General features: G+C 43.0%; 97 protein-coding genes and 2 pseudogenes (2 of these 99 cut by a window edge). 49 read left to right on the top strand and 50 right to left on the bottom strand.

The window, feature by feature from the left end:
- Positions 1–362, top strand: partial view of an alginate O-acetyltransferase AlgX-related protein gene (locus tag PseudUWO311_RS07585; protein ID WP_142654588.1) — the 3' portion only. 775 nt of this gene lie to the left of the window's left edge; 362 of the gene's 1,137 nt are visible here — the last part of the coding sequence; its start codon lies beyond the left edge, outside the window; it ends in the stop codon at positions 360–362.
- Positions 363–395: 33 nt separating this feature from the next.
- Here the strand turns inward: PseudUWO311_RS07585 and PseudUWO311_RS07580 are convergent, their stop codons facing one another.
- On the bottom strand, positions 396–1,574 hold the full coding sequence (locus PseudUWO311_RS07580; protein ID WP_142654587.1) for a protein phosphatase 2C domain-containing protein: 1,179 nt from the start codon (positions 1,572–1,574) through the stop codon (positions 396–398).
- 74 nt (positions 1,575–1,648) lie between these two features.
- Between PseudUWO311_RS07580 and fbp the strand changes: the two genes are divergently transcribed.
- Positions 1,649–2,677, top strand: a complete 1,029-nt coding sequence (gene fbp, locus PseudUWO311_RS07575; RefSeq protein WP_142654586.1) for a class 1 fructose-bisphosphatase — start codon at positions 1,649–1,651, stop codon at positions 2,675–2,677.
- A 39-nt stretch (positions 2,678–2,716) separates the two neighbouring features.
- Here fbp and PseudUWO311_RS07570 read toward each other — a convergent pair whose 3' ends face one another.
- The 4 genes from PseudUWO311_RS07570 to rpsT form a co-directional block, all read right to left on the bottom strand.
- The gene (locus PseudUWO311_RS07570) at positions 2,717–4,024 is read right to left on the bottom strand and encodes an MFS transporter (protein WP_223807490.1); all 1,308 of its coding nucleotides are present in this window, start codon (positions 4,022–4,024) and stop codon (positions 2,717–2,719) included.
- Between the two features lie 215 nt (positions 4,025–4,239).
- Positions 4,240–5,808: a DEAD/DEAH box helicase gene (locus PseudUWO311_RS07565; protein WP_142654584.1), complete on the bottom strand. Its 1,569-nt coding sequence runs from the start codon at positions 5,806–5,808 to the stop codon at positions 4,240–4,242.
- 330 nt (positions 5,809–6,138) lie between these two features.
- Positions 6,139–6,372, bottom strand: coding sequence for a hypothetical protein (locus PseudUWO311_RS07560; RefSeq protein WP_142654583.1), 234 nt, complete (start codon positions 6,370–6,372; stop codon positions 6,139–6,141).
- A 294-nt stretch (positions 6,373–6,666) separates the two neighbouring features.
- Positions 6,667–6,960: a 30S ribosomal protein S20 gene (gene rpsT, locus PseudUWO311_RS07555; RefSeq protein ID WP_142654582.1), complete on the bottom strand. Its 294-nt coding sequence runs from the start codon at positions 6,958–6,960 to the stop codon at positions 6,667–6,669.
- A gap of 160 nt (positions 6,961–7,120) precedes the next feature.
- Here rpsT and PseudUWO311_RS07550 point away from each other — a divergent pair, with 160 nt between their 5' ends.
- Positions 7,121–8,728: a nucleoside transporter C-terminal domain-containing protein gene (locus PseudUWO311_RS07550; RefSeq protein ID WP_142654581.1), complete on the top strand. Its 1,608-nt coding sequence runs from the start codon at positions 7,121–7,123 to the stop codon at positions 8,726–8,728.
- A gap of 244 nt (positions 8,729–8,972) precedes the next feature.
- Here PseudUWO311_RS07550 and PseudUWO311_RS07545 read toward each other — a convergent pair whose 3' ends face one another.
- Together PseudUWO311_RS07545 and PseudUWO311_RS07540 are read right to left on the bottom strand one after the other, a co-directional pair.
- Positions 8,973–9,272 (bottom strand): DUF6825 family protein, encoded by a 300-nt coding sequence (locus PseudUWO311_RS07545; RefSeq protein WP_142654580.1) that lies wholly within the window; start codon positions 9,270–9,272, stop codon positions 8,973–8,975.
- A gap of 144 nt (positions 9,273–9,416) precedes the next feature.
- A complete protein-coding gene (locus PseudUWO311_RS07540) occupies positions 9,417–10,370 on the bottom strand; it encodes an NmrA family NAD(P)-binding protein (protein ID WP_142654579.1) in 954 nt (317 codons plus the stop codon).
- 426 nt (positions 10,371–10,796) lie between these two features.
- On the opposite strand from PseudUWO311_RS07540, the gene PseudUWO311_RS23960 reads away from it, so the two are divergent.
- On the top strand, positions 10,797–10,970 hold the full coding sequence (locus PseudUWO311_RS23960) for a hypothetical protein (protein WP_181016196.1): 174 nt from the start codon (positions 10,797–10,799) through the stop codon (positions 10,968–10,970).
- A gap of 96 nt (positions 10,971–11,066) precedes the next feature.
- Positions 11,067–11,348, top strand: coding sequence for a YciI family protein (locus PseudUWO311_RS07535; RefSeq protein WP_223807489.1), 282 nt, complete (start codon positions 11,067–11,069; stop codon positions 11,346–11,348).
- Between the two features lie 155 nt (positions 11,349–11,503).
- Here the strand turns inward: PseudUWO311_RS07535 and PseudUWO311_RS07530 are convergent, their stop codons facing one another.
- Positions 11,504–12,571: an AI-2E family transporter gene (locus PseudUWO311_RS07530; protein ID WP_142654578.1), complete on the bottom strand. Its 1,068-nt coding sequence runs from the start codon at positions 12,569–12,571 to the stop codon at positions 11,504–11,506.
- A 107-nt stretch (positions 12,572–12,678) separates the two neighbouring features.
- Between PseudUWO311_RS07530 and PseudUWO311_RS07525 the strand changes: the two genes are divergently transcribed.
- The 3 genes from PseudUWO311_RS07525 to PseudUWO311_RS07515 all read left to right on the top strand — a co-directional run bounded on the left by PseudUWO311_RS07525 (position 12,679) and on the right by PseudUWO311_RS07515 (position 16,013).
- The gene (locus tag PseudUWO311_RS07525; protein WP_142654577.1) at positions 12,679–13,458 is read left to right on the top strand and encodes an ABC transporter permease; all 780 of its coding nucleotides are present in this window, start codon (positions 12,679–12,681) and stop codon (positions 13,456–13,458) included.
- A 257-nt stretch (positions 13,459–13,715) separates the two neighbouring features.
- Positions 13,716–14,660, top strand: coding sequence for a prolyl aminopeptidase (gene pip / locus PseudUWO311_RS07520; protein WP_142654576.1), 945 nt, complete (start codon positions 13,716–13,718; stop codon positions 14,658–14,660).
- A gap of 69 nt (positions 14,661–14,729) precedes the next feature.
- The gene (locus PseudUWO311_RS07515; RefSeq protein ID WP_223807488.1) at positions 14,730–16,013 is read left to right on the top strand and encodes a glycosyltransferase family 4 protein; all 1,284 of its coding nucleotides are present in this window, start codon (positions 14,730–14,732) and stop codon (positions 16,011–16,013) included.
- Between the two features lie 55 nt (positions 16,014–16,068).
- Here PseudUWO311_RS07515 and PseudUWO311_RS07510 read toward each other — a convergent pair whose 3' ends face one another.
- On the bottom strand, positions 16,069–16,434 hold the full coding sequence (locus tag PseudUWO311_RS07510; protein ID WP_142654575.1) for a YraN family protein: 366 nt from the start codon (positions 16,432–16,434) through the stop codon (positions 16,069–16,071).
- Between the two features lie 131 nt (positions 16,435–16,565).
- Between PseudUWO311_RS07510 and PseudUWO311_RS07505 the strand changes: the two genes are divergently transcribed.
- The 4 genes and pseudogenes from PseudUWO311_RS07505 to devC all read left to right on the top strand — a co-directional run.
- Positions 16,566–17,069, top strand: a complete 504-nt coding sequence (locus PseudUWO311_RS07505; protein WP_142654574.1) for a pentapeptide repeat-containing protein — start codon at positions 16,566–16,568, stop codon at positions 17,067–17,069.
- 205 nt (positions 17,070–17,274) lie between these two features.
- Positions 17,275–20,445 (top strand): SpoIIE family protein phosphatase, encoded by a 3,171-nt coding sequence (locus PseudUWO311_RS07500; RefSeq protein WP_142654573.1) that lies wholly within the window; start codon positions 17,275–17,277, stop codon positions 20,443–20,445.
- 111 nt (positions 20,446–20,556) lie between these two features.
- The gene (locus PseudUWO311_RS24340; protein WP_223807487.1) at positions 20,557–20,856 is read left to right on the top strand and encodes a hypothetical protein; all 300 of its coding nucleotides are present in this window, start codon (positions 20,557–20,559) and stop codon (positions 20,854–20,856) included.
- A gap of 21 nt (positions 20,857–20,877) precedes the next feature.
- A pseudogene (gene devC / locus PseudUWO311_RS07495) lies at positions 20,878–21,726 on the top strand (ABC transporter permease DevC); the annotation flags it as partial.
- A gap of 52 nt (positions 21,727–21,778) precedes the next feature.
- Here devC and tuf read toward each other — a convergent pair.
- The 9 genes from tuf to PseudUWO311_RS07450 form a co-directional block, all read right to left on the bottom strand.
- Positions 21,779–23,044 carry an elongation factor Tu gene (gene tuf, locus PseudUWO311_RS07490; RefSeq protein ID WP_142654572.1) on the bottom strand — a complete coding sequence of 422 codons (1,266 nt, stop codon included), beginning with the start codon at positions 23,042–23,044 and terminating at the stop codon, positions 21,779–21,781.
- A 107-nt stretch (positions 23,045–23,151) separates the two neighbouring features.
- The gene (gene fusA, locus PseudUWO311_RS07485; protein ID WP_103668803.1) at positions 23,152–25,233 is read right to left on the bottom strand and encodes an elongation factor G; all 2,082 of its coding nucleotides are present in this window, start codon (positions 25,231–25,233) and stop codon (positions 23,152–23,154) included.
- A gap of 84 nt (positions 25,234–25,317) precedes the next feature.
- Positions 25,318–25,788: a 30S ribosomal protein S7 gene (rpsG, locus tag PseudUWO311_RS07480; protein ID WP_094536346.1), complete on the bottom strand. Its 471-nt coding sequence runs from the start codon at positions 25,786–25,788 to the stop codon at positions 25,318–25,320.
- 76 nt (positions 25,789–25,864) lie between these two features.
- A complete protein-coding gene (gene rpsL / locus PseudUWO311_RS07475; protein WP_103668804.1) occupies positions 25,865–26,278 on the bottom strand; it encodes a 30S ribosomal protein S12 in 414 nt (137 codons plus the stop codon).
- Between the two features lie 190 nt (positions 26,279–26,468).
- The gene (gene tpiA / locus PseudUWO311_RS07470; RefSeq protein ID WP_142654571.1) at positions 26,469–27,218 is read right to left on the bottom strand and encodes a triose-phosphate isomerase; all 750 of its coding nucleotides are present in this window, start codon (positions 27,216–27,218) and stop codon (positions 26,469–26,471) included.
- Between the two features lie 831 nt (positions 27,219–28,049).
- A complete protein-coding gene (locus PseudUWO311_RS07465) occupies positions 28,050–29,279 on the bottom strand; it encodes an energy transducer TonB (RefSeq protein WP_142654570.1) in 1,230 nt (409 codons plus the stop codon).
- Positions 29,280–29,318: 39 nt separating this feature from the next.
- Positions 29,319–29,747 carry an ExbD/TolR family protein gene (locus PseudUWO311_RS07460; protein WP_142654569.1) on the bottom strand — a complete coding sequence of 143 codons (429 nt, stop codon included), beginning with the start codon at positions 29,745–29,747 and terminating at the stop codon, positions 29,319–29,321.
- A complete protein-coding gene (locus tag PseudUWO311_RS07455) occupies positions 29,740–30,396 on the bottom strand; it encodes a MotA/TolQ/ExbB proton channel family protein (RefSeq protein ID WP_142654568.1) in 657 nt (218 codons plus the stop codon). Before PseudUWO311_RS07455 ends, PseudUWO311_RS07460 begins: the two co-directional genes overlap by 8 nt.
- Positions 30,397–30,617: 221 nt before the next feature.
- Entirely contained in the window at positions 30,618–32,681 is a 2,064-nt protein-coding gene (locus PseudUWO311_RS07450) for a TonB-dependent receptor plug domain-containing protein (RefSeq protein ID WP_142654567.1), read from the bottom strand.
- Positions 32,682–33,083: 402 nt separating this feature from the next.
- Here PseudUWO311_RS07450 and PseudUWO311_RS07445 point away from each other — a divergent pair, with 402 nt between their 5' ends.
- Both PseudUWO311_RS07445 and PseudUWO311_RS07440 read left to right on the top strand, forming a co-directional pair.
- A complete protein-coding gene (locus tag PseudUWO311_RS07445) occupies positions 33,084–34,283 on the top strand; it encodes a GNAT family N-acetyltransferase (protein ID WP_142654566.1) in 1,200 nt (399 codons plus the stop codon).
- Positions 34,284–34,414: 131 nt separating this feature from the next.
- A complete protein-coding gene (locus PseudUWO311_RS07440) occupies positions 34,415–35,377 on the top strand; it encodes a GIY-YIG nuclease family protein (RefSeq protein WP_142654565.1) in 963 nt (320 codons plus the stop codon).
- A 307-nt stretch (positions 35,378–35,684) separates the two neighbouring features.
- On the opposite strand, the gene PseudUWO311_RS07435 is transcribed toward PseudUWO311_RS07440, so the two are convergent.
- The 3 genes from PseudUWO311_RS07435 to ylqF all read right to left on the bottom strand — a co-directional run bounded on the left by PseudUWO311_RS07435 (position 35,685) and on the right by ylqF (position 38,467).
- Positions 35,685–36,464 (bottom strand): DUF4058 family protein, encoded by a 780-nt coding sequence (locus PseudUWO311_RS07435; RefSeq protein ID WP_142654564.1) that lies wholly within the window; start codon positions 36,462–36,464, stop codon positions 35,685–35,687.
- Between the two features lie 86 nt (positions 36,465–36,550).
- On the bottom strand, positions 36,551–37,456 hold the full coding sequence (gene rnhA / locus PseudUWO311_RS07430; RefSeq protein WP_142654563.1) for a ribonuclease HI: 906 nt from the start codon (positions 37,454–37,456) through the stop codon (positions 36,551–36,553).
- A 171-nt stretch (positions 37,457–37,627) separates the two neighbouring features.
- A complete protein-coding gene (ylqF, locus tag PseudUWO311_RS07425; RefSeq protein ID WP_142654562.1) occupies positions 37,628–38,467 on the bottom strand; it encodes a ribosome biogenesis GTPase YlqF in 840 nt (279 codons plus the stop codon).
- A gap of 110 nt (positions 38,468–38,577) precedes the next feature.
- Here ylqF and PseudUWO311_RS07420 point away from each other — a divergent pair, with 110 nt between their 5' ends.
- Positions 38,578–39,402 carry a TPM domain-containing protein gene (locus PseudUWO311_RS07420; protein WP_223807486.1) on the top strand — a complete coding sequence of 275 codons (825 nt, stop codon included), beginning with the start codon at positions 38,578–38,580 and terminating at the stop codon, positions 39,400–39,402.
- Positions 39,403–39,463: 61 nt separating this feature from the next.
- Here PseudUWO311_RS07420 and PseudUWO311_RS07415 read toward each other — a convergent pair whose 3' ends face one another.
- Both PseudUWO311_RS07415 and PseudUWO311_RS07410 read right to left on the bottom strand, forming a co-directional pair.
- On the bottom strand, positions 39,464–42,313 hold the full coding sequence (locus PseudUWO311_RS07415) for a zinc-dependent metalloprotease (protein WP_142654561.1): 2,850 nt from the start codon (positions 42,311–42,313) through the stop codon (positions 39,464–39,466).
- A gap of 278 nt (positions 42,314–42,591) precedes the next feature.
- Positions 42,592–43,389 (bottom strand): E3 ubiquitin ligase family protein, encoded by a 798-nt coding sequence (locus PseudUWO311_RS07410; RefSeq protein WP_142654560.1) that lies wholly within the window; start codon positions 43,387–43,389, stop codon positions 42,592–42,594.
- Between the two features lie 104 nt (positions 43,390–43,493).
- Between PseudUWO311_RS07410 and PseudUWO311_RS07405 the strand changes: the two genes are divergently transcribed.
- Positions 43,494–44,885: an aldehyde dehydrogenase gene (locus PseudUWO311_RS07405; RefSeq protein WP_142654559.1), complete on the top strand. Its 1,392-nt coding sequence runs from the start codon at positions 43,494–43,496 to the stop codon at positions 44,883–44,885.
- Between the two features lie 107 nt (positions 44,886–44,992).
- On the opposite strand, the gene cobJ is transcribed toward PseudUWO311_RS07405, so the two are convergent.
- The 6 genes from cobJ to remA form a co-directional block, all read right to left on the bottom strand.
- Complete coding sequence (gene cobJ, locus PseudUWO311_RS07400) at positions 44,993–46,408, bottom strand: precorrin-3B C(17)-methyltransferase (RefSeq protein WP_142654558.1); 1,416 nt, start codon at positions 46,406–46,408, stop codon at positions 44,993–44,995.
- A gap of 79 nt (positions 46,409–46,487) precedes the next feature.
- Positions 46,488–46,763, bottom strand: coding sequence for a TMEM165/GDT1 family protein (locus PseudUWO311_RS07395; RefSeq protein WP_142654557.1), 276 nt, complete (start codon positions 46,761–46,763; stop codon positions 46,488–46,490).
- Between the two features lie 5 nt (positions 46,764–46,768).
- Entirely contained in the window at positions 46,769–47,131 is a 363-nt protein-coding gene (locus PseudUWO311_RS07390; protein ID WP_142654556.1) for a TMEM165/GDT1 family protein, read from the bottom strand.
- Between the two features lie 148 nt (positions 47,132–47,279).
- Positions 47,280–48,596 carry a D-alanyl-D-alanine carboxypeptidase gene (locus tag PseudUWO311_RS07385; protein WP_142654555.1) on the bottom strand — a complete coding sequence of 439 codons (1,317 nt, stop codon included), beginning with the start codon at positions 48,594–48,596 and terminating at the stop codon, positions 47,280–47,282.
- A 146-nt stretch (positions 48,597–48,742) separates the two neighbouring features.
- Positions 48,743–49,309, bottom strand: a complete 567-nt coding sequence (gene gmk, locus PseudUWO311_RS07380; protein ID WP_223807485.1) for a guanylate kinase — start codon at positions 49,307–49,309, stop codon at positions 48,743–48,745.
- Between the two features lie 105 nt (positions 49,310–49,414).
- Complete coding sequence (gene remA, locus PseudUWO311_RS07375) at positions 49,415–49,675, bottom strand: extracellular matrix/biofilm regulator RemA (protein WP_009629073.1); 261 nt, start codon at positions 49,673–49,675, stop codon at positions 49,415–49,417.
- Between the two features lie 202 nt (positions 49,676–49,877).
- On the opposite strand from remA, the pseudogene trxB reads away from it, so the two are divergent.
- A pseudogene (gene trxB, locus PseudUWO311_RS07370) lies at positions 49,878–50,813 on the top strand (thioredoxin-disulfide reductase); the annotation flags it as partial.
- A gap of 39 nt (positions 50,814–50,852) precedes the next feature.
- Here the strand turns inward: trxB and trpB are convergent.
- Entirely contained in the window at positions 50,853–52,085 is a 1,233-nt protein-coding gene (gene trpB / locus PseudUWO311_RS07365) for a tryptophan synthase subunit beta (protein WP_142654553.1), read from the bottom strand.
- A 176-nt stretch (positions 52,086–52,261) separates the two neighbouring features.
- Here trpB and PseudUWO311_RS07360 point away from each other — a divergent pair, with 176 nt between their 5' ends.
- The 9 genes from PseudUWO311_RS07360 (at position 52,262) to PseudUWO311_RS07320 (ending at position 65,805) form a co-directional block, all read left to right on the top strand.
- Positions 52,262–52,873: a ribonuclease HII gene (locus PseudUWO311_RS07360; protein ID WP_142654552.1), complete on the top strand. Its 612-nt coding sequence runs from the start codon at positions 52,262–52,264 to the stop codon at positions 52,871–52,873.
- A gap of 109 nt (positions 52,874–52,982) precedes the next feature.
- Positions 52,983–54,092 (top strand): hypothetical protein, encoded by a 1,110-nt coding sequence (locus PseudUWO311_RS07355; protein WP_142654551.1) that lies wholly within the window; start codon positions 52,983–52,985, stop codon positions 54,090–54,092.
- 146 nt (positions 54,093–54,238) lie between these two features.
- Positions 54,239–55,405, top strand: coding sequence for an exonuclease SbcCD subunit D (locus PseudUWO311_RS07350; protein WP_142654601.1), 1,167 nt, complete (start codon positions 54,239–54,241; stop codon positions 55,403–55,405).
- Between the two features lie 264 nt (positions 55,406–55,669).
- Complete coding sequence (locus PseudUWO311_RS07345; RefSeq protein WP_142654550.1) at positions 55,670–58,807, top strand: HEAT repeat domain-containing protein; 3,138 nt, start codon at positions 55,670–55,672, stop codon at positions 58,805–58,807.
- A 423-nt stretch (positions 58,808–59,230) separates the two neighbouring features.
- A complete protein-coding gene (locus PseudUWO311_RS07340) occupies positions 59,231–61,528 on the top strand; it encodes a DUF4139 domain-containing protein (protein ID WP_142654549.1) in 2,298 nt (765 codons plus the stop codon).
- Positions 61,529–61,531: 3 nt separating this feature from the next.
- Positions 61,532–63,115: a mucoidy inhibitor MuiA family protein gene (locus PseudUWO311_RS07335; RefSeq protein ID WP_142654548.1), complete on the top strand. Its 1,584-nt coding sequence runs from the start codon at positions 61,532–61,534 to the stop codon at positions 63,113–63,115.
- Positions 63,116–63,399: 284 nt separating this feature from the next.
- Entirely contained in the window at positions 63,400–63,915 is a 516-nt protein-coding gene (locus tag PseudUWO311_RS07330) for a MerR family transcriptional regulator (RefSeq protein WP_142654547.1), read from the top strand.
- A gap of 143 nt (positions 63,916–64,058) precedes the next feature.
- Complete coding sequence (locus PseudUWO311_RS07325; RefSeq protein WP_142654546.1) at positions 64,059–65,045, top strand: aldo/keto reductase; 987 nt, start codon at positions 64,059–64,061, stop codon at positions 65,043–65,045.
- A gap of 151 nt (positions 65,046–65,196) precedes the next feature.
- Positions 65,197–65,805, top strand: coding sequence for a flavin reductase family protein (locus PseudUWO311_RS07320; RefSeq protein WP_142654545.1), 609 nt, complete (start codon positions 65,197–65,199; stop codon positions 65,803–65,805).
- 28 nt (positions 65,806–65,833) lie between these two features.
- Here the strand turns inward: PseudUWO311_RS07320 and PseudUWO311_RS07315 are convergent, their stop codons facing one another.
- From PseudUWO311_RS07315 to kdpA, 6 genes are all read right to left on the bottom strand, one after another.
- On the bottom strand, positions 65,834–66,943 hold the full coding sequence (locus PseudUWO311_RS07315; RefSeq protein WP_142654544.1) for a universal stress protein: 1,110 nt from the start codon (positions 66,941–66,943) through the stop codon (positions 65,834–65,836).
- Positions 66,940–67,566, bottom strand: a complete 627-nt coding sequence (locus PseudUWO311_RS07310; protein WP_142654543.1) for a hypothetical protein — start codon at positions 67,564–67,566, stop codon at positions 66,940–66,942. Before PseudUWO311_RS07310 ends, PseudUWO311_RS07315 begins: the two co-directional genes overlap by 4 nt.
- A gap of 163 nt (positions 67,567–67,729) precedes the next feature.
- Positions 67,730–68,356 carry a K(+)-transporting ATPase subunit C gene (gene kdpC / locus PseudUWO311_RS07305; protein ID WP_142654542.1) on the bottom strand — a complete coding sequence of 209 codons (627 nt, stop codon included), beginning with the start codon at positions 68,354–68,356 and terminating at the stop codon, positions 67,730–67,732.
- Positions 68,357–68,402: 46 nt separating this feature from the next.
- On the bottom strand, positions 68,403–68,750 hold the full coding sequence (locus PseudUWO311_RS07300) for a potassium-transporting ATPase subunit F (RefSeq protein WP_223807484.1): 348 nt from the start codon (positions 68,748–68,750) through the stop codon (positions 68,403–68,405).
- A 56-nt stretch (positions 68,751–68,806) separates the two neighbouring features.
- Positions 68,807–70,888, bottom strand: a complete 2,082-nt coding sequence (gene kdpB / locus PseudUWO311_RS07295) for a potassium-transporting ATPase subunit KdpB (protein ID WP_142654541.1) — start codon at positions 70,886–70,888, stop codon at positions 68,807–68,809.
- 4 nt (positions 70,889–70,892) lie between these two features.
- Positions 70,893–72,602, bottom strand: a complete 1,710-nt coding sequence (gene kdpA, locus PseudUWO311_RS07290) for a potassium-transporting ATPase subunit KdpA (RefSeq protein WP_142654540.1) — start codon at positions 72,600–72,602, stop codon at positions 70,893–70,895.
- 804 nt (positions 72,603–73,406) lie between these two features.
- On the opposite strand from kdpA, the gene PseudUWO311_RS07285 reads away from it, so the two are divergent.
- The 11 genes from PseudUWO311_RS07285 (at position 73,407) to PseudUWO311_RS07235 (ending at position 86,523) form a co-directional block, all read left to right on the top strand.
- Positions 73,407–75,101 carry an iron uptake porin gene (locus tag PseudUWO311_RS07285; protein ID WP_223807483.1) on the top strand — a complete coding sequence of 565 codons (1,695 nt, stop codon included), beginning with the start codon at positions 73,407–73,409 and terminating at the stop codon, positions 75,099–75,101.
- Between the two features lie 206 nt (positions 75,102–75,307).
- On the top strand, positions 75,308–76,357 hold the full coding sequence (locus PseudUWO311_RS07280) for a metallophosphoesterase family protein (protein ID WP_190303430.1): 1,050 nt from the start codon (positions 75,308–75,310) through the stop codon (positions 76,355–76,357).
- A gap of 123 nt (positions 76,358–76,480) precedes the next feature.
- A complete protein-coding gene (locus tag PseudUWO311_RS07275; protein WP_142654537.1) occupies positions 76,481–77,605 on the top strand; it encodes a putative 2-aminoethylphosphonate ABC transporter substrate-binding protein in 1,125 nt (374 codons plus the stop codon).
- 231 nt (positions 77,606–77,836) lie between these two features.
- Positions 77,837–78,931, top strand: coding sequence for a putative 2-aminoethylphosphonate ABC transporter ATP-binding protein (locus PseudUWO311_RS07270; RefSeq protein WP_142654599.1), 1,095 nt, complete (start codon positions 77,837–77,839; stop codon positions 78,929–78,931).
- Between the two features lie 99 nt (positions 78,932–79,030).
- On the top strand, positions 79,031–80,803 hold the full coding sequence (locus tag PseudUWO311_RS07265; protein ID WP_142654536.1) for a putative 2-aminoethylphosphonate ABC transporter permease subunit: 1,773 nt from the start codon (positions 79,031–79,033) through the stop codon (positions 80,801–80,803).
- Between the two features lie 77 nt (positions 80,804–80,880).
- Complete coding sequence (locus PseudUWO311_RS07260; protein ID WP_142654535.1) at positions 80,881–81,612, top strand: HAD hydrolase-like protein; 732 nt, start codon at positions 80,881–80,883, stop codon at positions 81,610–81,612.
- 8 nt (positions 81,613–81,620) lie between these two features.
- Positions 81,621–82,751 carry a TIGR03364 family FAD-dependent oxidoreductase gene (locus PseudUWO311_RS07255; RefSeq protein ID WP_142654534.1) on the top strand — a complete coding sequence of 377 codons (1,131 nt, stop codon included), beginning with the start codon at positions 81,621–81,623 and terminating at the stop codon, positions 82,749–82,751.
- 12 nt (positions 82,752–82,763) lie between these two features.
- Complete coding sequence (locus PseudUWO311_RS07250; RefSeq protein ID WP_190303429.1) at positions 82,764–83,402, top strand: ureidoglycolate lyase; 639 nt, start codon at positions 82,764–82,766, stop codon at positions 83,400–83,402.
- Positions 83,403–83,520: 118 nt separating this feature from the next.
- Positions 83,521–84,075 carry a phosphonate degradation HD-domain oxygenase gene (locus PseudUWO311_RS07245; protein ID WP_142654532.1) on the top strand — a complete coding sequence of 185 codons (555 nt, stop codon included), beginning with the start codon at positions 83,521–83,523 and terminating at the stop codon, positions 84,073–84,075.
- A gap of 31 nt (positions 84,076–84,106) precedes the next feature.
- Complete coding sequence (locus tag PseudUWO311_RS07240; RefSeq protein WP_142654531.1) at positions 84,107–84,556, top strand: NUDIX domain-containing protein; 450 nt, start codon at positions 84,107–84,109, stop codon at positions 84,554–84,556.
- Positions 84,557–84,861: 305 nt separating this feature from the next.
- Positions 84,862–86,523: a GMC oxidoreductase gene (locus PseudUWO311_RS07235; protein WP_142654530.1), complete on the top strand. Its 1,662-nt coding sequence runs from the start codon at positions 84,862–84,864 to the stop codon at positions 86,521–86,523.
- 46 nt (positions 86,524–86,569) lie between these two features.
- Here the strand turns inward: PseudUWO311_RS07235 and PseudUWO311_RS07230 are convergent, their stop codons facing one another.
- Positions 86,570–87,898, bottom strand: coding sequence for a hypothetical protein (locus PseudUWO311_RS07230; protein WP_142654529.1), 1,329 nt, complete (start codon positions 87,896–87,898; stop codon positions 86,570–86,572).
- Between the two features lie 645 nt (positions 87,899–88,543).
- Here PseudUWO311_RS07230 and PseudUWO311_RS07225 point away from each other — a divergent pair.
- Positions 88,544–88,858 (top strand): DUF3082 domain-containing protein, encoded by a 315-nt coding sequence (locus PseudUWO311_RS07225; protein WP_142654528.1) that lies wholly within the window; start codon positions 88,544–88,546, stop codon positions 88,856–88,858.
- A 266-nt stretch (positions 88,859–89,124) separates the two neighbouring features.
- Here PseudUWO311_RS07225 and PseudUWO311_RS07220 read toward each other — a convergent pair whose 3' ends face one another.
- Positions 89,125–91,110: an FAD-dependent oxidoreductase gene (locus tag PseudUWO311_RS07220; RefSeq protein WP_142654527.1), complete on the bottom strand. Its 1,986-nt coding sequence runs from the start codon at positions 91,108–91,110 to the stop codon at positions 89,125–89,127.
- Positions 91,111–91,870: 760 nt separating this feature from the next.
- Here PseudUWO311_RS07220 and gyrA point away from each other — a divergent pair.
- On the top strand, positions 91,871–94,567 hold the full coding sequence (gene gyrA, locus PseudUWO311_RS07215; protein WP_142654526.1) for a DNA gyrase subunit A: 2,697 nt from the start codon (positions 91,871–91,873) through the stop codon (positions 94,565–94,567).
- A gap of 289 nt (positions 94,568–94,856) precedes the next feature.
- Here the strand turns inward: gyrA and PseudUWO311_RS07210 are convergent, their stop codons facing one another.
- Complete coding sequence (locus PseudUWO311_RS07210) at positions 94,857–96,293, bottom strand: reverse transcriptase family protein (protein WP_142654525.1); 1,437 nt, start codon at positions 96,291–96,293, stop codon at positions 94,857–94,859.
- Between the two features lie 102 nt (positions 96,294–96,395).
- On the opposite strand from PseudUWO311_RS07210, the gene PseudUWO311_RS23955 reads away from it, so the two are divergent.
- The 3 genes from PseudUWO311_RS23955 (at position 96,396) to PseudUWO311_RS07200 (ending at position 100,937) form a co-directional block, all read left to right on the top strand.
- Positions 96,396–96,551, top strand: a complete 156-nt coding sequence (locus tag PseudUWO311_RS23955) for a hypothetical protein (RefSeq protein ID WP_190303428.1) — start codon at positions 96,396–96,398, stop codon at positions 96,549–96,551.
- Positions 96,552–96,757: 206 nt separating this feature from the next.
- Complete coding sequence (locus PseudUWO311_RS07205) at positions 96,758–100,039, top strand: hypothetical protein (protein WP_142654524.1); 3,282 nt, start codon at positions 96,758–96,760, stop codon at positions 100,037–100,039.
- A 4-nt stretch (positions 100,040–100,043) separates the two neighbouring features.
- Positions 100,044–100,937: an Rpn family recombination-promoting nuclease/putative transposase gene (locus PseudUWO311_RS07200; protein WP_142654523.1), complete on the top strand. Its 894-nt coding sequence runs from the start codon at positions 100,044–100,046 to the stop codon at positions 100,935–100,937.
- 20 nt (positions 100,938–100,957) lie between these two features.
- On the opposite strand, the gene PseudUWO311_RS07195 is transcribed toward PseudUWO311_RS07200, so the two are convergent.
- Positions 100,958–102,610, bottom strand: a complete 1,653-nt coding sequence (locus PseudUWO311_RS07195; RefSeq protein WP_142654522.1) for an SWIM zinc finger family protein — start codon at positions 102,608–102,610, stop codon at positions 100,958–100,960.
- A 147-nt stretch (positions 102,611–102,757) separates the two neighbouring features.
- Positions 102,758–103,567 (bottom strand): sulfite exporter TauE/SafE family protein, encoded by an 810-nt coding sequence (locus PseudUWO311_RS07190; protein WP_142654521.1) that lies wholly within the window; start codon positions 103,565–103,567, stop codon positions 102,758–102,760.
- Between the two features lie 87 nt (positions 103,568–103,654).
- On the opposite strand from PseudUWO311_RS07190, the gene PseudUWO311_RS07185 reads away from it, so the two are divergent.
- Complete coding sequence (locus PseudUWO311_RS07185) at positions 103,655–104,095, top strand: helix-turn-helix domain-containing protein (RefSeq protein WP_142654598.1); 441 nt, start codon at positions 103,655–103,657, stop codon at positions 104,093–104,095.
- A 59-nt stretch (positions 104,096–104,154) separates the two neighbouring features.
- Here PseudUWO311_RS07185 and PseudUWO311_RS07180 read toward each other — a convergent pair whose 3' ends face one another.
- The 6 genes from PseudUWO311_RS07180 to PseudUWO311_RS07155 form a co-directional block, all read right to left on the bottom strand.
- Complete coding sequence (locus PseudUWO311_RS07180) at positions 104,155–104,859, bottom strand: DUF4386 domain-containing protein (protein WP_223807480.1); 705 nt, start codon at positions 104,857–104,859, stop codon at positions 104,155–104,157.
- Positions 104,860–104,989: 130 nt separating this feature from the next.
- Positions 104,990–105,394, bottom strand: coding sequence for a hypothetical protein (locus tag PseudUWO311_RS07175; RefSeq protein ID WP_142654520.1), 405 nt, complete (start codon positions 105,392–105,394; stop codon positions 104,990–104,992).
- A gap of 203 nt (positions 105,395–105,597) precedes the next feature.
- Positions 105,598–105,885, bottom strand: a complete 288-nt coding sequence (locus tag PseudUWO311_RS07170; RefSeq protein ID WP_142654519.1) for a DUF2798 domain-containing protein — start codon at positions 105,883–105,885, stop codon at positions 105,598–105,600.
- The gene (locus PseudUWO311_RS07165) at positions 105,882–106,526 is read right to left on the bottom strand and encodes a class I SAM-dependent methyltransferase (protein ID WP_142654518.1); all 645 of its coding nucleotides are present in this window, start codon (positions 106,524–106,526) and stop codon (positions 105,882–105,884) included. Before PseudUWO311_RS07165 ends, PseudUWO311_RS07170 begins: the two co-directional genes overlap by 4 nt.
- Before the next feature lie 14 nt (positions 106,527–106,540).
- Complete coding sequence (locus PseudUWO311_RS07160) at positions 106,541–107,251, bottom strand: SDR family NAD(P)-dependent oxidoreductase (RefSeq protein WP_142654517.1); 711 nt, start codon at positions 107,249–107,251, stop codon at positions 106,541–106,543.
- On the bottom strand, positions 107,248–107,997 hold the full coding sequence (locus PseudUWO311_RS07155; protein WP_142654516.1) for an SDR family oxidoreductase: 750 nt from the start codon (positions 107,995–107,997) through the stop codon (positions 107,248–107,250). Before PseudUWO311_RS07155 ends, PseudUWO311_RS07160 begins: the two co-directional genes overlap by 4 nt.
- A 114-nt stretch (positions 107,998–108,111) precedes the next feature.
- Here PseudUWO311_RS07155 and PseudUWO311_RS07150 point away from each other — a divergent pair, with 114 nt between their 5' ends.
- Positions 108,112–108,720 (top strand): TetR/AcrR family transcriptional regulator, encoded by a 609-nt coding sequence (locus PseudUWO311_RS07150; protein ID WP_190303427.1) that lies wholly within the window; start codon positions 108,112–108,114, stop codon positions 108,718–108,720.
- Here PseudUWO311_RS07150 and PseudUWO311_RS07145 read toward each other — a convergent pair.
- The gene (locus tag PseudUWO311_RS07145) at positions 108,705–109,679 is read right to left on the bottom strand and encodes a TetR/AcrR family transcriptional regulator (protein WP_142654514.1); all 975 of its coding nucleotides are present in this window, start codon (positions 109,677–109,679) and stop codon (positions 108,705–108,707) included. The genes PseudUWO311_RS07150 and PseudUWO311_RS07145 overlap by 16 nt on opposite strands.
- Before the next feature lie 236 nt (positions 109,680–109,915).
- Here PseudUWO311_RS07145 and PseudUWO311_RS07140 point away from each other — a divergent pair, with 236 nt between their 5' ends.
- The 4 genes from PseudUWO311_RS07140 to PseudUWO311_RS07125 all read left to right on the top strand — a co-directional run bounded on the left by PseudUWO311_RS07140 (position 109,916) and on the right by PseudUWO311_RS07125 (position 112,757).
- Entirely contained in the window at positions 109,916–110,458 is a 543-nt protein-coding gene (locus tag PseudUWO311_RS07140) for a tautomerase family protein (RefSeq protein ID WP_142654513.1), read from the top strand.
- A 74-nt stretch (positions 110,459–110,532) separates the two neighbouring features.
- Positions 110,533–111,276 carry an SDR family NAD(P)-dependent oxidoreductase gene (locus tag PseudUWO311_RS07135; protein WP_142654512.1) on the top strand — a complete coding sequence of 248 codons (744 nt, stop codon included), beginning with the start codon at positions 110,533–110,535 and terminating at the stop codon, positions 111,274–111,276.
- Between the two features lie 14 nt (positions 111,277–111,290).
- On the top strand, positions 111,291–112,214 hold the full coding sequence (locus tag PseudUWO311_RS07130; RefSeq protein WP_142654511.1) for a pyridoxamine 5'-phosphate oxidase family protein: 924 nt from the start codon (positions 111,291–111,293) through the stop codon (positions 112,212–112,214).
- 36 nt (positions 112,215–112,250) lie between these two features.
- A complete protein-coding gene (locus PseudUWO311_RS07125; RefSeq protein WP_142654510.1) occupies positions 112,251–112,757 on the top strand; it encodes a DUF1993 family protein in 507 nt (168 codons plus the stop codon).
- 191 nt (positions 112,758–112,948) lie between these two features.
- On the opposite strand, the gene PseudUWO311_RS07120 is transcribed toward PseudUWO311_RS07125, so the two are convergent.
- Together PseudUWO311_RS07120 and PseudUWO311_RS07115 are read right to left on the bottom strand one after the other, a co-directional pair.
- The gene (locus PseudUWO311_RS07120; protein WP_142654509.1) at positions 112,949–113,785 is read right to left on the bottom strand and encodes a class I SAM-dependent methyltransferase; all 837 of its coding nucleotides are present in this window, start codon (positions 113,783–113,785) and stop codon (positions 112,949–112,951) included.
- A gap of 372 nt (positions 113,786–114,157) precedes the next feature.
- A complete protein-coding gene (locus PseudUWO311_RS07115; RefSeq protein WP_142654508.1) occupies positions 114,158–114,865 on the bottom strand; it encodes a LuxR C-terminal-related transcriptional regulator in 708 nt (235 codons plus the stop codon).
- 92 nt (positions 114,866–114,957) lie between these two features.
- Between PseudUWO311_RS07115 and PseudUWO311_RS07110 the strand changes: the two genes are divergently transcribed.
- A protein-coding gene (locus tag PseudUWO311_RS07110; protein WP_142654507.1) for a DJ-1/PfpI family protein crosses the window boundary here: on the top strand, positions 114,958–115,343 show its 5' portion. The gene runs 310 nt beyond the window's last position; 386 of the gene's 696 nt are visible here — the first part of the coding sequence; it begins with the start codon at positions 114,958–114,960; the stop codon falls past the right edge of the window.

Here is a 115,343-nt window from a genome sequence, read left to right as displayed (position 1 = left end):
TGATAGAATACAAGTCAGGGGATATTGCGAATATGTTAAATATTTCTTACTTCCTCAAAGAGATGGTTCCTGAACTACGTAAACCATTACCCAGATGCGACAAACAAATTGTAGATAAGCACCCTGAAGATCAAATGAAGGCGACCTTTTTTACAGATTGTCGAATTGATGCACCAAGAGCCTTGATTTTTAGAGATTCATTTTTTATTGCCTTACAGCCCTATATTTCTCAATATTTTGCTAAGACTGTTTATGTTTGGGAATGGCCAGATATTAAATTATTAGAGAAATATCTGCAATACAATCATCCTGACATTGTGATTGAAGCCCGTGTAGAAAGGCATTTAAAATTCATAAAATAATGGCGCTAAGCGTCATTATTTTATGAATCGCATCTATCCAAGCTCACACAACACCAAAACCGCAGTGAGATTGTCATGACCATTGACGATATTTCCTAACTCAATGAGTCTATCTAACCCAGTTTGCAGATCGACTTCCTTGTTTAAAATTGGTAATAAATGCGATCGCCAATTATCGTCGATCGCATCGTTGTCACACAGACCGTCAGAACACAGCAGAAATAAAGTTGGTTCAGTCAGAGTAAAAAACTCAATTGAAGGCTCAAGGCGATCGCTAGGATTAGGCCCAAGAGCTTGGGTAAGTTGATGAGCATCTGGTCTAGACTGCGCTATTTCAGGCTCAATACCAAGATCTATTAATTGGTTGAGAACCTCATGATCGCGTGTTATTTGTTCTAATTTTGGTTCTGCCTCTAGTTTTGATTCTGATTCGAGATTAGGGATATTAGTAACTTTATAGATACGGCTGTCACCTACATGGGCAATTACAACTTCTAGATCATGAATACCCAGAACGACTAGAGTTGTTCCCATTCTGCCCAGAGACTTTCGTTTTTCATTTTCGTTCTTGGTGAAAATTGCTTGATTTGCCTTGCAAATAATCTCATTAAGCTTCTTTTCCCCTGGTAAAGTGTCGATCCAAAATGGACGAAACTGGTCGGTAATAGAATTAACCGCGATCGCACTCGCAACTTCGCCACCGTCATGCCCACCCATCCCATCACACAATACAAACAAACCGCGATAACTGCGATCGCTTATTTGACTTTTGCCATTAATACTGCGCGTTTGAAAAATCGCAACAAAATCATCCTCATTGCGATCGCGTTGTATTCCCACATCTGTCTTGCCAGCATAGCTTATGTCCTTTAGCTGCACAGGAGAAGATACAATCATCGATGTTTCTGAATTAATATCTGCAAAGTCTTCTAAATTGAATTCTGGTGGCAATTCCTCCAGATCTTCTGAGTCATCCCATGATTTCTCTTCTATGTCGCTCACTAATTGAGAAGAAGCCAAATCATGTACCTGAGTTTTGATTGTTTCTAATACAGACTCTAAATTTAATGGTCTTGTTGGTACTGAAGAAGGTTGTAGAGCTTCTTCTCCAAGAATATTTAGAGGGGTATTTATAGCAATTTTAGTACCGCAAAATTGACAAAATTGGTGGCTATCAGGATTTGCAGCTTTACAACTAGGACAGATGCTCATAATTATTATTGCGTTGGCACAATGCTATAAATTTAGGCTAATAATAGAGAAGAAGACTTTAAGGTACTCGCACCATGACTGATTCTACCAGACTCAATCCCGCTGAAGAGATCGTCCTTGGACGAGACTTTATGACACTTTCTCAGCATGTTCTTTCAACGTTTGGGACGTTTTCGGCTGAGGCATACGATCTGAGCGCATTTATGGGACGGATTGGTTTGGCGGGCAAAACGATCGCTCGCCATCTGAGCCGTGCAGGTTTAGTCGAAAATGTGCTTGGGGTCACTGGCGAAGTCAATGTCCAAGGCGAAGCGGTCAAAAATATGGATCGCTATGCCAATCGTGTTTTTCTTCGCGCCTTTGAGCAGAGTGGCTTAGTTTGTCGGCTTGCCTCTGAAGAAATGGAATTACCCTACTATATTCCTGAAAATTGCCCCATTGGTCGCTATACATTGCTTTATGATCCTATAGATGGCTCTAGCAATATTGACGTAAATTTAGCGATCGGTTCGATTTTCTCAATCCGTCAACAGGAAGGGAATGATGAGTCAGGAGAAGCTCTAGATTTATTGCAGTCAGGGCGCAAACAAATCGGTGCAGGTTATATTCTCTATGGCACAAGCACAATGCTGGTTTATTCTCTAGGTAATGGAGTTCATGCCTTTACTCTTGATCCTAGTATTGGTGAATTTATTCTTTCTCAAGAGAATATCCGTATTCCTACAAAAGGTTCTATCTATAGTGTTAATGAAGGTAACTTCTGGCAATGGGAAGAACCAATGCGTGAATATGTAAGGCATATGCATCGACAAGAAGGGAATACAGCACGTTATTCAGGAGCTTTAGTAGCTGACATTCATCGTATTCTCTTTCAAGGTGGTGTATTTCTCTATCCAGGCACAGTTGGTCATGCTGATGGGAAATTGCGATTACTTTACGAGTCTGCTCCTTTAGCCTTTCTAATTGAACAAGCAGGGGGTCGCGCAACTACTGGTACTCAAGAGATTCTCGATGTCGTTCCCAAAAAGCTGCATAGTCGCACACCATTAATTATTGGTAGTTCTGAAAATGTAAAAGTAGTTGAGTCTTTTCTACACGCATAAAAAGATGAGAGGCAGCGCAAAGCGCCGCCTCTCATCTTTTTATGCGGAAATTCCTGCTGACTTGATCGCATAGCGATCGCTTGACTTACCGATCGCAAATCTAAACGACTCATGTATAGTTTTGTTGGACTGCGTAGCAAAAATAACCAGCCCGACAATGCAAAGCCCTGTAGCGATCGCAAAGATATTGGTGATGCCCACAAAGCTAATCATCTTGCCCATAATTGGCCCAGCAAAAGCGATCCCCAGATCAAAGCCGATCCATGTCATCCCAAATACATAGCCTCGCTCTTGTGGAATCGTGCGATCGGCAAGCAACGCCACAATTGCAGGAATCACAATCCCTGAACCAATTCCTTCAGCAACTCCCGACAATAAGAACTCATAGTCATGACTGGCCAAATAGATAATTGCCATCGATAATCCGTAAAAGAATATCCCAATTGAAATGAATATACCTCGCCCCCACTCATCACTGAGTCTTCCAACAGGGAAGCGAATGATAAATCCAGACAATGCAGCTGCCATATAGAATAAACCTGCATTCAGAGCAATATGCTTCTGTTGCATCAAAATTGGCATAAAAGCACTTAGTGTCCCAAAGGATAAGCCAACCAGCAACAGAACTGTAGAAGGAATTCTGACTCTAGGATTAAGGAAAGTCTGCCAAAACTTTGGCTTTACTATAGTGGCTGAGGCGATTTGGCGATCGCGTTCACCACCTTCGTCTTCAATTTGAGTTGTTAACAATAATCCTGCAAAGGCAAGCAATGAAGCAGTGATAAATAGAGGTTGATATCCCCAAGCCTCTTGCATCAAGCCCCCGATCGCAGGACCAAAAGCTAAACCTAAAGGATTTACTAAGCTCATATAGCCAATTATTTCGCCGCGTTGCTCAATTGGCGCAAGGTCTGAGATTAGAGCACTATAGCTCACCGCAAACGCCGCGATACTAATGCCGTGAATGGCGCGAAATAGTATTAATAAAGGTATAGATGGTAATATGGCATAGCATAAAGGAACTATAGCCGCTACGATCAGGCCAATTCTCATGGTGTAGCGTCTACCTTTGCGATCAGAAAGCTTGCCAAGATAGGAACGGCACACGAGCAAGCCAATCGCAAAAGATCCCATGATGATGCCGATTTGATCAAAAGACTGTGTCAAGCTGCGGATATAGAGAGGTAAAGTCGGCAACTGTGATGCCATGCTCGACCAGAAAAATAGACCAGCCCAAAAAATCGCAGCCAGATTTTTGCGAAGGCGAGTATCAAGGTTTGAGAAGGTAGTTAAGGACTGCATGACTCCAATATGACCAATGAATGACCAATAAAATATTGAACCCAAGCCTCTTGAGAGAATTCTTTATTCAAGAACCTTCTACAAATGGCTTGGGCTGCGATTACTTATTTAAGATTGTCTCTTAAGTTACAGATTAAAGATATCAATCAATTGGGTGAATCCTTCTCATCTATTTAGAAAAAACTTTACTAAATAAAGTTTTTTCTAAATAGATCGTATTTAAAGTTTAGCTTTGAGAAACTTTAAATGGAATTGATAAATTAATACTTAACAGGTGCGGGAATAGGAGCGCGATCGCGTCCAGAGGAAGAACGGCGCGAATCATACCCACCGCCATCACGCCCACCGCCATCACGACCACCGCCATCACGACCACCGCCATCACGACCACCAGAGCGAGAACCATTTCCGCCTTGACCACGCTTAATTGGTCTACCACTGTAGGAACCGCCGCCGCCATCACGATCGCGACCACGACCACCCTCAGGGCTATGAGGCTGCTTAGCCAACACTTGTAATGCAGCTTGTTCAGCTTTATCAGATTGCAGTTGGGTATAGGCAAGTTGCAAAGCAGCAGCAGCGATCGCTTGAGGATCGTAATCCTCAACCAATTGCGATACCAAAGGTAAGAAAGAAGCCAAACGCTCGCCTGTCAATGCTTCTAAGATTTGTTCTGTGAAGCGACCAATGCGACGTTCTTGGATTTGAGCGACATTAGGCAATGGCTGAGGAGGAAGAGGCATACCAACTTGCTGCTCTAATTGACGCAACTTGTAGCGCTCTTTTCCAGAAATCAAGGTGATTGCAATACCTTTCTTGCCAGCCCGACCAGTCCGACCGATACGGTGAACATAACGCTCAGGATCATCAGGAATATCGAGGTTAAATACGTGGGTCAAACCATCAATATCTAAACCACGGGCAGCAATATCTGTTGCAACAACCCAACGAACTTGTTGATTGCGGAAGCGGCGCAGGAGAGCTTCACGTTGAGACTGTGAAAGGTTCCCATGATACTCATCGACGCTATGACCAGAAGATTGTAGAACTTCAGTCAGACGACTTGCTGAATCCTTGGTACGCACGAATATAAGTGCTGATGCTGGCGCTTCATATTCCAGAATAGGCAACAGAGCCTCTTCCTTAGTGAGGTGATATGGAACTAGATAAATCTGTTGGTCAATGCGAGTAGGAGTAGAATCTTGACTCTCAACCTTAACAGTAACAGGTGATTTTAAGAAATTCTTGACCAAGCGCTTGACCGCAGGTGGCATGGTAGCTGAGAAGAAAGTACTCTGCTTAGTAGAAGGAGTCGTTACCAAAATTCTCTCTACATCTTGAATGAAGCCCATATTGAGCATTTCATCAGCTTCATCAAGAACAAACCAAGAAAGGTTTTCTAGTTTGAGTTTGCCACGCTCCATTAAATCGATTACTCGACCAGGAGTACCGACAACCACATGAACGCCACGCTCCAATTGAATCATTTGGCGACTGATGTCAGATCCACCATATACAGTCAGGATTTTTGCGCCTGGTTTGGTGTTAAAACTACGAAGCGCCTGACCAACTTGAATAGCCAATTCGCGAGTTGGAGTCAAAATTAGTGCTTGGAGTGAATCACTATTGAGATCTAAACGCTCCAAAATTGGCAGCGCGAAAGCTGCGGTTTTACCAGTACCAGTCTGCGCCTGACCTAGTACGTCTGCTCCTGCGAGCAGTTGGGGGATTGCCTGCTCTTGAATAGCAGTGGGCTCTGTAAAGCCAATGGATTCGAGCTTAGCAACTCGTGCTTCAGAAATACCGAGAGAAAGAAAAGATGAGGGCATGGATGATCCTAAGATTTGCAGCAAATTTGTTCTAAGAACAGTTCGCCTATTCTGCCAATCGCACGGGATAAACAATCACTAACAAAGCCGAAGGACATCTCTGCCCTAAATTTTAAGCGGTTTAAAAAGAGTTTTTCTATGAAAACCTCAGCTTCCAAAGATTAGATTGCTTTGGATAGTCATGCAATGGGAGAAATCAGCAAAATGAAGTTAATTATTCCTAGTATAAACCTTTGTTAAAGATTGTAAACAATCTTTTCGCGGATTTATGTCTATGGTATGGGTGTAAAAAAGTTGATAGTCTACTCTGAGATAGCTTTCCAAGATAAATTAGTCGTCGCCTAAAAGATTTTGTCTGGATGTATCTAACTTGATCCAGAGTTCCTTGATCTGTTGATAAGCTTCATTTGAAGAAATCTTACCTCCAGTTTCTAAGGCACAGATGATCGAAATACGATTAGTAAACTCTTGCAGGTTAGCATTAAAAGCTAAATTTTGTGGCGAAAATTCGCCTCTAAAATTAGAGATGGGGTTTAAGAACCTATCTTTATCAGGATTGGACATCTAGATATAACTCACAGATATAAGTTGGACAGGTTGAGAAGACCTCAAAGATCGCAGACGTAAAAAACTGTAGGGAAAAGCGATTATTCTGCAACCTGCCCGATTATTTCTGATTGCCAGCAAAAAATACAGTAAGACTGCAAGCACAAAGTAACTAATCCGAATTAATTACTATCCGAGCTAAATTGTAGCAAAGGTGAGCAAAACCGCCTGTGCTACGAGATACCTAAATACTCTTAGTTACTAAGTGACTACCGCTCGGAAAATGCTCATTTATACACTAGTTGAATAGTGCTAATTGGTGGCAATAACTTTTTTGAGAGCTCCAGCAAGATTAGATTTGCGACGAGCACCAGTATTACTATGGAGTACGCCACGCTTGACAGCACGATCAATTTTGCTATAAGCCAAAGACTGCTTAGCATTAACTGCCTCTAGGGCTTCAGGCGAAGGATTAGCCTTATAAGCATCTACTGCTTCTAAATAGCTTTTCATTAGAGTCTTGACGGCTGACTTATATGATTTATTATGCAGACGGTTGCGCTCAGCGATCTGAATGCGCTTTTTGGCGGACTTGATGTTTGCCACAGTTTATTCCTTTTAGCGAAATGACATGGTTTAAAGCATTTATCATCGTAACATTTTGATCGGATTTTGCAACCGTAAAACCAATTTACTTTTTAATTAGCTTTTTGAGTGCTTCTTTGATTTGGCTATCTATTTTGACTAATCACATCCACAAACGCCCATGACATACCTAAATTTTGTTTCTTTCTTTGGCATTTTTGGCTTATGCTTCGTGGCTTGGATCTTCTCCGAAGATCGCCGAGTCATCCCTTGGCGGGTCATTGTCTGGGGTATTGGCTTACAGTTAGTACTTGGCTATTTAGTATTTCAGCAACCCCAAACCAGAGAGGGCTTACGATGGTTTAGTGAGTTATTAGATGGGCTCTTTGCCTCAGCGGATACGGGCGCTAGATTTGTGTTTGGGCGTTTGCTTGTACCACCAACAGGGCAAGAGCCTTATGTGTTGTTGCCACTCAGACCTGATGGTACTTGCCCTCCAGGACAGGTTTTATTGGATGATTTAACGAGTGTAGGGAATGCCGCTGCTAATTACTGCACAACCAATCGTTTGGCTTATGTATTTGCATTTCGGGCTTTGCCTGCCGTGGTTTTCTTCTCAGGATTTATGGCTTTACTAGAAAATCTTGGCATTATCCAGAGAGTTGTGGATGTGTTTGCCAAATTATTTTTCTGGACAATGCGGTTGAGTGGTGCTGAGGCTCTGAGCGGTGCGGCGAATATTTTTGTGGGTATTGAAGCTGCGATCGTCGTTAAGCCTTATTTGCCTAAAATGACTCGCAGTGAGTTATGCGCAATTTTGGCTTGTTGCTTTGGGACGGCGGCTTCTTCGACCTTGGCGATTTATGTTAGTTTTTTGCGCCCCGTTTTTCCAAATATTTTGGGGCATTTGGTGTCTGCGTCAATCATTGCGATCCCAGCTTGTTTTGTTCTGTCCAAGATTCTTGTGCCTGAGACAGGTGTACCACTTACTATGGGTGGGATTCCTAAAGAAGACAAGTCTCAGAAATCTGACGAGGATGGTGAACTCGAAAATGCGGGTGGTGAGACAATGAAGCGGATGAGTCCCATGGATGCCACGATTATTGGCGCTTTGGATGGGCTGAAAATGGCTGCTTCGATCGCTGCAATTTTGATCTTGATTGTGGGTTTAGTCGATCTCGTTAATCAAATTTTTGCTTGGCTGGCAACCATCAGCGACATTTTCAAGGTGGTTAACCTACCGAATATTCAAGGAGCTTTATTTTATCCATTGACTCTGTTGACAGGAGTTTCACTAGATGACTCTTGGACTGCTTCGGTAATCATTGGAAGACGTTTGCTAGAGACAGCGATCCCGCCTTATCAAGCTTTGGCTCAGGCGGCAAAGGATGGATTAATTAGCGATCGCACGGTTATCATCGTCAGCTACGCTTTATCTGGTTTTGCCCATTTAGCTTCTGTTGGGATCTTTGTTGGTGGGACGATCTCTTTGATCCCGTCCCGTCGTCGGGATATTTCTGATTTAGGCTGGAAAGCTCTGTTTGTTGGGACTTTGGCAACATTGATGATCTCTTGTATTGCGGGAGTATTTGATGATGGCAGTCCTAGTATTTTGGGAGAAAAGAAAAAAGCTCAACCAGTCCAAGTTAAGCCATCGGCTACAAACTCACCTAGTGCTTCACCCAACGTTTCACCTAGCGCTTCACCCACCGTTTCGCCCAGTGCTTCTCCCACTACTTCACCTAGTGGTTCGCCTAAAGCCTCACCCTCTTTGCCCAACTCACGTTAAAACACTAGTTACAGCACTTTACGCTTTCTCAAAACCCAAGAAATTTTTTGAAAGTGTTGCTAAGCAACACTTTCAAAAAATTTCTTGTACTACATGAAACCTAAACAGGCTGTATATGAAGTTTTAAAATGGCAAAAAATTGCTTTTGGTATTAGTTTAAACTCAAGGTAAAACAATAAAAGCCCTGCTATGCAGGGCTTTTATTGTTGAAATCAAGACTTTATACAAGAGCGCTTACTATTGTTTATTTGTCTTTAAATTGCTGTAATTCAGACTTTAGTTGAGCAATTTCAGCCCGAAGATTATCAATAGTTTCTTGGAGATCATCTGGAGAAATATCTGCATCTTCGGTTGTTACAGTTCCCTTTTGCTGTTCAGCTTTTTCTAGAATTGATTCGACAAAAGTCCGAATTTGTTCGCGTTGTTCAGCATCAAATTTACCTAAAGCGCTTAGGGCATCAGTTACTGTTTCTTCAATGCGATCGATTACAGCCTCAGCAGTGGCTCTACCAATAAAGAAAGCGTCTAATGGTGATTTACTCATGATTTAAATTATTGGGTTTACTTGGTTGGTTACCACTCGTCAATCGAATGTTTCTTGAGAGCTGTTTTTAGTCTGCTACTTCAAATATAGCAACAAAGTCTAAAAGTAGAGGATGTACAAAGCACACACTCAAAGCTCTAGGCTTTAAAAAGGAGCTTTAATTTTTGGCTCTTTATAATCTAACTCTTTCAACTTCTTAAGGATGCGACTAAAGTAATCCTGCATATAGGATTCTAGAGTAGTCATATCTTCTTCTTCCAAACCAAAGATTTTGTAAGTCTCCTTCATATCTGCATCAAGGGGAATACCACTAGCAAGGACTTCGGCGTAGGTCATGCGCTCGGCAAAGCTCCAGCCAAATTCAAAGCCAAGAGCAATTTTACGGGCAAATCGTAGCAATCCGATGGGCATATTTGCGGTTTTTCTAGTGCGTCCCGACATTCTTTCGCAAAGCTTGATGATTTCGCTAGGCTGCCATGCCTTAAGCCCTGCGATCGCAAAAGATTGGCGCTCAGTTTCTTTGACAGTTAGGGCGCGAACGGCAAACTTTGCGATATCTTGAGTATTCATATAAGCGATCGGTGAAGACTCGCCACCAATCCAAATTGTCTGATTTTCAAGGATGGGGATCGCATATTCGCCAATCAAGTTTTGGAAAAATCCACAGGGCTTGAGAATTGTGTAGTTGAGATCCGTAGATGCAAGAAATTTTTCGGTGCAATTCTTGATATCCATCAGCGGGACATTTGGATATTTTTCGGCATTGAGAATGGAGAAAAAGACGAAACGTTCAACTTTCGCGCGTTCGGCAGCTTGGATCAATGAAACTTTACCAAGCCAATCGACATCTTTAATTCGCATTGATCCTGTAGCACGAGTTGTAGCTGCGTCAATAACTTCGGTGACTCCTTCAAGCGCATCATCTATACTCTGAACATTGTTCAGGTTTCCTGCTACTAGATCTGCACCCCATTCTCTGAGGAAGTTTGCTTTTTTAGGATAACGAACAAAACATTTAACTTTTAGCCCCCGATCCAGTGCGTGACGGGTGATTTGACGACCTAATGTACCTGTCGCACCGACGATCAGTAAGCTCATAAAATTTTTTTATTAAATTGACTTTGTAAACATATATAAATCTAACAGATATTTGGCGACATCTTTTGGTAAGCGATATTAGCAATCGCGATATCTATCTACAGGCAGTAACCTAACCCTCAAAAGAGGTAGGAAGCGCCCATTACTCTCTATCTTTTTTTGTTTATCAATGGAGATCTCGATATTGCTTAGGAATGAAAATTAATTAACTTGTGCAATTAAAACCAAAATTTGTTGGGGCGGGCTTCGCCCGCCCCAACAAATTTTGGTTTTAATTAATTTTCATTCCTTATGTAACTGAATATTACAAAAATGCTGGCTAGCAAGAAGAATTATTGAGAACTATCAACGTATTTGAGTGGCTAATGTAGGCTAGCAATCATTAAGCATCAAAAATTTTTATCTCAATAGTCGGTATTTTAAAAAATGTACAATAAATCTACTAAAGATCCTGTAGTTGCAGCAGTTACAGCAGGTTTGGGTGCAGGAGCAGTTGCTTGTTTTAGTGTTAGTCAAGGTCAAAATATTTTTGTAGCGATCGGGGTGACAGCTTTTGCTACCACAGTTGCTTTAATTGTTGATCGCTTGTTTTTTAACTAAGACCAATAATTCATAAATAAAATATATAGAGGTGTGCAAAGTACGCCTCTATTATTTTGAAGTAGTGAATTTATATCTATAGGGATCGGTAGAAAATTGAGCACTGAACTTAAAAAATTCTTAGTGTGGGGCAGCTATTGCGAAAATGTACTAGAAAAACGTGCACCTTTTCGCCAAGTCCATCTTGATAACATCAAAGCCATGTACGAATCTGGCAGATTACTAACAATTGGACCAACTCAAGATTTGACCAAAGTATTTGCAGTTTATGTTGCAATCGATATAGCGGCGGCGCGGCAGTTGGTTGAAGCCGATATTTATTGGCAGAATGGCATTTGGACTGATTACGAAATCCATGAATGGACTCAGGTTTACTAAAGAGTAAAAGGCGAAGCTTCGCGTCACCTTTTACTCTTTAGAACTTATAGTAATTTCTGACCTAAAAAGAATAAAAGCGTTGCGAAGCAACGCTTTTATTCTTTTTAGGTTGGAGTTTGAGCGCAAAGCGCTGGTAAAGGTCACTTAACGACCTTTTATTGTTTATGATCAGGATCATCGTCCATAGGACTAGCAGTAAAATGCTTGAAGAGAATTCTGCTTGTCCCAGCGATCGGCGGAGCGATGATTGCGCCAACTACTCCAAAAAGCTCTGCCCCAACAATAATTGAGAGCAAAAGCTCAAAGGCATCAAGATTTAGGTAAGGTGCAACTAGCCAAGGCTGAAGGATAAAAGCTTCGATCTGCTGAAGTGCAAAGCAAATAAATATGGCGATCGCACCTTTGTTAAAATCAACGCCCCATGCCGCGATAAAAATTGCGACTAAAGCCATCAGTCCCCCAATATAAGGAATTAAATTGGCGATCGCCACCAATAGCCCCAAGGCTCCTGAGTAGGGAATTCCAAAGAGAGAAAGTGTCAAATAGGTGCAAAAGCCAAGCAAACTAGAAGTGCCAACCCTCCCCACCACATAGGCTCCGAGACATCGGGTAATCGGCGGAATCAGAATTTCTACCTGTTGGCGAATCTCACTAGAAAAAGGACGTAAACACCTACGCACCAAACTATCAGAATGGATCACCATATATGCAGCAATCAACAGGCTCAAAATGCCAACCCCGATCGCATTCACAATTTGCAAAGTAAATACAAAAGTCTGCCCAACGATATCTTTGCCAAAATTTTGGGCTTGATCTAATAATGGCTGAGTTTGCAAAATGCGACTGAGTTGGTCTGGACTAAAATTAAACATCCCCCCTTGTGGTAATTGAATTTGCTCTAACAAATTTGGCAGTTTAATAAAAAATTGCCCAAGTTCCAGAATGATCTGGGGAGCTGGAGTGATCGCTAAAATGATCACGATCAATAAAAACAAGTAAAGCATCACCACAGCCCACACCCGATTTAAGCCAATTTTCCAGCTCTTAAACCTAATGCGAAAACTTGTGAGTTGCTCAACAATTGGTGTGATCGCTCCAGCTAAAAAAATACTAGTCAGCAATAATTGCAAAGTCTGTCTCAACCTAAAGGCAAGATAAATTGCCACAGCAATGATCACAATGCGCTTTAGATATTTACTAAGAAAACTTTTGCCATTTAACACAGTTATTATTTATCTCTGACTGGCAGTTTACTAAAGAGAGGGCAGAGCTTCTTGCCACCGCTACTTATAATTACCATAGCTAGCCACTCAATTACTAAAAAATTCACATGAACTATGGGTATGAAGCGATCGCGATCGGGCGACGTATTTTATTAGAGCTATTTCGCACATATCGGACTTTGTTATTGTGGGTGATCTTTCCGATCTCAATGCTGTTACTGAATGGCTTTGTCTTAGCAGAAGGCTCAAAAATTACGACTGTTGAATCCTTTAAACTATCTGCCCCTGCGACACTAATTGGTTCAGCTTTATTTTTTAGTTGTCTTGGTGGCACAATGTCCACGATTGTCTCAGAGCGAGAAAGCCTTACCATTAAGCGTTTATTAATTTCGCCTATTAATGGAATTTCATACTTTCTTGGTATTTTCTTTGCCTATGCAGCGATCGGCATAGGACAGACCTTAATCATTTATACAGTTGCTGCGTTTTGGGAAGTACGCTTTAGTGGTTCGATCGCTTTAGGGATTTTTGTGATTTTGGCAAGTATTGGATCATATGTGGGCATTGGATTTGTGCTAGCGACAAAATTTGCTCGTAAGGTCGAAGATGTCAATTCTTTGGTTGCAGGGGTGGGCGTGCCACTATTAATTTTAGGTGGGGCATTCTTCCCAACCACATTCTTATCAAAAGATTTACTTTTAATTACTCAGTTTAATCCTGTCTATCACATGAGCGAGGCATTTACAGCCCTCTCAACTGATAGCAAAACCCTGTCAAACCCAGATATGGTGATCCATCTTCGATTTTTAGTTGGCTTTTTTGTCGTGGCGATCGCCGCAGGCTGGCTTGCCTATAAACGCATGTTACAAACTGAAAGTCATTTATAAAAAAGCCAAAAGCAGAAAAAGATTGGAGCACTTTTTCTGCTTTTTAGCATTAAGTTGCTATATTAGGCACTTCTATAAATTAATCAGGCTATATAGATAGCCGTCAGTAGTCATGTTGAGACAACTTCAAACCCCCAAAGAGATTTGCGCCGCAAGGCGCAAATCTCTTTGGGGGGGTCACTTCTTGAAAGTTTAAACACAATTTCGAGAAGTGACATTAAACTTGGCGGCAGCTATAAATCCTTTAAAAACACTTTATGCGTGAACTATATACAGCGATTGAGCCATATAGACAGGGACTACTCAAGGTCTCCAATTTACATACCATTTATTTTGAAGAGTCGGGAAATCCTCAAGGTAAACCCGTAGTGATTTTGCACGGAGGCCCAGGGGGAGGGAGCCAACCAATTTATCGACAATATTTTAATCCTAATTTGTGGCGGATTGTCCAGTTTGATCAGAGAGGTTGTGGCAAAAGTACACCTCATGCTGAACTCTCCGAGAACACCACATGGCATTTAGTCGAAGATATTGAGACTTTGCGTAAACATCTTAATATCAATGACTGGGTAATATCTGGTGGGAGTTGGGGCAGTACACTCGCTCTTGCATACAGTCAAACTCATCCTCAATATTGCCAAGCCTTAATTTTGCGAGGCATTTTTATGCTGCGTCGTAAAGAACTAGCTTGGTTTTATCAAGAGGGTGCAGGTTATTTTTTCCCTGAAGCTTGGGAACAATACGTTGAAATAATTCCTAAGGTCGAACGTCACGATATGATCGCCGCCTATTATCGTCGCCTCATTAGTGATGATCAACATTTGCGATCGCGAGCAGCCCGCACTTGGTCAATTTGGGAAGCCAGCACTAGTAAGCTCATTCCAGACCTAGACCTAATAGCTCGCTTTGGAACTGAAGATTTTGCTGATGCCTTTGCGAGGCTTGAATGCCACTACTTTATTAACAAAGGATTTTTTATGTCAGAAATGCAGCTCTTAGAAAATGTTGATCGCATTCGGCATATTCCCACAACTATTGTCCAAGGTCGCTATGATGTTGTCTGCCCGATGTTTACGGCTTGGGAACTGCATCAAGCTTTTCCAGAAGCTGAGTTTATTGTCGTGCCTGATGCTGGGCACTCCATGATGGAGGTAGGTATTCGGAGTGTGTTAATTGAAGCAAGCGATCGCCTCAGCAAATAAATGCCTTCATATGAACTGTTGCTGAGCTAGTTGTAGCAGGGAAAAGACTAAAAAAGACTAACGGGTGAGATGATGGCGGACAAGAAACAGGGCACATCCAGTATCAGTATTATTACTCAATTTTATCCACCAGACTATGCAGCAACAGGTCAATTTATATATGACTTAGCAGGGGCTTTAGCTCAAGAAGGATTTGAAGTAAGTGTGTTTACTGGTATGCCAGGATATGCGTTTAGACAGACAGATGTAAAGCACGAAGAGCATGATAACGGGGTATTTGTGCGTCGTACTGGCTCTATTCATCTAATGTCTAAACGTATTCGCAACAAAGTTTTTGGCAGTGTCCTATTTATAGCGCGATGTGTAGTTAAGTGTCTGAGTAAAGATATTCGTGGCTCACATTTGGTATTAACTTCTGCGCCACCATTTTTGGGATTAATCGGATGGTTTTACAATAAAATCTTTGGCTATACCTATAGCTGCATTATTTATGACATTTATCCTGAAGTGGCAGTGCGCTTAAAAGTAGTTGCTCTTGATCATTGGATCGTCAAATTTTGGGAATTTGCAAACCGTAAGGTTTGGGATAGATCGGAATCCTTGATTGTTCTCAGTGAGCCAATGAAGCAGCTATTGATTGAAAAATATAAAAATCTCGCGGACAAGATTCATGTTATTCATAGCTGGGCTGATCCTAAATTCATTATCCCAATCGCTAAATCAGAAAATTGGTTTGCCAAACTATATGGGTTAACTGATTGCTTTGTTGTAATGTATTCAGGTAATTTGGGGCGTTGTCATGATAGTCAAACGCTCCTTAAATGTGCCCAATTACTAATTAGCCGCACTGACATCAAATTTGTGTTTATTGGTAACGGCGTAGGTTCGCAGATTATTAAACAAGCGATCGATTCAGGGCAACTACCCAATGTGCTGCAATTGCCTTACCAAGATCGAGAAGTTTTGCCATACTCCTTGACTGCTTGTGATCTCTCGTTAGTGAGTATCTTGCCGAACGTTGGCGATACGATCGCCCCATCAAAAATTTATGGCATTTTAGCCGCTGCAAAACCTGTGGCAGTGATTTGCCCCAAAGATAATTATCTGCGAGAAATTGTGGATCAAGGTAATTGTGGCAGTTGTTTTGAGAATGGTGATGCACAGGAATTAGCGGATTATATTTGCTGGCTAGCCGATAATCCGCACATGCAAGAAAAACTCGGCAAGAATGCACGCAAATTATTAGAGCGTCACTACACAATTGATCAAGCTATTCCCAAATATATCAATGCTTTGGGGCTAAGAGAGCAATGTCCAGATTCTGTTGAACAAAATCAACCAAGTCTTTTGTAACCCCAAAAAGAGGATGCGGCGTGAAGCGCCGCATCCTCTTTTTGGGGTTATATGACTATGCGACAAAAGCTTGTTCAATATATGTCTGTAAGCAAAAATTTGCTGATGTTGTGCGACGTACTAGAGCAACATCAAACCGACAGGCAAGTTCAGATAGTTGGGGATTTTGCGCTAAAAATATAGAGGCAGCTTTAATTAGTTTGGCTTGTTTCTTGGGGGTAATTGCTAGGCTGCCATCAGCATCCCAATTATGAGCGCTGCGGGTTTTTACCTCGATAAATAGCAGCCATTGGCGATCGCAAGCAATCAAATCTAACTCTCCCCACCGACAACGCCACTGAGTTTCTAAAATTTCCCAACCATTATCTTGTAGGAGTTTGGCTACCAACATCTCCCCGCGATCGCCTACTTCTTTTACCATAAACTTGATATTACTTCCCTTCTCACGCAAAGAATAGGTGTTATAAAGTGAATAATCAGTGGTGCACGGCTTCGCAGCTCACCACTGATTATTCACTGAGAAGGGAGTAAAACTCAGCTATTATCAAAATTATGAAAATTACAGTTTTTTCGTTACGCAATTTTATTTTCAAGGCGATAAATACGCTGCTATGTCTATTTCTAATCTTGACATTTGCAAATCCAGTTTTGGCTGATGTATATGTTAAAGCTTTTCTCCAAGGAGCTGACTTTTCAGAGCGATCACTTCAAGGCTATCAGTTTAATGAATCTGATTTACGAAATACATCATTTGTCAATGCTGACGCGCAAGGAGTCAGCTTTTTTGCTGCCAATATGAAAGAGGCAAACTTTACAGGCGCAAATCTCAGCTATAGCACGCTTGATAATGCCCGTCTTGATAAGGCAAACTTAACAAATGCCGTAATTCAAGGTTCATTTGCTTACGGTACTTCTTTTAATAACGTGATAATTGATGGTGCAGACTTTACGGATGTGGATTTACGTCTGCCAGTTCGTCTAAAGCTCTGTCTATCAGCGAAAGGACAAAACCCTGTGACTGGAAGACTGACCCGAGAAACTCTTGAATGCGACTAAGTTCGACTTTATGAGCTTTAAGTCTTAACTTTAAGGGAAATTGCCATATTTGTATGAAGTTAACCTAGCTTAGGGAGTATGATTCTCTGTGTGCATAGCACAGAATTTTTGTGAACTATTTGTAAATAAATGGTCTGGCTGAATACAAATATTTGATCTCTGTGCTAACAATAATTGTTCTGAGGATTGCCCTGCCTATCAGTATATGCAGTTAAATGAAACTTCCAATGACCTATCAAGTGGCAGATTATTACAAAGAAGCTTATTGCCACAAAGCTTGCCTGCTTACCCGGGGCTAGATATTGCTGCGGAAGTATGGACAGCAGTAGATCTTGGTGGCGATTATTATCAGTTTTTAGAGCAATCAGGGACACTAGCTGTTGCGATCGCGGATTCTTCTGGCAAGTCAGTTGCTGGGGCAATCCATGCTGCTTTATTTAAAGGACAGCTTGATGCCTATGGACAGCAAGGCAGGTTGCAAAATCCAGCCTCAATGCTCAATTCTTTAAATCAATTGCTATGCAAAAGTGGTACTGATGATGCGATCGCCTTTTGTTATGGTGCACTTAACCTGTTTACCTATGAACTGCATATAGGTAATGCTGGCATTCCTGGCCCATTAATTTATCGTGCTGAGACTAATACTTGTGAAGAAGTGGTCAACCCTGCGATCGCGCTAGGACGTTTTGATAGTGCTACATACAGAGCTACTTCGCGATCTCTTAATGAAGGTGATATCGCGATCTTTTTTAGTGATGGACTATTTGAAGCAACTAGTCCATTGGGGGAGGAGTTTGGCAGATCTAACGGCAGTGATATTTCCCCACTGCGCAAAACTGTAATTGAACTAGCGCAATATCCAGCTAAGGATATTTTACAGGGCTTAAAGGTTGCCCTTGATCAATTCTCAGAACTAGAGTTTCCTGACGACGATGTTTCGATCGTTGTGATCAAACTAAAAAACAAGGTTAAGTTTTCAGAACTGCGTAACTGTCCTTATCTTGAGGCTTTACAGGCATGGCAACGCTCTGAAGAAACCGATGAATCTTGTTTGTTGAGAGGAACTCGTTTGTCTGAATCCCTAGCTTGGGCAGAAGGGCAATCAGAACTACCTAAAATCGATCTTAATTTTTTGGAGGCTTCTCAAAGAGTCAATGAGCGAGAACAATTGATGGCAGATCGTGCCGCCGATGCCGATCGCCTCGAAAAACTTAGCCAAGAGCTAGAAAAGAGCCTAGATGCTGAACGCCGTCAACGCATAATTGCTGAGATGGGTGAAATCAATGAAAAAATTGTTGCTTACACTATTTCATCGGAAGCGCTGTTTCTCTCTAACAATCATATTGAAGCAATGATTGCAGGTGTAATCGGTGGTGTTCAGCTGAAACGCCTTACAACTCAGGTTGATGAAAGTACTCTCGAAAACCTCCGTGCGAACACTCAAATCCGTGCCATAACTGCTTTAGAGCAGGTTGTCTATGGGACTCATGAGTTTAATCGCCTTGAAGGGCATGGGTTTTGGGTTAATAAAGTTTGCTATTCCCGCGATGGTAAGTTGATCGCTTCGGCAAGTAGCGATCGCACCATCAAAATCTGGGATGCCTCAGGAGTTTTATTACAAACCTTAACTAGTCATACCAATTGGGTAACCAGTGTCGCCTTTAGTCCAAACGGCAACCAGCTAGTCTCAGGTAGCCGTGACAATATGGTTAAGATCTGGAACCGAGACGAATCTGTGGAGGGTAAATTTGCTTCCCAACCGATCGCCACTCTAAGAGGACATGAAGGTCCCGTTTTAGATGTATGTTTCAGCCATGATGGTGAGATGATTGCCTCGGCAAGTGAAGATACGACCGTTAAACTCTGGAAAAATGACGGCACGATGATTCGCACTTTACGCGGAGGTCATGATCGCTGGGTTACCTGTGTGGCATTTCATCCTAATAGTAAATCTTTAGTTTCAGGTAGTGCTGATCGCAGTTTAATTGTTTGGAATACCCTTGGTGTAAAACTCAGACATCTACGCGGTCATGACAGCTTCGTCGAAAGTGTTGCCTATGCTCCTAACGGTTTAGCAATTGTTTCTGGAAGCCGCGATCGCACTGTAAAAATGTGGGGATCGGATGGAATTTTACTTAAAACTTTTTATGGACATTCAGACAAAGTCTGGAGTGTTGCCTTTAGTCACGACAATCACACCATTGCTTCAAGTGGATTTGATCGATCAATTCGTGTTTGGGATATTGAACAAGGCTTACAGTATACCTTCCAAGGACATGGTGATGTCGTTCATAGTATTGCTTTTAGTCCCGATGGCAAAACACTTGCATCAGCAAGCAGAGACACCACTGTAAAACTGTGGGCAATTCGTGGCACACCTTTACGTACATTAATGGGGCATACAGATGAAGTTATCTCTGTCGCAGTTAGCCCCAACTCTAAGTTTTTGGCATCTACTTGCAAAGACAAAACTGTTAACCTCTGGAATGCCAATGGTACGCTTGAAGCAGTCTTAGAAGGACATAACGACAAAGTTAATTGTGTCACTTTTAGCCCAGATAGTTCTACGATTCTGACTGCTGCTGCCGATGCCAGTATCAAAATATGGAGGACTGATGGAACTTTAATTGACACAATTAGTGCTCACCGAGCAGAGATTTATAAGGTTGTCTATCGCTGCGATGGTCAGGTATTTGCTTCTTGTAGTGCTGATGGTACTGTCCGAGTTTGGAGCGCTGATGGCAAATGGCTACAGACTCTCACAGGACATACCGCCGAAGTTTACAGTATTGACTTTGCGCCCGATGGCAGTATGCTCGCGTCAGCTAGCAAGGACAAATTAATTAATCTTTGGAGCTGGGATGGCACTCTGCTGGGAACCTTAGACGGACATAGTGCTGAAGTCTATACGATTTGCTTTAACCCCAACGGCAAGATGATTGCTAGTGGCAGTATGGATCAGAGCGTGAAACTTTGGAGCATTGAAGGGCAATTAATTAAAACCTTAAATGGTCATAGTGCTGAAGTCACTAGTGTTTGTTTTAGTCCCGACGGGAAATCGATTGTTTCCGCTAGTGAAGATTCGACAATTCAATTTTGGAGTGGCGACGGCACGCTTTTGCGAACATTTAATGGGCATCAAGGCCCCGTGCGCAGTGTCTGCTTTAGTCCCAATGGCAAGATTTTGGTGTCATCTGGGGAGGATCATAAAATCATTATGTGGAATCTCGATCTAGAAAATCTCCTCATGCGTGGATGCCAATGGTTGCAAGAGTATTTAAGAACGAATATTAATGTTTCCGAAGAGGATAAGCGCACTTGCCTAGGTGGATGTGGATGGCTCTATAAACATCTCAAATCCACACCTCCATCTTAAAAAATGACAGACAGCGTTAATCGCCACCTATCATTTTCCAATAAATTGGGTTACCTACAGTAAAAGTGAAAATAAGGTAAAAATGAAAATTGTGCAAATCTTTTGATTGTTATGTTGGCGATTCCTTTAGCTTGGCTACAACTTACCTATCAAAAAGGTCGTCTAGCGATCGCGATCGCAGGCATTATGTTTGCTGTAATTTTGATTGCAATGCAGCTAGGTTTTCGGGATGCTTTATTTAAGAGTGCAGTTCTGCTGCATCTGAATCTGCGCAGCGATTTGGTGCTAATTCATCCTAGCTCTAACAACTTGTTGAATCTCAAACAGTTCTCTCGCCGTCGCCTCTATCAAGCTGGTGGTTTTACAGGCGTAAAGTCTATCTATCCTGTGTACATTGGCTTAGCAATCTGAAATGCCTCTGAACTTGGCGTAAAGGAAGATATCCTCGCAGTCGGTGTGTCTCCTCAAGCAAATCCATTCCTATTCCCAAATATCAAACCAGATTTAGATAAAAACCTGCTTCCTGATGTTGTCCTGTTTGATCGCGGATCGAGAGAAGATTTTTATGGATCGGTTGCTTCTGAATATGAAGCCGCGATCGCTCAAGGGAAAATCCTCACTAAAGAAGTTGCCAACCGCACCGTCACAATTAGTGGCTTGTTTACCATGGGAGTCTCTTTTGCTGCCAATGGCACATTTATTACCAGCGAACAAAATTTCCTGCGTATTTTCCCAGATCGCCTTGTCGGCAATATTAGCTTAGGTTTAGTCCAGTTAGAAAAAGGTGTGGATGCGATCGCGGTTCGAGATGCGATGCAATCGCAGTTAGATCAAGACGTAAAAATATTAACTAAACAAGAATTTATCGACCTTGAGCTAAATTATTGGTCGGAGGCAACGCCAATTGGTTTTATCTTTGGCTTAGGCGTGACAATGGGATTTATTGTCGGTGTGGTGATTGTCTATCAAGTTTTATACAAAGATGTCTCCGATCATCTTGCTGAATATGCGACTCTTAAAGCGATGGGATACAGTAACTTTTATTTGTTTCGCTTAGTTTTGCAAGAATCTTTGCTGTTATCTTTTTGTGGATTTGTGCCAGCTCTTTTAATTTGTGCAGTTCTCTATAACCTGACTCAAAATGCTACGGGCTTATTAATGGAATTGAATAGCGATCGCATTGCGCAATTATTTTTTCTTACGATTGCTATGTGTTCTATTTCGGGTACATTATCACTCCGTAAAGTTCAAACCGCCGATCCTGTGGAGATTTTTAATTAAAATTAAAAAAAAGCCTCGCTTTGCGAGGCTTTTTTTTCAAGAAGAAAAATAATTATTTCTTCTTCTTTTCGTCTCCGCCCTTAGGAGCGTCAAGAATCTTACTGACAACGCCAGATCCAACAGTACGACCACCTTCACGAATCGCAAAACGCATTCCTTGCTCAATTGCGATCGGGTTAATAAGATCTACAGTCATCTTGATGCGATCGCCAGGCATAACCATCTCAGCTTCGCTACCATCATCTGCCGTGAAGGTAACAATGGTTCCAGTCACGTCAGTTGTACGCACATAGAACTGAGGACGATAACCAGGGAAGAAAGGAGTCTTACGACCACCTTCTTTCTCAGTCAAAATGTAAACCTCACCTTCAAACTGAGTATGAGGATTAATCGACTTAGGCTTAGCCAAAACCATGCCACGCTCAATCTCATCCTTCTGGATACCACGAAGCAATAGACCAGCGTTGTCTCCAGCCAATCCTTGCTCTAGACTCTTCTTGAACATTTCAATACCAGTGACGGTTGTAGTGCGAGTATCAGTAATACCAACAAGCTCAACAACATCGCCAACTTTAACAGTACCGCGCTCAATACGACCTGTAGCAACCGTGCCACGACCAGTGATCGAGAACACGTCTTCAACCGCCATCAAGAAAGGCTTATCAACATCACGCTCAGGAGTAGGGATAAATTCATCCACAGATTCCATCAAAGCCCAAATCTTGTCAACCCAAGGATTATCACCCTTAACAGTTTTAGGGTTAGCAGTCATTACTTTAACTGCTTCTAGAGCTGAACCACGAGTGATCGGAATATTGTCGCCATCAAAATCGTAAGAAGAGAGCAACTCACGAACTTCTAGTTCAACTAGCTCAACTAGTTCTTCTTCTCCTTCCATCTGATCTTCTTTATTCAAGAAAACCACAAGGTTAGGTACGCCAACCTGACGAGCTAGCAAAATGTGCTCACGGGTTTGAGGTTCAGGTCCATCGGCAGCAGATACGAGGAGGATTGCTCCATCCATTTGTGCAGCACCAGTGATCATGTTTTTAACATAGTCAGCATGTCCTGGACAGTCAACGTGAGCATAGTGACGAGCTAAGGTTTCATACTCAACGTGAGCAGTATTGATCGTAATACCGCGAGCCTTTTCTTCAGGAGCAGCATCAATTTGATCATATGCCTTGGCTGTTGCCTGACCCGCTGCGGCTAAAGACATCGTGATTGCAGCAGTTAGGGTAGTCTTACCATGGTCAACGTGACCGATAGTACCGATATTGACGTGGGGTTTGTTTCTCTCGAATTTAGCGCGTGCCATTTTTTCGTAATTATCCTTAAATTTAGTAATTGTTACTCTATTGCATAGAGCATTTATCGGTAATTATTACTCTAGTTTATAGAGTATTTGTTGAGTATTTTAAAGGACTACTCTTTTTTGCCCTTATTTTTAGCAATGATAGCTTCTGCCACATTCCTTGGCACTTCTTCATAATGGCTAAATTCCATTGAGAAGCTTGCCCTACCTTGAGTTGATGAGCGAAGGTCAGTAGAATACCCAAACATTTCGGACAAAGGAACTCTTGCCTCAACGCTTTTTCCAGATGGGGTATCTTCCATGCCAGCAATATTGCCGCGACGACGGCTGAGATCGCCAATTACATCACCCATGTAGTCTTCAGGAGTTTCTACCTCAACCTTCATCATTGGTTCAAGCAAGACTGGCTGAGCCTTCATTACAGCTTCCTTGATTGCCATTGAACCAGCAATTTTAAAAGCCATTTCTGAAGAGTCAACGTCATGGAAAGAACCATGTACAAGGGTAGCTCTGAGGTCGATCACAGGATAACCAGCAAGAATTCCCGATTCACAGGCTTCTTTCATGCCTTGCTCGGAAGGCTTGATGAATTCCTTAGGAATCACGCCACCAACGATCTTCGATACAAATTCAAATCCTGTACCTGGTTCGGTAGGTTCCAAATTGATCACAACGTGACCATATTGACCCTTACCACCACTTTGACGAGCAAACTTGCCTTCAATATCGGTAACTGTTTTGCGGATAGTCTCACGATAAGCAACTTGAGGAGCACCCACGTTAGCTTCAACGTTAAACTCACGCTTCATCCGATCAACGAGAATTTCAAGGTGAAGCTCACCCATACCAGAGATAATTGTTTGATTTGTCTCTGGATCTGTCATTACGCGGAAGGTAGGATCTTCTTCAGAAAGAGACTGTAGAGCCTTGGATAGTTTTTCCATATCCTGCTTTGTCTTTGGCTCAACAGCCACAGAAATCACAGGTTCGGGAATAAACAGAGTCTCAAGAACAATTGGTGAGCTGTCGTCACAAAGAGTATCGCCAGTAAAGGTGTCTTTGAGTCCCAATACGGCACCAAGATCCCCTGCTCTGAGTTCATCAACTTCTTGACGATCATCAGCCTTCAATATGATCAAGCGCGAAATGCGTTCTTTCTTGTTTTTGCTAGAGTTTAAAGCATAGGAACCTTTTTTCAAGATGCCAGAGTAAACGCGAACAAAAGTAAGACGACCATAGGGATCCGCCATGATTTTGAATGCAAGGGCTGACATTGGGGCATCATCCTTGGCTTCACGAATAGCCTCTTCACCGTTAGGAAGCAACCCTGAAACTGGTTTAACATCGCTAGGAGCAGGAAGATAGTCGATAACAGCATCAAGTAAAAGCTGTACGCCTTTATTTTTGAATGCAGAACCACAAGTCATCGGCACAATTGAACCGCTCAAAGTTCCCTTGCGCAGACCTACTCTGACTTCTTCTTCAGTGAGTTCTTCACCTTCAAGATATTTTTCCATCAGAACGTCATCTGAATCGGCAACTGATTCAAGCAGCTTACCGCGCCATTCATTCGTTAGTTCGACTAAATCAGCAGGAATATCTATTTCTTCAATATCCTTGCCTATTTCGTCTTTATAGATATAGGCTTTCATTTTGACGAGATCAATAATGCCCACCAGTTCTGCTTCACTACCGATAGGCAACTGAATAGGGACAGCATTGGAGCCAAAACGAGCACGAATTTGCTCTCTTACTCGCAAAAAGTTCGCACCCATACGATCCATTTTGTTAACGAATACGAGACGAGGTACTTTATAGCGATCGGCTTGTCTCCAAACAGTCTCGGACTGAGGTTGCACGCCACCCACAGCACAGAAAACCGCAACTACACCATCAAGTACACGCATAGAACGTTCGACTTCAATTGTGAAGTCTACGTGTCCAGGGGTATCGATGATGTTAATGCGATGATCTTTCCAACTTGTACTAATAGCTGCTGCCGTAATCGTAATACCACGCTCACGTTCTTGCGCCATCCAGTCTGTCGTTGCGGTTCCATCATGGACTTCACCTATTTTGTGAACAACGCCAGAGTAAAAGAGAATGCGCTCTGTAGTTGTGGTTTTACCAGCATCAATATGAGCTGCAATGCCTATATTGCGTACCTTATCTAAGGCAATAGAGCGTTCCACAATAGTTTCCTCGTGTTTATCAGGAATTAAGAATTTATATTAAGAATAGTATAGCGAGGCAAGCTAAGGTTTGATAGCGTTAGGTTAGTAACGATAGTGAGCAAATGCTTTGTTTGCTTCTGCCATTTTGTGGGTTTCTTCACGCTTACGAATTGTTTGACCAGTTTCATTGGCAGCATCCATCAACTCGTTAGCTAGTTTAGTAACCATACTACGCCCAGCACGACCACGAGAATATTGGACTAACCAGCGAAGAGCTAGTGCTACACCACGGTCAGTACGGACTTCCATCGGGACTTGGTAGGTAGCACCGCCAACACGACGCGCCTTGACTTCAACCAATGGAGTAGCATTACGAATGGCTCGGTCAAACACCTCTAATGGTGGATTACCTGTACGTTCACCAATGGTATCAAGGGCTTTATAAACGATGTGGGAAGCCACAGAATGCTTGCCGCGTGACATTACACGACGGATAAGCATACTAATAAGACGGCTGTTATAAACCGAATCAGGGGGAGTTATGCGCTTTGAAGCTTTCGTTCTACGGGACATTGCTGTACTAAATTCACCTTATAAAATGAATTGCTAATTTTACTAAATGGTTGCTAAAACCTTTTGCGAATGATTCTTACTTCTTCTTCTTGCCAGTACTTGCGGCGGCAGCTTGACCTGGCTTAGGACGTTTTGCCCCATACTTAGAGCGTCCTTGCTTACGATCCTTTACGCCCGAAGTATCGAGAGTGCCACGGATAATGTGATAACGCACACCTGGTAAATCTTTTACACGACCGCCTCTAATCATCACAACTGAGTGTTCTTGGAGGTTATGCCCAATGCCAGGGATGTATGCGGTGACTTCAAAGCCAGAAGTCAAGCGTACCCGTGCCACTTTTCTAAGTGCAGAGTTGGGCTTTTTGGGTGTTGTAGTGTAGACGCGCGTACATACTCCCCTGCGTTGAGGACAACTTTTTAGGGCAGGAGATTTTGTTTTGGTGTTTATGGTTTGGCGCTCACTGCGGATGAGCTGTTGGATCGTGGGCATAAGTGATGATTTGGTATATCTGCGGCTGTGTATTCTAATCAACAGCACATAATTATAACAAAGTACGTCTCACAAAGTCAATTGTAAAAACAATTGTTATGGCTTGATAAGCTTTGTTATGGCTATGTCGGCTGTGGCGATCGCTGTCTTTAGATAGACAACTAGTAAACAAAAGGCAATACAGGCAAAACTAACGATAATTTACAATTCGGGCAAAGCCTGCTGGGTCAAGACTTGCTCCGCCAACCAGCACACCATCAATTTCAGGTTGAGCCATGATCTCGTCAATATTATCAGCTTTGACGGAACCACCATACTGAATTGTGACGTTAGGATTAGTAAGTTTACCACGTATTAGTCCGATCACGCGGTTAGCTTCACTAGAAGCACAGGTGTCTCCAGTGCCGATCGCCCAAATTGGTTCATAGGCTACGATCAAATTATTCTGGTCAACGTCAACAAGGTCAGCGGCTAGTTGTGAAAAAATCCAAGATTCAGTTTCATTAGCATCCCGTTGCTGCTTGCTTTCGCCGACACAAAGAATGGGTGTAATGCCGTGAGCTTGGGCAGCTTTAAGCCGTTTGTTAACGGTTTCATCGGTTTCACCGAAAAACTGACGACGTTCGCTATGCCCGATGATGACGTACTTTATGCCCATCTCTAGCAACATTGGCGCAGATATTTCTCCAGTAAATGCGCCGTTCTCTGCCCAGTGAACATTTTGAGCACCAATACTCAGGTTTGCTTGACCGATCGCTGGCAGGATTGTTTGTAAGATCGCCAAATTTGTATAGGGGACGCAAATAAGGATTTGCTGATCGGCGATCGCCGCTTGGGAAGCGGTGTTTTTAAGATGGGCAGGAAATTCCGAGAAAAATGTTTTGGCTTCAGACTGGGTTTTATACATTTTCCAGTTGCCAGCGATAACGATTTTACGCAATGCTCATTTACCCCTGAGTTAAGATCATGAAAATAAAGAATTATTGTTTATTTTACCGAAGAATGGATCAATAAGTAACCTTAAAACCCAGAGGTGTGAGTCGCCCGCCAAGCGGGCGACTCACACCTCTGGGTTTTTGGTTTTAATTATGCTGAGTTATTTAAAAACAAAGGTAGTTACGAAGCGATGGTCTTTGCTTTTGTCCCCAAAACTGAATGAGTCTAGCAGAAGGCTGCTAGACTCATGTTTTAAAGTAATTCAATTAAAGTTTCTACTAGAGGTTTACTGGAACGTGTTGGCATTGATTAACTGTACGCTGTAGCACTTATTTTTTCAACTACATAAGTTTGTCTCATCTTGTCTTCATGCTAGGTCAAAACCTAAAGAAACATTGAACAAAAAATTAAGAGACCCCAATAACAATACAGGCTATCGAAGCAATCAAAACTACACCGATCTTTAGAATAAGCACTGCCCCGTAAAGATCGAAAGAATCGTGGGGAGCAACAAAGCGTCAATCCGATTTGACTTTTAACTCTTTCTTTTTGCTTCTCCTTTTTGCTTTCAAAATTTAAGCTAGGGTTGCGTTTGGATTGAGTTGCTCTGTCTCTTGTGCCATGTATATACATTAACTCAAGTGGTATTGCACAACACTATTTGTTTACATAAATTCACAAGTTTCTTGCGATTCAAAATTCGGGGGGTTTAAATAAGAAAATGATTTATATCGCAAAGGAGTAAGCTGCGCTTTGCGCCATCTAAGCTTTGTCTCTTTATCGCTACCGAAAATTTTAAGTTTAGATTGCTGCGATTGTTAAAATACGCGAGCAATTATTTTTCGCTTAGCGGCGGAGGTGGTGGCGGTAGTAAAGGTGTAGACGCTGGTGCAGGCGGAGGAGTATCAGTCACTGATGTAGGTTGCGGTGCGGCAGGAGTATCTATAACTGATGCAGGAACTGATGCAGGAACTGATGCAGGCTTTGGTGTGGTAGGAGCTGTATTAACTACTGGGGTTAATGTTGATGATGAAGATACGTCTGGGGTCGGATTACTAACTGGCGTTATTGCTGCGGGGACTGGGAGCGATCGCTCGACTTCACGTTGTTGACGTTCTTGTTCGGCTAGTTTTTCAGCTTCCCGCCGCCGCTCTTCATTTTGACGCTGAAATTGTGAACCTTGCTCTTCAAAGGTGACTCTTACTTTGACATTAGTACGCCCACCTTCAGGTATGGTTTGCGGATTAAATTGCCATTTGCTCATTGCTTCGATGGTTTCGCGATCAGTTTGCTCGTCGCCACTAGATTGACGCAAGCGCACGTTCGTAACTCTGCCATCGGGAGCAATATCGTAGGTAACTCTCGGCGTTCCCTCTTTACCGCGATATTGGGGCTTGGGGCAACTGAGACATTCAAGTTTAAGTTGTCTTTGGGGGGGTGGATCAATTGGTGGAGTGGATGCAGGAGGTAATGTGCTAGTCCCTTGAGGATTTTTACCTCCTAGTTTGCCGTTGATAATGCCGCCAATTACTCCATTTTTAGAACCGTTGGGATTACCGTTAACTTTGCCACCTAGTACAAAGCCTGTAGGGATTTTTGCATTACCAAAACCAGAACCAATTCCATCTTTAGAAATAATTGAGCCGCCGCCTTGCTGAATTTTGGTGTCACTAGTACTTGTGGTGAGCAAAGGTTTCAGATTGTCAGGAGCCGCCGCATCTTTACCTTCATTGAGAGGAGTCGGAGTTACAGGTGCAAGGGCGATCGCTTCTGGTGCAACTTCTTCATTAGGTTGATTGACGGCAAGTTTGACAATTGGTTCTGGTTCTTTGGCAATTTCGGGGGTTTTCTCTTCAGGTGTTTTGCTCGTATCTACGACAAATTCCATTATTTCCTCTGATTCTTTGCTCACAGGTTTCCACAAAGTAGGAACAGGAGTAATCATCGCGGCAGCATGAACACAAGCGGAACCGACAAAGCCTATAAATAATAAGGATGCTAAAGCTCGACTCTCTTTTTTTGGCTGGACATCTTCAAGTTCAGATGTATTTTTAATCTTATTCATAGCTTACTTTCCTATGGCTTTTTCCCTTTTCCTTTTTCCTTAATTATTCTTAGTGGCGATCGCCATTTTGACTCGGGGAATTTGGCGCAGTTGATCCATGATTTGGACGACATCACCATGCTGGACAGTCCGATCGGCATTGAGAACTACTACAAGATCTTGATTTGGTTCTAATAACTGTTTGACGCGATCGCTAACTTCAGCAATTCCAATTTTTTGTTTATTCAAAAACACTTCTGTCTTTTCATTGACACTAATCGTTGCACGAGCAGGTGTTTTTTGCATTGCGCCAGACTGAGCTTTGGGTAAATCTACGGGTAAGCCTTCGATACGATTCAGAAATAATGAAGAAAGTACAAAAAATGTCAACAGCGCAAAAACTACATCCATAAGCGGTAGAAGGTTCTTGATCTCTAGGGGCTGATTTGCCATTTCAGCCTCATATCGGCGGCGTAGTCTTCTAGACATGTATATTTACCTGTTGTTGAGCCTGTTGACGAAGCGATCGCAAATGCTTTAGTTCTAATTGAGTGCAGCATTCATCAAAATAAGCAAGCTGTTGAGCATAAAGCGATCGGAAAATACTTGCGGCAATCAATGCCATTACCGCCACAATCAATCCCATCGCAGTAGAAATAAGCGCTTCACTAATGCCACCCGTAACATTGAGGGACTTTGAGCCACCGATATCACCTAAAGTGAGAGAACCAAAGGAGGTGATGAGTCCAGTTACCGTTCCAAGTAAGCCTAGTAAAGGAGCCAGCCCCACAATGACTTCAAAAATAATATTGAAACGCCTGAGATTAGGTAATTCCGACTGAGTTCGCGCATCAAGGGCAAGGGCAAATTCGGTGGGTGTAGCATTGGGAATCGATATCGCTTCTAAATAAATACGGGCGATCGCAAAGTCGAGATGTTGTTGCAGAAAATCTTCGGCTTGGGTGGGATCTTGCTGATAAATTTGCAATGCTGCTTTGACAATGCGCTTCTGATTCTTTCTGACACGTGACCAAATAATAGAACGCTCGATCGAGAGAGCCACAACTAAAAATGAGCAAATCAAGAGTGGAATAATCGTTACTCCACCTGCGACTAGGGTATCAAACAGTTTGGACATGTTAGGAAGTTAAGTTAGGCAATTTTTATCATACACTAATGCAAATATTTAGCAATAATAATTCTATGTATTTGCATTAGTGTATAATAGGTGTACTTTGGGTGTGAGCTATACAGACTGAGTTTCGGGTATTTTTTGCTAGAATGCTCCAGTTCTCCAGATACTGCTAAATCTAGAAGGAATCTCAGTGGTTTTACCGCAAATTTCTAATTGGATTACGTTTAAAAACTAGCTTGTAAGCCAATTCGATAGGTGAGCCCAGGTTGAAAAATGCGGTTGGTTTTTTCGTAGCTTTGATCAGTTAGATTTTCTAGACTTAGGGTCAAAGATAAATCTTTGTATAATGGAACCTTGGCATTAAAATCTAGGCTGAGATAAGCTGGTGAAAACTCAGTGGGGTTAACTCCTGTGGCAGCAAATACCGATCGACGAGAACCGCTGTAATAGTTAAAAAACAGATTAGCTTGATAACCATTGGAGTTATAGTTAACACCCAACTTAGCCACAGAATAGGGAACTGTAGCTAGCTGTAAGCCAACTTCAGAAGCAGTTCTGCTACTAGTAACTTTGGCATCGGTGTAGGTGTAGTTGAAAAATGATGAAAACTCAGGCGTGATTTGTAACTTTAAAGCCGCCTCGATCCCATTGGTGCTCACCTGTCCTACATTTTCCCAACGTCCTGCAATAATTCCGAGGCGATCGCTTAAACTGCTGCCAAAATAGGTCAACTGAGCAGTGAAAGAATTTGAAAGATTAAAGTCAAATCCCGCCGTATATGCCACACCCTTTTCAGGGATCAAGTTAGGATTCGGAAGCCAGCTATGAATGCTATCAGGAACAAATAGCTGATCGAGTCCAGGATTGCGTTGGAGAACTGCAAAGCTGTTGCGAAAGACTATCTCAGGTGTGATATTCCATCTTGTACCAACAGTGGGATTGAGATAACTCCCAAAATCATTGGTGAAGTTTTGGCGCAAACCCAGCTCAAGCTGAAAATTATTATCAAGCTGCAAGGTATTTAGCGCAAATAAAGCCACATGTGAGCGATCGCGACTGACCACACCAGTATTCACTGTAAAAGTGGGATTGTTGCTGAAAACATCGCCACGAATAGAACTGCTACTGATATCCAATCCTGAGGTGAGTTTGTAAGTAGGCGAGATTTGCCATTGATTTTCCACTCGTCCACTTAGGGCTTTAGAATCCAATGAACCTGTCCGAAAGAATGCTCCTGATGGTCCATAGGTGTTGAAAAAGTCTTGATTGTAGGCGATCGTAGTTTTGAGAATAGAGTCATTACCATCGCCCAGTTTAGTAGTTAGAGTTGTACCGATATTTAGCAAATCATGATCGAGGCGATCGCGTTGTAATGGAAATCCAAAATAAAGCAGTCCACGCCGACTAGCCGTTTTGTATGCGTCAAGGCTAAAAGAATTTCGAGAATCAAGGGGTGCTTCGACACTGCCATAGAAGTTGTCAATGCGAGTGTCCCCATTAAACAATCTGCCATCAGCAGGGTTACGGTTAGCTGCTCCTACGGGCACTGGATAGTTATTATCAGTGCTAAACCTCTCATACCCCAAGCGGAAGTTGACATTATCTAGAGTGCCGCCATAGCCAAATCGATAGCGCTGATAGCCATAGGAACCAATCTCAACTCCTGCGGTTGCTTTGAGCGGTTGTGGCTTTTTTTTGGTGGTAAGGTTGATCACTCCACCAAAGGCTTCCGAACCGTAGAGTGTAGCGCTAGTGCCACCTGTGAGTTCGACACTTTCGATCGCATCGGCAGGAATACCATTGAGATCAGTCCCGCCGTGATAAGTACTAACATTGCTGCCAAAAGAACGCCCATTAATTTGGAATATGGACTGATTGATCGAAAAGCCACGCAGGAACGTACCTGTATGAATATCAGCACCAAAGCCATAATCATTAATCGCAAATCCAGGCAAGTTACGCAATATCTCTGCGGCGGTACTAGGGTTTTGCTGCTCGATTTCTGACTTAGGTATGATATATGTGGGGGCAGAACTAGGAGCGAATGGCGATTTCGTACCTGTCACTCGGATTTCGGTTTCATCGCTGTCATCTTCAACCTTGCTTTGGGAGATCGGTTGAGATGTTGCTGGCTGAGTAGAAGATACTGACCTTAAATCTGAACTGCGGTGAGAGGCTTGCGATCGCATTTCCTCAACAGTTAATGGTTCTGCATTAACCGCATTAGCCAAACCCCAAAACGCCGATAAAAAACTAGATGCTAATAATAGCAACTTTAAAAGACTCATATTGACAACTCCACTCCTCATAAGTTAAATCAATTGACTCAGCCTATATAGCGAATTCAATCTATACAGCGAATTCAATCTATACAGCAAATTCAATTGATCAACATTCCAGTATTTGTTGCTTAATGAGAAATGTCAAAAGACAGGCTGTCAAATGAAAAATTTTATTTGGGATTACATAGTAGTAAAAGAGAGTAGGACAAATCTAAACCCAAAATAAAAGTGGCGGTGCTTCGTGCTGCCACTTTTATTTTGGGTTTTATGTTTTACTCCCTTCCCCGTCAAGAAATAGTGGTGCGCAAAAAACTATCTAAAAGTAACAACGTAAAATTATTGTAAATAACTTAATTTGTTAAGCTATGTATACTAAATACTTTACTTAACATTGCCAAGACTTTCACTATGCTGCAACAATCTCCGCGTTATACGACGACTTGGGTGGATACAGTTAATAAGGTTAAGTCTGAAGCATGGAATATTCTCGCAAAACCTTTGGCTACTCCTTTTTTTGAATGGGAATGGCTCTCGAATTTGGAATCTTCTGGTTGTGCGATCGCACAGCAGGGATGGCTACCTAGTCATTTATTGGTATGGCAAGGTGATGTATTAGTGGCGGCTGCGCCTTTGTATTTGAAGGGGCACAGCCAAGGCGAGTTTGTATTTGACCACCAATGGGCGGATTTATCCTATCGGTTGGGGATTGAGTATTATCCGAAATTATTGGGAATGGCTCCATTTACCCCTGCGGTGGGTTATCGCTTTTTGGTGCATCCTGAGCTTTGCGATCGCGCTGATGAGGTATCAAAAATTTATGATTTGATGCTTGCTGAGATCGATCGCCTTTGCGACAAACACCAAATGTCGGGCTGCAACTTTTTATATGTTGATCCTAGTTGGAAGCATGAGTTGGAGTCGCGAGGATTTACAACTTGGATGCACCATAGTTATGTTTGGGAAAATCAAGAATTTACCGATTTTGATGATTATCTCAAAAATTTCAATGCCAATCAGCGCCGAAATATTAAACGTGAACGTAAATCGGTGGAAAGTACAGGAATTAACATGCGCGTTTATACGGGTGAAGAGATTCCGCATTATTTCTATGGCTATATGTATGAGCTGTATAACGATCATTGCAATAAATTTTGGGGCGGTAGCAAATATTTAAATCGCAAGTTTTTTGAAAATCTCGCCCATAGTTTTCGCGATCGCCTTGTGTTTGTGGCGGGTGAGATCGCGGATCATCCACAACCTTTGGGCATGTCATTTTGTATTCGCAAAGACGATCAGCTATTTGGGCGTTATTGGGGATCGGTTCAAGAAATCGATTGTTTACATTTCAATGCTTGCTATTACAAACCGATCGAATGGGCGATCGCACAGGGAATTAAACGCTTTGACCCAGGGGCGGGTGGACAACACAAAAAAAGGCGTGGATTTCCTGCGACTCCAAATTATAGTTTGCATCGCTTCTATCGCGATCGGCTCAAGCAAATTCTAGTTCCCTATATCGGTGAGATAAATACTTACGAGGCAAAACAGATTCAAGCAATTAACAACGAGCTACCCTTTGATTTTGCACCTCCCGATCTTCATGTTTAAATTGCCTATGACCCAATTTAGAAGATGAGGGCTAGGAGTAATCGTTTTGACTGAGTATAAAGATCGGGTTAATTTAAGTTCCTCTCAAGCAATAAGTGCTTTGTCCAGAAGTCTAAATGTCTAGGCTTTAAATGTCTTGGCTTGAGAAGATAGATTCATATATATTTGTTTTTTGTTTTAAATTAGCGATGATTAAACTGAATGACATTGATATTTATGAAAGTTCAACCTTAGAGAATGTAATCTCTCAATATAAATTTAAAGATTTAATTGAATTGCCTTACATTCAGTTTCCAGAGACTCAAAATATTCCCGCAGCTATAGGGATATACTTTGTAATTGTTTGGGAAAATATAAGTAGAAAGAGAGGAGATCTACTTTACATCGGAGAAACTATTAATTTAAAGAAACGTTGGCAAAGTCATCATCATATCAAAAAAGTTAGGCGAGTGCTCGAAAAAAATAATTGTATTATCGATATTTACTGGCATGAAATTAACACATGTAACAAAGAATATTTGATTGCTATTGAAACAGAACTTATCTGGCATTTTCAGCCCATGTGGAATATGCAAATTCATTGCTTAAATTATCCAGATCTAGATAGTGGGTATGGTTGGAATTTAGGAAAGTTAATGGAAGAAAAAGGCATATCACCTATCGAATTGAGTCAGAAAACAAATATTCGTTCTAGAATAATTAAAAAGATGATGCTACTTGTTGATCATCCACCTCAAGGTATTCAAGAAACAACGAGAAGAAAATGGATAGAAAAAATATGTCAATCTATGCAATGTTTGGAGTATGAACTTTATCCTGCTTTATGGCTTGAGAAGAGAATTAGTCCAGAAGACTTTGAATATTTAAAGCCAGAGGCTCTTAATTTTATAAAAAATTGGATCAAAAAAGGTTACAAATGGCGCGGTGTTGATTCCATTAATGAAAAATTCAATCTTTATATTAGAGGATTCTGTTCAGATAGTGGGCAATGTTTTACGGCAGATTTTTATGAATATTTGAGCCTAGTGGGTTTTGAAGTTAAAAGAGCTAACAATGGTGCTTTTCTAAGCAAAGTTGTTTTTATCAAAAAATAGTTATAAGAGAGGAGTGGAGATTACCTGCTTATTAGATAGATCGAAGTAGAGAGCCGATCTCTAGATATAATTGCTCGAAAATTTCAAGTACATATTTAAATCTTAATAATCATTAATCGCTGTTATACAAAATCCGAGAGATGAGGGTTAGGGCGATCGCTTTTTATTGTGATTATGTTGCGATCGCGTCTATTGGAGGTTAAAAATAATGAATCATGCTGAACTAAAAGCTAAAGCTTTATCCAATCCTCAAACTTTTGCGGCTTATGAAAGTATGGATGTTGAGTTTTCGATATTGCGGCAAATGTTATTTGCTCGTGAGAAGGCTGCTTGTCCAAATTTCATCTTCACTATTCAAACGTGGTTGCGTGGGTTGAGAATAGTCGATCGCTAAGTCATAACGTCCGCGCTGATAAACCTGATCCACTAAAACTTGTAGGTCTAGTGTCGGCTCTAATTCACCTAAGCGTAGCGGAATAGAGAAATTAGGAATGCGATCGCGTATTGAAAAAGCATATAAATCAGCAGCAGGACGCTCGTGGCTGCGGCTGACCAGAATATGATAATCAGACGCAGGAAGTTGTCCTTGTAAAAAGGATGGGTTAGTTCTTAAGAGATCAATTTCCACAAAATGAGTTTGGGTTTGTAAAATTCGCCTTCTTTTGCGGAGATAAGCTTCACGTCCCTCACCTGTCTTTTTATTTTTAGGAGAAAGTATCTCGATCGCTGTGATTACTTTTCCAGTTTGGACTTCACGAATTTCTAGATAGCGTTCACTAATTTCTTCATATGTTGGCAAGAGAATGCGAGTTGGGGCGATCGCTGTTCGTGCGGCAACTGCGGTGGCAATATTTTTTTCACTGCTTGTTGTACTTCGACTAAGCAAAGCAACGTCTGGTATCCCAATTAGCAGATCGTCTCCTGTTTCATCACTCCAATAGGTGAGCTTCTCGATTTCAATGCGATAGTCTTGGCTAATGGTTTCTGCGAGGGCATCAGCGATCGCCACGATCAATCGACTATGCACAGCCGACCATAGTTCAGGGTTTTCTAAATAAGGATTCATGCCAGGGAAGGGGGAGGGCATTTTTAGATATCCTCTTTTACATCTGTAATTTTCTGGTAAGACTTTGAAGAAATTCTAACATGCCCTCTCTGTAAGGCTGTTCTTTATTACATATATTTTGCGGTGTAGCTACGGGCGATCGCATCGCATCTTTCGTTATCAGGATCGCCAGAATGTCCTTCTACCCAATGCCAGCGAATATTTGATGAATTGAGAGGATCGAGTTGTTGCCAAAATTCTTGATTTTTGACAGGCTTATTGTCCTTGGTTTTCCACCCGTTCTTTTTCCAGCCTTTAATCCATTTGGTAATCCCATCTAGCACATATTTACTATCGGTATAGAGATCGACGGGAGTGGATTGTTTGTGAGTGGAGAGAAATTCTAAAGCTGCGATCGCGCCTTGTAGTTCCATTTGATTATTTGTGGTTTCACGGATGCCTCCGCCGAGTTCTTTAGTACTGCCATCGGAGAAATGGATGACTACGCCCCAACCGCCAGGACCTGGATTTTTGGAGCAAGCACCGTCAGTGTGGATGCTGATGATTTTGGATTCGGTGGAACTGGTGATTGGTAATTGGGATTCGGTGATTGGTGATTGGGGGAGAGATATAGGTTCTGGAGTTGATTCTGGTTTGGTCTTTGTGGAGGTGACTTGAGAGCGCGATCGCACAATTTCTACGGCAACAGAGCCTAGAAAATTGGGAATTGGCGGTTGCTTGATCACTCGTACTTCGACCTGTGCGATTTTTTCTTCTTCGAGCAGGCTGTCTGCGATCGCGCCAACTAATCTCTCGATTAGTTTAAATTTCTGCGTCTGAATGAGATTTTCAATCTTGCGAATGCAGGACACATAATTAACCGTATCTTCAATTTCGTCATTATGGCTAGCCTTCTCAAAATCTACCCATAGGGTTGCCTCCACCTCAAACCATTGTCCTAGTACATTTTCTTCGGGCAGATATCCCACATATCCATATGCCCTTACGCCTTTTAAATAAATTTTGCTTGTCATCTGGTTGAGTAATACTAGTTGAAAATAAACCAAGAACTCAAGTTCTTGGCTAAAAGCTAAAGTCTGCTGAAGCAGACTAAAGAATAATTCTAAGGTTAACCCGTTTCAACGGGTTTGAGCTTTTAGACCGCACTTGAGTGCAGGGCTAATCCACTATAAATGCCAAGGTACTTATTGAGGTGGCATTTCTAGAGCGATCGCCCCTAGTTTGCCCTTACGGAAATCATACAAAATTAGCCTTGCAACCTTATCTAAATCGCCTTGAAATTTATTTAAAGCCGCAACTTCATGAATATACTCAATCCCTGAAGTTACCGTTGCAGGATCGATGACGTAACGACTACTCAACTTAGCATTGAGCTTAATCAACAAATCCACAGCTTCCGCTGCCACTAAGACATTGTCGTAGGCAGCCTGACCGATATCATCACAAATAGCAAGTTTCATCGCCGCATCTTGGTCATGTAGCAAAGGGGGAATTACCCCAGGGGTATCGAGCAACTCGATCTGATCAGAAATCCGAATCCAGCGCAACTGGCGGGTTACACCTGCTTTATTGGAACTCGCCACTACCCTTTTCTTAAGCAACCGATTAATCAGTGCCGATTTGCCGACATTAGGGAACCCAACTACAACTGCACGTACAGGACGTGGCAACATGCCCCGACCGTGCCGCCGTTCATTTACTTTCTCGCCTGCAACTTGGGCGGCTTTGAGTAAATCCACCATGCCTTTGCCAGCCTGAGCATCAGTGAAATACGCCATGCGATCCTGCTCGGAAAACCATCGCATCCACTGTGTTTTTACGTTTGAGGTGATGGCATCAATGCGATTGCATACTAAAATGTGCGACTTTCCCTCCACCCATTTTTCAATTTTGGGGTGCTTACTAGACATTAAAATGCGCGAATCACGCACTTCAATGACCACATCAACCAATTTTAGTTGTTCTAACAACTGCTTTTCAGCTTTGGCGATATGACCTGGATACCACTGGATTGGGCTTGCCATAGGAAAAAAATACGGAGAGAAAGTATCTTTAACTATATACTGTTGCTAAGATATTAAGAAATATTAAGATCTGCCTTTAATTTTAATTAAATTTAAACTTTAAAAAAATCATGATTAACTTCTCCTTACCAAAGATTATTCAGAGATTTAGCAAGATCGCTATCGCCATAATGTTGCCCTTAGCGATCGCCTTCACCCATATTCCTGCGGCTCATGCTTTTGATGCACCAGAGCTATTGCCTGAAAAGTACACAAACGTAATCGATTTGGGGCGCTTTTTAACTGAGTCTGAAGAGTTAGCTCTTGATCAAAAGTTAACTAAATTTGAAGAACAAACGGGCTGGAAATTGAGGGTTCTAACCCAAGTCGATCGCACCCCAGGGCGAGCAGTTAAGGAGTTTTGGGGGCTAGACGAGAGCAGCGTTATGCTTGTAGCTGATGGGCGTGGACGCAACCTACTAAACTTTAGCGTCGGTGATGCGGTGTATCCGTTGCTATCACGTAGCTTCTGGATTGAGTTGCAGTCTCGCTATGGCAACCAGTTCTATGTGCGTGATCAAGGGTATGACCAATCGATCTTGTCGGCTATTGATGCGATCGCAACTTGTCTCGATCAAGATGGCTGTGCAGTTGTCCCAGGCATTCCTCAAGAGCAATGGATTTTGACGCTGATTACTTCCATTGTCGGTGGCGTGATCTTTGGGTTTGCGGGGCATCCTCGTAAAGATGGAGAAATATTTGCTTGGAAATGGGCGCTAATCTTCACCCCACTTTGGGGCATGTTATTCATTTCATTTGGTCTGGGTCCAGTTCTGACGCGCACTAGTGAATGGGTTCCCATTGTTCGCAATGTAGCAGGTTTTGTTGGTGGAGCAGTTATCGCTTATTTAATTCCTTCACCAAAAAAAGTGACCCCATCGCCTGAAGCTAGGTAAAAACAGCTCAATATTGTAATTGAACTAAAAAGGGGGGCTATAGCCCCCCTTTTTAGTTCAATTACTGAGACTGTAACTTAGCATCGATCGCTTTAGCAATGCGATCGCTTGCTTCTTCAAGATGGGCTTTAGTGTAGAGATCGAGCTTGTCACCGCGATCGCGCAATACCGATGCAAGGCGATCGCGCAGTTGACGGAGTTGATACCACGCAAGGGTACAAGCATCTTCAGGTGGATTACTGGTTTGCATTCCAACTACAAAGTCAAGGAAGTTATCGATTTTGTCGGGGGAGAGTCGATTGCGGAGAGCCAGATTAACTAATAGATTCATATGTTGACGCTGAAGTGAACGGCGCAGACTGGAAACTTGAGTTAAATCATTAGGTGGTTGCAGAACTTCTGTCCAAATACCTTGCAGTAAAGTATCAAATAGCTCAGGCAATGTTAGGGCTTGACCCGCAGCAGTTTTCAATTCGGTGTCCCGCAGCCTTTGCAAGCGTTCTGAAGATAGTAAATCACTCAGGACAAAGGTTTGTAATGATAAAATGCGATCGTGAATTGGATAGTCCAGAGAAGAGAAATCAGGTGAAGCACCCCAGTGATACCAACGGGATGGAGCCAGTTTATTCAGCAGATCTGGAGAAAAATTGAGAGCATCAGCCGCAAATAAATTTTTTTGAATCGTCGCGATCGCTTCACGTTGCTTCGCGACAGGAATTGGCTCAAACGGTAATCGCCCGATCGCATCACCAGAACGATAACGATTAAATGATTGTCCCCCCACGTAGGAAACTAAGGTAAACAAGTTAGAGGCATAATGCCCAAACACTTGATTGAAGGCAATTTTGGTGTCATTAAAACTTTCTCCTTTCCCAGGATAGCGCTTCTCGATCCGATTCCACATGACACGAGAATTATCAAACTGCCACTGCGCATAAGTAACGGAATCGTTGCTCAAGTCATGGGTTTGAACCTTGGGATCAAGTCCAGAGAATGCATCCTCATCGGGGGCATAGGCTAGCTCTGGTTGCGGTGCAAGCTTAGCTATTTTTTCTAGCTCCTTGATTTCTCCCGCAGGAATAATCGCATCAATTGGGGTATATCCATAGGCGATCGCCCATTCATCATACGCACCAACTTTACTAGTGAAGAAATCACCTTGCTTTGTCCCCTGCGGCGCAAGATTCACACCGTTATAATCCATTACAGAAGCAACTAAACCCCTTTTACGAGTAATTTCTGTATTATTCAACTCCTCAGGGGAGAGCATCGCGCTACCATGAAAGTTGTGTCGCAAACCCAAGGTATGCCCAACTTCATGGGCTGTGACTTCACGCACAAATTGATTGATATAGTCCTTCATGCGATCGCTACTAGGCAACACATTCTCAAACAGAGACAGAGACATTGCGCCTAACCGAAATTGTTCCACTGCTTCCATGCCATAGCACAAATCATTAGCACTAGACATAAACAAGTTGTTATTGAACTGAGTGGAAATCGGTTGTTTCCTGAGTAATGCGATCGCCTGTTTGTCATAGCGCATCCGCCTTGCATCCATGCCATAGCTGCATAGATTTGGATTACCTGTCAACCGCGATAAAAAAGACAAATTTTGCCAACTATTTTGTTGAGCAACACTTCCATAATTCTGCTTAATCGACCGAATCAAATTACTATCGATGATGATATCTGCATCAAGAATCTGACCTGTTAAGGGATTGGTTCGAGATGGGCCCATCGCAAAGAAACCATCAATCGAGTTAAACCAACGAATCGTGTTATAGCGAATGTCGGCTGGGTTCCAATCAGCGCGATCGGGCATTTGTTTTACCGCGATCGCATCTTTAAATCCAATCTTCTCAAAAGCACGATTCCACATTAACGCGCCTTCACGCACAGCACTGCGATATTCTAAAGGAACTGTATTCTCAATCCAAAATGTGATCGGTTGTTTGGGTGGAGAGAGTAAATCATGGGGATTTTGCTTTTCTAAATGCCAACGATTGATATAGCGTACAAATGGAGTCTTGCCAGATTTTTTAGAAAAGTCTTGATAGGCGGTGACAAAATAGCCAACTCGCTCATCAGCAAATCGAGGACGATAGCCATTTTGGGTCGGGAGTTGAGATAGGCTATAACGGACTTTGAGCGTAAAAGCATTGCTGTCGGACAAGGTACTGAGGTCAGGACTAAACTGTGAGTTTGGTATTCCTGCTCCCATGAAGCTAAATACCGATTCCAATTCAATATTTTGGGGAAATGCTTCCGCATTACTGATATAAGATTTGCTGGGGTCGGCGATGAAGGGAGCGCCAAGCTGTGCGGCTAAGGTTTTACTCAAATTTGGTAAAACATCACTCAAGATCAAAGGATCTAAATCAACTAAAAAAGATTTGTTTTTAGGATGAATGCTCCGAATTGGTAGTGATATCAAAACCGAGTCACTAAAGGATTGACTAAGCGATCGCTCTTGTGGATCTCCTAGCTGAGCGCGAAAGTTGGTGTTGGGAACCACAAATTGTAAATTATTATTTAAGCGGCGAAGGGTGAACATTAAGTCACGGAGAGGAACGCCACGATAGAGACCTCGCTCACCTAAACCAGATTCGAGGGTCATCACCGCCAAAAAGTTGCGATTAAGTTGTTCGGGTTTAATTTCGGCAAAAACCTTACCTGACTCTTGATGACGATAAAGCGTAAATAAACCCGCTAGTTTTTGATGATCTTTGATTAAATCGTCAAATGGTTGTAGTTCGGTTTGCCCTTGCATGTTGAAAGGTGGCAGGGGAATATTTTGAATAAAAGGAGTTTGTGCATAAATGGGAGAAAGTCTCTCGACAAGTGGATGAGAAATTAGAACTAGAAAAAAACTAAGGCAAATTACTATCCAAAATCGAATTCTCTTCATCTCTGCGCCTATGACATGAGTTTTGTTAAAACAGCCTACCCACTGTAGTTAGAGTTGTCAGCAATATGACTAAATATTTTGGGACTCACGCAAATAAACCAAGAACTCAAGTTCTTGGCTAAAAGCTCAAGTCCACTTCAGTGGACTACAGAATACTTCTAATCAACCCGTTTCAACGGGTTTGAGCTTTTAGCCCGCACTTGAGTGCAGAGCTACTGCGTAAGTTCTATATTTCAAGGGATTTATCCCTTGGCAAGGGATGTAAAGTTCTGTAATGTTTACTTTTTTAAAATTAATCCCAAAATCAATAAAATTGACCCGATCGCTAAGCAAGCAACCATGCCATAGAAATACCATTTGGCAGCATTTGCCGTAGACTTGGCAAGTTCCTCTTCACTCTTGAGAGAAATAATAAATTTTTTGTCAGCTTGGATCGGCTTGCGGAGAGTAACTTGCCCGCCCTCATCGGCTGCTGTCCCAATTACTAAAACTTCGCGATCGCAGGGCAAGATCGACTCTGTATAACGATAGCCAATAGTGCGTCTACCACCCATACCCGCACCGAGTAATAAATTAAAGCCGCCAAAAGATATTGAAGAACCGCTTGAATTCTCTTGTCGAAACTCATTTAATACTTGCACAGTATCAATATTGCCACCATCAGGATTAACTATAAGTTCGCCAGAATTATCTCGCAAAGTAAATGGAATTGATTGACTATTACTTGACACGGTTTCTGAACCCCGACGAGTTTCGGTGCGGGTTTTATTTTCACTATCGCGAGTTGTCTCCTGCTCCTCATATTCCCTGACAACTTTCATGGTGTAATGCACACAGGGTTCTTGTTTAAGCTCCGAAATTAAAGGGCGATCGCTACGAATAATACCGCGCACCTTCACATATTCTCGTAAATTCCCACTACCAATCTCTCCTGCAATTTCACTAGCAATACGTTGCAAATCTGCAACTGTTGAGGCTGTTGCGAGCCTAATACTTTGTAGTTTCGTACTGTAATTCTTTTGGACAAAAAACAGAATGATACCGATTACGATCAGGATGCCGCCAAAAATTGCCATAGTCTTTGAAGTATGTATGCGCTTTTGCTATGGCTTAAAATTAACATGGGTTAACCTTGAGGGAGAACTCAATTTTACGAATTACAAATTACGAATTACGAATTATGGTCACCATACCTACCAGTAGTCTTGATATTCAAGTTGCGATCGCCAATCAGCGTGCTTTCTTTGCCACTGGTAAAACCAAGGGCTATGATTTTCGGGTTGCTCAACTCAATAAGCTTTCACAACTAATTAAAGACAATGAGCAGCTAATTCTTGATGCAGTTTATGCTGATTTGCGTAAACCTGCGATCGAGGCTTTTGGCAGTGAAATTTTAGTTACCCTCTCAGAAATTAAATTTGTTCTCAAAAATCTTAAGGCTTGGATGAAGCCCCAAAAAGTAGGGACTCCTATAAATTTATTTCCTAGTTCTAGTTATATCTATACTGAACCCTTAGGCGTAGTGTTGATCGTTGCACCTTGGAACTATCCTTTTGCCCTGACAATCCAACCACTTATTGGGGCGATCGCTGCGGGCAATTGCTCGATACTTAAGCCTTCAGAGCATACGCCACACACTTCCAATGTGATCGCTAAAATCATTAACAACAACTTCGATTCCAATTTTATCACTGCGATTGAAGGTGGTATCGAGACGAATCAAGCTTTACTTGCCGAAAAATTTGACCATATCTTCTTCACTGGTGGAACTGCGATCGGCAAAATTGTTATGGAAGCTGCGGCAAAACATCTAACACCTGTCACCTTAGAACTCGGTGGCAAAAGTCCATGTATTGTCGATGCAACCTGTGATTTAGCAACCACCGCTAAGAGGATTATCTGGGGTAAGTTCTATAATGCTGGTCAAACATGTGTTGCTCCTGATTATCTATTAGTTCAGAAAAGTGTCAAATCTGCCCTAATCGAAAAATTATTAGAATGCGTAAAAACATTCTTCGGTGAAAATCCTCAACAAAGCCCAGATTTTGCCCGTATTGTCAACGATCGCCAATTTGATCGCCTCGTCAGTTTGCTCAATGAAGGCAAAGTGCTAATTGGTGGAAACAGCGATAAAAGCGATCGCTTTATTTCGCCTACCCTCATTGATGCAGTGTCTCCTAACTCGAAAATTATGGCTGAGGAAATCTTTGGCCCAATCTTGCCGATTTTGGAATATGACCAACTCTCAGATGCGATCAACTTTGTCAATGCTCAAGCTAAACCTCTAGCCCTATATTTCTTCTCCAGCAATAAGCAAAATCAGGAGCGCATTCTTCAAGAGATTTCCTACGGCGGAGGTTGTTTCAACGACATAATCATGCATTTAGGTAATCCAGAACTTCCCTTTGGTGGTGTCGGTCATAGCGGGATGGGTAGCTATCACGGCAAGGCAAGTTTTGATACTTTCTCTCACCGAAAGAGTGTACTCAAAAATTCCTTCCGCTTTGACCTCAAGTGGCGCTATCCACCTTATACGATGACTCTTGATACATTAAAGAAATTCATCAATTAATTTATCAAAAGCCTCAATTTGTGAGGCTTTTGATAAACTATCTTTCGTCAAGATAATCAATATTTCATGGTACTGGACAGTTAAAGCGTGATCGACGAGAAGGAGTCTCAATCGTATTTGCGGGGAGTATACACTCGTATGCGATCGCCCCATGCTAAAGTCTTCGTCTTACTAGATCCCACAATAATTACGGTTTGCATATCCGCAAGGTCAGGAACTAGTTGCGCCAGCGTAATCACCCGCACATTTTCACCTTTGCGCCCCATTTTGCGACCCAAAATCACAGGTGTGTCAGGCGATCGCCATTTTAATAAAATCTCTTTAGCCGCAGGCAGTTGCCATTTGCGCTGAGATGAAATCGGATTGTAAATCGCGATCGCAAAATCTGCTTGAGCGGCGGCGGCTAATCGCTGTTCGATCACTTCCCAAGGCTTGAGAATATCCGAAAGAGATATTGTGCAGAAATCATGTCCGATGGGAGCGCCAATCGCAGCAGCAGCAGCTTGAGCAGCAGATATTCCTGGAGCAACATGAATATCGATTTGGTTCCATTTAGAATCGGATTCATGATCTAATACTTCAAATACAGCGGCAGCCATGCCATAAATCCCAGGGTCGCCAGAGGAGACGATCACTACTGATTTACCCTCAGTTGCTAGATTGAGGGCAAGACGAGCGCGATCTAGTTCCACTCGATTATCGGAAGCATGGATTGTCTTTCCTTTCGTAAATTCCTTTACCAGATTGATATAGGTTTTGTAACCAACAAAATCCGTTGCATCTTCCAGAATCTTCTTGACTTCGGGAGACATCCATTTGGCATCGCCTGGACCTGTGCCAATGATTGAGAGCTTGCCATTTATTTTCTGGTCTTGGATTTGCTCAGTTTGATAAATTAAATAAGTAGAGCTTAATTTTGAGACGATCTCTTCCAATTGAATTTTATTGGAAATCACTTCAATTTTATGGGTAGCATGATCCGCAAAGGGAAGATTACTTTCGCTTAGCCAAGGTGCATCACCAATCAGTTGCACTGATTTGCCAGCCAACAAATCTGCTAAAAATATCTTTGCTTGGTCATCATCATTTAGCAGTCGATATCCTACTGGAGGTGCTAACAATGAAGTTTGAAACCTTAAGTCGCCTGTAGTAGTTATTGCCGCTTGGACTTGCAATACTTGCGCGATCGCCCTAGCGAGATCATTTGCCCCATTCAAACCACCCAATAGCGGCACTACGGCACTACCATCTTCCGCGATCGCAATTACAGGGGGCTCTGCGCGTTTATCTGACAGTAGAGGTGCTAGCGATCGGATTAGGATTCCTGCGGCACAGATGCCAATAATTGGATGTCCTTGGCTAAATAATTCGCTGACGGTTTCGCTGAATTTGTCGTATTGGCAATCGGCAGTTTGGGTACGCGGTGCTAGTCCATAAATTACTGCATCAGGAATTACGGTTTGAATTTGTCTTGCGATCGCAATACTTTTCTCTCCTAAAATGATGATGGCAAGAGGTTTCATGGTTTGTGGCGTGCATAGTAGCAACCAATTATAAAGGCAAAGCACATGCTAAGCTGGCGCTTTGCCTTTTTGGGTTAAGTTAGTCACCATTATTCATAAGCAGGCGCATTGCCATAATCGCAAATAACAACGCTGCGATTGCCTTGAGCAATTTTGTTGGCAAAAACACAGAAATGCTGTCACCAAGAAATACTCCTATTGAGCTAGCTACTAATAGGGCGGCAGCTGAGCCAATAAAAACAAATCTTGGAGCTGCTGAGCTACCACTTAAACTCAGAGTTGCTAATTGACTTTTGTCTCCTAGCTCCGACAAAAAAATCGTACCAAAGCTGAGAAATAATAATTGCCAGTCCATATTTTTTAAGCGATCGCTTCCCATAATAAACTAAGTGACAGAATCAGAAAACTCAAGCCAGCGAGGGTGTTTAGCAAACTTGGCGAGAAGGTTTTAGCTAGCCATTTACCTGCGATTACGCCTAACAAGCTAGTTGAAACTAAGGCGATCGCGGCTCCAGCAAATACGATCCAAGGCTGATGTGACTGCGCTGAAATCACTAAAACACTTAGTTGGGTTTTGTCTCCAACTTCAGCTAGAAATACGGTGATAAAAGTTGTGGTAACAATTTGCCAGTGTTCAGATTTGCTCTGAGATTTTACTGGTGATGTCGTGATCACTTGAGCTTGCTCAAGCTCTTGGTTTTTCAATTCGGGCTTTGCAGACATCGTTGTTATGAGCGTTATTCAATCTTTTCATAATCCTTTCATAGTCTACGCTATAAAACAAACTAAACTCATATTTTTTGTAAAAGCTTTGCTAGCATTGCTTTTACTGGATTTGATAAGAGAGAGCTGAGCGAAGCTCAGCTCTCTCTTATTTTGCGATTTCGTTGCGATCGCTATCTTGCCAAGGTGTTTCTGCAAAACTAGCAATTGGTAATTTAGGTAAACCCCATTTAGCAACTAAAGTTTGTAATACGCGATCCTGCGATCGGTGAAAAGCATCAATATCGCCTTCACCACGATTGATGATCGCAAACCAGATTGCGCCATGTTCTTGAGTTTGGACAACCCCTGCTAAGGCGCTGACATCAGAAAGTGTCCCAGTTTTGACGATCGCCCCTTTCGGCATTTTACGACCTTCGATTGTGCCGCAGTTGCATTGACTGCTTGGGTAAAGATCCGCAAGGGTTAGCCCCTCGACTTGGGCACGATTATGAACCGCCATTAGGATCGCCACTGATGCACGGGGGGAAATTTGATTGGCTTGCCCTAAACCTGAGCCGTTGATTAACCTTATTTCGGAAATTGGTAGCCCTGTCGCATTAGCTGCGATCGCGGCGACTTCTTTCCCGCCTCCCATTTGCGTTGCCAGAGTTTCCGCCATCTCATTATTGCTAAAGGTATTCATGCGCTTTAGGATTTGCCAAAGCGGTAACGATGCATGGCGAATCAGTAAGTTGCTAGTGGAAATATTAGCTACAGCAAGATTTGGCACTATTCGCACATTGCCAAGAATTACTAGCTGCGGTTTAGATGTTCCTGCGGGCATCGTCGCATATTGCTCGGCAACTTCACCCTGCCATCGGCTGCTATCAAAGGCTAAACGGAGAAAATTTGCTGATTCTTGAGGGTCAGGCTCGAAGTTCATGGAGAACCGTCCTGTAATGATCAGATTACCTTGAACGCGCCTAATGCCCAGTTGATTAAGTTTATTGCCAAGCCCGATCGCCTCTTCCCATACAAAAAACGGATCGCCACTACCCTCAATAATCAGATCGCCTTTGAGCGTATCGCCAGTAAGTTTTCCTGTGCTGCTGATCTTAGTAATAAAGCGATGGTTTGATCCCCAAGTTTGCAAAGCTGCTAGGGTGGTGACATTTTTAGTGAGCGAAGCTGATGGCAATGGGCGGCTCGATAGACGACCAGAGGCGATCGCTCCATCATGGGACTGAATCCATACACCTTGATCAGGGTTATTTACCCCCATTTGCTTAATATCATTGAGCAGGTTTACGATCGCTTGCTTTGCGACAGGATCGGACTGATTATTGGCGAGATCTTCTGAGGCGAGTACTGGGCGATTGGCATAGCTCATCACTGACCGAGGCACTGCGGCGACTTCACGACCATCGAGAGCTTGAGCCGAAACCGATAATAGCAAAGCACCAACGAGACTCCACGTAGTCATAAGGAAAACCGTAACTAGAATGATTGTGCTTTACGTGGCTTTGCCACATAAAGCACAATCATTCTAGTCCAGCAATCCTGATTATCAAAACCAATTTTTTGAAAGCCCGCCGAAGGCGGGCTTTCAAAAAATTGGTTTTAGTGATTTTAGCTAAACATGGCGCTTTCAAGTTGCTGCAACGCAATTTCTAGATCATCATTAATGATTGTGATATCAAACTCATTTGCCGCAGCTACTTCCAATTTGGCATGGTGTAAGCGCTTGATAATTTGTTCATTACTATCGGTACTGCGATCCCGCAAGCGACTTTCTAAAACTTCCATCGAAGGTGGGGCAATGAAAATTCGTTTAGCGCTAGGAAAAGACTGGGCAACTTGTCTCGCACCTTCTAGTTCGATTTCTAACAAGACTATTTGCCCCAAGGCGATCGCTTCATCGATTGCTTGGCGGGGCGTACCGTAAAGATTTCCCGCATATTCCGCCCATTCCAGAAATTTGCCTGCATCTCGCTTTTGTTCAAATTCAGCCCGATCCCAAAAGAAATATTCGCGACCATGTTCTTCACCTGCACGGGGAGGTCGGGTCGTTGCCGAAATTGAAAAGAGAATGCGATCGGGATAGCGCTCCAGCAATTTCTGCAACAGAGTGCCTTTACCGACACCGCTTGGCCCCGTTACAACTATTAATTTACCGCTCAATTTATCTTGGCTCAACGTTTCGTAATTCCCTATAGAGATAGAGTTGACAGCACTTTGCCCGTTAACCAAATGTCAAATTACATTTAAAAATCCTTGCTTTGCAAGGATTTTTAAATTGGTTTAATCTGTAGCGCCTTCTTTACTGATGACAAAACGATTAGCAACAGTTTCAGGTTGAATTGCAGATAGAACTACATGGCTAGAGTCGGTAACAATTACGGCTCTTGTGCGTCTACCATAGGTAGCATCAACCAACTTACCATGTTCACGCGCATCACTAATGATACGCTTGATTGGAGCAGATTCGGGGCTAACGATCGCTACAACTCGGTTTGCCGAAACAATATTACCAAAGCCGATGTTGATGAGCTTAATATCCATAATTTTATCGATCTAAAATCGATTTAGAGTTGATGTAGCTTCATTTTTGTAGGTATTATCACATTATCCTACAAAAATCCACTAGATGCGATATATTTTGTCACGTATAGCGAAACCTATCTTAATTAAGCAGATATACTCAGTTGTCATACTTTCGTGAATTGGGATAAAAGAAAGCTAACAGCCAACAAGGCAAATAATTATGTCAGATATTAGAAACGTAGTGATTATTGGCTCAGGACCAGCAGGCTATACTGCTGCAATTTATGCTGGGCGAGCTAACCTTAATCCACTTGTATTTGAGGGATTCCAGAAGGGGGGCATCCCTGGCGGACAATTGATGACGACGACGGAAGTAGAGAACTTCCCTGGGTTTCCTACTGGAGTAATGGGACCCCAGTTGATGAGCTATATCAAGGAACAAGCTATCAATTGTGGTGCAGAATTGATAATGGAAGATGTAACTTCTGTTGATTTCCGCGATCGCCCTTTTACGATTAAATATTTATCTCACGAAGTCCAAACCCACAGCGTGATCATCGCCACAGGTGCAACCGCGAAAAGGCTCCATTTACCCAGTGAACCGAAGTATTGGAATCGTGGAATTTCAGCATGTGCAGTATGTGATGGCGCTGCGCCGATCTTTCGTGGTGTGGAGTTAGCGGTAGTTGGTGGTGGTGATACGGCTGCGGAAGAATCGATTTTCTTAACTAAATATGGTTCAAAAGTCCATCTGCTCGTGCGTGGCGATCGCATGAGAGCCAGTAAAATTATGCAAGAGCGTGTATTAGCACATCCGAAAATTACGGTGCATTGGCAATCTATCCCGATTGATGTTTATGGTGAAGAGATTGTTAAAGGGGTAAAGCTTCGCCATGCTGTCACTAATGAGGAGAGTGATTTAGCTGTGGGCGGACTATTTTATGCGATCGGGCATAGTCCGAATACAGATTTATTTGCGGGACAGATAGAACTTGATGCGACGGGTTATATCATCACAAAAGGAAAGTCAACATCTACTAATATTGCAGGTGTCTATGCCTGTGGCGATGTCCAAGACCACGAATATCGCCAAGCGATTACTGCGGCAGGAACAGGATGCATGGCAGCACTAGAAGCAGAGCGATGGCTATCTGCAATGTAGTCATCGCCGCGCTTTGCGTGGCGATGACTATTGTTAGAGATGTAAATGCTGAATTACAGTGTTTACATCTTTGTCACCACGACCAGAGCAGTTAATGATAATGCGCTGATCGGCGGTTAGTTGTGGGCAGAGAGTTTCTAGATAGGCGATCGCATGGGATGTCTCCAATGCAGGAATGATGCCCTCCAAACGTGAGAGTCTTTGAAATGCATCGAGAGCTTCTTGATCCGTGACGCTGTAATATTCAGCACGACCTAAATCCTTGAGATAGCTATGCTCTGGCCCAACTCCAGGATAATCTAAGCCAGCACTGATGGAATGTGCTTCTTGGACTTGTCCTTCTGAATCTTGCAATAGATAGCTCATTGCGCCATGTAATACACCAACGCGCCCAAGCGTTAAAGTTGCGGCATGGAACTCAGTATTTGTGCCTTTACCTGCTGCTTCCACACCGATCAAACGAACGCTTGGCTCATCGACGAACTCATGGAATAGACCCATTGCATTGGAGCCACCACCAACACAAGCTAATAAAATATCTGGCAAACCGCCCCATTTCTCTTCACTCTGGCGACGGCTCTCCTTACCAATCACGGCATGAAAATCTCTCACAATCATTGGGTAAGGATGGGGGCCAGCGACGGAGCCGAGAATGTAATGGGTATCGACGACATTAGTTACCCAGTCACGAATTGCTTCAGATGTAGCATCTTTGAGCGTACCAGTACCAGCCTCAACGGGACGCACCTCTGCACCCATGAGCTTCATGCGAAATACATTCAGCGATTGGCGCTCCATGTCCTGTACGCCCATATAAATCACGCAATCTAGACCAAAGCGAGCGCAAACAGTTGCCGTAGCTACACCATGCTGTCCTGCACCTGTTTCGGCAATTACGCGCTTTTTGCCCATGCGGATAGCGAGGAGAACTTGAGCTAGGGCATTATTAATTTTGTGCGCACCAGTATGGTTGAGGTCTTCACGCTTCAGATAAATCTGAGCAGTTCCATAGTGCTGCGTCAATCTCTCCGCAAAATATAGAGGGCTGGGTCTACCCACATAGTCTCGTAAATAGCCGTCTAACTCGTTGTTAAAATCTGGATCGTTCTTGTAATGATAAAAGGCAGTTTCCAGTTCAGCAAGGGCGCTCATAAGGGTTTCGGGGACATATTTGCCACCGAAAATACCAAACCGTCCTAATGAGTCGGGACGATTGACGAGTGTGGTTTGTGTAGTTGTTTTGGGTGCGATCGGCGTTGTGGTCATTGCGGTGGGTATTGACTGATGAGTTAGCTACTATTAAAACTTGCTTGTGGTGCTTGTGACACTGTATTTAGGATAACAAATTTTGAAAGTGCCGCGAAGCGGCACTTTCAAAATTTTCACTGGGTTTTAACTCAGCGCTTTGCGCTGTAACATATACCAAAAGATGAATCAGTTTCATGAATCAAGAAGACATCCGATCGCTAGAAATTGCAAATTACCCTGTAGCAGGAGTTGACGAAGTTGGGAGGGGTTGTCTTTTTGGCGAAGTTGTCGCAGCGGCAGTGATTTTGCCCATTGATAAATTTGGTTATTTAGAAAATCTTGGTGTGACTGATAGCAAAAAGCTATCCTCCCAACGGCGCGAAAAATTAGATCTGATCATTCGTGAAACTGCGATCGCTTGTGAAATTGGCACGGCTTCGGTTGATGAAATCGATGAAATGAATATTCTCGCAGCGAGTTTACTAGCGATGGAGAGGGCGATCGCAAAGTTAAATCCACAGCCCAAGCACTGCCTCATTGATGGCAACCAACTTTTACGATTTAAACTAATTGCGCCGATTCCGCAAACTACAGTGATTAAGGGGGATTCTCTATCAATTTCAATTGCGGCGGCAAGTATTGTCGCGAAAGTATGGCGCGATCGCAGAATAGTAGAACTAGCAGAAATATATACAGGCTATGATCTAGCGACAAATAAGGGCTATGGCACGCCTAAACATCGAGAAGCGATCGCGCAACTTGGCTATAGCGATCTCCATCGTAAAACCTTTAAAATAAAATTATGACTTACGTAGCCCTGCTCAAGTGCGGGCTAAAAGCTCAAACCCGTTGAAACGGGTTAATTAAAAGTATTCTGTAGTCCGCTGAAGTGGACTTGAGCTTTTAGCCAAGAACTTGAGTTCTTGGTTTATTCTTTATTTGATAGGAGTAGAGTCAATGCGATCGCAACTATGTATTCCATTTATCTTGCTAAATGTCATTGTTCAAGTCACTGCTTGCGCCCAACAGCCTGCTGTTAACGCAGGGATAGCCACGACTCAGGCAGAAACAACTAAAAACCTACCTGAATCTCAAACAAAAGCAGCTACAAATGATCAACAAGCTGTGATAAAAGCAGATGCAACCGATGGGCGATCGTCAGCTAAGCAAATATCTCTAATCACAGGTGTATATAATGCTGGCTCTAGATACATTACGATCGCAAAGCAGGGAAGCCGTATCTGTTATCAAGGTGTTTCTATGCCATCTGGGCGATATGCTGTCGCAGTTGGCGAGACTACTGGCTCCTTATCTGCTGAAAAGGATTATTTTGTTGCCGATGGCTGGAAAAAATATGGAAGAACTGTAACTTTAAGTCAGAATGGGGAGAATCTCTCGATATCGCTAGATGGTGGTTCTCCCTCTGAATATAATTTCTTTCAAAAAGATGGTGGAGAAAAATATTCTGAATCACTAATGAATTGTTTGAATAGTACTGGCGAGTTTTTTGAAACCGCGCCTAATTATACTATCTCTACTTCAACTGGAAGTCAGCCAAAGAAAGAAACTGGGAATTTATTGACTTCAGAACAAAAGGCAAAACTTCTGCAATTACCAATCCCCATTGTTGCCCCAAATTTTGTTCCAGAGGGATTTCGCTTAGTTTATGCCAAGGGAGAAGCGAACAAATATGCTAATGGTGATGATGACTCTGGTTACACGATCGCCTATCAAGGAGAAAACAACACCTGTATTAGTATCAGCTCATCTAGCTCTGGCTCACGAGGATTGCAAAGAGCAAATGAAGTCCAGACGGAATTTGGCTCAGTGGTAGTTTATACAGATAATGCTCGTGACAACAGCATCAGGAGTATTTCGAGCTTTTTAGTGCTAAAAGGAAATCCAGCCCTCATCTCAGGTGGAAGTATTCCAGATAGTAGTGCAGATGGTGGATTTAAGCGTTGTGAACCTGTGGGTATGGGAGTCTATATGCAAGTGTTAAAGTCGCTAACATTGGTGAAATGATTGGATATGGCTTGCGCTACAGCATTCCTTAAGTTGCCTAATCGCCATGTTTATGCTATTTCTCATCTATAAAGCAATATTCTCGGAACGTTTTACGTTCTAAAAATATTGCTTTATAAGTTGTTCTGATGGGTAAAACCCAAAATATGCGTTTAATCCATACCTCTGACTGGCATTTGGGTAGAAAATTAAAAGGAGTCGATCGCACTCCTGAAATTGCCTTAGCATTAGAAGAAATCCTCAAATATGCTCAGGAATTTGAAGTTGATGCCGTACTTGTAGCGGGGGATATTTTTGATGTGCCGAATCCCACGACTGAGTCAGAACGTATTGCCTATGAATTTTTTTATAAGCTTAATCAGTTAAGTATTCCTTCAGTTGCGATCGCAGGAAATCATGACTCGGCAAATCGGATTGATAGTCTCGCGCATTTACTATCTCTTGCAGGAGTGAGGGCTTTAGGTAGACCGAGAATTGCTGAAGAAGGGGGCGTTGTTAATATTGATACTGCTAATGGAAAGCTTTGTGTCGGCGCGATGCCTTTTGCTTCAGAGCGGCGCTTATTAGCTGCCGAGGATGTTTGGAATAAAGATGCTGTTGAGCAACGCAATGATTATAAAACTTTAGTAACCTATGTTTTGCAAGATTTGGCTACTGCATTTAAAACTGATGCCGTGAATGTGATGATGGCACATATGACCGTTGATGGCGCAAAGTTTACAGGTTCAGAGGCTGCCTTTTATAGTGGTGCTGTCTATAGTCTTTCAGGACAATCAATCCCTTCAGAATGTCAGTATGTAGGCTTAGGTCATATCCATCGTCCTCAACAGATTGCCAATGCCGCACCGACCTATTATGCAGGATCGTTAATTCAAGTAGATTTTGGCGAAGTGGGCGAAGAGAAGGGATTTAATTTGATTGAAGTGGAAGTGGGTAGACCTGCGAAAGTGCAATTTCAGCCCCTTGCTTGCCAAAAGCCTCTTAAAAGGGTGGAATGTCATATCGATCAGCTTGATGAACAATTAGAATTGCATCGTGATTATGTTGGCTATTTGAAATTTGCGATCGCTGTGGATACGCCGCCCATCGGACTAGCGGATCGGGTGCGAAAAGTCTGTCCCCAAGCGGTAATGGTGGAGCCAAAATTAATTGTCAATGACGCTGCCCCAGCACCAGAAGCCAAGGATTACGATCGCTTTGATGCGATCGCTGAGTTTCAAAAATTTTATAGCGATCGGGAAAAGAATTTGTCGCCTGACGTGATTGAAGCATTCAAGAATCTGTATATGGAGTTCAGCGATGCGTCCAATTGAGTTATATAGGAAAGCTGGTAGCGAAGTAGGGCAACCACGGGGGGATTGACCCTACCCCAAAATTTAAAGGTTATCTTAGGGGCTGTGCCCCCGTGCCAGCCCCCAACCTATGCTATGACAGGAATTCCTTCTACGTAACATCAGTGAGTATGTCAAATACTTTCAGCTAAACCTTAGCTAATTTGATATAATCGCTGAAATCAGGAGCTAGTCGCTCTTAGTAATTGGCAAAGCATCTGAGTCGTATTCTTGGAGTTTGAGGCGATGGAATGGTTAGTTGTTTGGGGCGTGACACAGGCGGCGGGTGTAGTTGTTTATCCCATCCTTCAGGATTTGGCAAAGGATGCGGCAAAGGATTATGGCAAGGACTTTTTTAAGGATTGCCTGAAAAAGGTGATCCGCTTGCCCGAACATGATGTGCTAAAGGAAGCCTATGGGAAAGCACTGAAAAATTTTTTGGAACTTATTCAGGATGAGTTGCAAGGGGCGGGTTATAAGGAAGCAATTATTAAGCAGTACGTTCCTTTTTTGAAGAAGTTTATCGATCGCGAAGAAGTTGCTGCGGCTTTGGGGATGGCGTTTGATGTGGAATGTAAGGCGATCGATACGGCGCTGTTGGTGCGGACTTGGGCGGCTTTGAATTCACCACTTTTGCCTGAGGATATGGATTGGGATTTTGTGTGTAAGTCCTACATCAAATCGGTCAAGAAACTTGTCCAGAATTCGGATAAGTTGCGCCCGATTTTTGAGGTGCAGACCTTGGATAAAATCGCGGATGGTACACAGGAATTAGTAGGAATTGCACCAACATTTAATTTGGGGCAGTATGCGGAAGGGTTGCGGGAGCAGTATGGCAACTTGAAGCTGGAATCTCTGGATACGACTGGAGTTTATTACAACGAGTTGAAGCTTTGGAAGATCTTTATTCCTCAGAATTTGCGGGAATGTCAGGAGTTTATTCCGCAGGTGTATGAGTTGCCGAAGGATCGATCGCGGCTGTTGCAGGAGAGTGGACAGTTGGATGTGTTGGAACTTGCGGAAGCGGAGTTAGAGAATCATCGCAAGCGCTATGTCGAGCAACCGATTCGGGGAGTATTTGAGGTATTGGGCGATCCGCAGGAGTTGGCGAAGGAGGTCGTTGCTAAATATGCAGTGATCTTGGGCGATCCAGGTTCGGGAAAATCGACGCTGTTGCAATATCTGGCGCTGATTTGGGCGGAGCGACCTGTGCGAGATTTACCTTTGTATCCGTTGCCGCTTTTGTTGGAGTTGCGTACCTATGCCCGTGATAAGCAGGCAGGGAAATGTCAGGATATTGTTTCGTTTATTCATGGGGGGAATATTACCTGTCGGCTGAATCAGCAGGATTTGCATGAAAAGCTGAAGAATGGTGATGTAATTGCCCTATTTGATGGGATTGATGAGGTGTTCGATCCTGCGTTGCGGGATGAGGTGGTGACGGATATCCATCGCTTTACGAATGAGTATCCTGCGGTGAGGGCTGTTGCGACTTCGCGGTGGTTGGGCTATAAGGCACAACGGTTAAGGGATGCGGGGTTTCAGCACTTTATGCTGCAAGAGTTGAATGATGAGCAGATGCAGGAGTTTGTGGTGCGTTGGCATGATCTGAATTTTGCGGAGGGTGCGGATAAGGATCGCAAGCGGGAGCGGTTGCAGAAGGCGATTAGGGAGTCGCGATCGATTAAGGAGTTGGCGGGAAATCCTTTGTTATTAACGATGATGGCGATTCTCAATCGTAATCAGGAGTTACCGAGGGATCGTCCTGAACTGTATAACCAAGCTTCGAGGGTGTTGTTGCATCAATGGGATGTGGAACGGGCGCTAGTGGAGGATCGGCGGATTGACCCGAAAACGATTGACTATCGCGATAAGCAGGCGATGTTGCGGAAGGTTGCCTATTATATGCAGTCGAGTGCGAAGGGTTTGGAGGGGAATTTGATTAGTGCGGCGCAGTTGGAGAGCATTTTAACGGATTACCTGAAGACGATTGAGGTGGAGAAGCCAAGGGAAATCGCTCGTATCATGATCGGTCAGCTTCGCACGCGCAATTTCATTCTCTGCGATCTGGGTGGGGATTCCTATGGTTTTGTGCATCGGACTTTTTTGGAATATTTTTGTGCGTGGGAGTTTGTTTGGCAGTTTAAGGAGTCGCAAACGCTGACGATTGAGCAGTTAATCAATGATGTGTTTGGGAACCATTGGCAGGATGAGTCTTGGCATGAGGTTTTGCGATTGATTTCTGGGATGATCGAGCCGAGGTTTGTTGCAGAGATTATTGATTTTCTTTTAGATCAGAAAGTTGACAGAAGTGCTTTTTTGGATGAGGAAAACCATCTTCAAAAAGAAGGACTATCGAATCTTTTACTAGCGATAGATTGCTTTGTGGAGGTTAGAAATAGGAATTTGATTGCAGCGACATCAAGCAAATTATTAAAAATCTTACAAGTTGAAGTTGAACAAGAAATCCCTTATGGTTTCAATTTTGAATTAGCAATGACAATTATTACTAACATTGCAAGCATTTGGAAAGATAGTTCTGACTTGTTACCTTGGCTGAAAAAATGTTTGGATTCCGATTCAAATTCTATACCAATAGTTACGGTAGGAGTGATTGCACAAGAATGGAAAGAAGACTCAGAAACCCTTCATTGGCTAAAAGACTGCGCTCTTAATGATCAGAATTCGCATGTGCAAATGGTGGCGGTCGGAGTGATTGCACATATATGGAAAAAAGACCCAGAAATTCTTCCTTGGTTAAAAGACCGCATTCTTAACGGTCAGAATGAATTTGTGCAAATGATGGCGATACGAGAGATTGCTAAAGGATGGAAAGATGACACTGATACCCTGCCTTGGCTAAAAGATCGCGCTCTTAACGGTCAGAATAAATTTGTGCGAATAGCAGCGGTACAAGCGATCTCCGAAGTCTGGAAAGATGGTTCTGATACCCTTCCTTGGCTCAAAGACCGCGCTCTTAACGATCAGAATTATTATGTGCGAAAAGCAGCGGTACAAGCGATCTCCGAAGTCTGGAAAGATGACTCTGACACCCTTCCTTTGCTAAAAGATCGCGCTCTTAATGATCAGGATAATGATGTGCGAATGGCGGCGGTACAAGAGATTGCCAAAGGCTGGAAAGATGATCTACAAACATTTGATTTTTTATGCGATCTCGCCATCCACGATCCCTTTAAACGTGCAGAAGATTGGGAAACTAATCCCCGCCAAACTGCACTAGAAGGAATCCTCAAACATTACAGCGATAAACCTCAAACATTGGAATTATTGAAGACAGTCTCTAACAACGATCGCGATGAAAAATTAAAGGAATTTGCGAAGGAGGAATTAGCAAAATTGAGTGAGAATCCCGTAGGGGCATAGCATTTGCGCCACAATTTTTAAAACCCGCAACAATATCGATCTGCAAATGCTTTGCCCTCTATGCCTTCACCGATAAATTGTCCCTGCGTTGTGAGGTTTTGGGCAAAGCATTCCCAAATTTAGGCGATCTGAAAATTTATAGATTTCTGCGGGAATGCTGTGCCCCTACATTTCTACAAATCCTATGCGCCCTATGCTTTTAGCGATCGCTTGTCCCTGCGTTGCGAGGTATTGGACAAAGAAAAAGAAACCTATAAAAGCTCAGATCCCCGACTTTTTCTCAGCAAACAAAGACAATTTGCAAATTCACAAAAAAAGTCGGGGATCTAAATCTAATGCTTTCACAGATAAGTTGTCCCTAGTTTTTATCCGTATATAATAAATTCAAGAAAACAGGACAAGATTTGTATAAAGCATAAATTTATGTCGATCGCCCAACTTGCCTCCAAAATCGAAAAAGTTAAAGTTTATTCCGAAGGCTCCACTGTGAGGCGTTTGGCAAGTCTGTCAGCGATCGCATGGCAAAATGAAAATACTGAAAATGTCGAAGTCGAGATCGTGGGATTACCGCTGGCTCTGGATGATGCGAGTGTCAGGGTGCGAGTAGACAATGGCGAAACTGGGGCAGACGAGAATGTAATTGTTATAGATGTACGGGTTGGTTTGAGTGTCCCATCACCCGTAGAAGTTTCCATATCAGATTTAGAAGAATTAATCCAGTCAGCAAAAGCTGAGGTCGATCGCTTAAATGATCTCCAAAGTGTAATTGCTCTAGAAATGGCAGCTTTGAATGTGTTGAATGTCCCCGATCGCCCTATAGGAGAAGAGGGCAAAGCCCCACCAATTTCACCAACAGGTGCAAGGGTCGCATTAGCAAATTTCAAGGATGAGCAAAAGCAACTACGCATCAAAGAAAAGCGCGAACTTGATCTGCAATTGCGAAAAGCCATAGAAAATCTGCGAGATTTGCAACAACAACAAACCTTTGCTTCCAATGCGAATGTCGCCAAAGAAAATGAGTTACGCAAAACCATTGTTGCTCGTTTGCAAATTAGCGATCGCATGGCAGCATCTTTAGCCATACCTGACAATCTGCAACTGATTTTGGAATATTTTGTGCAGGGGGCAAAATGGACACCCACCTATGTTTGTCGGCTGAATAGTGCCACTAATACAGCTGCGATCGCCTTGCGGGCTTTGATCTGTCAGCGTACTGGTGAGGATTGGTCGGGTGTGCAGATCGAGCTTTCGACTGCTACGCCGACGGGTTGGTGTGAGTTGCCAGAATTACCTTCTCTGAGGTTAGGGCGATCGCAAGCATTTGCGTCCAAAAAAGCTTGGCGCAATCCACCGAAGGGAGCTGAGATACTTTTTGAAGATTATGATCTTCAGAGATATATCGCCTATAACGCAATTAGTACTACTTCAGTTTCTCAAAATTTTCAAGTTCCAACTTTACTACCATTATCAACAGTCACGCAGTCCGTTCTTAGTCAGAGGATTGAAAATTTTAAAACAGACTCAGTTTCGGATAATCGTGAACTATTTGGAAGGGTTCTTACTAGCACTAGAGGAGCAGGTGTTTCGACGGAAATGGATGCCGAATTTGATGATCTTGAATCTATGTTGCAGACTACATTCAGCAAGGAAGTAGCTGCTCCATCTCCAAGGAGAATGGAAGCACGAGCTATGGATGAAGAAATATATCAAGAAAAACAGTCAATACGAACAAGAGCCCCACAAGCAGCTATGAGTAAGGCAATGGCTCCTGCACAAATGTCTACTCTTCTTGATCGTCCAGGGGCAGTAATGCGAGAATCTATCTTCGATCCTGTCCAAGAGATTACGAACTATGGTCTGATGCGATTGGCTGATCCTAGTAATACCTCGCAACGCGGAAAACTCAGCCTGCCTGATGTGCAGACGATCTATTTGGAGTCGCTGAAGCGATCGCGAATGACGGTTAACTTCGATCTAACCGTAGTTTTACAACAAGCGTTAAGTCTGGCGGCTTGCCAGAACACTCATTTACCTGCGGGTACGGTCAATGTGCGGCAAATGGTAGGCACTTTCGACTTTGCATATCTTGGGAATGGACTTGTTGATATTCCATCCGATGGACAGTTTCATTCAGTTGCATTGCTGGAAGAGAATGCGGAGATTGATTTGCGCTATATCGTCGTCCCCCGTGAAGATACTAATGTTTTTCGGATAGCACAACTTCGTAATCCTCTAAGATCGCCATTGTTAGCAGGCTCTACGGATGTCTATGTTGATGGTGAATATATTCTCTCAACGCAGATTAATACAGTGCCACCCAGAGGACAAATGGAACTGGGCTTAGGCGTGGAACAGTCAATCAAAGTCGCCCGAAATACTTCCTTTAAAGAAGTGCGATCGGGCATGAGTCTGGTTGCCTTTAACGAATTACGTCACAGTATTCATATTGCGATCGCCAATCGACTAGGACGAGATGCCAGAATCGAAGTACGCGAACGTATTCCTGTGCCACAAGCTGACGTAAAAGTAGATGTGACGGTCACACAGGTTGCCCCAGCATGGGAGAAATACGAACAGCAAGAACGCAATGCCGTGATTAAAGGCGGCTATCGCTGGCAAATCAACGTTCCCGCAGGTGGTGAAACGGAATTAACCGCCGACTATACAATTAAGACTTTTGTGGATAACGAATTGGTTAACGGTAATCGGAGAGAGGAATAGAACATGATATCAACCGAAATTCAGACCCTAGATCTAAATGCTCCTGTTACTACCGTGACGCTACTCGAAGATCGTGCTCAAGTTCAACGCATGGCAAAGGTAACTTTAACATCAGGACTTTGGCGCGTTCACGTTGCCAAAGTTGCGCCCATTCTCTCTGATAAATCCCTTCGTGCTGAATTTAGCGATCGCATATCTGGTGCAAGAGTAAACGATGTACGTGTGCGCCGACGGATGTTAATTAAGGAATCAGATCGCTCAGGTTTGTTAGAAGAGTTGAAGATTGAATGGAGATCGCAATTCGATCAATACAATGTCCTCACTGAAGATCGCCAACAACTCGAAGACCAGTTTCAACAAATCGGCATAATTTTGGAAAAAGCTTTGCAAGAGCTGCCCATTGACGCGGCATGGGGACAAGTTGATCCAATGGCTTGGCGATCGCAATTACAGCCACTATTTCAAAAAATGCGGGAAGCCCGTAGCGAAATCCTCAATACTTACCATGCACAGGCGAAGTTGAAATCTGCGATCGAGCGGCTGGTAAGCCGTATTCAAGCTGAAGCTAGACCCGATCAGATTTTTACGGCGCATCTCGAAGCGGATTTAGCGATCGCTGAAACTGGCGAGTACGAGCTATCTTTTGATTACGTCGTTCCCAATGCCTTCTGGCGGCCCTATCATCAAGCCCAGTTACAGATGGGAGATAAGCAAACGGGAGAAAATTCGCAATTAACCTTCCGTACCGATGGTTGTGTTTGGCAAAACACAGGCGAAGACTGGCTAAATGTGGATTTAGTCTTTTCCACCGCTCGTGCGTCCCTTGGCACTGAGCCACCTTTACTCACCGATGATTGGCTGAATATTCGCGAAAAAGCAAAGAAAATTGCCGTAGAAATGCGCGATCAAACGGTGAAAACGACGGGGCTAGGCGCAGGCGCAAGACCAGATGCGATCGATTTACCTGGGGTTGATGATGGCGGAGAAGTGAGAACTCTCCGCGCTCCTAAAAAAGCGAATATTCCCTCCGATGGTAATCCCTATCGTGTGCCACTATTCCAATTCCAATCCTCAGCCAAGATTGAGTATGTGCTTATGCCAGAAATAGCTCTGCAAGTCGTTCTTAAAAGCGAACAAACTAATAATTCCACATTACCAATTTTGGCTGGCCCCGTCGATCTAGTGCGGTCTACAGAATATGTCGGGCGAACAACCGTATCTTTTATCGCTCCCCAAGAAAAATTTGCCCTTGGTTGGGGAACTGATGCGAATATGCGTGTTCAGCGCACCCAGTCACAAAAACGAGAAAAGAATCATCTCACCCAATGGAATACTATTACCAACACTGTCAGTATCTTTCTCTCGAATATTGGTGATGAAGCTAGAAAAATCACTATGACCGAGCGGATGCCTGTCTCAGAATTAGAGAAGGTAAAAATTGAAGTAGTTCAGGACGAAACCAGCGATCGCATCCAACCCGATATCAACGGTTTTTGCAATTGGAATTTACATCTCCCACCCTATTCTCAAGCCAAAGTGATCCTAGTCTACAAAATTGCTGCTGCGCCTGATGTCGAAGGTCTATAAATCACAGATAGTATATAGGGCTAGCACGAGGGGGGCACAGTACCTAAAGAATATAATAAATTGTTGGGGTAGGGGCTGTGCCCCCGTGCCAGCCCTGTCACGCTAGCAGTAGGAGATTCACAATCTGAATCCCACGTAACATCAGTCTTAAAAGCGCCAAGAATATAGCGGCGGGCGTAGCCCGCCGCTATATTCTTGGCGCTTTTATTTTGTGTAAGCCACTAAGGTGATGTTAAAAAATAACACTTGACTTAGAGTGCACTCTAACGTTTAGAGTTAGTTCTATGGAAAGGACATTCACAATTCAAGAAGCCTCACTGATGACTGGTGTAAGTGCACATACATTGCGCTACTACGAACGAATGAATCTTCTTGATTCAATCAATCGAGATGATAGTGGGTATCGTAGATTTACAAACTATGATTTGGATTGTGTCAGGTTTCTGACTAAATTACGTGCTACGAAAATGCCGATCCGTCAAATGCAGCAGTTTGCAGAGCTTCGCCGACAAGGACTTTCTTCAGCACATCAAAGACGATTGCTATTGGAAGAGCATTACAATGCAGTTCTTGCCAGCCAGCAAGAGCTTAATCATAGCCTTGAAATTATCAGTAAAAAAATTGCTTACTATAAAGAATTGGAGGAGAAAGAAATTACCAATGAGGAAGACTCGTATCATCTTCCTACTTATATCGCAATGGTTCAAGCAGGAAAAATCAATCATTCAGTTCACATTCCTCTCAAAGCCGAAACTGCTGCTCAAGAATTGATTGATCAACTCGATCCAGCAATTCTATAACGGTTTTCATTTTGCCGTAGGCAAAATGAAAACTCAAAAACCCTACTGGGACTGATTTTTTATTTTCAAATAAGTATGCACTCATTTGAGAACCTCTATATCGAGAATGCTCGAATTATTACAACCAAAAAAGGAACAAATCCATGAAAACAAGAAAACTGGGTAATCAAGGACTAGAAGTTTCAGAACTGGGACTTGGCTGTATGGGAATGTCCGAGTTTTATGGCAGTGGTGACGAACAAGAAGCGATCGCGACAATTCATCATGCCCTAGATCTTGGTGTGAACTTCCTCGATACTGCTGATATGTACGGGCCATTCACCAACGAGAAACTAGTTGGTAGAGCCATTAACGATCGCCGCGATCGCGTCATCCTCGCCACCAAATTTGGCAATGTCCGCAGTGCCGATGGTGGATGGCTAGGCATTAGTGGCAAACCAGAATATGTCCAACAGGCTTGTGATACCTCATTACAGCGTTTAGGAGTGGATGTAATTGACCTCTACTATCAACATCGTGTCGATGTAACAGTCCCAATTGAAGAGACTGTAGGCGCAATGGCAGAACTAGTCAAACAAGGCAAAGTCAGATATCTAGGCTTATCCGAAGCCTCCCCCGCCACGATCCGCCGTGCTCAAACCGTACATCCTATTTCCGCCCTGCAAACTGAATATTCGCTTTGGAGCCGTGACCCAGAGGATGAAATCTTGCCCACTTTGCAAGAATTAGGAATTGGCTTTGTGCCCTATAGTCCATTAGGCAGAGGTTTTCTGACAGGAGCTATATCCACTCCCGATGACTTTGCAGCCGATGACTTTCGCCGTCGATCACCACGCTTTCAAGGTGAGAACTTCACTAAAAACCTGCAATTAGTCGATCAAGTAAAAGCGATCGCATCTGAAAAAGGCGTTACTGCTGGACAACTAGCCTTAGCATGGCTACTTGCCCAAGGCGACTATATCGTGCCGATTCCTGGGACAAAACGCCGTACTTATTTGGAAGAAAATATTGGTGCAACGACAGTGACTCTAACCCCTGAAGATCTCAACCGTATTGATGCTGTCGCACCTCAGGGCATTGCCGCAGGCGATCGCTATCCCGCCCAAAACATGAGTTCCCTGAATCGTTAAGTTTATACTTACCATATAGCCGTTTTCAGTTTGCCTACGGCAAACTGAAAACTCAAAACCCTTACTGAGTTTGATTCTTTAGTTTTCCCAATAAGCATATGCTCATTGGGAAACTGCTATATTCAGAATATCCAGAGGTTGACTATTTCCTATGCATATTGATCCCAACTCAACATCACCGCAAGACAACTATAAACTATTAACAAATCTGGTCGTACCCAGACCGATCGCATGGGTAACTTCGCAAAATTCTAAAGGAGTGATCAATCTTGCTCCCTTCAGTTTTTTTAATGCGATCGGGAGTGATCCTCTATACCTGATCATCAGCATTGGCAATAAAGACGATGGCAGCATGAAGGATACAGCCGCAAATATCATTACTAGCGGCGAGTTTGTGGTTAATTTGGTGACAGAAGATCTTGTATCTGCCATGAATATTTCTGCGGCGAACTTTCCTTTAGATGAAAGTGAACTCACAGCAGTTGGTTTACATGCAGCATCGTCAAAACGGATTAAGGTTCCGCGAGTAGAAGAGGCAAAAGCCAGTTTAGAATGTGTACTGCATAGCCAACAACCTTTGGGAATATATACACTGATCATCGGGCAAGTGGTCATGTTTCATGTGGATGATGCACTGCTTGGCGATCGCCTCCATATTAATGGATTTGCTCCCATCGGTCGAATGGGTTCACCAGCTTACTATTGTCGAACTAGCGATCGCTTTGAAGTTCCACGTATTCCCTATGAGAATCTGCTTTAAACCCAGCAATCTGCTGGGTTTAAAGCGACTATATACCACCATCTCCAGCTTTACTAGTGGAGATGATATGAATATCCACATTTTTGAGAACTCGTAAAATCCTTTGCGTGAGCGATCCCTTAAACAGGATTTGCCAGCGTGACTTCTGGCTTTCACCCATAACAATTTGCGTAATTCGATAATTTTTTGCCGTATCCACGATCGCATCTAAAGGCTGACTATTTCGCACTCGAATAAAAGCACCTGCAAACTCTTTACAGAGGCGTTCACAGGTCTCAATATGTAGACTTTCGGCTTTGGTTAAAAAGCGATCAGGATCATCCACAAATAAAACATAGAGTTGAGCGTGCATATATCCCGCAATTCTTGCTCCTCTTCGCAATAATTGGAGTGAATTGGGATAGGTGGAAACGCAGACTAAAACCCGTTCATGAATATTACAGATAATAGTTGTTGTGGAACCTGACTGATCGTGAGATTCGAGATCATCTTCGATATTGTCAGCGATTTCGCGCAGAGCCAACTCTCGTAAAGCAATCAAATGGCGACGCTGAAAGAAGTTGTTTAGCGATTGATCAATTTTTTCAGGAGCATAGATTTTGCCGTCACGCAGACGTTCCTGTAAGGTTTCTGGTGTAACATCGACAACCACAATTTCATCGGCGGCTTCTAAAATGCGATCGGGAATGCGTTCACGCACGATCACGCCCGTAATTTTTGCTACGGTATCATTCAGGCTCTCAATATGTTGAATATTTACGGTTGAATAGACATCAATTCCAGCTTCGAGCAAGATCTCCACATCTTGATAGCGCTTTTCGCGATCTGCATTAGGGACATTGGTATGAGCTAATTCGTCTACTAGAGCTAATTGAGGCTGTCGCTTAACGATCGCATCAGTATCCATTTCCGTGAGCGCTACTGATTCCCACTTAATCTGTTGGCGTGGGATAAGTTCTAAGCCGATTGCTTTTTCCTCAGTCTCAGCCCGATTATGAGTTTCTAGTAAACCGATAACCACATCAATTCCTTCGGAACGTAAGCGATGCCCTTCCTCCAACATCCGATAGGTTTTACCAACCCCAGGACTCATACCGATAAATATTTTATGCTTTCCGCGCCGATAAGCTTTAATCATAGTGTAGCGATCGCTAATTTAGCCTGCTCAAACATATAGCCAATGGCTGCAAAAAGCAGCTTTAGATTTTGGATAGTATAGATGGTAATTTCTTTAACAAAATAGTTGGTATCAAGTATAGCAAATTCCCAAATTACGCCGTTAGATACAATTCCAAAAATGGGGGCAAAATTTGCTTCGTTTTTGGACATTTGATTAGCTCTACGCGCAGCCATCATATTAGAAATGCAGTCAATCCAAGCCTCTTCAAAGCTCTCATGTTTGACCCCAATAATGATTAAACTAGGTTTCTCTAAGAAGATGTTTCCCATTGGTGATCGCTTAGCAATCAAATAATCTGGAACTACGAAACGATTATCTCCATAATTAAGTGGTTGATGACTCCATAAAAGCAAATCTTTTTTGTATAGTTTCCAGACTTCTCTGAGAGTGGGATAGATTAAGGACTCACAGAGAGCAGATTCTGAATTTTTATACACGCTTTCACTCAGCGTTAATTTGATCTCAGCTTCAAAGTATTCAAAAACTGGTATTTCCATCATTTGAATAAAGTTTTGTTCAGAGTAGCTGATATCAAACTCTCTCAGTACTTCATCAACTCTTTTATAGTTTGTGTATGGCATATTTTTGGATGGTTTGAGTGTCTAAATCTTGCTTTTAGTGCTACTGTTGAAAACTGGTATAGCGATCCTAAATGAGATGTGAGAAAGACAAGGGGCTTAAGCCCCTTGTTATAGACTTTTACTTCTCACGATTCATTTGGGCTTGCTATATAGCTTATCGAAATTACAAAGAATCTAAAGCTAGATTTACCTTCAAGACATTCACTCCATCTTCGCCAAAGATGCCTAGAAAACGCCCATCGGTATTTTGTTGAATGAGTGATTCCAGCTTACTAGGTTCAACTTTGCGGGCTAGAGCTACTCTTTGAATTTGAGCTTTTGCGGCTTCAGGCGTAATGTGTGGATCGAGACTAGAACCAGAGGTGTAAATCAGATCGGCGGTTGGTTGAATTCCTGCTGATTGTAGTCGAGGTATATCGCCTACAATCACCTTACTGGGATCGGGATCGGATTTACCCTTGATTCGACTTAGAAGATCGGGATTGCTGGGCGCTAAGTTACTGGCTCCTGAAACGCCTGTTTTGAGAATGCCAGCATCATCTTTTTTAGGATCGGCGGTGCTGTAATTAGTCGTACTGGGGCGGCTATTGAAATATTTGTCACTTGTAAATGGCTGTCCAATTAAGGCGGAACCAACTACTTGTCCTTGAGCGTTACGAATCAAACTTCCATTGGCTTGATTTGAGAGAAACGGTAATTGCGCGATCGCTAATATTCCCGCAGGATAAATCACGGCAACTAGCACCCAAAGGACAACGGTGACGCGAATAGCTTTAATAATTTCGTTCATAGATTTTGAGTGATTTGTAATTCGTAATTCGTAATTCGTAATTAATTTAAAATTTCTCAGGTTGAAACATGACAACAAATAGATAAATCGAGAAGCTCAAAGTAACGATTCCCAATAATCCTAAGGCGTAGGCTTGAAAGCGGGTAAAACTATCAGCGTTAGCGGCATAGACAGCAGGGGCAACGATGAGATTCAGGCAGAGCGAGAGAAACAAATATTTTGGATATTTCTTTTTAGTTGCAAATTGCCATAGATCGGTGAAATCAGCGATCGTAAGATGAGGAGGAAGAGGGTTTTTCATAGGTAATGGATGAGTAAATAAAAAGCCTGAATTACGACCTGAATTACGGATTACGCAGATTTTTGGATTCTTAAATTTTGAGAATTGCAGCATTATAAAAATCCATGAAATCCCAGAATCTATTTAATCCGTGATTCAGATGTTGTAAGTTATGCGATTGGTAATAAAACATCGATAAATTTGATGGCAATGAATGGAGCGATTACGCCGCCTAGTCCGTAAAGCAAAATATTGCGCTGTAAAAGCTGATCGGCAGTGAGCGGTCTAAACTTTACTCCTTTTAGAGCTAGAGGAATTAATGCAGGAATAATTAGGGCGTTGTAGATCAAAGCCGAGAGAATTGCTGATTGTGGACTTTTGAGACCCATAATATTTAGCGAACCAATACCTGCGGCGGCAAATATGGTGGGGATAATCGCGAAGTATTTAGCGATGTCATTTGCGATCGAGAAAGTGGTTAATGCGCCACGAGTAATCAACAATTGTTTACCGATCGCAACTAAATCAATTAGCTTGGTCGGATCGCTATCTAAATCCACCATATTTGCGGCTTCCTTAGCAGCTTGCGTGCCCGAATTCATGGCAACACCGACGTTAGCTTGGGCTAGGGCTGGCGCGTCATTTGTGCCATCTCCTGTCATGGCGACTAATTTGCCCTGAGACTGTTCGCGACGAATGACTTCGATTTTGTCTTCGGGTGTTGCTTCTGCGATGAAGTCATCGACTCCTGCTTCCTCGGCAATTACTGAAGCAGTGATTTGGTTATCGCCTGTGAGCATAATCGTGCGCACACCCATCCGACGCAATTGATCAAATCTTTCTCGCAGTCCTGATTTGACAATATCTTTGAGATAAATTACCCCATAAAGATCGCCACCCTGACATATTCCCAAAGGCGTGCCACCGAGTTTTGAGACCTTCTCATAGGCGGCTTCAAATTCTTCAGGTACTAGGCCAGATCGCGATCGCACAAATCCACGAATCGCATCTACTGCTCCCTTGCGAACTTCGATCTCATTTGGTAAATCAGTGCCACTCATGCGAGTACGTGCGGAGAAATCAATACCTTTAGCTTGGTCGCGATCAAAAGTAGCGATCGCTCCTAATTGTTCGGCTAGCTGAACGATGGAGCGCCCTTCAGGAGTTTCATCAAAGATGCTTGCGGCAAGAGCCACAGTGGCTACTTCTGAAAGTGAATGTCCATTAACTGGGATAAATTCATCAGCTAGGCGGTTGCCAAGGGTAATCGTTCCAGTTTTATCAAGTACTAAGGTATTAATATCGCCGCAAGCTTCGACAGCTCGACCCGATGTAGCAATAACATTAAATTGCGCGACGCGATCCATACCTGCAATACCGATCGCACTAAGCAAACCGCCTATCGTGGTGGGAATCAGTGCAACTAGTAGAGAAACTAAGATCGCGATCGTCGTGGGTGTATTCACATAATTGGCGATCGGCGGGATCGTTGCGACCACAATTAGAAATACCTGTGTAAGCACTGTTAGCAGCACCGTCAAAGCAATTTCATTAGGAGTTTTCGTGCGTTCTGCGCCTTCGACAAGGGCAATCATGCGATCGATAAATCCTTGCCCAGGGTCAGCCGAAATCTTGATCGTCAGTTCATCGGAAACCACGCGAGTACCACCTGTGACGGAACTGGCGATATCTGTGCCTGGCTGTTTGAGGACGGGAGCAGATTCCCCTGTGATGGCTGATTCATCCACTGAGGCTAAACCTGCAATCACTTCACCATCAGCGGGAATCATTTCACCAATCTTAACCTTGACTAAATCACCACGGCGCAATTCTGTAGAACTGGTTGGTTGAATCGTGCCATCAGGCAATACTTTGCTAGCGATTGTATCCGATCGCGTAGTTCGTAAAGAGTCCGCCTGGGCTTTACCACGTCCTTCTGCGATCGCCTCTGCAAAGTTGGCAAATACCACTGTCAAAAAGAGAATCAGGGTAATCGAGCCATTAAGAATACGCTGTTGAGTGGGATCAGCTTGGACATTGCCAAAGAGATTTGGATCAATGGTTACGAGCAATGTGACAATCGTGCCAACCCAGACCATAAACATGACAGGATTACGAACGGCAATACGTGGATTCAGTTTACGGAAGGCATCACGAATAGCGCGTGGATAGAGTCCTGCCATCGACGCTTTAGGCGTATGTCTACGAGACTCGCGAGTTCCACTTGGTACATGAGATGAAGTTTTATTCATAGATTTAGCCACCTCTAGCAATCAAAAAAGCTTCAGCAACAGAGCCGAGAGCCAACACAGGGAAGAAAGTCAATGCACCCATAATCAAAATCACGCCAGCCGTAACGCTAGTAAAAAGAACCGTATCAGTTCGTAATGTGCCTGTAGTCATGGCAACAGGTTGCTTACGAGAAATTCCATCAGCTAAAAGTAATAGCGCGATTAAAGGAATATAACGACCGCCTAGTAAGCTAACGGAAGTGCTGAGATTCCACCAAAGAGCCGTTGGAGCTGGCTGACTATTGGCTAGCCCTGCAAATCCAGAACCGTTATTTGCTGCTGCCGAAGCATATTCATAAACCACTTGAGAGAGTCCATGAAATCCTGGATTGCTAATTCCAGATAACTGATCGGGAAATGCTAAAGCGATCGCACTGGGAATCAGAATAAAAATTGGGTGAATTAATAAAATCAAGAAACTAGTCAACACCACTTCATTCTTCTCGATCTTGCGTCCCAGAAACTCAGGAGTTCTGCCGACCATTAATCCAGTCACAAATACTGCCAAAATCGAATAGGAGAACAAGTAAGCAGTTCCAGTTCCCTGTCCACCCCAAATGATTTGCAGGAACATATTTGACAAAGTGATAAAGCCACCACTGGGCATCAGCGAATCGTGCATTGAGTTAACTGCGCCAGTCATTGTTCCTGTCGTGGTCACGGCAAATAAGGCTGATTGCGCCCAACCAAATCGAACTTCTTTACCTTCTAGATTTGGACTCTGTGAACCGAGCAACGCATTTACAAGGGGATTACCTTGATATTCACCAATTCCTACGATGATAATGAAGGCAACATAAAGAATGAACACCATTCCAAACACTAGCCATGCTTGCTTACGGCTATTGGCAATTTCTCCGTATGTAAAGATTAGCGCTGTAGGTATGGAAATCATTGTCAAAATCTGAATTAGATTTGTGAAGCCATTGGGATTCTCAAAAGGATGCGCTGAATTAGAGCCAAAAAAGCCACCACCATTTTCACCAAGTTCCTTAATGATCTCGAAATGCGCCACAGTGCCGATCGCGATCGCCTGACTAATATTTCCATCTTCTAAAGTCGGGACAATCACAGGCACTGACAAGGTTTCAGGTACACCTGCGGCAATAAAAACGATCGCCCCAATAATGCTGATCGGCAACAAAATTCTGGTAATGGAAAGTGTTAAATCTCCATAAAAATTGCCCAGAGATCGCCCAGTCAAGCCACGAATAAATGCGATCGCAACAGCAATACCTGTCGCTGCCGAGGTGAAAAATAGAAATCCTAAACCCAACATTTGAGTAAAGTAACTGAGGGTAGTTTCACCAGAATAGTGCTGTTGATCGGTATTGGTAATAAACGAAATCGTCGTATGTAGCGCTGTATCCCAACTGGGAGCGCTCATTCCCGTTGGGTTTAGTGGCAATATGCCCTGAAAGATGATCATCAGGAATAGCAATATCGCCATAACAAAGTTGCTATATAGAACTGCACGAATATATTGCCAAACAGTCATTTGCATTTGAGACTGAATGCCACTGAACTTAAATATCAGTCCTTCAATTGGGCTTAAAGCCCTATCCAGCAATGTCTTTTGCCCTAAAAACACTCGTGCGATGTAACCACCAAAGATCGGCGCGATCGTCACAATCAGCACTAGCGTTATTCCTATCTGAATCCATCCTTGTATCATGGTGGAGATTCTTCTCTTAATGTCGATGAATTGCCGATGAAGCATTAAAAAATTACTTCTAGCCATCTAATCATCAATCTATTTTTCTATCTTGACAAGGTATATCTTTGCGTTTATAACCATCTTACTTAGTTGCGTCTAGGTTCTGAACCTAGTAAAGATTTAACTGTTTAGTAAGCGTTTAGAAGGTGTTTAGTTAGCGAGATCCTTTTGTTTGCTGACAAATTTATGGATATTGCGATCTCCCAGCACTTCTGTTGGACAACAAAGCCCTTTTGCTCAGTAGGAGGAAAGACAACCTGCAAACACCATTAAAAAATGTGCAGAATTGCCCTAATGAAGGCTTTACCGTTATAGCCACGATCTACCCAAATCCTTGAAAAATATGGCACTAGAACAAAAAATCAAACATCGCAAACAACTCGCCGCAGGCCTCATGCAAATTGTCCTTCGCGAAACCTTTGCTATTCTGGTGGCATTTTCAGGCAAGATATTAAATTGCTGTGGTTGCTAAGCGAATATCTAAAAGCTTAAGGTTTGTCAAGGAATAAGATGAGTACCCATCCCTTTTCAGAAATTTATGATGCGATCGCCTCACAATAGAAGATTGATTCTCAAGAAAGCGATCGCCCTTTAATTTTCAAACGAGAAGATTTGAGGCGCTATTACAATGCTTCTTTGTTTACGGTTCTATCGTTTCTTTTTTAGGGCTAGGCTACCAAAATTTAAATCAAGCTTAATCATAAGTTAAATCATGAATGTCCACTGAAAAGTATGATGACTTTTAGTGTGAGAAAAGGTGTCATGTTTTATTTTAAAAGGTTTTCAGTTCAACCATTCGTAGTTGCTTCAGTTCTGCTATTACCATTCGCAACTGGATCTGCCAGTGCAAAAGAAGTAATATCGATTTCAACTTCCCAAAATAGTGCTAAGGTACTCAATACTTTAGAAAAAATCGAAAAAGATACTCTAGCTGATTCTTCTATCCAAGAGCCAGAGAAAGTCTCCCAAAATGTTACTTCAGTATCACAGCTTTCTGATGTCAAACCGACAGACTGGGCTTTTACATCATTGCAGTCCTTAGTGGAAAGATATGGATGTATTGCAGGATTCCCTGATCGTACTTACCGAGGTAAGCAAGCCTTGTCGCGTTATGAATTTGCGGCTGGTTTAAATGCTTGTCTTGATAAGGTTAACGAAATTATTTCTGCTGGTTTAGCAGATAAAGTCAGCAAGGAAGACCTCGCCACTCTTAAAAAACTTCAAGAAGAGTTTGCTGCCGAACTTGCAACACTAAGAGGTCGAGTTGATGCCCTTGATGCCAAAGTCGCTAAGTTAGAAGCCCAACAGTTTTCTACCACTACCAAACTAAGCGCTACAGTAATTTTTGCTCTTGCCGATACTTTTGGTAGTGTGGGAACAGGAACAGCCCTCCAAAACCCTCAAAAAACCACCAATTCTACAAACCTCAATCTTTCTTATCGCGCAAGATTGAACTTTGATACGAGCTTTACTGGTAAAGATTTACTTCGTACTCGTTTGCAAGCGGCAAATATGCCCAATTTGGGCAGTGCATCAGGCACTAATATGGCTCGTTTGGCTTTTACTCAAGACACGACAAACACATTTGAGATTGACAAGTTTTATTATCGCTTCCCAATTGGGAATAGCTTGACCGCCTATGTAGGAGCCAATCAACTCGATCCCGATGACGTTGCCGACACTCTGAATCCATATTTTGAAAGCAGCGATAAGGGTGCTTTATCGAGATTTGGTCGTTACGATCCACTAACATTCCGTGGTCCATCAGGTATTGGCATTGGTTTTAATTATAAAATCGATCCAAAATTCTCTGTAGCCGCTAGTTACTTTGGTAAGTCTGGCAACAATACTGGAACTACTGGCGCTAACGTTGCGACAGGGCAGAATGGCTTATTCAACGGTGCTTATATCGCAAACTTGCAAGTTGTTTTCGCTCCTGCGCAAAACTTTAAAATTGGAGCGATGTATGCTCGTAGTTTTGAACCAGGCAAAGATGTAAATCTATCTTCAAACACTGGCAGTAATTTCGGGAATCAACCATTTGGGGCTTTTGATACTTCCGCCGATCGCTATGGTGCTCAATTTGAATGGCTAGTTTCTAAAGGATTTAACTTTGGCGGCTGGGTTGGTTTTGCCAATGCCCGACAAGAGTCAGGAGCAAATATTGGCAATACTGCTAACTTGTTTAACTGGAGCGTTAACCTAGCATTTCCCGATCTCTTTGCTGAAGGCAATAGAGGTGGAATTATTTTCGGAATGCCTCCAAAAGTCACTTCAAATAGTGACCCCACGAGAGTTGATCCAGACACTGCATATCTTCTAGAACTCCAATATTCTTTTCGCGTCAGCAAGAATATATCAGTTACTCCTGGTGTAATTGCTATCTTCAATCCCAACCATAATGCATTGAACCCTACAACTTGGGTGGCAACGATTAGAACACTATTCACTTTCTAAACTTGGTCGTAAGAATAAGTTGATAATTCGCTACTTATCCTTTGCCTTAGCAGAATGGTTATAGATCAATAAAAAGCAGTGAAGCGAATATTCTTCGCTGCTTTTTAATTTTACTCAGTAGCTAAAACATAAATCCTATGCAAATTCAGCGTTTGTTCCGATCTCATATATTCAGATTTATTCTGTTTGCGATCGCTAGTTTTAGCATGATTATATTCTTCGCAAATCAGCCAAGTCTTTCGCAAATCAACGAGTCGGCATTTTCTAACAAAGATGTTGAATTTTCCTTTGTGGTAGTTGGGTGTAATCGAGTAGACAAAGGTGATGTTGATAAGACCTCCCCTAGCACTGCTAATATCGAACAGTTAAAACGTACATTCAAGGAAGTAGCCGAATTAAATCCGCCGCCAAAGTTCATGTTTTTTGCTGGTGATTTAGTTTTTGGTTACACTTCTGACACTAAAAATCTTGAATCTCAGTTAAAAGGTTGGCGCGAACTTTACGAAAGTTCGCCTTTAGCTTCTAGCAAGACAACCTTAATCCCTGTTACGGGCAACCACGAGACCCAGAATGAAAAGAAAGTCTCCTATGAAGGCGCAGAGAAATCTTGGCTGAAGGTAATGGCTCCTTACCTCAAATATGCTGGGAATGGCCCTCGTGCTGGTGGTAAAGATAATCTCAAAACCGACCAAAGCAAGTTGACTTATTCCTTTGATTACAAAGGAACGCATTTTCTTGTCCTTAATACCGATCCTGTCGGTCGAGATTGGAGCGTGCCGAAAAATTGGATCGCTCAGGATCTGGATAAGGCAAAATCGCGTTTTGCTAAGCATATCTTTGCGATTGGGCACAAACCTGCTTATTCCTATCCTAAAAATCTATACAGCCCTGCCGAAGATAAGGAAGATGGATTGGGTAAATTGTATCCAAGCGATCGCGATGAGTTCTGGACAAGTCTTGTCAAGAACAAAGCAGAAGCGATGCTAGCTGCTCACAATCATGTTTACTATCGCGCCAAAGGGCCAAATGGTAATACATGGCAGATCATTGCAGGTAATGGTGGCAGCAAGCTTGATAAGGTTGTCGATCAAGCTAAAAACAACGCTTTTGGCTATACCGTAGTTAGCGTAATGAAAGACAATCGCGTGATGGTCACTAGTTATGGTCGAGATGTTCCTAAAGATGGGTATCTAGCTCCAAGCGACAAATATCCTACAACCGTTCGCGATCGCGGAGACATTAGTTGGAATAGCTAAACAGAAAAGAGAGTAGAAATTTTTACTCTCTTTTTGTTTATGAGGATGTTAGAGAAATAAATATGATTCTCTTCAAACCAAGTTCCTTTTTGCAGTGATTATTTTTACAGGGAGTAATTCATTATGTTTATCAATAAAAAGTGGCTTCGCTTTTCCTTAAGTCTAGTGTCAGCTTTTCTTATAACAGTATTTGTAACTGCCTGCGTCCAGACACAGACTCCCGAAAATAAAACTAAAACAACCACGGGTACTAACGCAACTAAGCCAGCCGAAGTAGCTAAACCTACTACTGGCGGTATTACGGTTTATACTGCTCTCGAAGATGACCAATTATCAGAGTATTTGCCTTTATTTCAGAAGCAATATCCTGACATCAAGGTTAACAAGGTTCGCGACTCTACTGGCGTAGTTACTGCCAAACTTCTCGCAGAGAAAGATAACCCTACTGCTGATGTAGTTTGGGGACTTGCTGCCTCAAGTCTACTTGTTGCCGATAAGCAAGGGATGCTAGAGCCTTACGCTCCTAAGGGACTAGATGCAGTTCAGCCCATGTTTAGAGATAGTCAAAATCCACCACATTGGGTAGGTATTGATGCATGGGAATCAGCTTTTTGCGTCAATACGGTTGAAGCTGGCAAAAAGAATTTACCAATCCCTCAATCTTGGGCAGATCTAATCAAACCTGAGTACAAAGGTCAGATTGTGATGTCCAATCCTGCATCTTCGGGTACTGGCTTTCTCTCAGTATCAGTTATTTTGCAAATGATGGGAGATGCAGAAGGTTGGAAGTACTTAGATGCCCTACATGAAAATATTGCTCAATATGTTCATTCTGGTTCTAAGCCTTGCAAACTTGCAGGATCTGGCGAATATGCGATCGGTATTTCCTTTGGATATCGTGCTGTAAAGCAAAAAAATGCTGGTGAACCAATCCAGCCAGTTTTCCCTAAAGAAGGTTCTGGGTGGGATGTTGAGGCTAATGCTTTGGTTAAGAAAGCTAATATCAATCCTGCGGCTAAGACTTTCTTGGATTGGGCAATTTCTCCTGAAATCTCCAAAAAGTATGCTAAAAACTTCCCCTTAACTGCCGTCAAGACCGATGTGCCGATTCCTGCTGGCTTCCCCGAAGATCCACTCAAGCAGCTATCTACTAAGAACGATCTGAAATGGGCTGCTTCTAACCGCGATAAGATTTTAGCAGAATGGACTAAGCGCTATGATTCCAAGTCTGAAGCAAAGAAGAAGTAAATAAAACTTCGAGAGAATTTCGAGAAAGATTGCTTTGCAATCTTTCTCGAAAACAAACATTTAAGACTAGAACGCAATCATAAAAAACTTCTGAGGCTTAACAAAATCATGACAAATTCTTCGGACGGGACAGACGCGATCGCAAGTCAAGCTAGCTCGCAGGGAGAATTTGCTGACATTCAGCAAAGCTCACAAAAAATCCAAGAGCCAAATTCTACTTTTGCTTCATCAATGAATAAGAAGGATCTTGGGCAACCGTATCTCCAAATTGAGAATGTTCATAAGTCATTTGGGCAATTTATAGCTCTTAATGATATAAATCTCAATGTTTATGCTGGAGAGTTTGTCTGTTTATTAGGTCCCAGTGGTTGCGGTAAAACAACATTACTTCGAATCATCGCTGGTTTAGAACAGCAGACCACTGGACTGGTAATGCAAGGAGGTAAAGATGTTTCTCATTTACCTCCTGCAAAACGAGATTTTGGTATAGTATTTCAATCTTATGCTTTATTTCCCAATCTCACGGCATCGCAAAATATCGCCTATGGGTTGCAGAATACACCTATGCCTAAGCGACAGATCGAGCAACGGGTAAAGGAATTGCTTGAGACAGTCGGTTTAGAAGGTTTTAGCAAAAAATATCCTGCCCAAATGTCTGGTGGACAGCAGCAGAGAATTGCCCTAGCGAGAGCTTTAGCTCTATCTCCGAGCTTATTACTTTTAGACGAACCATTATCAGCTTTGGATGCCAAAGTCAGAGGTCGTCTGCGTGTTGAAATCACTCAATTGCAAAAGCGTTTGGGTGTAACGACTGTTATGGTAACGCACGATCAAGAGGAAGCCTTGACGATGGCTGATCGCGTTGTGGTTATGGATAAAGGTGTAATCGCTCAAGTTGGAACTCCCCGCGTAGTTTACCAAAATCCTAAGACTCCTTTCGTGGCAAACTTTATTGGTTCTACTAATCTTTGGACTGGCGAAGTTATTTCTTCTACACAGATACGATGTGGCAATATTTTGCTAGATGCAAATATTGGAGAATTTGAAGTAAATAGCCAGATTGAAATTGCAATTCGTCCTGAGTCGATTCATTTATTAGATAGTAACAAGCAAAATGAGGATTTAGCTAACATTGTCAGTGCTGATATCGAAGGCATAGAATTTCTTGGCTCTGTATATCACATTACCTTGCGCCCTGAAGGTAATTCTAAGGTAACTATCACGATTGAGGTTTCTATTCATCAGGCAAGACAGATCGAATTAAATTTGGGAACAACATTAACAATCCAAATCCCTAGCGAGCATTTGCAAATTTTTCCTAAATGATAAATTCCCTTAGGATGGACGGCGCTTTTCACTACCAATCCTAACCATGAAATCTCTCTGCCATCACTATCACTCCCTCATTTTTGAGTAAGTTGTCCTATGACATTAGCACCAGAAAAAAAAAGCAGCTTTCCAGTGAAGCCTCAAGCCCAAGTTCAGCAAATCCTAACCAAAGAAGATTGGATCTTGAGAGGGTTTATTGTTTTAAGTACGCTTGGGCTTTTGGTTGGCGTATTACTGCCGCTATATCCAATGTTAATCCGCAGCTTTCAGGATACGGATGGGCTATGGATAGGGCTAGATAATTACATTCGCTATTTTCAGACTCCAGCGCTTTCGGTTTCGATATTTAACACCTTCTATATCGCGATCATTAGTGCAACGATCTCCGTTGTTTTAGGTTTTATATATGCTTATGCCTTAACTCGAACTGCGATGTTTGGCAAGCCTTTCTTTCGCATTATTGGCTTGCTACCTCTGTTTATCCCACCCCTAGCTCACAGTATTGGATTAGTTTATCTGTTTGGGAATAAGGGCTTAATAACTACTGGATTTTTTTCGTTGATTGCAGGATTTGATATTAATCTATATGGTTCCAATGGGATCATTATTGGTGAAGTTCTGTATTGCTTTCCCCAAGCCGTAATTTTGTTGATGACAGCTTTAAATATTACTGATGCCAGACTTTATGAGGCAGCATCAGCTCTGCGGACACCAGCCCATCGCGTATTTTTTACAGTGACTTTACCAAGCGTTAAGTATGGCTTGATGAGTGCAATTTTTGTTTGTTTTACTCTAGCTTTTACTGACTTTGGTGTACCTAAAGTAGTTGGTGGCGGATTTAATGTTCTTGCAACTGATATTTATAAGCAGGTGATTGGTCAGCAGAACTTCTCGATGGGTGCAACGATTGGGGTGTTTTTATTGCTTCCTACCGCGATCGCTTATATTCTTGATCGTATTTTCCAAGGTCGCCAAACCGCTTTAGTAAGTAGTCGATCTGTTCCTTTTCAACCCAGCCCTAATCCAAAATTAGACTGGCTAATGTTTGCTTTTTGCAGCTTAATTGTTAGTTTCATTCTGTTAGTATTTGGCACAATTATTCTTGCCTCTTTGGTTAAGGTATGGCCCTATAATTTCACCCTCACCACTAAGCATTACGATTTTAATGCAGTTGGCGGCGGCGGACTAGATGCTTATTGGAATAGTATTCAGGTTTCTCTCTATACGGCTTTTTTTGGCACGATCGCAGTATTTATGGGAGCGTACCTAGTCGAGAAAGGTAAAGGATTTAAACTGATGCGATCGTTTAACTATTTCTTATCGACAATTCCTCTAGCTCTACCTGGTCTAGTATTAGGACTATCCTATGTATTTTTCTTTAACAAGCCATTATGGAATATTCCCTATACAAATCTCGCTTTAGTCAATCCCTTTAACGGACTTTATGGAACGATCTCTCTGTTGGTCATCTGTAATATCATCCATTTTTATACTGTTGGCTTCTTAACTGCAAGCACTGCCCTGAAGCAAATCGATCCAGAATTTGAGTCAGTCTCAGCTTCTATGGGCGTTCCATTTTACAAAACCTTTTGGCGCGTGACGATTCCTTTAACTATTCCTGCAATCTTAGAATTAGGCAGTTACTTTTTTGTAAATTCGATGGTTACTATTTCAGCAATTATTTTCTTGTATCCCCCAAATGCTCCTCTAGCTGCCGTGGCGATTGTCAATATGGATGACGCAGGTGATGTTGCTCCCGCAGCGGCGATGTCTACGGCTCTAGTTTTGACAAGTATTGCGGTGAGAATTCTCTATTGGTTGTTAACAAAAGGTTTATCAAAAAGCACACAGACTTGGCTAAAACGATAAAAGATATAGTTTCGTATAAAGCGTACAACTATATCTTTAGTATCGCAAATAATAGCAATTAGAAAAAGGTGAAAATCGTGACTGCAATAAAATTAGTCGTTTTTGATATGGCTGGTACGACCGTCAAAGACGATCGCGAAGTAGAAGAATGCTTTATGCAAGCTGCGGCTAAGACTGGGCTAGAGGCTCAGACCGACAGAGTTATTGCAATGATGGGAATTTCTAAAAAGGTGGTTTTTCAGACTCTGTGGGCTGAACAGATCGACAAAGAAGATCCCAGCTACATTTCTAAAGTAGAAACTTCCTTTATCGAGTTTAAACAAATTTTGGAAGATCATTATCGTACTCAACCTGTTGAGCCGACTGAGGGATGCTTAGAGCTATTTGAATGGCTGCGATCTCATCAAATTAAAATTGCTCTGACCACAGGCTTTTATCGCGAAGTGACAGATATTATTCTCAGTCGTCTTGGTTGGAATAAGGGACTCGATTCTGATTATGTTGGCTCTGATAACTCGTTGATTCAAGCCTCGATCACTCCATCGGAGATTTATAACCAAGAAGGTCGCCCAGCCCCATATATGATTCAAAAGGCAATGTATCAGTTGGCGATCGCTAATCCACAACAAGTGATTTGTATTGGTGATACTCCTTCCGATCTTTTGGCAGGGCACAATGCAAATTGCCTTTATACTTTTGGAGTTACTAATGGCACTCATACCCACGAGCAATTAGCCATTTATCCCAATGATGGCTTAGTTGTATCCCTATCTGAATTCCAAAATAAATTATCCAGCTTAATCTCCTAAAATCATTTATGAGTAAGACAAATCATACAGAAATTGCGATCGTCGGTGCAGGCATCGTAGGGCTCGCCCATGCTCTAGCAGCCGCCAAACGCGGTTACAAAGTAACAGTATTTGAAAGGAATCTTGAGGCTGTCGGCGCTTCGATCCGTAATTTTGGGATGGTTTGGCCAGTAGGTCAACCAAATGGGAAATTACGCGATCGCGCTTTCAAGTCCAGAGAAATCTGGCTTGAAGTTGTCGAGAAAGCAGGACTATATCACGATCCCAGCGGCTCTCTCTTGCTTGCTTATCGTCAAGACGAACTGGACGTACTTGAGGAATTCATGGCAACCAATGAAGGCGTTGACACGATCGCTTTGTTAAATGCCGAAGCTGTTGCTAAAAAGAGTGAAGCTGCCATCACTGAAGGATTACTAGGCGCTTTATGGAGCAGCACTGAAGTAACCGTCGATCCGAGGGAGGTAATCCAAAAATTGCCAGCATTTTTAGCTAGTAATTATCCAATTGAATTTCAATTTGGCAAAGTCGTCAATGCGATCGCTTATCCCAATCTGCAAGTGGGCAATGAGTCTTGGACTGCCGATCGCATTTTTGTTTGTAGCGGTGCAGATTTTGAAACCCTCTATCCACAAATTTATGCAGAAAGCAACATTACCAAAGTAAAGTTGCAAATGATGCGAACCGTATCCCAACCTGCAAATTGGAGATTAGGTCCTTCCCTCTATGCTGGTCTGACATTAACTCACTATGGTTCTTTCAGTCATTGTCAAACCCTAGACGCTTTGAAAAAAAGAATTGAACTAGAAACTCCACATTTTCCAGAATGGGGAATTCATGTGATGGTTTCGCAAAATGGCTTAGGAGAATTAATTCTCGGTGATTCCCATGAATATGGATTGACTCCCGATCCCTTCGATCGCGCCGAAATTAATAATTATGTTCTCGATTATTTGCAAACATTTGCAAAATTCCCAGAACTCAAGATTTCCGAAACATGGCATGGGGTCTATGCAAAGCTTGCTGGGAAAACAGAATTTATTGCCGAGCCAGAAGCCAATGTCACCATCGTTAACGGGCTTAGTGGAGCGGGAATGACCTTATCCTTTGGCTTAGCCGAAGAAAATATCTCTTTGCTTTAGGTACAGATCTTTATGACCATAGACTATCTAAATCCTAATATTCCTAAAGATCTCAGGCGTGTTGCCATGCCTGTAGTTGATGCAACCGACGCAAATCTAGATGGATATGGATACTTAGTAAGCGATCCCGATAATGTTCGGGTGGAAATCGTGCGCTGGCGATCGCAGGGTTGGCGGGCTGTCGATCCCGATAGTGGCGATGGTGGTGGCACTATAGAAGGAGTGTTTTTAAGCGAATGGAAAGGAGGAATTCTCTTTGGACATAACGAAGCGGTAGACGGTCATTACATTTTGGCTTATGCGAACGAACCATGCCTAGCTGATGTGGCAAGCGATCGCCCACCAGAAAAAATGCTCCTATGGCACGCTAATTACCATCCCGATGGCGGACAGCTATTTTTTCCTCTCGACAAGAATCCTTTCTTTGTGCCGTTAGCATTAGCAGGAGATGATGTTAAGCCTGAAGATTTTGTTTGCTTTCGGTTTGATGGCAGTTGTGGCTTGTATATCTATCCCAATGTATGGCATGAAGGTGTATTTCCCAGATCTGGGAAACAACGTTTTTTTGACAAACAGGGTGCGGTTCACGCTCGTGTTTCTATTGATTTTGCGAGAGAATTTAATTGTTTACTTGAGGCTGAGTTCAAATAATAGCGCTCTGAGCTAAAACTAAACCCAGAGAGAAGTTTAAAAGTGCCGCGAAGCGGCACTTTTAAACTTCTCTCAATATTATTTAAAGCCTCAATAGTCTGTAATTAGGAGTAATAGAATGAGACTAGATCTTGACGAAATCTTTGATATATTTGCAACTAGAGGTCACGCCCAATATGGCGGCGAACCTATTACCCAGTTAGAACATGGTTTGCAATGCGCTACTCTTGCCAAAGAGCATAAAGCCAGTCCAGAGCTGATTACCGCTTGTCTTCTGCACGATCTTGGTCATTTGTTGCATGATCTTGGTGAAAATCCAACCGAGCAGGCAATCGACGATCGCCATGAGCATGAAGGGGCAAAATATCTACAAAAACTCTTCTCCGAGGCAGTCACTGAGGCGATCTCACTACATGTAGAGGCAAAGCGATATCTTTGTGCTGTAGACCCTGCATATTATGAAAGCTTATCAGAAAATTCTAAGAGCAGTTTACTTTTGCAAGGCGGGGCTTACTCCAAGGAAGAATCATCGATCTTTATCTTAAAGCCTTACGCTAAAGATGCTGTAAAACTTAGAATCTGGGACGATCTCGCAAAGGTAGAAGGATTGAGAACTCCAGATTTAAACAGTTTTAGAACTACGGTTGAAAGCAGTCTTTTGGATATAGGATAGGCAAAGAAAAAGTCTTACTAAATGGCTTAGCATGATGCAACAGACAAGATTGAGAGTAACAGTCAACGGTCTTTTTGTGGATTTAGATGAGGTTTTATTGATCCACCAAATGACATTACCAGAGATAGATTGTTGGGATTTACCTGGAGGTGGACTTGAACCATCTGAACCTATTCTAGAAGGACTACGGCGAGAGGTCGAAGAAGAAACAGGAATAACTCACTTTGAGGTTAAGCAATTATTAGCCGCAACGGATAGTTTTTTCCCCGATCCACTTATGGAAGACCGATTACTCCATAACGTTAACATTATTTATCAATGTTCTGTAAATAGAGCATCTTGTGTTTTGAGTAGCTCTGATCCAGAAATAGGGGTAAAGGGAATTCAATGGATACCAATCAATTCGATCACTCCAGAAACTTGTTCGGTACGCTGTTGGCAAGCTATCAACGCGTTTATTGCTATGACTAAAGGACGTTAGGTGGAACGTATAACAGCTATAGCCAAGTGAGACTCCAAAATAGAGTTGCGGCGCAACTCTATATTTGGAGTTTATTTCTTAGCTCACTTGGCTATAACACCAGTTCACAAAAGTGTGGCAACACTTCAGTGGATTAAGACCCAAACCCTGTAAGGGTGGTAAAAACACAAAGTGGCGCAGCCACTTTGTGTTTTGGATAAAACGTTAATCCGCGAAACCTTTGCAATTCTGGGGGCATTTTCAGGCAAGATATTAAATTGCTGTGGTTGCCATGCAAATAAAAAGCTTAAGGTTTGTCAAGAAAGATGAGTACCCATACCTCTTCAGAAATTTATGATGCGATCGTGGTTGGCTCTGGAGCCAATGGCGGCGTTGCGGCAAAAGAATTGAGCGAACGTGGTCTCAAAGTCCTTGTCTTAGAGGCAGGTCGCACACCCGATGCCAAGGCAGATCTAGGACATCAGGTCAGAGATATGGCAAAGCGCTTTTACAATCTTGCCATTTCTAAGCGGCAGTCTTACCAATCAATGCACCCTGGGTATTGGAAAGCAAACCCTGACTTGTTTATTGATGAGAAAGACAATCCTTATACCACACCAGAAGATCAGCCATTTTTCTGGATTCGTGGTCGGCAGGTGGGCGGCAAAAGCTTAACTTGGGGTGGAATTACACTGCGGCTATCGGATTATGAATTTAAAGCAGCAAGTCGTGATGGACATGAACAAGACTGGCCGATCGCCCATGCAGATCTCGCACCTTACTACGGTAAATTGGAAAGATTTTTTCAGGTGTATGGCAGCCAAGAAGGTTTAGCCCAACTTCCCGATGGCGAATATCAACCCACGTTACCGCTTACTCCCGCCGAACTGCATCTGAAGCAAGTTGTGGAAGCAAATTGGTCTGACCGTTGCCTAATCCCATCAAGGGGCTTTGCTCTGCACCGCCCCACCCCAGAGCAACCTTGGCCGATGTATTCCAGTCTTGGCTCTTCGCTCAAGGCAGCGATCGCAACGGGTAATGTGACTTTGCGATCGGATGCTGTAGTCAGTCATGTCATCTTTGACCCAGATACTCGCAAAGCTCGTGGTGTGGTATATCGCGATCGCAACAGCAAAACCATCCATGAGGTATTTGCGCGAACCGTTGTCTTATGTGCTTCTACGATTGAGTCGGTGAGGATTCTCTTACATTCCACCGAGCAATATCAACCTGCGGGTTTAACCAACCCTTCAGGAATGCTAGGACACTATCTGATGGATCACGTATCTACTTCCACTTTCTTTTTCTTACCAAATATCAAGCAACCTAAAACCTTTGACCTTTCGGGATGTGATAGCTTTTTTATTCCCTGCTTTACTAATTTAGAATCACAACAGGAGAATTTTTTGCGTGGCTATGGCATTTGGGGAGGGGTGCAGCGCTTTGATTTACCAAGTATTGTCCGTAAAGTTGGTTCGGGTTCCATTGGTTTTCTGATTGCCCATGGAGAAGTTTTACCTCGTTATAAAAATCAAATTCAATTAAGCAATGAAGTCGTTGATGCATGGGGAATTCCTGTTCCCCATATCGAATGTGCTTGGTCAGAAAATGAACATCTTATGCTAGACCATATGCATCAGCAGATTGATGAAATCATTAAGCTTGCTGGCGGTCAGAATATGAAGTTAACCGATATGTTCCATGTTCCAATCTTTGCGGATTTTGTGAGCCGCATGGAAGAAAATATGGCGTTTTCATCTCCTCCAGGTTATTACATTCACGAAGTGGGTGGCGCAAGAATGGGAACTTCTCCTACAAACTCAGTAGTGAATGCTAACAACCAAGTATGGGATGCTCCTAATCTTTTTGTTACTGATGGAGCTTGCTGGGCATCTTCAGGCTGGCAAAGTCCTACTTTGACTGAGATGGCGATTACTGCAAGGGCAGGTGAGTTTATTGCCGAAGGAATGCGTAAAGGTATTTTTTAAAAAGCATGAGGCAGAGCGATGCTCTGCCTCATGCTTTTTGGTCTTATTATCGAGCTTGTGAAAAAATCCGATATTTTCTAGTGTCAAAAGCAGAAATATTTGAATCTGAAGCAGAAATATTTGAATCTGATTGAGAGTCATTTTCCTGTGAATTTGACAATTCATATGGATTCATTTTCACAATGTTGTAACGGGTTTCGCCAGCATAAATTGCTAAAGCGATATTAAGCATATCGATAAATGCAATCACCGATTTACACTTGGTTTCACTATATTGACTGTAGTACTTAATTATGGCTGCTACTCTTAGTTCTAGATACGGACGAATAGATTCACTAATCAATAAAATCTTGAGGAGTAATACAACTAAATTAATTGGGTTTGTATGATGCAGTAAAATATTAAATAACTCAGTTGGTTGATCGCGATCGCTGATCGTGATTTCGCTAATTAAGTACTTTGTGGCTTTTAAAATCAAGGATATATTAACAGGATAATCATCATGGTTTGATTTAAATTCCAACAAGCCATCTTGTAGTTTAGTTTGGACTGTCTCAGATATTTCGACATCAGTAACAGAGAAATCAAGATATTTAAGCAAGCTGATTTTGAATTCTTGATAAGATGAATCCTTAGTATTCTCAAGAAAATTAATAGCTAGCTTTTGACAGTTCAATACACTCTTTTTAGTGAGCATGAGTGTAACAAGATTAATAACGTTATTGCTTAAACTCGTCGGATTTGTTTGCTGATTTTGTAGCGATGAATGGTTGCCAACACGCGCAGTATACATAGCCAAATCAAACTTAAACTTGTTTTTTAGTTTTTGGGCTAATAAATTTGCAGCTTGTCTTTGTTCTAGAGGACTTGCAGGATTAGTATACTGATAAGCGAGCAAGTACGAGGCAAATCGATTTCCCCACTTTTGATCTTGTTTGTGATGATCATCTAGATGTAGCGCAAATAGTTGTAAAGATTGAAAATCTTCACTCTGGATAAACATTTGCAACCAGATTCTAATTGTTCTTAATTTAATAGATTTTGGCTTTTTATGAATTGAAGGATGGCTAAAAATATCAATCAATGATTGAATACTCACTCGATTGTTACTAACCGTCCAATTGTTAATGAGAATATAACAGCAACGTCTTAGCGTATAAAAAAACTCTTTTTCATTATATGCAGTCAAAATTTGATCTAGTGCTTCAGTAATCTCGGGGTTATGACTCTCACTAAAATTTACGAATAAATTCTTGAAATCAGCCAGTACTTCATCTGGGGATTTACGGCGCACTATTTCTAAAAAGAATTCATAAATTCTTTGTTGCGCTTGTTCAATTCCTTGAGAGTAAATACGATCTGCTGTCCAGAACATGATGATTCCATTCTTTAAAGTATTAGCTAGACAATACTTAAAGCTTATACAGCAATTCTAAATGAGGTGTGAGATTAAATGGTTTATGAGAGCCACGCTACCTTGGGGTACGCTTTCATAAACCATTTAGAATTGCTATAGTTTCTTACGGAAAAAGCTTTGGAAAGTATTTGTTATAGATATTATTCACTTTTTTAACTATTTAAAAGCGATTCTCAGTATAGTTTTGTTATTAAAAAGATATATGGAAGTTATGTAAATGTTATATGCAATATTTGCTTACGCTCAAGAGCCATAATGCTTGAAGCGACTAACATTTAAAAAGACAAGAGGCAGTGCTTTGCACTGCCTCTTGTCTTTTTAAATGTTGTCATATAAATTTCGTTGTCGCACCGCACAAACATTTGTGCAATGATAAAAGTACACAGAAAAAAGCCCACTGTTTCCAGTGGGACTAGCATTTTTGTGTTGAGTGCGGATATCTTAAATCATTTTGTGGTCAAAGATATTAAGTTTTTTGCCTTCTAAAGTGATTTTTATGCGATCGCAAGTCGCAAATATATGTTAAGAACAGGTAACGACAATATTTGCCGTTACCTGTTCTCATTTAGTTACAAAATCTAGTTACGAATTTGCAAGCCAGATATGACTGAAGAAGCCCCACCTAAATCTGTACAAGATACTACTCCATCTCTTTTTAAGAATCTTACAGGGGTAGCAATTTCGGCTACTCTCGCCACTGGGCTTTACTCATTTACAAATATGATGGCGCACAAGCTGTCTTTAGCCCCTTTACAGACAACAAATACTCTGGCCAATCGGCTTGCAACATTAGTTCGTACTTTATTGTTAGCGGTCGGTACTGGCGCAACTATGATTTTTGCTGTGATTGCTATTGGTTTGGTACTGCTAACGATTAAGCAAATGTTTTCCAATATTTTCAGTAAACCACAAATATAAATCAAGAAAAATGGGGGTAGTGCGTAGCACTACCCCCATTTTTCTTGATTTATATCAATTCACATAAGTGTGACAACACTTTTGTGAATTAAAGACCAAACCCTGTAAGGGTTTATAGCTAATGTCACTTGTCTTAGGACAAATCAAAACCCAAGAATTGGTTGGCGGCGCGGAGCGCCGCCAACCAATTCTTGGGTTTTATGTCCTAGTACACTTGGTGACAGCTGTAAAAACACAAAATGGCGTAGCCATTTTGTGTTTTGGTCTTACCATTCCACTAACATGCCTTGTGCTTTTAGAAGCGCTTGCAGATCGCCAATCCTACCGCGATCAAGAATTGCCTGCGGTGTTAGCGACGGATCATCTTGTAAGACAATCCAAGCCGCCGCAGCTCCTGCGGCGGCACCTGCTGACCATTCCCCTACATGAATGCGAGTTGCACCATTGACAATGTGACTAACCGCGATCGCCTTACCACCCATCAATAAATTATCAATACGTTGAGGAATTAAACTCTCAAACGGCAAAATAATTGGGCGGACTTTGTCTTCGTTAGCAGGAGCCGAGCTTGGTGCTTTCGATGGTTCCCAATTGCGATAGCGACAACCATGCATGTCGATCGCATAGTGTGTCAACCCAATCGAAGTAGCATTAAAATTTCGTCCACCATCCATATCATTACGAATATCTTGCTCACGCATGAGAAATTCTGCCTGACCATAGGCTGAGCGCCCTAAAATACGCCGACCTTCGCGGATATATGGATACATACTTAATCCAGACTCGGTGGGCATCGGACTATCAGGCCCAGACATTAGCCGTAAAGGAAATTGTGCGGATGCATGTTTATCCATGATCCATTCGGCAAATAACAGAGCATGATTTTCGCCATCCTTAAGGGCTGAGGTATTTAAGCCGCCTAGCCAGTTCTGTTGCTGTCCAGAGTCTTGAATTTGTTTGTCAGTCAAAATTAAAGGTGGATTCATTATCCCCCAATCATTACCTCGATTCCAGTTAATGACGGTCATATCGCCTTTGGCAGGAGTTGCCTTAAATGGGTCATCACGCTTCATGCTGACAATACGGCGATAGTTGAATACGCTGTTGCCTTCAAACATGGGGAATCTACCCAAGTCATAGTCTTTGCGATGCTCTTCACGGGAATAGCCTGGCTGTACTTTACGTAGTTCCTTAAGCGATCGCCCTTCATCATCGGCAATTTTCAGAACAAATGGGAATGTAAATGCTTGCGTGCATTCTGGATTGTCGGCTACGGCATGAACTTCACCTGTTGTGGCAAAACCTTCAGCACCTAAACGGTGAGGAAGATTTGCCCAAGCAATTACTTCGGCTGTATCAGTGGAGTCAATCACGACCATCTGCTTACCTGCGGGAGCTTGTAAACGAATTGGCTTCTTGATAAAAGTTTCGTCAGAGTTCCAGTTAAACCAGCTTTTTATTTCGCGAGATAAGCGACCTTGCGGTAAATAATTTGGATCGCGAGGCGTTCGAGCTACAGCATGGATAGCCGTAATGCGATCGCCTTTTTCATTAAAACTTGCTCCTTTAAAAGCAATCTGCGTACTCCATCTGCTTTTTGGCGCAGAGCGCTGGGATTCACGCAAAAATTCTTCGGAGGCTAGTTCTCCTGAATAGGGCGTAAAGCAAAGATTGCCAACCCAGCAACTATTGGTATCTGCTACCACTCCCCCTGGCTTTAAGTACGAATATTTGTCTGGTAAAGCTGGCTGGCTGGCAATAATGTTTTTAAAATGCGTCCAACTAAGGGGGAATTTCTGACGATAGCGCATGAGTAAAGATTCATCGATCGCACTAACTCCCTGTGAACTCACCTGTCCACCTAGCATCGGCGTAAGTTCGATTAAGCAAGTTGTTGCCCCAGTTTTCATTGAGTGATAAGCAGCTGCGACTCCACCCAAAGACCCCCCAACAATGGTCACTTCGCATTCCCAGACTTCGGCATCCGCTGGTGGAGGTGGGTTTAAGATTGGATACCCATTATTATCAAACAGTTTGATTGGCGAGTTGGGATCTTGAGCGATCGGCTCTATTGATTTTGGTTTGTTACTAATTTGCCAAGTTCTTGCCGCTGCACCACTAATTACAACGCCTAAGAACAGCATTACTAAGATATGTCGCAATTTAGGCCGAAAAGCTGGCTTTTGTTTAAGATTTTCGGTCTCTTCTACGCGATTATTAAAATCTTCTGGCTTATTTTTTTGCTTGCTCATGGCTCACTGACAATAATAAAAATTTGCCTGTCGTAAAACAAGCAGCTACTCTCACATCACACAGTCTTAAGATTAGCTTAAAGAGTTAACAATTTGTCATACTTTAGTGTAAGCAAATTGGCTAATCAAGATGGTTTGCACCTTACAGGGATTACATCAATTTTTCTCTAGAGAAACCATAGTATGAGCAGTGATTTCAAGACTTTCTGTAAAGAATAGTTAGTGGGTGTTTTTTGTCAAGTTGGTTGGAATACAAGTAGCAATTCTCATTACAAATATTGGTTTTTTGAAAGCACGCCTATGGCGTGCTTTCAAAAAACCAATTTTGGATTTTCCAGCGCCGCAGGCGCTGGAAAATCCAAAATTGGTTTCATAATGAGAATTGCTGGAATACAAGCAACATTTTGGGATAAGAAAAACAAAATATATTTTGTTTTTCTTATCCTAAAACTATCTGAATCTTTGCTGAAGAGAAAAACTAATAAGTTAGTGATCTTATACAAAAAGAAAAATGTACTTGATTCGCTCTCAAAATGATGTTGCTATTTTAAGAATTGAATAAATTAAAGGATTCATAGGACATTTTTTACATTGTTTGGCTAGCCCAAAATCATTTGCTTTACTCTTAAGCGCTAAGCCTCTTAAGCAACCGCAAAGCTTACCCGCAAAGCCTTATAATAGTAGAGACACTTAGTAAGAATTGCCTAGATCACACGGGGCAAGCACTGCCAAGCAATGCAAGGAGAATTTGAGTAGCCGTATGACTGATATCTTAGAAGATCGGATTATTCCAACAGACCTGCGCGGCGAAATGTCGCGATCGTATCTGGAATATGCCATGAGCGTGATCGTCGGTCGCGCCTTGCCCGATGCCCGTGATGGACTCAAGCCAGTACATCGCCGCATTCTCTTCGCTATGCATGAGTTGGGCATGACCGCCGATCGCCCATTTCGGAAATGTGCCCGTGTGGTCGGTGACGTAATCGGTAAATATCACCCCCACGGTGACACCGCTGTCTATGAAGCACTGGTGCGGATGGCGCAGGACTTTTCGATGCGCGATCGCATGGTCGATGGACACGGTAACTTTGGCTCCGTCGATAATGACCCCGCCGCCGCGATGCGATATACCGAATGTCGGCTGACCCGCATCTCACAGTTTGGGCTGATTCAAGATATCGATCGCGATACGGTCAACTTTGGCGATAACTATGATGGCTCGCAACAGGAGCCGCTGGTATTACCCGCTAGAATTCCCCAATTGTTGCTAAATGGATCTTCTGGGATCGCTGTGGGGATGGCGACAAATATTCCACCACATAACTTGGGCGAATTGGTAGATGGATTGGTGGCACTGATTGCTGATCCGATGCTGACGGATTTGGAATTGATGCAATATATTCCAGGTCCCGATTTCCCGACAGGTGCTTTGATCTTAGGAACCGATGGTGCTCGTGAAACCTATACGACGGGGCGCGGCTCTGTGACTATGCGAGCAGTGGCTAGCTTTGAGACGATTTCGGCTTCTGGACGACAGGATCGCGAGGCGATTATCATTACGGAAATGCCTTACCAAACCAATAAGGCAGCGCTGATCGAACGCATTGCGGAAATGGTCAATGAGAAGAAAATTGATGGCATTTCTGATATTCGTGACGAAAGCGATCGCGATGGTATGCGTTTAGTCATCGAGCTGAAGCGCGATGCCTATCCCAAAGTGGTGTTAAATAATCTCTACAAATCCACACCTCTGCAATCGAATTTCAGTTGCAATATGTTGGCACTGGTAGATGGCGAACCAATTACGCTAACGCTTCGCAATGCTCTACAAGTATTCCTCGATTTCCGTTATGAAGTAATTACGCGCCGTACACAGTATGAACTGCGGAAAGCTGAAGAACGCGATCATTTATTGCAAGGTCTATTAATTGCGCTCAACCATCTGGATGCAGTAATTGCGCTGATTCGTGGAGCTGATGACAGTAGTTCTGCGAAGTTGGGATTGATAGAAAGTTATGGACTTTCAGAAGCTCAAGCTGACGCAATTTTGGCGATGCAGTTGCGTCGCTTGACAGCTCAAGATGCCGATAAGATTCATGACGAGCACGATCAATTAGTCGCTAAAATTGCCGATCTGCAACATATTCTCGCCAATCGCGATCGCATTCTCACGATTACCCGTGAAGAACTGGAAGCAATCAAAGCTGAATTTACAACACCCCGACGCTCCCGCATTTTGCCCAATGAAGGTGATATCGATACTGCCGACTTGATTGCCAATCGCGAAACGATTGTGATGGTGACGGAGCAAGGCTATGTAAAACGGATGCCTGTGGATACTTTCACGGCTCAACATCGCGCCACACGAGGCAAAGCTAGCGCCAATGTCAAGGATGATGATGCGATCGCCCATTTCTTTGCTTGTCGTAGTCATGACAAAGTTCTCTTCTTTACCGATCGCGGTAAGGTCTATGGAGTCAAGGCATATGAAGTTCCAGAATCTGGTCGCGCCGCCCGTGGTACTGCTGTGGTACAGCTATTACCGATCGCATCTGACGAAAAAATCACTACGGTTTTACCCATCAGCGAGTTTAGTGAAGATGAATATCTGGTCATGCTCACGGCTGGCGGCTATATCAAAAAAACCAAGCTTCCTGCCTTCGCAAATATTCGCTCCAATGGTCTAATTGCGATCGCCTTAGAAGAAGGTGATTTACTCCGTTGGGTACGCCGTGCTAAAGCTGATAATACAATTATCGTCGGTTCGCGCCAAGGTATGTCGATCCGCTTCCGTACCGATCATGAGCAGTTGCGCCCGATGGGACGCGATACTCGCGGCGTGCGATCAATGCGTCTGACTGGCGATGACTTGATCGTGAGTATGGACATTATTCCTGCTGGTTTAGCAGAAATCGAGGAAGTTGAAAGTTCTGAAGAAGATATTGATTTGACTGTAGTGGTCAATGAAGATGAGAATCTAGAGACTGAAACTACCGAGGTTGAAAACGAAAAATCTCAAGGACCTTGGGTATTAGTCGTAACCAGAGGCGGCTATGGTAAGCGAGTTCCTGTGAGTCAGTTCCGTATTCAAAAACGTGCTGGTAAAGGCTTGCGTGTCACTAAGTTCAAATCTGGACAAGATCAACTGGCTTCGCTCTGTTTAGTTGATGAACAGAATGAACTGATGATCGTCACCAGTCGAGGTATTGTCATGCGGCAATCTACTGATGCGATCGCCTGTCAGTCACGTACTGCAAGAGGTGTACGTCTACAAAGATTAGATGCATCTGATGCGATCGTTGGCGCAACTCTGGTTCCTCCTGCATTGGAAGAAGAAATCGAAGAAGTGGAAATTCAAAACGGTGATGGGTTGGTAACTGCTGTTGAAGTAGTTGTCGAAGCATCAGAAGTCGAAGCTTCAGAAGTTGAGGAATTAGATGGAGATACTGAATCCTAAGAAAAGCTAAGAACTCAAGTTCTTGACTAAAAGCTCAAGTCCACTTAAGTGGACTATGGAAAAATTCTCTGTAACCCGTTCCAATTGGGTTTGAGCTTTTAGCCTGCACTTGAGTGCAAGGCTAAAAAAGAAAGAGAAGGGAGCGCTTAGCGCTCCCTTCTCTTTCTTTTTATGATTAATGGCTGAAACTTTACTTTATCTAGAAAAACAAACTCAGTAAGGATTAGGAGTTTTGATTCTAAAAATTTCGTTGCCATTTTTAGAATTGAGATAATGAAGTCGCGATCGCTTATTTATTTTTTCGTCTTACGCGCTTTACTCGTTTGGGTTTGTACCTGGCTTTAATGCGCTGGACTTGCTCCTTGAGCTTGCCACCTTTCTCTGGATTGACCATCGCCACAAAGTTCGCAAAGCCTTCAATTGATTGAATTAAATCAGGATGATTGCCCCAATGCTTTCCTGCTAATCCATCCTTCTCAATTTGAAATAATGTGGCACGAAAACGCTTGAGTGTTTCTCGATCGACATTTAGTTTCTCATTTACCACAATCCCTGTGACTTCTTGATGTTGAGACTTATGCAGAACTCTCGTCTTTTGGGGATGAATCGTGAATCCCTCATGAGTTGCGATCGCCTCCGTCCGTTTCAGCACATTACAGATCTGTCGCAAATTCTCGCCAGAGCCAGAGAAGGTTAAATCATCAGCATAGCGGGTATACACAAAACCCAGACTTGCAGCCATCTTGGTGAGGCGCAGGTCAAGGCGGCGACAGATTAAATTGGTAATGGCTGGGCTGCTGGGTGCACCCTGAGGCAAATGGCGATCGCCTAGAGCCACATAATAAGTTTTGCCATCAAGTTCCACTGCTTCTACAGCAGCATCAGTACTAATTAGTCCAAATATTGTGGCAGCGGCTTCAGAATAGCCTAGAGATATAAATAACCCCTTGACACGCTTGTAAGAGATAGAAGGAAAGAAATCTTGCAAATCTAGATTGATGACGACATCGGCTCCCACATGCGGCTCGGCATTGGTGACAATCGATCGCCCACGACAAAAGCCATGCGCCGCCTCATGTAAATCTACTTGCTCTAGAATGTTATAGAGAATCCATGTCTGAGCTTGTTTGAGTTTTGGCATGGGCGCAGAAATCAGCCGCTCGCCGCCTGTTTTCTTGGCAATTTTGAAACGGATGTAGTGAGAGATATTGCTAGCCCGTCTAGCAAAGGCTAAAAATCGCAGCTCTCCGAGGCTGATTCCCATAGCAGCAGCAATCTCGCCCGATGTGCCATATTCTGGTAAGCCGTAGCTTTGTAGGCGATCGCGATCGCATTCGGTTTTATTGAGTCCTGCGGAAACACCTTCGCCTAGAAATACAATTTCTTGCTGCTTCTTAAGTTCCCAAATTTCTAGACGTTCTTGTCGCTCTCGCTCTCGTCGCTCTTTGGTTTCTTGTTGTTTGCGCTTTGACTCCGCTAATCTTTGTGCTAAAGCTTCTTTTTTTAGTGCTTCTTCGTTATGTAGTTGGCGATTTTGCGCTCTTAAATCCTCAAGTTCCCGCATGATCTCGCCCTTGCGCCGAATCTCATCGGCAGGATCCTTGGGCATTTCACCTGCGGCGGGCCAAAATCCTAAACGAATCATTTCCTCCAGAATTACTTCATCTCTGGAGCTACGCCTAATGCGATCGTATAGTTCCTGACGGTTGCGGGGTTGATTGGTCATAGTTATACCAAAAATCAAATTTCTATTTAAAAATGTTGCAAAGCAACATTTTTAAATAGAAATTTGGGTTCTTATTCAGCGCTTTGCGCTGTAAAAAGTCACATGCAGCAGTCAACAGATTACTCCTTCGTAAACCTCTCAGGACTGGATTGCTCAACTCCAGCGGCTCCGCCCCTAGTACGTCCGTCAGCTTTTCGGAAGCCAAACTGTGATGACGTACTAGGGGCGAGAGACGCACAGTTAAGAGCAAGCCAGTGATGCGCGCTTAGACTAAATGCAAGAATGGCGATCCACCATTCGGATTGCAAGGTTGTTTGTCCTTATGACTGCTGTTGCGACAATAAAAATCGTACAAATTATGTACTATTAAACGATAACCTAGACTGTGTAAATGGGTCAAATACAAACGATTTAGGATAGCTAAATTGTTATCACGTTATCAATTTAACTAGTTTGAGCTTGCCATGCAAATAATTAAACGAACGACGCTACTTTATCAGGCTGGCAGCTCAGCTAAAGTCTACGAAATCGATCTTTGTCAGATTGGTGATAATCGCTATGTAGTCAACTCGCGATATGGGAAACAAGACACTGTCCTCAAAGAAAAATCTGAGACAGTTACAGCCGTATCCCTAGAACAGGCGCAGAAACTGTGCGATCGCTTACTCAATGCAAAAGTAAGTAAAGGCTACCGTGATGCTACTGGGGAAGCGGCGGCGATTTCTACACCGATCGCAATTACACCACCGCCATCTATAGAAATTCCCATTGATAGTGATGCCAGAAGCCAAGCAATTCTTAATCGTCTAGTGGCGATCTTAAATGTGGGCGTGCCGACGGTCGTTGCTACTCGGCAAGTATCTGGTCGAGCTTCTGGCAGATCCAGCAGAGTATCTAGACATGGTAGTACAACTAGCGCTGCCGAAGAGAATCGCCAGCATCCCTTAGATCGATTGATTTGGCGGGTGGGCGAGCTAAAGATTGCCGCAGCAGTGCCTCTGTTGTTACGGATGCTCAACACTTCTCGCAATCCAATTAGGAACTACGTGATCGCATGGTCATTAGGTTGGTGCGGCGATCGCAGTGTCATTCCCACATTAGAAGAGCTGTATCAAAATATTGCTACGCCAGACTCAGTAAGGCGTATTGCCTTTGAAGCTGTTTTTAAACTGGCTGATAGTGCAAAACAAGCGGAGATGCGATCGCAATTAATCGCACAATTACCGATCTCGCTGCAAGATCCAGTTCGCCATGGTACTGCTGAGCAATTTGCGGAAGCTTTTCAGACTCTTCTCAATAGCGACGATCGCTACCGTTTTATGGCGATCGAACTGCTCTATCAAATCGATAGTGAGAAGATTCGCCCAGCCATCTTAGATGTTTTGAGAACAGTTCCACTGCGATATAACTACTTTCAAAGAGTCAGACATATTTTTAAAATTGCCGAATATCGCCAAGATGCGGAAGCCTTTGCAATTCTGACTCGAAGATTTGATACAAACGAGCCTGCTCCTCACATCAGATCTTACCGAAATCAAAGAACTCGCGAAATCATGATATTAATCGAAGAAGAAGGAGTTACGAAAGAATTCTCTCTTCGAGAACATCCAGAATATGAAGCAGCTCTGACAAGTCAGGTTTATACTGACAAAACTCGCAGTTACTTAAGGCGGCGAGTTTGGCGATCGCTTCGTAAACTTGGGGAATTAGGCGATCCAGCTTACATTAACTTAGCTGTAAGCATTCTCTTGCATTACTCTGATACTGATGTCGAGGAAGTGCGGCAATCCGTTTACTATAAATACGATCGCAATTGGCGACGCTATGAATCAGCCAGAATTGAATGGGACATTTATGCCAAATACCTAACCTTCAATCATATTCTCTTCGAGCATAGCCCCCGCTACGACCTAAAGCCCAATTCCAAAGCATGGCGATGCGTTCCACCCTACAAGCCTGAACATCCTGAGCCCAAAGTCAGAGAAGAAGCCTTCCCTCAACTTTGGGAACAGCAGCCCACTGCATTATTACAACTTCTATTAGAAAGTCAATGTCGTCCTGTACATCATTTTGCTGTTAAAGCGATGCGATCATGCCAACAGTTTTGTGCAGAACTATCATTAGAGAATCTGATTAAAATTTTAGACCGTCCTTATGAAGTTACAGCGCAATTAGGATTTGAGCTAGCAGGGGCACGCTATCAATCTGATCAACCTGATGGGAAACTGATTCTAGCAGTGGCTAATTGTGCTTTTGCGCCTGCGCGGACTGCGGCTTATAGATGGATTAACGAGCAGCGCGATCGCTTTTTAACTGAGGATAGTCAACTAATTGCGGGGTTAGTACTGAGCAAACAAGCGGAGACTAGAACTTTTGCACGGCAGTTACTCGGTGCGGCAATTGTGAGTGATATCACTGCGCGTTCGCTAATTGGACAGATTATTGCTCTGATGTTGACCCTGCAACCTGATCAAGCAGAACAAGCCAAGCAAGGCGTAGAAACTCTCTTACTTAGCTTCAGTATGCAATTGCGATCGCTAGGCTTAGAAATCATTCTCGATCTCTTGCGTCATCCTCTGCCAGAGTTACAAACTTTGGGAGCGCAGATTCTGGTGAACCACGAAGTCAATGCATTGGATTTACCATCTGGTTTGATCGAAGCTCTATTAGAATCTCCCTATGACAATGTGCGAGTTTTGGGTGTAAGGCTTTTTGGGCAATTGCCCGATCGCATTTTGCTAGAACGCATGGCTCTAATTTTGACCATCGCGACCCATGCGATCGCGGATATGCGCGAAGCAATTCGTCCGATCATTCGCCGCTTAGCTAGTGAAAACTATCAATTCAGCCTAATTCTTGCAGGACAACTGCTCCAAGTCTTGCTTGTGCCTGAAACCGATGAAGGTGTGCATAAATTTCTCTGTCAGTTGCTCCAAAATGATTTGTCTGAATGGATGTCTTCTGCTACCCAAGAGACGACTAAGCAACTTCTCCAATCCAAATCTACTGCTGCTCAAGAAGTAGCGGGGTCTATTCTCTTAACCAATGGAACTATTTGGGCGAGTAGTTTCACGACATCAGAGATTGCTGAGTTTGGCAACCATGAAGCTCTCACAGTCCGCAATGCTTCCTATCCCATGGGCGAACAAATCCTCCCACGCCTGCACCGCCAGCCTGAGGAATTACTTGCAGCATTACCATTCCTAGAATCCCGATGGGATGATGCGCGACTATTTGGATTTCGTCTGTTTGGAGAACTGCTGCAACCTGAAGACTTTACGCCTGCGGTGATTATCAGTGTTTGTGACAGCATTCGCGCTGATGTGCGCAAGTTTGGGCGCGATTTAGTCAGTCGTTGTTTTCAAGAAACCGATGGACAGGAATATCTAGTTAAATTTAGCGAACATCCTTCTACGGATATGCAGCTATTTGCCACCAACTATCTAGAAAACTACGCGGCAAATAATCCCAGTCGTTTGCAGGAGCTAATTCCCTATTTCACAAGAGTCTTAGCCCAAGTAAATCGCGGTCGTGTCACCAAGCAACGGGTATTCGCTTTTCTCAATCAAGAAGCAACTAAAAGCGAAGCTGCTGCGCATATCGTCGCCCAAATCTTCACCAGACAGTCCGCCACGATCGCGATCGGTGATAAAGCCAAAGCCCTAGAATCCCTCTTAAAAATCCATCTCACATATCCTCAAATCCCGCTTCCCATCAAGCTAATGGCTACCCCCACAAAATCATAAAGGAATGAAGACAGACACCTTATTTTATCAATTATTCCAATCCTTCAACACTCTACTATTCGAGCTCATTGATCACACCATAGCAGAAGCCGAAGGATACAAATTTAGCTCAGCCGAGATCAAAGAAAAGGCATTTCGGTTTGATGGTATCTTTATGCCCACTGCCAACGACAAACCAATATTTCTAGTAGAAGTCCAATTTCAACCCAAAGAAGACTTCTACTCCGAATTCCTAGCCGAAATCTTCCTCTATCTCAACCAATATCGCCCCATCCAAGACTGGCAAGCCATAGCCATCTTCGCGAAACACAATAGCGAACCAAAGCCCGACAAATTCTGCCAAGAACTAATTGTCTCAGGAAGGATCACCCGCATATATTTAGAAGACCTACGGGAAGAAACAAACTCCCTTGGCATAGCCATCATTCAGCTAATCTTAGCCACAGAAAAAAAAGCACCAACCATGGCAAGAAAACTAGCCCAAAAAGTTGAGCAAGAAACAAACACTGAACTGAGAGATAACGTAGTAGAATTCATAGAGGCAGTGTTGGTATACAAATTCCCAAAACTAAGTCGTCAAGAGGTTGAATCAATGTTTACACATAGCGATCTAAAGAAAACCCGCGTCTACCAAGAGGCTATGCAGGAAGGCGAACAACGCGGTTTGCAAATTGGTAAACAAGAGGGCTTGCAAATTGGTAAACAAGAGGGTTTACAAAGACAGGCTGCGATGTTGGTACGGATGCTAACCCGCAAATTTGGTAAAATATCTCCAAGCATAAAATCTAAAATTTCTAAACTATCTGTCGCGCAGCTAGAAAATTTAGCCGAAGTAATCTTTGACTTACAAACAACTGCTGATTTAAGCGCTTGGCTAAAAGAACATTTGGCGCGTTGAACAAGAGCAACAAAACGGTATTACACAATTGATGTCGCAATGCGATCGCTATGCATTCGCATTGCGAGGATATGTTCGCATGGCCCCTTGAATAGCTTGTTTTGCTGATGCCAGTTGCAAGTACATTCGGCGTGAACAATGCGTAGATCGCGATCGAGCGTGACCACGGGTAGGAAAGTTTGATTTTTGTGGCGCACTTCTCCTTGCAAGAATTGAGTTCCCGAAGTATCAATATTGTCACTGGTAATCCGCACAGCCTTTTGCTCTAAAAATCGACTCGCTTGGGCTTCGCGATCGCTAGCAAAGCGCAGTTTATCCATCGGTAAAGGTACATTGGATAGTTCGCGCACGCGATAAACCTGCTTATTTAAGTCATAAATCGCCCTACCCGCCTGAGTATAGGCACTGAGCGCACCAAGAACCACCGAGCGATCCAGTCTGAGTCTTGCCGCCAACGCGTCAGGGGATTCTACCCAATTCTGCTTGAGCGCCTCAAAAATCTGCTGTTTTGTGCGGTCATCAACATTTGCCCTAGGCGCAAGTAAATCAAAATTACTCGCCTTCGCCCAGTCATTAGCCGTCCAGCCTGATAGCCCCAGCGTGAAGGACATATCTTCAAGATCGGCGACATAAAAAGAAGGCATTCCATTGCCAAGTAAATGCACGGTGAATTTACGCGCAACGGGAATCAGACGCTCCAAAATCAAGAGACGACGACGACCCCAAACACGGATCGTGCGATCGCTATTGCCCTCATAAATCGAACGGGAACAGACAATTTCCGTTCCCCAAGGCTCAAATACAATTCGGATAGGTTCGTTCGGCTTGAGAATATAGCGCATACTGCGCGGTCCCTGCTTTTCTTTGCGACGACGCAAAACAAAACAGATGTTGTAAATATCGGTGGGATGGAGGTCAAAGCGAATTGCGGGAAGTGACATTGCCGAGCTAACCTGCAAAAAGCCGCGCACCCAAGTATCTGGCAGATCGATTTTGACTTCTTTATAGTCAGACTCTCCTGAGGTCTTTACTTCAAATCCCGAAGGATCAACCTCCAATAACGTCCGTTTATAACTGCGAATCTTTTGGAACTCATCGTAGAGTGCGGCAGAGTAATCGATGTTGGTAGTGCCGCAGGCAAATTCATCAATATTCTTAAATACCTCATAGCTAGCCCCCAGACGACCATAGCTAGACTCATCTTGGCTAAAGCATTCAAAAAAAACTTCATCGGGATGAACGGTAATTACAGGGTCAAGCACAAACCAATAATCTCGATCCTTTTGATAGAGATAGTCAAAATATCTCGCAGTAGCTCGATAAAATCCAGACATCCGTTCCGAACTGCGCCGATTTAGATCCGTGAGATCGGCTTGGAGGGCTTTGATCCTGTCTGTAACTTCTTGGCGTTGGGTGGCGACCAGTTGCCAGTCAATCTCATTGCGTTGGGCTGCCCAAGCTTTGTAAGCTTCTTTATCCTTTGGCTTAAAACGAAGGTCAGAAACTACAACGTCATGCAAGGCACTAATCGCTTCTCGAAAGGCAATATTCTGGTGCAGTTCGCCTCTAAAGTAGGTGGGTTGCCTTGTCAGGTCAGGTGAGAACGACATCGCTGTGCGATCGCCCTGTCCAGAGATTGTCGAACTGCTCTTGTAGCTGTAGTTAAATTCCATACAAACACCGACTCTTAATCTAATCAAGAATAAACCAATCACTGCATTTATCGCCTAAAACTTCTTCGTATTCGACAGCAAAGCCAACCATTTTTGCCTATCTAATCTCGGCTAAAAACAGAATAAATAAATATTCATCCTTCTAGTTCAAAATTTAACAAATGAGCGCAGCATCATTAGGCTTAAGATGAGTGAGATAACAGCAAATATCTTTTTCAAATAAGCTTCGGGCAAGTGATGTGAGCAACGAGCGCCATAAGGAGCAGTGATAGAGATGGCAATCGATATTGCCAAAAATGCAGGTAGGTAAATGAATCCAATCGTGTAGGGAACGCTCAATGTCTTAGACCAGCCGCTAATCATGTAGCCAAGCGTTCCTGAAATAGCGATGGGAAGACCAATTGCGGCTGAAGTTCCAATTGCTCTTTTCATGACAATATTCTTATAGCTCAAGTAGGTAACTGTGAGAAAACCGCCGCCCACTGCGGCTAGTGCGGATACCGATCCGATCGCAACTCCAGCGGTCAGTAATCCGCGAAATGTAATTGGCTTTAAGTTAGGTTTCGGTTTCCAATTCATAAACATTTGCACTGCTACAAGCGCCATGAAAAGCGCAAAGAATAGAGCAATGTAAGCTGATTTAAGATTTGCCGCGACTTGGGTAATCAGTAGACTGCCTAGAATAATTCCAGGAGCCATTCCGCCAACGACTTTCCACACTACGGCATCTCTAGACGCATGTGCGCGAGTACTTGCGATCGCCGAAATGATCATGCACATCAATGACGTTCCCAAGGATAAGTGGACTACTTGATCTCCACCGATACCTTGGTAAACAAGAAGTGAGGCAAGCAGAGGAACCAATATTCCACCACCACCAACGCCGAGCAACCCCCCCATAAAACCAACAAAGCCGCCCAAAGCAATATATAACAATATCCATTCAATCCCAAGCATTTGTTTTTAGCTCATAAAAGTCGCGTACAAGGCTACAATACAAGTTCAAGTTAACTTGAAGTCAAGTATTAATTGCAAAGAGACATGATGGATATATCTGAAGTTGCCAAAGCCTCAGGGTTGCCAGCCTCAACGCTACGCTTTTACGAAGAGAAGGGGCTGATCCAATCAAATGGTCGAAGTGGGCTACGCCGTCTATTCAGCGATGATGTTATGGATCGGCTTGCTTTAATATCTTTGGGTCGGAGTGCTGGTTTCTCTCTAGATGAGATAGCTGAAATATTTACCACTGAAGGGGCTGTAATTAATAGAGCACTGCTTTCTGCTAAGGCTGAGGATCTAGATAAGAAAATCAAGGAACTTACCTCAATGCGTGATGGGCTTCGTCACGCCGCAGTTTGCAAAGCGCCAAATCATTTTGAATGTCCAAAATTTCTTCGTCTTCTCCGTATTGCTGGCAAAAATCGGTCTAGACAACCAAATCAATTGCAGAAAAACAAACTTGGACGAGGTGAGCAGAAGACATAAAATAAGTTTGTAGCACTTGACATTGGAAGATGCGTAAGACGAATCGAAATTGAACTGCGTCACATACCAGAGGTGGTTGGGGAGGGTTTGAAGCCTTTGGCAACCAGATAGATGCCCAGTGAAAATTCCCACAGCGCGATCGGAAGTGTGGCGATCGCGGTCAACGAGGACGCTTGACCCCAGAGACCGAACACCGTGCCGATGGAGGCAACAATGAGCAGGGCTGCTCCGATGAATCCTAGTATTGGAAGAACCCGTGGCACTAGACGAGATTGGTACAACAGGGAGCCGAGCAACAGTGCATTCATAGCTGGAAGCATCGCTTGTCCAAATTGGAACGTCCAGTAGTACTGGGCAACCAACGCCTGCCCCGTGACCAATGCACCCGCACCCGCTCCGCTCTGCCGCAAGGTCACTACGGACAAGAGGCTGACGATGCCAGCGTAGATCGTGGCAGCTTCTAATATCCGCACACCAACGAAGCCCATCGCGATCCCTTCGTTTTGCCTCTTGAGTACTGGGTAAAGCGTGACGGCTGTGCCGATACAGGCGAGAGCCACGATCATCTCCAACATAGCCCCCAAGATTACGGGAGCATCTGGACCGGGACCAGTGATGTAGTTCGGACTGCGCACCGAAGCATAGAGACCGAGGGTCGGGATCGAGACAAAGGTGAGCAGATATAACAAGCCCGCGACCAGCGCGGTCTTCCTCAGAGAACCCATCGGGAGTGGTTTTGAGGCTCTACGGTCGGTATTGGTCATGTTTCCCTAGCTTAGACTCGTGAGCAACTACTTGAGATGCAGTGGAGTTGAGTATACCTGCATTTGATTGAGTAAGGTGCAAACTACTTTAAATGCTGCCGAATTGTTATGTTGCACAACTCGTTTCCCTTCAAGCTTTTTCAATACACTCAATATTCTCGAAAGTCGTTACTTTACCTGCAAGCATCGTCTTTTTCAAAATCCTCTCATAGAAGGGGTGGAAGGATTCTGGCCTGATAAAAAAGTAGATTTCATCGTATGAATCTAACTTGGTATTGAAATCTTCAATGACAATCTCCTCCTCTTGTGGCGTAACAGTATCAGGATGCTTTTCGTACCAGACATGACAATCGCTCGATAGATAAACTCCATAGAGATCGGATAGAACAGCCCAACTCACATTCTTTTCTTGACACCTCTCCATAAATTGCTGAATACCTGAATTTGTGTACAGCTTATCAGGAGTGACTGCAATGTCAGTTCCTTTAAGGTTAGGCTCCTTTTCTTTGGAGCAGTGGGTTAGATATACGCGCATGGTTCCAAATCAACCTCCACTTTCATCGATCGACCAGCAGCATAACTTATAGTTTTAACGCAATTGCGGTTTAATTACTCTACTGAGGGCAAAATACCGCAGAGCCATACTTTAAGTCAAGTGCGATCGCCTCAATTATCTATCTCCTAGAGGCGATCGCTATTTTTACACCTTGGAACTTTGAACTATACACCTCAGATCGGTTAGCGACTCAAAGTATCACCTTCAGTTAGCCAATTGACTAGCCTTCTCACTACTGGAATCACCAATAGGAGGACAGGATAGGCAATCAACCATGCTGAGATATAAGCATTTAGCCATAGTTGGAAAAATTTCATCGGATTAGCGATTACAGTATCTATCCCTAAAACCTTGAAGATTGAGATGCCTGTGATAATCAGTGTCATAAATCCAGAAAGCAGAAGTGGAAAGAGATATGGTATAAAGCGTTTTGGAATCCTTGGACTTCGCCAAAACTTGCTATTTCTCATACGGATTTAAAATTGGGAGCTTTCTGCATTACTAATCGAATTACTGAAGCTTTACCATTATGATATCGACCTTCCGACAAATCTGTAACTGTCTCGGTAAGTTCTAAAATTTTGCCATCACTGAAATCTTGACGCAGTATATCTGGAGTAAAAAGCATCTCAGGGATTTTAGGTCCGCCAGAATCATACTCTTGTTGATATTGCAGTTGTCCTAGATTGAACCCTTCCAATATCAACAGACCATTAGGTTTAAGGGATTTCAGCATTAATTGATGCATTCGCTGTCTAACATCTGCCGCGAAATGCAAGTAAATAGATACTACTAGGTCATATTCATTCTCTAACCAGTTCCAGTTAGTCAAATCAGCACATTCAGCGTTAATTTTAACTTGATTCTTATGTGCTAGGGCTTGAGCTTTTCCGATACCGATTGGGGATAAATCTATAGTATGGACATTAAGACCTTGCGTAGCCAGCCAGACTCCATTACGACCTTCTCCATCCCCGACTACCAATGCTTGTGTATTCGGTTTGAGTCGATTAATTTGGGAAGTTAAAAACTGGTTGGGTTCAATTCCATAGGCGTACTCTGATTCTTGGTAGCGTTCGTCCCAAAACTTGGAATTATGACCTGTAAACATCTTGATAATCCTCCTTAAAATTTTTCTAACGATGGGCGTAAGTCCAGTTCTAGAGTCCAAACCGATGGGTCTTGTTGATAGAGTTGCCAATAGGTTTCGGCGATCGCGTCTGGTGAAAGTAGCGTGTCAGCGGCGCGATCGGGTGATTTTGCTCGGAGTTTTGGAATATCAATTTGTCCATCAATAATAATGTGGGCGATATGTATGCCTTGACTGTTAAATTCTCTCGCCATAGATTGGGCTAAAGCGCGCAATCCAAATTTACCTACTGCTAAACAAGAGAATCGAGCCGAACCTCTCAAAGCAGCTGTCGCTCCTGTGAGTAAAATAGTCCCTTGCCGCCTTTCTGACATGGCAGGTAGAACCTGCTGCGCTCCCAAGAATGCCCCAAAACAATTTGCCTTCCAACATTCTTCAAACTTTTCAGGAGTGATTTCCAAAATGCCGCCCATCTGAAATGTGCCAGCGTTATAGATGAAAACCTCTGGATCGCCCAATTGCTCTTTTACTTGGGAAAATCCGTCGCTTACGGAATTGCTATCTCTGGCATCCGCTTCAAAACTGAAGATTCTATAACCTTCCTCGGCAAGAGAGGCTTGGATGACTTGGAGATTCTCTAAAGATCTTGACATAAGTGCAACAGTACAACCACCGCGAGCAAATCTTCTAGCTAATGCTTTACCCAAACCAGAGCCTACGCCCAAAATTGCGACGATCGGATTCATAGTGCCGCCCATCCACCATCAACAACAATTTCTTCGCCCAGCATATAAGAAGATTCATCGCTAGCTAGAAATAACACAGCTTTAGCGATTTCTTCGGGATTGCCAAAACGTCCCATGGGCACCTTAGATTGAATATCTGTCGCCATTTCCTGAAGTGCTTCGGCGGTGAATCCTAGTTTTCCATAAATTGGCGTGTTAATTGGTCCGGGCGCGATCGCATTTACCCTAATTTTGTGTCCCACAAATTCGGCAGCCCATGTCCGCACCAGCGATCGCAAACCTGCTTTAGTGGCAGCATAAACCGCCATCCCAGGTATTCCCATTTGATCCAAGCAGCTTGTATTAGCAATTACTGAACTTCCCGAACGCATGAGGGGGGCGAGGTTTTGCATGATAAAAAACGGTGCTTTAAGATTGATCGTCATTTGCTCGTCAAAGCGTTCTTCTCTTTCATCGTTGGTTGCAGCGGGCATGGTTACACCTGCATTCAAAAATAGAATATCTAATGCTTCAAATCGCGCTTTCACCTGATTGGCAATGGATTTCGCATCATTTGTATCAGTTTGATTTACTAGAAGTCCTGTAACTCTATGACCAATTGCAGAGACTGCCTGATTTAAACGTTCTTGATTTTGTCCTGTGATTATTACCTCGGCACCTTCTTTCACAAATAGTTCGGCAGTTGCTAAACCAATACCGGAAGTGCCACCAGTGATTAATGCGGTTTTACCAGATAATCTTGTCATGAGCTTGCTTTGGATTTATTTACCAATCGGTACAAATACATTAAACGCTTGCAAATAAATTGTCAATGGCTCAAAATGGATTATATTTTATTTATATTCCGGTCAGTACAAAACATGAAGGGTCGCCCTAGGGAATTTGATTTGGATCGGGCTTTGGATAGTGCCATGCTGGTATTTTGGCGCGATGGCTATGAAGGAGCTTCACTTTCCGAGCTAACTGCGGCGATGAATATCAATCGACCCAGTTTATATGGAACGTTTGGGGATAAGGAAAGTCTGTTTTTTAAGGTCTTAGATCGATATATTGAATGTTATGCAAAGGATGGTGTTGGTAAGTTATCGGAATATAAAGATATCGGTGAAGCGATCGCCGCTTTTTTTGCATCTGTAGAAAAGTTGCTAACCGATCCTCATCATCCCGCTGGCTGCTTGATTGCCAATTGCACTTTGGAATGTGGAAGGAACCGTTATGAGGCGATCTCGCGTCGCTTAAATCAATGTCATGCTGAAACCACAGCAGCGCTTTATCAACGATTGCGGTTGGCTCAGATAGAAGGACAGTTGGCAGCAGATGAAGACGTTCAAGCTATGGCTCAATTTTTTACAGCGACAATGATGGGAATGGGAATGATGGCACGAACGGGAGCTAATCTGGTTGCTATACGACAAGTATCAGCCTTGGCATTGAGGCTTCTAAAAAAGAATTCTCAAGTTTCTTCGTGAAGTATTGCGATCGCCAATGCACCTTCATGCACAGCAAAAGCAATCCGATCGGATAAACTATCATCCCGCACTGCTCTAGCCAAAGTAACACCTCCAATCATTAAAGCCATCAACACCCAAGCTCGATTCTGATTTTCTCTCTCATCACCAATAGTCAAACCCGCCGCGATCGCTTCATTCAGTTTTACCAGTTCCATTTGATAGGCAAAACGCACTCTGCCCTCAGAACGAATTACTTCAGGCGAAAAGATAGGTAAGGCACAACCTTTGGTCAGATTCTCTCGATGCGGTCTGCCAAAGTAGTAATCAATTAGCGCCGTAGTCCAGCGATCGCCATTATTGCTACGGTACTTGCCAATACCCGCTCGGAACTCGGCTATTCCAGTTATTACAGTCTCTAGGAACGCATCTTCTTTAGACCGAAAATACCCGTAAAATGCCCCCGATGTCACACCCGCTTCTTTGGCTAGGGCATCGATGCCAATACCGCTATAACCTTTAGTCCGAAAACCACGGGCAGCGGCTTCGAGGATTCTTTCTTTGGTGTTTTTGGTATGGTCGATTTCAGCAAGGACAGGTTCGCTCGGAACTGGATTAGGAGCGACTGACTCTCGTTCAATAGATGATATTCCACGTAACTGTTGGGCGATCGCCTCGCAAACGCGATCGAGCATCGCTGTTTCTAACGCTTTAAGTCTTGATTCCCATTGCCTGAGATTGATGACACTGTCTGATAGTCCTTGGGGGGACTCTTGAGATGCCACTATAGGCGATCGCTCCAATCCATGTCTAATCAAATCCGATATCGCCGCGCTTAGATTTGCCTGTCCTCGTTTGTCCATGCGCCCTGACTCATTGATTAAACCGCGATCTTGGGCGTAATCTACGACCGCTTGCAGAAGCTCGTTGTCGATACGGATGCTGATGGCGGTACTGACTGATGATGTAGGTTTACTCATAACTATAAGATACTATGTGATTACTTTTAGGTCATTTTTAAGCTGCGCGATCGATGCAACTAATAGATTCAATGCCAAGTATAGCAATAAACTTAGACTTAATGAGATCTCCTGCTTAAAATTTCTTTACATTTGCTTCGTTGACAAGATTGAAATCGTTAGATTAGTATCGTTATATTACGATCGATACAAAGCGATCGTAATGAAAATCAACAAAATTAACTGGAGACAAACCCATGCCTTTACTTCGTGTTACCCACCAAGCCAATGCCTTCACTGATACTCAAAAGGCTCAACTAGCAGAAGATCTCACCCATGCCATTTTGGTCGCGGAAATCGGTAATGATAATCCCACAGCGCGATCGCTGGCTTATGTCATCTTCCAAGAAATCGATCCGAAAACCTCTTGGTATGTGGGCGGAAAGATTCAAGAGACTGCGCCTCAGGGTGGATACTTTATTTTTGATGTTGTCTATCCTTTCGGAGCAGCCGACCAAACCGCCAAAACTCAATTACACAAAGACATTAACGACATCGTTGCTCGCGTTCTGGAAGTTGATGGCACTTTCCCAAATCGTGCGGGTGACTGGGTTCTGATTCATGAAATTACCGAAGGCAACTGGGGGGTGAGCGGTCAAACCGTAGGCATCAATGATATTCATGCTGTCACTCAGGGTTCTCCCGAACGTATTGACTACTTCAAGCCTTTACTAGTTGCTCAAAAGCATCTGTTCGATACCCATAACTATCCTGCTGGTGCGCCAGGACGTGGTAAGTAAATTCGGATTTTGCTTGGAATGAGGGAGGCTGATATCCCTCTTCGATCGCTTTCTTATCAATCAAACAGAAAATTATGACCAAAAAGTTAGAAGGAAAAGTTGCTCTAGTCACGGGGGCATCTTCAGGAATTGGTGAAGCAACCGCTTTAGCACTGGCGGCTGAAGGAGCAACTGTAGCGATTGCTGCCCGTCGTCTCGATCGCTTAGAAGATCTCGCTCGACGCATTCGCGATAATGGCGGCAACACATTGGCGATCGCCCTTGATGTGGCTGAAGAAAAACAGGTTAACAAAGCGATCGAAACAATCCAGTCAGAATTGGGGAGAATTGATATTCTCGTTAACAATGCTGGGGTAATGCTGCTATCTGCTGTAGATGGAGCGGATACTAAGGAATGGAGGCAGATGGTTGATGTCAATCTTCTGGGATTGATGTACGCCACCCATGCCGTACTGCCCGTGATGAAAACGCAGGGCGGCGGCCATATCGTCAACATTTCTTCCGTCGCTGGGCGTTTCTCCTTCACCAATTGTGCGGTTTACAATGCCACCAAGTTTGGCGTGAATGGTTTCTCCGATGCCCTCCGTCAAGAAGTTTCGCGGGATAAGATTCGCGTTACGATCGTCGAACCTGGGGTTGTAGATACGGAATTGACGACCCACATTACGACAAAAGAGATTAAGGAGCGAGAGCAAAAGCGACTGCAAACTATTACAGCTTTGCAAAGCGATGATATCGCCGACGCAATTGTCTATGCAGTCACACAAAAGCCCCATGTTAATGTCAATGAGATCTTGGTGCGTACTATCGATCAGTAAAGGAGACAGAATCCATGAGTAACCCTTTTCATCGTGGCGAACTAGCCGTACAGGAACGGGCAGGAGTTTTAGCAAAAGCTGAAGTAGATAGTCGATTCATTCGCGATTTTATGCCCGAACAACATCGGGAATTCTTTCCTCAGTTACCTTTTTTGCTAATTGGTGGAGTGGATGAATTAGGTCAACCTTGGGCTTCTATTTTAGAGGGAGATCCAGGCTTTATCTCTTCCCCCGATCCCAAATCCCTGCGGATTGATTCTAATTGTCTTTTTGGTACTCCTTTTACTCTAGAGCCCCAAAAGCCTATTGGTATATTGGGGATCGAGCTACCTACGCGCCGTCGCAATCGGGTAAATGGCATTATTTCTAATTGCGATCGCTCTGGATTCTCGGTTGATGTAATTCAAAGCTTTGGTAACTGCAATAAGTTCATCCAAAAGCGAGATCATCATTTCATTACTGATGCTCAGTTGCCGATCGTGCGTCAATCCCAACATCTGAAGGAAAGCGATCGCGCTTTGATTTGGAATGCTGATACTTTCTTCATTGCCAGTGCCAATCTTGATGAAGACGGAAACATTGAAAGTGTGGATGTTTCCCATCGAGGCGGCAACGTGGGATTTGTGGCGATTGATGGCGATCGGCTTACCATGCCTGATTTCAGTGGCAATAACTTCTTTAATACCTTGGGCAATCTCCAAAACTATCCCAAAGCAGGGCTGTTATTTATCGATTTTGGTTCGGGCGATTTACTCTATGTTGCCGTGACATCAGAAGTAATTTGGGAAGGTGAAGAAGTGCGATCGTTTACAGGTGCACAAAGGCTAGTTCGATTCTATGTCCAAAATGTGCGGCGAGTTTCTGGTTCCTTACGCTTACGCTGGGATGCTCCAGAGTTTTCCCCGCATCTAAAAGCCACTGGTATTTGGTCTGCTTAATCAATCCATTCAATTATTAATCTTAGGAGAAAAATCATGAAAATGTCCATGTATCAAGCTTCGGTTCCCGTATTTATTCGCTCTCTCAATAACCTCGATCGCATTTTGGATAAGGGTGCTGCCTATGCTACTTCCAAAAAGATCGCTCCTTCAGTGCTGGTCGGCGATCGCTTGTTTCCCGATATGTATACTCTCGTCCAGCAAGTTCAGATTGCGACCGATATTTCGCGGATTGGAGTGTCGAGATTGGCAGGTGTTAAGCCTCCAAGTTTTGAAGACAATGAGACAACCTTCGAGCAATTACAAAACCGCATTCGCCGCGCGATCGCCTATCTAGAGACGATCGCGCCCGAACAGGTAGATGGCTCGGAAGACAAGTCGGTGACTTACAATTTTCAAGGGAATTCCATCACGTTACTTGGGATTGAATATTTGCAAAAATCAGTCCTACCTGTGTTCTTTTTTCATGTCACCACTGCCTACAATATTCTGCGCCATAACGGTGTAGAAATTGGTAAAAAGGACTATTTGGGCTTGATTTAAAGAGAGAATTAATTTAACCCGTTAGGCTTGATGGAGGCGATCGCTTATTGATTATTAATCTTTGCGATCGCCAATAATTTTTCGGAACTAATCAACGAAGCCAACCATTTTACTTGCTTAATTCCAGATAGAAACAGATAACTTTTGCTTCCCACCGATAACCTTGATACGGTCAGTGTGCAAGCAAATTGTTATGCCGCCTTTCGCCCGAACGTATAAAAAATGGTAATATCATTCCAAATTCCTTGCTCTGTCTGGAGAGTTTCTAGTTCAGCATCAAATTCAACTCTAGCCTGAGTGAGTTGCTCAGATGAGAGTTGCAACAAGGGATTAGGATGCTGTCCAGGCACAGGGGCTGAACCGTTTCCTGCCCACATCCCTTTGGCACTCTCTAAACTGATGTAGCCGCCATCTTGTTCTGTCTTAATGTCAATTTCCACAAAACCCGCTTGCTTCAACAAATTATGACACTTCTCAACGGTTCCGGTTGGTTTGCTGAATAACAATGAAACGCCATACTTCTCAAGTACCCTTTGTGTCACAACCCCACCGACAAACGCAGTATCTGCAAAGGCATGGAAACCAAGTAATCCTCCAGGTTTAAGAAGTTTATACCAATGTTGTAGTGCACCCGAAAGGTCAGACATCCAAATCAAGGCAGATGAGCAGAAGATACAGTCAAAGGAGTTTTCCAGAAAATTCAGGGCTTCGGCATCTGCAAGCTGAAACTCAACGTTATCCAAACCGAGAATTTCGGCTTTTCGTTTAGCCTGCTCGATCATGCCCGTTGAAATGTCGATCCCAATGACCCGACCTTCAATGCCGACAATTTGAGCCGCTTCGATCGCAAGCATCCCAGTTCCAGTAGCAATATCCAAGACGTGTTGACCCAGACGAAGATGTGCATATTCAACTAAGCGATGAGCAATACGAGGATGCCAGTCACCGTTGTCATAGTTGGCACTCCGACGGCTGTACAAATCTGCAACCTGCTGTTTATAGTCGTCCAGTTCCAGTTGGTTATTCACTGCGCTTTTCCTCCGAATTCTCAGTATGAGCGCTGTAGGTTGGGTTAAGAAGCGCAACCCAATTAGTCGAAATCATAATCCATTGTGGGTTACTGTGATTGCTTTTTGTGAGGTAAAGGGAAAATGGTGATCGCTATCATTCTTGATTTCAAGGCGATCGCCCCAATTATCTATCTATTAAAGGGTTTGCGGTATTGCGATCGCTATTACCGTGAGCCGTGATTTTTAGGCGATCGCATCAACAATCTATCTCCTAAAGGCGATCGCTATTACTGTGAGTCGTGAGTTATAGGCGATCGCTTCAACGATATTTTTCTTTGCGATCGCCTATAGCTTCTCCGAACTCAACCACACAGCAGCATTCTTTTAAAGTTAAAGTGTATCGCGCAATTTCGCCACCATTTCTGTCCGTGCAGAAACCTCTAGCTTCCGAAACATACGCTTTAGGGCTTGTTTAACAGAATTTTGAGTAATCCATAACTCCGCGCCAATTTCGGCATTGGTCAGCCCTTTAGCAGCAAGATTAGCAATTTGAATTTCCCTAGATGTGAGGCGATCAATCATCGGATTGGGAACAAATGATTGTTTTCGCAGTTCGGCAAGACGTGCGGAAAAATGGGTGCAAACTGCCCCTAAACTAGCCAAATCTAACTGATTAAATGCAGGCACATGACCAATACGTGCAAAATTAACTGTCCCGATTAGCTGTCCTTGTCCCACAATTGGACCAGTCATAATATGTTCGTGATCGTAGGTAGAACAGCACCTTTGGTACAGTTCACTCTGCTTCCATGTTCCATCAGGTAAAACCAACTCTTCGTGAGCTGGCGCATGATATTGCACAACATACCGCAACACTGGATCGATAGATTTACCAAACTTTTGATACTGCTCGATAAATGTGTCTGAGACACCATTTGTATCAACACTATCAAACCCATTATCTGGGTTCAATAGATAAATTCCCCAGCGTTGCACTTCAAAATAGTCACTAATGCTGTCCATAAACCTGAGCCGTAACTCTTGTTCGGTCGGAGCAGTAGCGATCGCTTGAAACAACGGATAAAGAGAACGAAGCATAGGCTAAAAGAGTACCCACTTGAGGACTATTGGTATTAACTGTCCTTCCCTACAATCATTCTACAACTAGATGTTTCAAACAACTTAGGGCTATGTCTCACCTACAAATTGGCTTTCTTGTTTATCCAGATGTAATTCAGCTTGACGTGATGGGAGCTTATCAAGTTCTAGCCTTTCCACATAATACCCAAGTGCATTTGATCTGGAAAACCCTGACTCCTATTGTCAGCAACGAAGGTTTGATCCTTACTCCAACCGTAACGCTTGCAAATTGTCCACCTTTGGATGTCATTTGCGTTCCAGGTGGTGGTATGGGACAAATCGAAGTCATGAAAGACGCTGAAATTTTGGACTTTCTGCAACAGCAGTCCAAATCTGCTCAATACGTGACGAGTGTATGCACAGGTTCAATGGTTTTGGCAGCGGCTGGTCTACTGCAAGGCTACAAAGCAACCTGCCATTGGGCTTTTCGAGATCA

The organism is Pseudanabaena sp. UWO311 (genome assembly GCF_006937785.1).
Taxonomy (GTDB): domain Bacteria; phylum Cyanobacteriota; class Cyanobacteriia; order Pseudanabaenales; family Pseudanabaenaceae; genus Pseudanabaena.
The sequence above is the reverse complement of the archived record's forward strand: the minus strand, read 5'-3'. Positions and strand labels throughout refer to the sequence as shown.

What these genes read in the sequence shown, in the direction of transcription:
- rpsG (WP_094536346.1), bottom strand. Translation starts at nt 25,788, where the DNA reads ATGTCCCGTAGAACGAAAGCTTCAAAGCGCATAACTCCCCCTGATTCG.
- PseudUWO311_RS07550 (WP_142654581.1), top strand. Translation starts at nt 7,121, where the DNA reads ATGACATACCTAAATTTTGTTTCTTTCTTTGGCATTTTTGGCTTATGC.
- remA (WP_009629073.1), bottom strand. Translation starts at nt 49,675, where the DNA reads ATGGATATTAAGCTCATCAACATCGGCTTTGGTAATATTGTTTCGGCA.
- PseudUWO311_RS07145 (WP_142654514.1), bottom strand. Translation starts at nt 109,679, where the DNA reads ATGAGTAAACCTACATCATCAGTCAGTACCGCCATCAGCATCCGTATC.
- PseudUWO311_RS07510 (WP_142654575.1), bottom strand. Translation starts at nt 16,434, where the DNA reads ATGGTAAAAGAAGTAGGCGATCGCGGGGAGATGTTGGTAGCCAAACTC.
- rnhA (WP_142654563.1), bottom strand. Translation starts at nt 37,456, where the DNA reads ATGACAAGCAAAATTTATTTAAAAGGCGTAAGGGCATATGGATATGTG.
- PseudUWO311_RS07410 (WP_142654560.1), bottom strand. Translation starts at nt 43,389, where the DNA reads ATGGCAATTTTTGGCGGCATCCTGATCGTAATCGGTATCATTCTGTTT.
- PseudUWO311_RS07540 (WP_142654579.1), bottom strand. Translation starts at nt 10,370, where the DNA reads ATGAGCTTACTGATCGTCGGTGCGACAGGTACATTAGGTCGTCAAATC.
- pip (WP_142654576.1), top strand. Translation starts at nt 13,716, where the DNA reads ATGCGTGAACTATATACAGCGATTGAGCCATATAGACAGGGACTACTC.
- PseudUWO311_RS07420 (WP_223807486.1), top strand. Translation starts at nt 38,578, where the DNA reads ATGATTAACTTCTCCTTACCAAAGATTATTCAGAGATTTAGCAAGATC.
- PseudUWO311_RS07435 (WP_142654564.1), bottom strand. Translation starts at nt 36,464, where the DNA reads ATGCCCTCCCCCTTCCCTGGCATGAATCCTTATTTAGAAAACCCTGAA.
- PseudUWO311_RS07315 (WP_142654544.1), bottom strand. Translation starts at nt 66,943, where the DNA reads ATGATTAAAGCTTATCGGCGCGGAAAGCATAAAATATTTATCGGTATG.
- rpsL (WP_103668804.1), bottom strand. Translation starts at nt 26,278, where the DNA reads ATGCCCACGATCCAACAGCTCATCCGCAGTGAGCGCCAAACCATAAAC.
- PseudUWO311_RS07220 (WP_142654527.1), bottom strand. Translation starts at nt 91,110, where the DNA reads ATGAGCAAGCAAAAAAATAAGCCAGAAGATTTTAATAATCGCGTAGAA.
- PseudUWO311_RS07185 (WP_142654598.1), top strand. Translation starts at nt 103,655, where the DNA reads ATGGATATATCTGAAGTTGCCAAAGCCTCAGGGTTGCCAGCCTCAACG.
- PseudUWO311_RS07300 (WP_223807484.1), bottom strand. Translation starts at nt 68,750, where the DNA reads ATGCTGCAATTCTCAAAATTTAAGAATCCAAAAATCTGCGTAATCCGT.
- PseudUWO311_RS07270 (WP_142654599.1), top strand. Translation starts at nt 77,837, where the DNA reads ATGAATAAGAAGGATCTTGGGCAACCGTATCTCCAAATTGAGAATGTT.
- PseudUWO311_RS07345 (WP_142654550.1), top strand. Translation starts at nt 55,670, where the DNA reads ATGGAATGGTTAGTTGTTTGGGGCGTGACACAGGCGGCGGGTGTAGTT.
- PseudUWO311_RS07350 (WP_142654601.1), top strand. Translation starts at nt 54,239, where the DNA reads ATGCGTTTAATCCATACCTCTGACTGGCATTTGGGTAGAAAATTAAAA.
- PseudUWO311_RS07240 (WP_142654531.1), top strand. Translation starts at nt 84,107, where the DNA reads ATGATGCAACAGACAAGATTGAGAGTAACAGTCAACGGTCTTTTTGTG.
- PseudUWO311_RS07505 (WP_142654574.1), top strand. Translation starts at nt 16,566, where the DNA reads ATGAAAATTACAGTTTTTTCGTTACGCAATTTTATTTTCAAGGCGATA.
- PseudUWO311_RS07210 (WP_142654525.1), bottom strand. Translation starts at nt 96,293, where the DNA reads ATGACCAATCAACCCCGCAACCGTCAGGAACTATACGATCGCATTAGG.
- PseudUWO311_RS07160 (WP_142654517.1), bottom strand. Translation starts at nt 107,251, where the DNA reads ATGAATCCGATCGTCGCAATTTTGGGCGTAGGCTCTGGTTTGGGTAAA.
- PseudUWO311_RS07445 (WP_142654566.1), top strand. Translation starts at nt 33,084, where the DNA reads ATGCTGCAACAATCTCCGCGTTATACGACGACTTGGGTGGATACAGTT.
- PseudUWO311_RS07125 (WP_142654510.1), top strand. Translation starts at nt 112,251, where the DNA reads ATGAAAATGTCCATGTATCAAGCTTCGGTTCCCGTATTTATTCGCTCT.
- PseudUWO311_RS07280 (WP_190303430.1), top strand. Translation starts at nt 75,308, where the DNA reads ATGATTATATTCTTCGCAAATCAGCCAAGTCTTTCGCAAATCAACGAG.
- PseudUWO311_RS07150 (WP_190303427.1), top strand. Translation starts at nt 108,112, where the DNA reads ATGAAGGGTCGCCCTAGGGAATTTGATTTGGATCGGGCTTTGGATAGT.
- PseudUWO311_RS07450 (WP_142654567.1), bottom strand. Translation starts at nt 32,681, where the DNA reads ATGAGTCTTTTAAAGTTGCTATTATTAGCATCTAGTTTTTTATCGGCG.
- PseudUWO311_RS07130 (WP_142654511.1), top strand. Translation starts at nt 111,291, where the DNA reads ATGAGTAACCCTTTTCATCGTGGCGAACTAGCCGTACAGGAACGGGCA.
- PseudUWO311_RS07165 (WP_142654518.1), bottom strand. Translation starts at nt 106,526, where the DNA reads ATGTTTACAGGTCATAATTCCAAGTTTTGGGACGAACGCTACCAAGAA.
- PseudUWO311_RS07545 (WP_142654580.1), bottom strand. Translation starts at nt 9,272, where the DNA reads ATGAGTAAATCACCATTAGACGCTTTCTTTATTGGTAGAGCCACTGCT.
- PseudUWO311_RS07320 (WP_142654545.1), top strand. Translation starts at nt 65,197, where the DNA reads ATGCATATTGATCCCAACTCAACATCACCGCAAGACAACTATAAACTA.
- PseudUWO311_RS07250 (WP_190303429.1), top strand. Translation starts at nt 82,764, where the DNA reads ATGACCATAGACTATCTAAATCCTAATATTCCTAAAGATCTCAGGCGT.
- PseudUWO311_RS07335 (WP_142654548.1), top strand. Translation starts at nt 61,532, where the DNA reads ATGATATCAACCGAAATTCAGACCCTAGATCTAAATGCTCCTGTTACT.
- PseudUWO311_RS07190 (WP_142654521.1), bottom strand. Translation starts at nt 103,567, where the DNA reads ATGCTTGGGATTGAATGGATATTGTTATATATTGCTTTGGGCGGCTTT.
- PseudUWO311_RS07265 (WP_142654536.1), top strand. Translation starts at nt 79,031, where the DNA reads ATGACATTAGCACCAGAAAAAAAAAGCAGCTTTCCAGTGAAGCCTCAA.
- PseudUWO311_RS07225 (WP_142654528.1), top strand. Translation starts at nt 88,544, where the DNA reads ATGACTGAAGAAGCCCCACCTAAATCTGTACAAGATACTACTCCATCT.
- PseudUWO311_RS07455 (WP_142654568.1), bottom strand. Translation starts at nt 30,396, where the DNA reads ATGTCCAAACTGTTTGATACCCTAGTCGCAGGTGGAGTAACGATTATT.
- PseudUWO311_RS07460 (WP_142654569.1), bottom strand. Translation starts at nt 29,747, where the DNA reads ATGTCTAGAAGACTACGCCGCCGATATGAGGCTGAAATGGCAAATCAG.
- PseudUWO311_RS07465 (WP_142654570.1), bottom strand. Translation starts at nt 29,279, where the DNA reads ATGAATAAGATTAAAAATACATCTGAACTTGAAGATGTCCAGCCAAAA.
- kdpC (WP_142654542.1), bottom strand. Translation starts at nt 68,356, where the DNA reads ATGAACGAAATTATTAAAGCTATTCGCGTCACCGTTGTCCTTTGGGTG.
- kdpB (WP_142654541.1), bottom strand. Translation starts at nt 70,888, where the DNA reads ATGAATAAAACTTCATCTCATGTACCAAGTGGAACTCGCGAGTCTCGT.
- PseudUWO311_RS07325 (WP_142654546.1), top strand. Translation starts at nt 64,059, where the DNA reads ATGAAAACAAGAAAACTGGGTAATCAAGGACTAGAAGTTTCAGAACTG.
- PseudUWO311_RS07200 (WP_142654523.1), top strand. Translation starts at nt 100,044, where the DNA reads ATGAAGACAGACACCTTATTTTATCAATTATTCCAATCCTTCAACACT.
- PseudUWO311_RS07360 (WP_142654552.1), top strand. Translation starts at nt 52,262, where the DNA reads ATGAATCAAGAAGACATCCGATCGCTAGAAATTGCAAATTACCCTGTA.
- PseudUWO311_RS07155 (WP_142654516.1), bottom strand. Translation starts at nt 107,997, where the DNA reads ATGACAAGATTATCTGGTAAAACCGCATTAATCACTGGTGGCACTTCC.
- PseudUWO311_RS07390 (WP_142654556.1), bottom strand. Translation starts at nt 47,131, where the DNA reads ATGTCTGCAAAGCCCGAATTGAAAAACCAAGAGCTTGAGCAAGCTCAA.
- PseudUWO311_RS07195 (WP_142654522.1), bottom strand. Translation starts at nt 102,610, where the DNA reads ATGGAATTTAACTACAGCTACAAGAGCAGTTCGACAATCTCTGGACAG.
- PseudUWO311_RS07500 (WP_142654573.1), top strand. Translation starts at nt 17,275, where the DNA reads ATGCAGTTAAATGAAACTTCCAATGACCTATCAAGTGGCAGATTATTA.
- PseudUWO311_RS07580 (WP_142654587.1), bottom strand. Translation starts at nt 1,574, where the DNA reads ATGAGCATCTGTCCTAGTTGTAAAGCTGCAAATCCTGATAGCCACCAA.
- PseudUWO311_RS07340 (WP_142654549.1), top strand. Translation starts at nt 59,231, where the DNA reads ATGTCGATCGCCCAACTTGCCTCCAAAATCGAAAAAGTTAAAGTTTAT.
- PseudUWO311_RS07565 (WP_142654584.1), bottom strand. Translation starts at nt 5,808, where the DNA reads ATGCCCTCATCTTTTCTTTCTCTCGGTATTTCTGAAGCACGAGTTGCT.
- PseudUWO311_RS07285 (WP_223807483.1), top strand. Translation starts at nt 73,407, where the DNA reads ATGTTTTATTTTAAAAGGTTTTCAGTTCAACCATTCGTAGTTGCTTCA.
- PseudUWO311_RS07180 (WP_223807480.1), bottom strand. Translation starts at nt 104,859, where the DNA reads ATGACCAATACCGACCGTAGAGCCTCAAAACCACTCCCGATGGGTTCT.
- PseudUWO311_RS24340 (WP_223807487.1), top strand. Translation starts at nt 20,557, where the DNA reads ATGTTGGCGATTCCTTTAGCTTGGCTACAACTTACCTATCAAAAAGGT.
- ylqF (WP_142654562.1), bottom strand. Translation starts at nt 38,467, where the DNA reads ATGGCAAGCCCAATCCAGTGGTATCCAGGTCATATCGCCAAAGCTGAA.
- PseudUWO311_RS07515 (WP_223807488.1), top strand. Translation starts at nt 14,730, where the DNA reads ATGATGGCGGACAAGAAACAGGGCACATCCAGTATCAGTATTATTACT.
- PseudUWO311_RS07560 (WP_142654583.1), bottom strand. Translation starts at nt 6,372, where the DNA reads ATGTCCAATCCTGATAAAGATAGGTTCTTAAACCCCATCTCTAATTTT.
- fbp (WP_142654586.1), top strand. Translation starts at nt 1,649, where the DNA reads ATGACTGATTCTACCAGACTCAATCCCGCTGAAGAGATCGTCCTTGGA.
- PseudUWO311_RS07175 (WP_142654520.1), bottom strand. Translation starts at nt 105,394, where the DNA reads ATGCGCGTATATCTAACCCACTGCTCCAAAGAAAAGGAGCCTAACCTT.
- PseudUWO311_RS07205 (WP_142654524.1), top strand. Translation starts at nt 96,758, where the DNA reads ATGCAAATAATTAAACGAACGACGCTACTTTATCAGGCTGGCAGCTCA.
- PseudUWO311_RS07235 (WP_142654530.1), top strand. Translation starts at nt 84,862, where the DNA reads ATGAGTACCCATACCTCTTCAGAAATTTATGATGCGATCGTGGTTGGC.
- PseudUWO311_RS07385 (WP_142654555.1), bottom strand. Translation starts at nt 48,596, where the DNA reads ATGACTACGTGGAGTCTCGTTGGTGCTTTGCTATTATCGGTTTCGGCT.
- PseudUWO311_RS07135 (WP_142654512.1), top strand. Translation starts at nt 110,533, where the DNA reads ATGACCAAAAAGTTAGAAGGAAAAGTTGCTCTAGTCACGGGGGCATCT.
- PseudUWO311_RS07140 (WP_142654513.1), top strand. Translation starts at nt 109,916, where the DNA reads ATGCCTTTACTTCGTGTTACCCACCAAGCCAATGCCTTCACTGATACT.
- tuf (WP_142654572.1), bottom strand. Translation starts at nt 23,044, where the DNA reads ATGGCACGCGCTAAATTCGAGAGAAACAAACCCCACGTCAATATCGGT.
- PseudUWO311_RS07230 (WP_142654529.1), bottom strand. Translation starts at nt 87,898, where the DNA reads ATGTTCTGGACAGCAGATCGTATTTACTCTCAAGGAATTGAACAAGCG.
- PseudUWO311_RS07275 (WP_142654537.1), top strand. Translation starts at nt 76,481, where the DNA reads ATGTTTATCAATAAAAAGTGGCTTCGCTTTTCCTTAAGTCTAGTGTCA.
- PseudUWO311_RS07115 (WP_142654508.1), bottom strand. Translation starts at nt 114,865, where the DNA reads ATGCTTCGTTCTCTTTATCCGTTGTTTCAAGCGATCGCTACTGCTCCG.
- gyrA (WP_142654526.1), top strand. Translation starts at nt 91,871, where the DNA reads ATGACTGATATCTTAGAAGATCGGATTATTCCAACAGACCTGCGCGGC.
- PseudUWO311_RS07415 (WP_142654561.1), bottom strand. Translation starts at nt 42,313, where the DNA reads ATGAAGAGAATTCGATTTTGGATAGTAATTTGCCTTAGTTTTTTTCTA.
- PseudUWO311_RS07255 (WP_142654534.1), top strand. Translation starts at nt 81,621, where the DNA reads ATGAGTAAGACAAATCATACAGAAATTGCGATCGTCGGTGCAGGCATC.
- PseudUWO311_RS07405 (WP_142654559.1), top strand. Translation starts at nt 43,494, where the DNA reads ATGGTCACCATACCTACCAGTAGTCTTGATATTCAAGTTGCGATCGCC.
- PseudUWO311_RS07395 (WP_142654557.1), bottom strand. Translation starts at nt 46,763, where the DNA reads ATGGACTGGCAATTATTATTTCTCAGCTTTGGTACGATTTTTTTGTCG.
- trpB (WP_142654553.1), bottom strand. Translation starts at nt 52,085, where the DNA reads ATGACCACAACGCCGATCGCACCCAAAACAACTACACAAACCACACTC.
- PseudUWO311_RS07170 (WP_142654519.1), bottom strand. Translation starts at nt 105,885, where the DNA reads ATGAGAAATAGCAAGTTTTGGCGAAGTCCAAGGATTCCAAAACGCTTT.
- PseudUWO311_RS07525 (WP_142654577.1), top strand. Translation starts at nt 12,679, where the DNA reads ATGAACTATGGGTATGAAGCGATCGCGATCGGGCGACGTATTTTATTA.
- PseudUWO311_RS23955 (WP_190303428.1), top strand. Translation starts at nt 96,396, where the DNA reads ATGCAGCAGTCAACAGATTACTCCTTCGTAAACCTCTCAGGACTGGAT.
- PseudUWO311_RS07310 (WP_142654543.1), bottom strand. Translation starts at nt 67,566, where the DNA reads ATGCCATACACAAACTATAAAAGAGTTGATGAAGTACTGAGAGAGTTT.
- kdpA (WP_142654540.1), bottom strand. Translation starts at nt 72,602, where the DNA reads ATGATACAAGGATGGATTCAGATAGGAATAACGCTAGTGCTGATTGTG.
- PseudUWO311_RS07440 (WP_142654565.1), top strand. Translation starts at nt 34,415, where the DNA reads ATGTCTTGGCTTGAGAAGATAGATTCATATATATTTGTTTTTTGTTTT.
- PseudUWO311_RS07330 (WP_142654547.1), top strand. Translation starts at nt 63,400, where the DNA reads ATGGAAAGGACATTCACAATTCAAGAAGCCTCACTGATGACTGGTGTA.
- PseudUWO311_RS07245 (WP_142654532.1), top strand. Translation starts at nt 83,521, where the DNA reads ATGAGACTAGATCTTGACGAAATCTTTGATATATTTGCAACTAGAGGT.
- PseudUWO311_RS23960 (WP_181016196.1), top strand. Translation starts at nt 10,797, where the DNA reads ATGTACAATAAATCTACTAAAGATCCTGTAGTTGCAGCAGTTACAGCA.
- cobJ (WP_142654558.1), bottom strand. Translation starts at nt 46,408, where the DNA reads ATGAAACCTCTTGCCATCATCATTTTAGGAGAGAAAAGTATTGCGATC.